Genomic DNA, 115,343 nt, shown 5'->3' with positions numbered 1-115,343 from the left:
TCAGAGCCCCCACGTACCCCGGCGCCGTAGGGGCCACCGGGCCCGTGACCACGACATGGGGGAGGCGACAGACCGACGCGGACGCCGACGGAACGGCGTTGCTGCCGACCGCGCGGGATGCCGATCCCACGGCGGTGCTGCCCGCGGCGGGGGCCGACCCGGCGACGGTGCCGCCCGCGCCCGGGGACGCCGACGCCACGACGATGCTGCCCTCAGTGGCGGACGCCGACCGGACGACGCTGCTCCCCTCCGTGGCGCCAGGGGCCGATGACGACGCCGAGCGGACCCGGCTGCTCGGGGCGGTCGACCCGACGCGGGCGCTGCCGCGCGACGACGCCACACGCGTGCTCCGCGCCACGGGCCCCGGCGGCGGCACGGCTCCGGCGGCCCCCCTCGAACCGCCGCTCCCGTCCGAGGAGTTCACCGAGGGTGCCACGCACCGCGCGCAGATCCGCAGTTGGAAGCGGCCGTTGATCGGCGCGGCGGTCGTCTTCGGCATCGCCATGGCCGGGATCACCACGTACGAGGTGTTCGCGGGGGAGGACCTGAGCGGCGGCCAGGGCACCACGATCGGCAACGGCGTCTCGGGGCAGAACTCCTCTCCCAGGAAGTCGCCCCCGCCTCCCGAGGAACCGTCCGGACAGCCCTCGGACAACGGCACTCCGGGGACCGGCGACGGCTCCAAGAAGGACGGCGACAACGCCTCGCAGGACCCGAACGGGACCGGCGAGAACCAGGGCGACGGCACCGGCAAGGGCAACGGCACCGGCCAGGGGTCGAAGGACGACCCGGACAACAACGGCACAGGCACCGACCCCGACAAGGACAACGGCTCCGACTCCGGAGACGACGGCTCCGGGACGGACCCGACGCCCACGCCCACTCCGCCCACCCCGACGCCCACGCCGTCGCACGGCACGGGCTCCGACACCGACCCGCAGCAGGGCGGAACGCCCACTCCGTAGCGGGCGGTCAGGCGCCGAGGACCCGTCGCAGGTAGTCGTTGCCGAACAGGCGGTCCGGGTCGAGGCGGTCGCGCAGGGCGGTGAACTCGCCGAAGCGGGGGTACACCTTGGAGAAGTACTCCGCGTCGCGTGTGTGCACCTTGCCCCAGTGCGGCCGCCCCTCGTGCGCGCCGAAGATCCGCTCGGCGGCCGTGAAGTACGCCTGGTACGGCGTGCCCCGGTACATGTGGACGGCGATGTACGCGCTCTCCCGGCCCGACGCCGTGGAGAGCGTGATGTCGTCGGCCGGGGCCGTGCGGACCTCCACGGGGAAGCTGATCCGCAGCGGCGAGCGGTCCACCATCGCCTTCAGTTCGCGCAAGGTCTCCACGAGGGCCTCGCGCGGGACCGCGTACTCCATCTCCATGAACCGCACGCGGCGCGGGCTGGTGAAGACCTTGTAGGGGATGTCCGTGTACGTCCGCGCGGAGAGCGCCTTGCTGGAGATCCTGGCGATGCCCGGGATGGCCGCGGGTACGGCGCGGCCGAGGGAGTTGACCACCTGGAAGAGGCCGTTGGAGAGCAACTCGTCCTCTACGAAGGCGCTGATCCGGCCGGGCGGAGCCGCGGGGCCCGGACTGCGGTTGTTGCGCTTGGTGGTGCAGTTGCCGGTGTGCGGGAACCAGTAGAACTCGAAGTGCTCGTTCTCCGTGACGAGTGCGTCGAAGTCTTCGGTGACCCTGTCGAAGGTCATGGGCTCCTCGCGGGCGGCGAGGTAGAAGACCGGCTCCACGGCGAAGGTGATCGCGGTGATGACGCCGAGGGCGCCGAGCCCGATGCGGGCCGCGGCGAACACCTCGGGGTTCTCGTCGGCGGAACAGGTCAGGACCGTGCCGTCCGCGGTGACCAGCTCAAGGGCCGTGACCTGGGCGGCGATCGAGGCCGACTCGCGGCCCGTGCCGTGCGTGCCGGTGCTGACGGCTCCGGAGACGGTCTGCTCCATGATGTCGCCCATGTTCGTGAGCGAAAGACTCTCACGGGCCAGCGCCGTGTTCAGGCGCTTCAGCGGAGTACCGGCCTCCACGGTGACGGTGCCGGCCGCGCGGTCGATCGCGCGGATGCCGGTGAGCAGGCCGGGGCGTATCAGGAGGCCGTCGGTCGCGGCGGCCGCCGTGAAGGAGTGGCCCGTGCCGACGGGCTTCACCTTCAGACCGTCCTCCTTGGCCCGGCGCACCGCCGCGACCAGCTCGTCGACCGAGGCGGGGGTGGCCTCACGGACCGGCCGCGCGGTCACGTTGCCCGCCCAGTTACGCCACGTCGCTGTGCTCTTCCCGCTGCTCGTGCCCGTACTCATGGGTCCCTCCCCGTCGCGGAACCGGCCGCTTCAGCCGGCGATACCCCAGGAACCCGACCGCGACCGCGACGGCTCCGGAGATTCCCGGCACCGCGTACCCGGCGTCCGAACCCGCGGCGTCGATGACCCACCCGGCCGCGGAGGAGCCGAGCGCGACCCCGACCGCGAGTCCGGTGCTCACCCACGTCATGCCCTCGGTCAGTTTCGCGCGTGGTACGTGCTGCTCGACGAGGGCCATCGTCGTGATCATTGTCGGTGCGATGGAGAGGCCCGCGACGAACAACGCCACGGCCAGAAACGGAAGGTTCCCGACCAGTTGAAGCGGGATCATACTCACGGCCATCGCACAGACACCCAGCAGCCACCGGGGGGCCGGCGCCCCCTTGAAATGCAGCAGACCGAAGGCCGCACCGGCCACGCAGGAGCCGAGCGCGTAGACGGCGAGCACCAGGCTGGCCGCGGACTTGTGGCCCTGGTCCTCCGCGTACGCCACGGTGACCACGTCGATCGAACCGAAGATCGCGCCGGTCGCGACGAAGGTGGCGACCAGCACCTGAAGGCCCCCGGAGCGCAGCGCCGACTCCTTGGTGTGGTGTTCCCGTGGATGCGGCACCGGTTCGGTGGCCCGCTGGGCCGTCAGCCAGAAGACGCCCACGGCGAGGAAGGCCCCGGCGAGCAGCGGACCGGCCTCCGGGAACCACACCGTGGAGAGCCCGATCGAGATGATCGGCCCGAAGATGAAGCAGACCTCGTCCACCACCGACTCGAAGGAGTACGCGGTGTGCAGCTGCGGGGTGTCGCGGTACAGGACGGCCCAGCGCGACCGGATCATCGAGCCCACGCTCGGCACGCAGCCGACCAGGGCGGCGAAGAGGAACAGCGTCCAGTCGGGCGCCTCGAACTTCGCGCAGAGCAGCAGCCCGGCGACGGCGGCGAGGGAGACCAGCGTCGCGGGCCTGAGCACCCGGCGCTGGCCGTGCCGGTCCACGAGCCGGGAGATCTGCGGACCGATCGCGGCGGCCGACAGCGCGACCATCGCCGACAGGGCGCCCGCGAGGCCATAGCGCCCGGTGAGCTGCGACACCATGGTCACGATGCCGATGCCCATCATCGACAGCGGCATGCGGCCGAGGAACCCGGCGCTGGAGAAGGCCTTCGTGCCGGGGGCGGCGAAGATGGCGCGGTAGGGGCTGGGCACGTGGACTCCGCTGGGGCTCCGGAGCGGCTCCGTGGGGGCGGAGGCTGCCGGGTAAGGCGTAAAGGTGGCCTATACAGATTACGGCTCCGGAGGGGGCGGGCGCACCGGGTTTTTCCGTTCGGCGGAGGCCGTTTTCCGGCTGTCAGTGGCGAGTGGCAGGATCGGATGCATGTCCGATGCGCTGGATTCGACTCCCTATGACGCCCTGCTGTTGCTCTCGTTCGGCGGCCCAGAAGGCCCGGACGACGTCGTCCCGTTCCTGGAGAACGTGACGCGCGGGCGCGGCATCCCCACGGAGCGGCTCAAGGAGGTGGGGCAGCACTACTTCCTGTTCGGCGGGGTCAGCCCGATCAACGATCAGAACCGCGCCCTTCTTGACGCCCTGCGCAAGGACTTCGTGGAGCACGGCCTCGACCTGCCGGTCTACTGGGGCAACCGCAACTGGGCGCCCTATCTGACCGACACCCTGCGCGAGATGGTCACCGACGGCCACCGCCGCATCCTGACCCTTGCCACCAGCGCGTACGCCTCGTACTCGGGCTGCCGTCAGTACCGCGAGAACCTCGCGGACTCCCTGGCCGTCCTGGAGTCCGAAGGCCTCGAAGTGCCGAAGGTCGACAAGCTCCGGCACTACTTCAACCACCCCGGCTTCGTCCGCCCCATGATCGACGGCGTCCTGAAGTCCCTCTCCGAACTCCCCGGGGACGTGCGGGACGGAGCGCACCTGGCCTTCACCACGCACTCCATCCCGACCGCCGCCGCGGACACCTCGGGGCCCGTCGAGGAGCACGGCGACGGCGGTGCGTACGTCAAGGAGCACCTGGACGTGGCCCGCCTCATCGCCGACACCGTCCACGAGGAGACCGGCGCCGCGCACCCCTGGGAGCTCGTCTACCAGTCGCGCAGCGGCGCCCCGCACATCCCGTGGCTGGAGCCGGACATCTGCGACCACCTGGAGGAGCGGCACGCGGCCGGTGCCTCCGCCGTGGTCATGGTCCCCATCGGCTTCGTCTCGGACCACATGGAGGTCCTGTACGACCTCGACACCGAGGCCGAGGCCAAGGCCGCGGAGCTGGGTCTCGCGGTGCGCCGTTCGGCGACCGTCGGCGCCGACCCGCGGTTCGCCGCGGCGATCAGGGAACTGGTCCTCGAGCGGGCCGCCGCGGAGAGCGGCGCGGCCGTCACCCCCTGCGCCCTTGGCTCCCTCGGCGCGAGCCACGACCTGTGCCCGGTGGGCTGCTGCCCCGCCCGCGCCCCGAAGCCCGCCGCCGCGGGCGCCGACAGCCCGTACGCGTAAAGAATCCCGAGGTAACGCTGTGACCGACGTGACCGACGTGACCGACCTCAAGGCAGAACTCCTCGCCGTCGCCCTGGAGGCCGCGCACCGCGCCGGAGCCTTCCTGCGCGACGGGCGCCCCGACGACCTCGGCGTGGCCGCCACCAAGTCCAGCGCCGTCGACGTGGTCACCGAAATGGACATCGCCTCCGAGAAGCTGATCACCGACTTCTTCGCCGAGCGCAGGCCGGCCGACGGCGTGCTCGGCGAGGAGGGCGCGAGCTTCGAGGGCACCAGCGGCATCCAGTGGGTCATCGACCCCATCGACGGCACCGTCAACTACCTCTACGGCCGCCCCGACTGGTCCGTGTCCATCGCCGCCCGCAAGGACGGCGAGACGCTGGTCGGGGTCGTGCACGCGCCGATGCGCGGGGAGACCTACCGCGCGGTCCTCGGGGAGGGCGCCCACATCAACGACGTGCCCGCTCGCGTGCGCCCCGCCCCCTCCCTGGACCAGGCCCTGATCGGCACCGGCTTCGGTTACATCGCCGGGCGCCGCGCGCGGCAGGCCGAGGTGGCGCGCCACCTGATCCCGCGGGTGCGGGACATCCGGCGCGGCGGCTCGGCCGCGATCGACCTGTGCGACGTCGCGGCGGGCCGGCTCGACGCGTACTACGAGCGCGGTCTGAATCCGTGGGACTTCGCGGCCGGCGACCTCATCGCGCGGGAAGCGGGCGCCCTGACCGGTGGCCGCCCCGGAGAGGCACTCTCGGGCGAGCTGGCCATCGCGGGGCCGCCCGCCCTCTTCGAGACGCTCCAGGGCCTCCTGGAGGACCTCGGCGCCTGGCACGACTGACCCGCGCACGCGGAAGGGCCCCGACACCTGTTGGACGAGGTGTCGGGGCCCTTCGGCGTTCGTTCTCGGGAGTCGGTCAGGCGTGCAGGGCGCCCACCTCGACGCCGTGCTCAGCGGCCAGGCGGTGGAGATCTTCCAGCTCCGCCAGCTCGACCTCGGCAAGGAAATCGTCGCCCGTCTCACGGGCCTTCGTGAGGTCGGACTCCGTGGCCTCTATGCGCTGCAGAAGTCCTGCGGTGAATGCGTCCATGGTTGCGCCCCCTCGGCTGGGTCGTGGGTCGATGGCACGGGGGTGTGCCCTCAAAGAAGGGGCGATCACGTCTCAAGCCGCTCTGCGGCAAGCAGTTTGTGGCGTGCTACATACAAAGCGTGATCGCGGGTGTAAACCCGTCCTCCCCGTGCTCCGTTCCGCAGAAACCTCAACCCGCGCAGAAAATCCGGCATTCCCGCCGCCCGGCCCGGGCCCGGCCACGGGCCGCCCCCGATGACAGGCCGTCTTACAGCCGGTTTATGGCCGAAAGGGGCAGGATGGAGCTCTACCCCACGACAGATCTGCCCTCCGGGGCACAGAGGAAGGACAGCGACGTGCGCGTACTCGTCGTCGAGGACGAGCAGCTGCTCGCCGATGCGGTGGCCACCGGACTGCGCCGGGAGGCCATGGCCGTCGACGTCGTGTACGACGGAGCGGCCGCTCTGGAGCGCATCGGCGTCAACGACTACGACGTCGTGGTGCTCGACCGGGATCTCCCGCTCGTCCACGGCGACGACGTCTGCCGCAAGATCGTCGAGCTCGGCATGCCGACCCGCGTCCTGATGCTCACCGCGTCGGGCGACGTCAGCGACCGCGTCGAGGGCCTGGAGATCGGCGCCGACGACTACCTCCCCAAGCCGTTCGCGTTCAGCGAGCTCACGGCACGCGTGCGTGCCCTCGGGCGGCGCACCAGCGTGCCGCTGCCGCCCGTCCTGGAGCGTGCCGGGATCAAGCTCGACCCCAACCGCCGCGAGGTCTTCCGCGACGGCAAGGAGGTCCAGCTGGCCCCCAAGGAGTTCGCCGTCCTCGAAGTGCTGCTGCGCAGTGAGGGCGCGGTGGTCTCCGCGGAACAGCTGCTGGAGAAGGCCTGGGACGAGAACACGGACCCGTTCACGAACGTCGTCCGGGTGACCGTCATGACCCTGCGCCGCAAGCTCGGCGAGCCCGCCGTCATCGTGACGGTGCCGGGCTCCGGCTACCGGATCTGATCCCCGGTGGCCGCGACCCCGGCGCCACCAGCCGCGCCTCCGAAGCCCACGTGGGACCCGCGCAAGGTCGAACCGCCCTTCCCGTGGCTGCGCCCCACGATCCGTATACGCCTCACGCTGCTCTACGGCGGCATGTTCCTGATCGCGGGCATCCTGCTGCTCTCGATCATCTACCTGCTCGCCGCGCAGGCCCTGAACGTGGGCAGTGAGCTGCCCTTCCGGGTCACCGGCAACAGCAGGGTGAGCAGCCAGACCTGCGCCAGCTTCCAGGGGCTTCCCGAGCACACCACCGAGGGGCAGCTCAACGACGCGTTGAACGAGTGCGTCAACCAGGTGCGTCAACACGCCCTCGACAATCTCCTCAGCCGCTCGCTGCTCGCCCTCCTGGGCCTCGCGGTGATCGCCTTCGCCTTCGGTTACGCGATGGCGGGCCGGGTCCTCTCACCGCTCGGCCGCATCACGCGCACCGCGCGCAGGGTGGCCGGAACGGACCTCTCCCGGCGCATCGAACTGGACGGCCCCGACGACGAGCTGAAGGAACTTTCGGACACCTTCGACGAGATGCTGGACCGTCTGGAACGCGCCTTCACCGCTCAGCAGCGGTTCGTCGGCAACGCCTCGCACGAGCTGCGCACGCCGTTGGCGATCAACCGCACGCTCCTGGAGGTGTCGCTCTCCGACCCCGGGGCGCCGCCCGAGCTCCACCAGCTCGGCAAGACCCTGCTCGCCACCAACGAGCGCAGCGAGCAGCTCGTGGAGGGCCTGCTGCTCCTCGCCCGCAGTGACAACCAGATCGTGGAGCGCAAACCGGTCGACCTCGCCGAGGTCGCGGGCCGTGCCGTGGACCAGGTGCGCACCGAGGCCGACGCGAAGGGCGTGGAGATCCGCGGAGAGCGCGCTCCGGCCGTCGTGCAGGGCAACGGCGTCCTCCTGGAGCGGATCGCCCTGAACCTCGTCCAGAACGCCGTCAGGTACAACGTGCCGGACGAGGGCTGGGTCGAGGTCACCACGGAGGCCCAGCACGGCCAGGCGGTCCTGGTGGTGTCGAACACGGGCCCCGTGGTGCCCGCGTACGAGATCGACAACCTCTTCGAGCCGTTCCGGCGGCTGCGGACCGAGCGGACGGGCAGCGACAAGGGCGTGGGTCTCGGCCTGTCGATCGCCCGGTCGGTGGCGCGGGCCCACGGGGGCCGTATCATCGCGGAGCCGCGTGAGGGGGGTGGGCTCGTCATGCGAGTCACCCTTCCTCTCTGAGATGCTGCCGCGGACGCGCCGCGATGTTCGCTCAACGCGGAATTTTCGGGCCCGTTCCTGGAGATTTCGTGTGTGATCGATCACAGGGGCGAATTTTCGGTCATCTACTCTCCGTGATCGTGAAAGTCGCCGGAAAGCCGGGAAAATCCGGGTTTTTAGGGGTCTTGATCACGGGAAGTACACGGGGTGGCGCCTGTGGAGTGCGACATTCGGACCGTGTACGGTCCCGATCGCCATCCAAACCGATCACCCCTCCAGGGGTCCGGTTGGGTGTCGATTGAATAACAGACCTTGATGTGAGGCAAAATCTCCGCTTCAGGTCGGGCACAAGTCCGGCCTCTCATGCGTTACGAGCGCTTGAGACACCGCAGACACCCAGAGGGGGAGAGCGACATGGCAACGGACTACGACACCCCACGTAAGACCGACGATGACGTCAACGAGGACAGCATCGAGGAACTCAAGGCACGGCGGAACGACAAGTCGACCTCAGCGGTCGACGTCGACGAGTTCGAGGCCGCCGAGGGCCTTGAGCTGCCCGGCGCCGACCTTTCCAACGAGGAGCTCGCGGTCCGCGTGCTCCCGAAGCAGCAGGACGAGTTCACCTGTATGAGCTGCTTCCTGGTGCACCACCGCAGTCAGCTGGCCCGCGAGAAGAACGGCCAGCCGATCTGCCGCGACTGCGACTGAGGCGGGGTCGGCCGTGACTGGCTCGACCCCGTCCTGGAAGCGCCGCTTCCGCAAGGGCGGAGCGGACGAGGCCGGCGTTCCGGACGCCGGTGTGTTTGATGACGGGCGAGGCTCTTCCGCCACTGGGGCAGCCTCGCTCGAACCGGTGGCCGCCGCTGAGGCGGTGCCGGACGAGGCGGCGGTCGACAAGGCGCCCAGGACCACTCGGAAAGCCGGTGAGGCCGGGTCCAGGGGCGGCCGCGTTGCCGCCGTCACGGGCGGAGTGATGCAGGGCGTGCGCAAGGGCGGGCGTGGCGCGAGGGCCGGTATCGGCTATCTCGCCGACCGGCTCATCGAGAACGCCCCGCGGATCCCGGTCCGCGATCTGGCGACCCTCCGCGCACAGTTCCCGGGCCTCGGCCCCGAACAGCTCGCGGACAAACTCGTCGCAGGCGCCGCCAACGCCACGTCCACCGTGGGCGCGGGAGTGGGGGCCGCCGCGATGCTGCCGGTGCCGCCGGCGATGCCCGCCGAGCTCGCGGCGGAGATCACCGGCGTCGCCGCCATAGAGCTGAAGCTGATCGCCGAGCTGCACGAGGTCTACGGCCGACGGCCCGAGGGCAACGTCAAGCAGCGCAGCATGGCGTATCTGAACTCCTGGTCCGAGGAGCGCGGGATCGACGTCGCCAAACCGGCGACCTTCAACACCGCGCTGGGCGGCCAGATGAAGCGTGAGCTGCGCCAGCAGATCATGAAGCGGATGGTCCGGAACCTGCCGAACCTCATGCCCTTCATGGTGGGCGCCGCGGTCGGGGCGGTCATGAACCGCCGGGACACCAAGAAACTGGCCGGACGGATCCGGCAGGACCTGCGCAAGACGCAGGTGCCGTGGGACGCGCTGCCGGAGCTGCCGCCCCTGGAGAAGCCGAGCGATCCTCTGCGGATGGGGGAGATTCCCCGGGAGCTGGGGCGCTGAGCTCGTCGCGCGGTTCCCCGCGCCCTGATTGCCTGCGCCCCTCACCAGCGCCCCTCAGGGGGCGCTTTGACGTACCGCAGTCAGCGCCGCCGCCAGCTCCTCCGGGTGCCGTGTGGAGACGTACACGTACGGGGTGGGGTCCTCGGGGTCCGTGATGTTCACCCGCAGCGCCGTGGGGATGTAGGCGCGCAGCAGCATGTAGGCGCGCGGGTCGGCCTTGTAGGTGCGCCAGGCGCGGGTCTCCTCGCCCGTCAGGACCTCCGCGTCGCCCAGGGCGGACACCGGGATCTTCGCGTCGCCCGCGACCAGCGAGCCCGCCACCACACGGACCCGCACAGCGCCGTACGCGCTGGTGACGACCGCTGCCACAGCCGTGCCGCCGACCAGGCCGCCGAGGAGCGGCAGCGTGCCGAACGGCAGCAGGATCAGGGCCATCGCGACGCCCACCAGGACCGAGGCGAACCACCACGAACGGGGCGCGGTCAGGCGTTCTTCATAAGGCTGCATGGAACCAAGCTTGGCACGGTGCGGTTGCCGCGCTGACGCGGAGGTAAGGTCTGCGCCTGTGAGTGGTACATCTGCAGCTCTGACGCCCCCGGCCGACGCGATAGCGCCCGTCCGCCACCCCGACGCGCCCGCTCCCGGTGAGCTCATCGGTGCCCACTACGAGCACTGTTTCGGCTGCGGCGAGGGGCAGGCGCACGGACTGCACCTCGCGGCGCGAGCCGGGGAGGGCGTGGCCATCACCGCCGAGTTCACCGTGCGCGAGGCGCACCAGGGCGCCCCCGGCCTCGCCCACGGCGGCGTTCTCGCCACCGCGCTCGACGAGACGCTCGGCTCGCTGAACTGGCTGCTGCGCGTGATCGCCGTGACCGGGCGCCTGGAGACGGACTTCGTGCGGCCCGTGCCGCTCGGCACCGTGCTGTTCCTGGAGGCCGAGGTCACCGCCGTCGCCGGACGGAAGATCTATTCGACCGCCACCGGACGCATCGGCGGCCCCGACGGGCCCGTCGCCGTCCGCGCCGACGCCCTCTTCGTCGAGGTGAAGGTCGACCACTTCATCGACAACGGCCGCCAGGAAGAGATCCAGGAGGCCATGAACAACCCGGACCAGGTCCGGCGTGCCCGCGCTTTCGAGGTGAATCCGTGACGTCCCCCAACGAGCTGAACGTGCTGATCAGGCGCGTCGACCCCGACGTACCGCTGCCCGCGTACGCGCAGCCCGGCGACGCCGGCGCCGATCTGCGGACGACGGAGTCCCGCGAACTGGCTCCCGGTGAGCGTGCGGTCCTGCCGACCGGGGTGTCCATCGCGCTCCCCGAGGGGTACGCGGCCTTCGTGCACCCCCGTTCCGGGCTCGCCGCCCGCTGCGGTGTCGCTCTGGTGAATGCCCCGGGGACGGTGGATGCCGGGTACCGTGGGGAGATCAAGGTGATCGTGGTGAATCTCGATCCGCGCGAGGCCGTGCGGTTCGAGCGCTTCGACCGGATTGCCCAACTGGTCGTCCAGCAGGTCGAGAAGGTCCGCTTCCAGGAGGTGGCGGAGCTTCCCGTATCGGCGCGGGCCGAGGGGGGCTTCGGGTCCACCGGCGGCCATGCCGCCGTGGGCGTCGGCCCAGGTGTGAGCCCGGGTGATCAAACGGGTGGGAATCGATACGCATCGGTCGTATCCGACCGGGAAGGACAGTGACGTGTTCGGACGTCGCAAGAAGGACAGTGCCGCCGAGGACGCGGCGGGCGCGGACGAGCAGGTCGTCGACGGCATGGACAGCGATGACTCCGCTGACGCCGGCGTCGCGCGCTCGCGCGTGAGGCTCGAACCGGAGCCCCGTCCCGACGGCCCCTGGGACCTCTCCGAGGTCCGTGAGCCCGGTGAGGGCCGCGTGGACCTCGGTGGGATCTTCGTGCCGGGCGTCGAGGGCATGGAGCTGCGGGTGGAGGTCGCGGGCGACGCGATCGTCGCGGCCACCGTCGTGCTCCAGGACAGCGCCATCCAGCTGCAGGGCTTCGCCGCCCCCAAGAAGGAGGGCATCTGGGGCGAGGTCCGCGAGGAGATCGCCTCGGGCATCACCCAGCAGGGCGGTGTCATCGACGAGGTCGAGGGCCCGCTCGGCTGGGAGCTGCGCGCCCAGGTTCCGGTGCAGCTGCCGGACGGTACGGGCGGTGTGCAGGTCGTGCGCTTCATCGGCGTCGACGGCCCGCGCTGGTTCCTGCGCGGTGTGATCTCCGGGCAGGGCGCGGTGCAGCCGCAGGCAGCCGGTCTCCTGGAGCAGATCTTCCGGGACACGGTCGTCGTGCGCGGCGAGGGCCCGATGGCGCCGCGTGATCCGATCGTCCTGAAGCTGCCGGACGACGCCCAGATGGTCGCCGAGGGCGTCCAGCAGGAGCAGCAGGAGGGTTCGCGCTTCTCGGGCGGCATGGGGCAGCTCCAGCGCGGTCCCGAGATCACCGAGGTGCGCTGACCGCTCCTCCAACTGCGTGGTGACCCGTGGTGGTACCGGCTCGTCCGGTCCGCCACGGGTCACATTTGTGTATGGGCGTACGGTCCCGGGATTCTCCGGCTCCAGGCCTTGCCGGGTGACTGGTCCGTACCTATGGTCACGGGCCAACACGCGTGTTCAGAAAGGCGCTTGACGTTCACATACGAGAACCCGAGACCTCTCAGAACGGATGGTCCCCCCCATGCCGTACGCCCCCATGTCGCATGCCCCCACCCCCGCACGCCCCCGGCACCGCCGCAGATCACGACTCTCCCCAGGGGCGGCCGCCGTCGCCGCCGTGACCGCCCTGGTGGCCGGATTCGTGGCCTGGCCCGGCGCCGAACCCGTCGAGGCCGCCCCCTCGTCCTTCGTCCACCCCGGAGTCACCGTCTCCCGCGGCCAGTTGGACTTCACCCGCGAGAAGGTCACCGCGGGGGCGCAGCCCTGGAAGTCCGCCTACGACCAGATGATGGGCAGCAAGTACGCCTCCCTCTCCCGTACCCCCAAGCCCCGCGCGGTCGTGGAGTGCGGCTCGTACTCCGACCCCAACTACGGCTGCACCGACGAGCGCGAGGACGCCATAGCCGCGTACACCACCGCCCTCGCCTGGTACGTCACGCGTGACGAGCGCTACGCGAAGAAGTCCATCGAGCTCATGGACGCCTGGTCGGCCACCATCAGGGACCACACCAACAGCAACGCCCCGTTGCAGACCGGCTGGGCCGGTTCGAGCTGGCCGCGCGCCGCCGAGATCATCAAGTACACGTACACGGGGAACTGGGCGAACTCCGGACGCTTCGCCACGATGCTGCGCGACGTCTACCTGCCCGAGATCATCAACGGCTCCAACTCCAACGGCAATTGGGAGCTGTCGATGATGGAGGCCGCCGTCGGCATCTCCGTCTTCCTGGAGGACAAGGCGTCGTACGACAAGGCGATGGCGAAGTTCCGGACGCGCACGGCCGCGTACGTCTATCTCGACTCCGACGGTGCGCTGCCGAAGACCGTGCCCAGCCAGCACCTCGACACCCGCGAGAAGATCGTCAAGTACTGGCAGGGCCAGGGGACGTTCACCGCCGGACTCACCCAGGAGACCTGCCGGGACTTCACCCACACCGGATACGGCCTCTCCGCGATCTCCCACGTCGCCGAGACCAGCCGCATCCAGGGCCAGGACCTCTACGGCACGGACGTCGGCGAGCGGCTGCGCCAGGGCCTCGGCTTCCAGGCCAGGTACGAGCTGGGTGAGGCGCCGCCCGCCTCGCTCTGCGAGGGCACCGTCCACCGCGGCCTCGGACCCGTCACCGAGGTCGGCTACAACGCCCTCGCGGGCCGCATCGGCCACCCCATGACCAACACCCAGAAGCTCACCGAACGCAACCGCCCGGCCGGCTCCAACAACCTCTTCGTCGCCTGGGAGACCCTGACGCACGCGGGCAACCCGCGCTGATCCGGATCTTGTCGGGCCGGGCATCCGGTGACAATACTGGCGCCCGGCCCCTGCGGACCCAGGGGCGTGCAAAAGCACAAAAGGGGAGCGATCGGTGGCAGTGAGCGCGGAAGACATGGTCGTCGTCGAGGACCTCCACCGGACGTACGGCAGCGGCGAGGCGGCCGTCCACGCCCTGCGCGGCGTCTCCTTCGCCCTTCCGCGCGGTGAGCTCGTCGCGCTGAAGGGCCGCTCCGGGTCCGGCAAGACGACCCTGCTCAACCTCGTCGGCGGCCTCGACTCCCCGGACCACGGGAAGATCGCCGTGGACGGGGTGGAGCTCGCGGGCCTCGGCGAGAGCGGCCTCCTCGAGCTGCGCCGCGACCGGCTCGGCTTCATCTTCCAGTCCTTCGGACTCATCCCCATCCTCACCGCCGCCGAGAACGTCGGCGTCCCCCTGCGGCTGCGCAGGACCGATCCCCGCGAGCGCGAGGAGCGGGTCGCCCTCCTCCTCGCCCTCGTGGGCCTCGCGGACCACGCGGGACAGCGGCCCGGCGAGCTCTCCGGCGGCCAGCAGCAGCGCGTGGCCATCGCCCGCGCCCTCGCCAACAAACCCGCCCTGCTGATAGCCGACGAACCCACCGGACAGCTCGACGCGGAGACCGGGCTCGCCGTGATGGAACTGCTGCGCGCGGTCGTCCGCAGCGAGGGCGTCACCGCACTGGTCGCCACCCACGACGCGACGCTGCTCGGCCTGGCCGACCGGGTCCTGGAACTGCGCGACGGCGAGATCGTCACGCACTGACCTGCGCTCCCTGATGCGCGCGGCATGCGTGCGGCCGCACGCATCAGGCACGCATCAGGGTTGTGTCAAGGACGGCACCCCCGCACCCCCGCGTCCGTAATGCCGGAATTGTTGGCCGTAAGGTCGACGCTGCGTACACAGCGTTTTCGGGAAGACAATGGGGCCATGGCACGCGGCAAGCTTCGGATCTACCTCGGTGCGGCACCGGGCGTCGGCAAGACGTACGCGATGCTCTCCGAGGCCCACCGCCGTACCGAGCGCGGCACCGACTGCGTGGTCGCCTTCGTGGAGCACCACGACCGGCCGCGCACCGAGGTGATGCTGAGCGGTCTGGAACAGGTCCCCCGCAGGGACCTGGAGTACCGCGGCACGGCCTTCACCGAGATGGACGTCGACGCGGTCCTCGAGCGCTCTCCCGCCATCGCCCTGGTGGACGAGCTCGCCCACACCAACGTCCCCGGCTCACGCAACGCCAAGCGCTGGCAGGACGTCGAGGAGCTCCTCTCGGCCGGCATCGACGTCGTCTCCACGGTGAACATCCAGCACCTGGAGTCCCTCGGCGACGTCGTCGAGTCGATCACCGGCGTACGCCAGCGCGAGACCGTGCCGGACGAGGTGGTCCGCCGCGCCGACCAGATCGAGCTGGTCGACATGTCGCCCCAGGCGCTGCGCCGCCGCATGGCGCACGGCAACATCTACAAGCCCGACCGCATCGACGCCTCCCTCTCCAACTACTTCCGCCCCGGCAACCTCACGGCGCTGCGCGAGCTCGCCCTGCTCTGGGTCGCCGACCGCGTCGACGAGTACCTCCAGCAGTACCGGGGCGAGCACAACATCCGCACCACCTGGCAGGCCCGCGAGCGCATCGTCGTCGGCCTGACCGGCGGCCCCGAGGGCCGCACCCTGATCAGGCGCGCGTCCCGCATGGCCGCCAAGGGCTCCGGCAGCGAGATCCTCGCCGTTTACATCTCCCGCAGCGACGGCCTGACCGGCGCTTCCCCCAAGGAACTCGCCGTCCAGCGCACCCTGGTCGAGGACCTTGGCGGCACCTTCCACCACGTCATAGGCGACGACATACCGGCCGCGCTCCTCGACTTCGCGCGCGGCGTCAATGCCACCCAGATCGTCCTCGGCTCCTCGCGCCGCAAGACCTGGCAGTACGTCTTCGGGCCCGGCGTCGGCGCGACCGTCGCCCGCGACTCGGGGCCCGACCTGGACGTGCACATCGTCACGCACGGCGAGGTCGCCAAGGGGCGCGGCCTGCCCGTCGCCCGCGGGGCCCGCCTCGGCCGGTCCCGGGTCATCTGGGGCTGGCTGGTCGGCGTCGGGGGACCCGCGCTCCTGACGGTCCTGCTCACCCATGTCGACTCCGACCTCGGCCTCGCCAACGACATGCTGCTGTTCCTGGCGCTCACGGTCGCCGCCGCGCTGGTGGGCGGGCTCCTCCCGGCGCTTGCTTCGGCGGCGTTCGGCTCGCTGCTCCTCAACTACTACTTCACGCCGCCACAGCACCTGTGGACGGTCTCCGACAACAAGAACATCCTCGCGATCGCCGTCTTCGTGGGCGTCGCGGTGTCGGTCGCCTCCGTCGTGGACCTCGCGGCCCGGCGCACCGCGCAGGCGGCCCGGCTGCGGGCCGAGGCGGAGATACTCTCCTTCCTCGCCGGCAGCGTGCTGCGCGGCGAGACCAGCCTGGAAGCCCTCCTCGAACGCGTCCGCGAGACCTTCGCCATGGAGTCCGTGGCCCTTCTGGAGCGCGAGAGCGAAACCGAACCCTGGACCTGCGCGGGCAGCGCCGGCGACGGCCGCCCGCTGGAGCGGCCCGAGCTCGCCGACGTCGACGTGCCCGTCGGCGACCATATGGCGCTCGCCCTGTCGGGCCGGGTCCTGCCCGCCGCGGACCGCCGCGTGCTCGCCGCGTTCGCCGCGCAGGCCGCCGTCGTCCTCGACCGCCAGCGCCTGCAGTCCGAGGCCGACCAGGCCCGCACCCTCGCCGAGGGCAACCGCATCCGCACCGCCCTGCTCGCCGCCGTCAGCCACGACCTCCGTACGCCCCTCGCGGGCATCAAGGCGGCCGTGTCCTCGCTGCGCTCCGACGACGTGGAGTGGTCCGAGGAGGACGAGGCGGAACTCCTCGAAGGCATCGAGGCGGGCGCCGACCGCCTGGAGCACCTCGTCGGCAACCTCCTCGACATGTCCCGGCTGCAGACCGGCACCGTCACCCCGCTGATCCGCGAGATCGACCTCGACGAGGTCGTCCCCATGGCCCTGGGCGGGGTGCCCGACGGCAGCGCGGAGCTGGACATCCCGGAAACGCTGCCGATGGTCGCCGTCGACAAGGGCCTCCTGGAGCGGGCGGTCGCCAACGTCGTCGAGAACGCCGTGAAATACGCCCCCGACGGGGAGCCCGTCAAGGTCTCCGCGAGCGCTCTCGGCGAGCGGGTCGAGATCCGCGTCGTGGACCGCGGCCCCGGTGTCCCCGACAGCGCGAAGGACCGCATCTTCGCGCCCTTCCAGCGCTACGGTGACGCTCCACGCGGCGCCGGGGTCGGCCTCGGCCTCGCTGTCGCCCGCGGTTTCGCCGAGTCCATGGGCGGCACCCTCGCCGCCGAGGACACCCCCGGCGGAGGCCTCACCATGGTCCTCACCCTGCGGGCGGCGGCCGGGCGGCCGCTGACCCGCTCCGAGCTCTCGGCGCAGGTCACCTCGTGACCTCGGACCGGATGCCGGAAAGAACCAGCTGTCAGAAAGGCAGGCAATCATGACCCGGGTGCTCGTGGTCGACGACGAGCCGCAGATCGTACGCGCCCTCGTGATCAACCTGAAGGCGCGCAAGTACGAGGTGGACTCGGCCCCCGACGGCGCCACCGCGCTGCAGGTCGCCGCCGCCCGCCACCCCGACGTGATCGTGCTCGACCTCGGTCTGCCCGACATGGACGGCGTGGAAGTCATCAGGGGCCTGCGCGGCTGGACGCGCGTCCCGATCCTGGTCCTCTCCGCCCGGCACAGCTCGGACGAGAAGGTCGAGGCACTGGACGCGGGCGCCGACGACTACGTGACCAAGCCCTTCGGCATGGACGAACTCCTCGCACGGCTGCGCGCCGCCGTCCGCAGGGCCGAGCCCACCGGGCCGGGCGAGGACGACGTGATGGTCGACACCGGGGACTTCTCCGTCGACCTGGCCGCCAAGAAGGTCAACCGCGACGGCCGCGACGTCCGCCTGACCCCCACCGAGTGGCACCTCCTGGAAGTCCTGGTGCGCAACACCGGCCGCCTGGTCAGCCAGAAGCAGCTGCTCCAGGAGGTCTGGGGGCCCTCGTACGGTACGGAGACGAACTACCTCCGCGTCTACATGGCGCAGCTGCGCCGCAAGCTGGAGACGGACCCGGCGCATCCGCGGCACTTCATCACGGAGCCGGGCATGGGGTACCGGTTCGAGAAGTGACCGGATTATTCGCTTCAGGGGGCGCCGCTGCGGGTACTGAGCGGACATAAGCACAGCTGAGCGCACCGCTCTCCGCTCTGTCTGCGTACCCCGGTACGCTTCTTGCATGAGTGCTGTTCCTGGTTCCGAAAAGCCGGCGGGCCGCTTCCGGCGCATGCTCGACCGGCTCTCCACCTCCCAGGAGGACCTGGAGTCGGAGGAGCTGCGGGAGGACGCCGAGACAGCGGGCTGCGTCCGCATCGGCGACTGCCAAGACCGCCAGATAGTCACCGTTACTGGTACCTTGCGCACGGTCACTCTGCGGCCACGTGCCGGGGTTCCCGCCCTGGAGGCCGAACTGTTCGACGGATCGGCGGCGCTGGACGTGGTGTGGCTCGGCAGGCGCTCCATCGTGGGGATCGAACCGGGGCGCAAGCTGATCGCGTCGGGCCGGATCTCGATGAGCCGGGGCCGCCGGGTGCTCTTCAACCCCAAGTACGAACTCAGACCCCTCGGACGGGAGTAGCCGGTGACGTCCCTCGACAAGCCGACGGACCACGGGAACACGGATCGGGACGCCGATTCCCGGGCCGTGACGGAGGCAGCGCTCTTCGAAGCCTTCGGCGGCGTGCGGGGCATGGTGGAGACGGTTGTCCCCGGCCTGCTCTTCGTGACCATCTTCACGATCAACAAGGACCTGCACATGTCGGCCATCGCGGCCCTCGCGGTGTCCCTGGTGCTCGTCGTGGTCCGCCTGGTCATGAAGGACACCGTCAAGCACGCCTTCAGCGGCGTCTTCGGTGTCGTCTTCGGTGTGGTCTTCGCGATGATGACCGGCAACGCCAAGGACTTCTACCTGCCGGGCATGCTCTACACCCTCGGCCTCTCCCTGGCCTACATGATCACGACCCTCGCGGGCGTGCCCTTGATCGGTCTCATCCTGGGCCCGGTCTTCAAGGAGAACCTCTCCTGGCGCACCCGCAACCCGGGCCGCAAGAAGGCCTACGCGAAGGCCAGCTGGGCCTGGGGCCTGATCCTGCTCGCCAAGTGCGCGATCCTCTTCCCGCTGTACTGGTGGGCGGACACGACCCAGTTCGGCTGGGTCCTGGTAGCCCTGAAGATCCCCCCGTTCCTCCTGGCCGTCTACTTCACCTGGGTCTTCCTGGCGAAGGCCCCGCCCCCCATCGACGTCTTCGCCGAGATGGAAGCGGCAGAGAAGGCGGAGGCGGAGCGCAAGGCGGAACGAGAGCAGGAGCGGGAACGAGAGCGGGAACACCGCGACGCCTGAGGCGCGACTGGCTCTTGAGGCCCGCGGCCGCCTCTTAAGGAGCGCCGGGAGCTACGCAGGCTTTTAAGGGGCGCGGGGAACTGCGCAACCAGCCACGAAGCACCCGCAGGCAGCACGCGGCCGGAAGCAGACGAAAACCGATGGGGGCGCCCGGGGAGTTCCCCGGGCGCCCCCATCGGCACACCGCTCGCCGGGACGGCCTCAGTCCCGCCGGACGGACAGCAAATCCTCCAACTGCTCCTCCCGAGCCTGCGCCGCCACGAAAAGCAGCTCGTCCCCCGCCTCCAGCGAGTCGTCCGCGGTCGGCGCGAGCACGCGCGTACCGCGGATGATCGTGACCAGCGAGGTGTCCTCGGGCCACTGGACGTCGCCGACCTGCGTGCCCGCGAGGGCAGACTCCGGCGGCAGCGTCAGCTCGACGAGGTTCGCGTCGCCGTGGCTGAACCGGAGCAGCCGTACGAGATCGCCGACGCTCACCGCTTCCTCGACGAGCGCGGACATCAGGCGCGGCGTGGAGACCGCGACGTCGACACCCCAGGACTCGTTGAAGAGCCACTCGTTCTTGGGGTTGTTGACGCGGGCGACGACGCGGGGGACGCCGTACTCCGTCTTGGCGAGCAGCGAGACGACGAGGTTGACCTTGTCGTCGCCGGTCGCGGCGATCACGACGTTGCAGCGCTGCAACGCCGCCTCGTCGAGGGAGGTGATCTCGCAGGCGTCGGCGAGCAGCCACTCTGCCTGCGGGACGCGTTCGACGGAGATGGCCGTCGGCGCCTTGTCGATGAGAAGGACCTCGTGGCCGTTCTCCAGGAGCTCACCGGCGATGGAACGTCCCACCGCGCCGGCTCCGGCAATGGCGACCCTCATCACTGACCGCCCTCCTCGGGGCCTTCGGCGAACGCCGCTTCGACCTTGTCGACCTGGTCGGTGCGCATCATCACGTGCACCAGGTCACCCTCCTGCAGGACCGTCTGCGAGGTCGGCAGCACCGCCTCGCCCAGCCGGGTGAGGAAGGCCACGCGTACGCCGGTCTCCTCCTGGAGCTGGCTGATCTTGTGCCCGATCCACGCCGACGACGCGTGCACCTCGGCGAGCTGCACGCCGCCGGTGGGGTCGCGCCAGAGCGGCTCGGCACCGGACGGGAGCAGGCGGCGCAGCATCTGGTCGGCGGTCCAGCGGACCGTGGCGACCGTCGGGATGCCCAGGCGCTGGTAGACCTCGGCGCGGCGCGGGTCGTAGATGCGGGCCGCGACGTTCTCGATGCCGAACATCTCGCGGGCCACGCGGGCGGCGATGATGTTGGAGTTGTCGCCGCTGGAGACGGCCGCGAAGGCGCCCGCCTCCTCGATGCCGGCCTCGCGGAGGGTGTCCTGGTCGAAGCCGACGCCGGTCACCCGGCGGCCGCCGAACCCGGCGCCGAGGCGGCGGAAGGCCGTCGGGTCCTGGTCGACCACGGCGACCGTGTGCCCCTGCTGTTCGAGGTTCTGGGCGAGAGCGGACCCGACTCTCCCGCAGCCCATGATGACGATGTGCACCTGTCCTTTACCCCGCACTCCTGGTCATCCCGCTGACCTGCGAAAACATCGTGCTCACTCTTCTCTCTCACTCTGCTGGAAACAACGGGGCAACAGCGTGCGGCGTTGCCAAGAGATGAGCTTAAGCCGCACCCGGGGTCACGCACTCACCCGCGTGGACGCCAAAGCGACGCGGCGGGGCGGGGGAGGCCGGGTACCCCAGGTCAGTCGACGCTGCGGAGCAGTCCCTCGACGTTCTGCAGCCGGTGGCCGAGTTCGGCGAGCTGCAGGCGGTTCGCCTCCTGCTCGGACCTGGCGCGCTCGACGGCCTCGCGGTAACCGTGCATGGCCTCGGCGTACTGGCGGTCGCGTTCCTTGTTCCGCTGCGTCTGGAAGTACGCGACGGCGACGACCGCGCCGGCGAGTATCAGGAAAAAGGCGACCGGGATGATCACGTCTTCCACTAGGACGTCCCCCTTGATGAGTGCTGTTCGTCATCGCCCGTCCGGTCCTGCCGGAGGGCGGCGACGATCGTATCCACGTTCAACCGGACGTCGAACGGCGCCAGTTCGAAGTACTTGAGCGCCTTGCCGTCCTCGGAGAGCTCCAGGCGGCCGACGACGAGACCGGCCTTCTCCATGCGTTCGAGATGCATGTAGAGCAGCGGGCGGGACACCCCGAGCCGCCGGGCCAGTTCGCTGACGTACAGCTGGCCCGCGGAGAGCTCGTTGATGATCCGGATGCGCTGCGTGTGGCCGACCGCCGCGAGAAAAGCCAGTAGCTCCTCGCTGTCCATGGTCCGCCTTCGCGCTGGTCCCGAAACCTGTCAGCCAAGGCTTACGCATGGCGGGTTCGACTGTCAATCCGGGTACTCCCATCGCTCTCCCATCGCTCTCCCATCGCTCGCCGGGTGCTCGCCCGGCGCTCACCCAGAGCCCTCTCGGTCTCGAATGACAGTTGACGGTTGGTTCCGACACCTGTCAGTCTCCACTGACACATGAAGCAAGAGGCGCCAAGAGACGTCGATGGGGGAACGGGAAATGAGAAAACGATCAGTCACGGTGCGCGTGGCCCGATGGAGCGCGCTGCACCCGGGCCGGGCGATCACCGGCTGGCTGCTCTTCGTGGCGCTGTGCCTCGGCGGCGGGATCGCCGCCGGGATGAACGGTGCGACCTCGGAGGACTTCCGCGTGGGTGAGGCGGGCCGGGCCGAGGCCCTGGCCACCGAGGGCGGCGTCCCACTGCGGTCCACGGAACACGTACTGATCCGGCCCCGGTCGGGCCCGCCGGACAAGGCGGCGGCCGACGCCGCGGTCAAGGACGTCACCGCCCGGATGAAGGCCCTGCCCGAGGTCGCCTCGGTGGCGCCCCCGGTCCGCTCCGCCGACGGCCGCGTCCTGCGGGTTCAGGTGGAGCTGCACGGCTCCGAGCGGGACGACCAGAAGCACGTCCCCCCGCTCCAGGCCGCGACCGAGAAGGCGGCGAAGGCCCACCCGGACCTGGTCATCGAGGAGACCGGCGACGCCTCCGTGAGCAAGGGCGTCGACGACCAGCGCGGCAAGGACCTGCAGTTCTCCGAGGCGATCACGCTGCCCATCACGCTGATCACGCTCGCCGTGGTCTTCGGCTCGGTCATCATGGTCGGCGTGCCGATCCTGCTCGCCGTCACCTCGATCATGGCGACGATGGGCCTGGCGATGCTGGCCTCGCACCTGCTGCCCGACACCGGCGTCGGCATGAGCATGATCCTGCTGATCGGCATGGCCGTCGGTGTCGACTACACGCTCTTCTATCTCAAGCGTGAACGCGAGGAGCGGGCACGCGCGGGTGGCCGTCTCACCTCCGAGGCGCTGGTCGAGGCCGCCGCCGCGACGGCGGGCCGCGCCATCGTGGTCTCCGGGCTCGCCGTCATCGTCTCCACCACCGCGCTCTACCTGGCCCGTGACGTCATCTTCGACTCGCTGGCCACCGGCACCATCCTGGTCGTCGCCGTCGCCATGGTCAGCTCGGTGACGGTGCTGCCCGCCCTGCTGGTCAAGCTCGGCCGCCGGACCGAGCGGCGCACGGCCCGACGCCTGGCGAAGGGCAAGACCCCCCGTACGCACGGAGAGAAGACGTACGGAGAGAAGACGTACGGAGAGAAGACGTACGGGCAAAAGGCATCCGGAGAGGGCGAGAACACGTCCGCCGAGAAGGAGTCCGGCCGCCTCTGGAACGCGCTGCTCGCCCCCGCCCGCAAGCGCCCCGCGCTCACCTTGTGCCTCTCCGTCCTCGTCCTGCTCGGCCTCGCCCTTCCGGCCCTGAACATGAACCTCAAGAACCCGGCGCGGGACAGCTTCTCGCGCGAGATACCCGCCATGAAGGGGTACGACCGGCTGCTCGACGCCTTCCCGGAGCTGCGCGTCCGGCACCTCGTCGTGGTGCGGGCCGACGCCTCGCGCGCCGACGACGTGCGCGAGGCCCTGACGGAGCTGGACCGCACCGCCCAGCGCGACCCGCTCTTCGCGCACTCCTCCGCTGCTCCGGTCCTCCGCTCCTCAGCGGACCGGAGGACCACCACCCTGAAATTGAACTCCCCGCACCCGACGTACTCGAAGGACGCTGAAGTCTCGCTGGAGCACCTCCGCGCCGACTATCTGCCCGCGACCGTCGGCAAGCTGCCCGGCGTCGAGACGGCCGTCACCGGCGAGGTCCCGCGCGGCGTCGACTACGTCGAGCACCAGAACGAGAAGCTGCCGCTCGTTCTCGGCTTCCTGCTCCTGATGACCTTCGCCATGACGGTGTTCGCCTTCCGCTCCGTCGTACTCGGACTGCTCGGCGCCCTCCTCAACCTGCTCTCCGTGGGCTCCGCGCTCGGACTGCTCGTCCTCGTCTTCCAGGGCGACTGGGCGGAGGGGCTGCTCGCCTTCGAATCGCTCGACGGCATCTCCTCGCGCGTCCCGCTCTTCCTCTTCGTCATCCTCTTCGGACTCTCGATGGACTACCAGGTCTTCGTGGTCAGCCGGATCCGCGAGGCCGCACTGAACGGCGTGCCCACGCGCCAGGCGGTCCTCGACGGCATCGCGTCCTCCGCCAAGGTCGTCACCAGCGCGGCGATCGTCATGGTCACCGTCTTCGCGAGCTTCGTGATGCTGCACATCCTGGAGATGAAGCAGATGGGCTTCGTCCTCGCGGCGGCCGTCCTGCTCGACGCCTTCGTGATCCGTGTCATGATCCTGCCCGCGGCGCTGCTCCTCCTCGGCCGCGCCACCTGGTGGCCGTCCGGCGCGATCCGCCGCGCCGAGGCCCGGCTCGCGGAGCGGTACGAGGCTCCGGCCCACGCCCCGGAACACGCTCCGGCTCACGCCTCGGAACATGCTCCCGCCCACGTCCCGGGCCGCTCTTCGGAGCATTCAGCCTGGCAGTAGCTGGCAATAGGAGGAGCGCAGGATCGCACAAGGCCGATAACCGGTGAAGTTGGGGGTGGTGGGTGGGCGCGCCCCCGTTCGAACGCTTACGATCCTCTGCGTGTCCAAACTGACCGACGTGCCCAAACGGATCCTCATCGGGCGCGCACTGCGCAGTGATCGGCTCGGAGAAACGCTCCTGCCGAAGCGCATCGCACTCCCCGTCTTCGCGTCCGACCCACTCTCCTCCGTGGCGTACGCGCCGGGAGAGGTCCTCCTGGTCCTCTCCATCGCGGGTGTGTCGGCCTACCACTTCAGCCCGTGGATCGCCGTCGCGGTCGTCGTACTCATGTTCACGGTCGTCGCTTCGTACCGACAGAACGTGCGCGAGTACCCGAGCGGCGGCGGCGACTACGAGGTCGCCAACACCAACCTCGGCCCCAAGGCCGGACTCACCGTCGCGAGCGCCCTGCTCGTCGACTACGTCCTGACCGTGGCCGTGTCGATCTCCTCGGGCATCGAGAACCTCGGCTCCGCCGTCCCCTTCGTGGTCGAGCACAAGGTGCTCTGCGCGGTGGCCGTCATCGTCCTCCTCACGCTGATGAACCTGCGCGGCGTGAAGGAGTCCGGGAAGCTCTTCGCCATCCCGACGTACGTCTTCGTGGCGGGCGTCTTCATCATGATCGCGTGGGGCGCCTTCCGCGGCATCGTCCTGGACGACACCATGCGGGCGCCCACCGCGGACTACGAGATCAAGCCCGAGCACCAGGGCCTGGCGGGCTTCGCGCTCGTCTTCCTCCTCCTGAGGGCCTTCTCCTCGGGCTGTGCGGCGCTCACGGGCGTCGAGGCGATCAGCAACGGCGTACCGGCCTTCCGCAAGCCGAAGTCCAAGAACGCCGCCACGACGCTCGCGCTCATGGGCGGCCTGGCCGTCACGATGTTCTGCGGCATCATCGCGCTCGCCATGATGACCAAGGTGCGGATGGCGGAGTTCCCGGGCAAGGACCTCTTCCACAACGGCGTCCCCGTCGGCTCGGACTATGTACAGAACCCGGTGATCTCGCAGGTCGCCGAGGCGGTCTTCGGCCACGGCAGCTTCCTCTTCCTGATCCTCGCCGCGGCGACCGCGCTGGTGCTCTTCCTCGCGGCCAACACCGCGTACAACGGCTTCCCGCTGCTCGGCTCGATCCTCGCGCAGGACCGCTACCTGCCGCGCCAGCTGCACACCCGCGGTGACCGCCTCGCGTTCTCCAACGGCATCGTGCTGCTCGCGGGCGCGGCGGCCCTGCTCGTCGTGATCTACGGCGCGGACTCCACGAGGCTGATCCAGCTCTACATCGTCGGCGTCTTCGTCTCCTTCACGCTCAGCCAGATCGGCATGGTCCGGCACTGGAACCGCCACCTGGCCAAGGAGAAGGACCCGAACAAGCGCCGCCGCATGGTCCGCTCCCGCGCGATCAACACCTTCGGCGCCTTCTTCACGGGCCTCGTGCTTGTCGTCGTCCTCGTCACCAAGTTCACCCACGGTGCCTGGGTCGCGCTGCTCGGCATGTGCATCTTCTACGCGACGATGACGGCGATCCGCCGCCACTACGACCGCGTGGCCGAGGAGATCGCCGCCCCCGACACCCCGGGCGACGAGAGTGTGCGCCCCTCCCGCGTCCACTCCATCGTCCTGGTCTCCAAGATCCACCGCCCGACGCTGCGCGCCCTCTCGTACGCGAAGCTGATGCGCTCGCACGACCTGGAGGCGCTCAGCATCAACGTCGACCCGACGGAGACCAAGGCCCTCAAGGAGGAGTGGGAGCGACGCGGCATCACCGTGCCGCTGAAGGTCCTCGACTCGCCCTACCGCGAGATCACCCGGCCGATCATCGAGTACGTGAAGAACCTGCGCAGGGAGAGCCCGCGCGACGTCGTCAGCGTGATCATCCCCGAGTACGTGGTGGGCCACTGGTACGAGCACCTGCTCCACAACCAGAGCGCCCTGCGCCTGAAGGGCAGGTTGCTGTTCACGCCCGGCGTGATGGTGACGTCGGTCCCCTACCAGCTCGACTCCTCCGAGGCCGCGAAGAAGCGGGCCCGCAGGCGTTCGGAATGGCACGCGCCGGGTGCGGTGCGACGGGGCCCGGTGGGTTCGGTGGAGAAGCCGCGGCGTCCCAAGGAACAGAACAACAAGAAGGACCAGAGCAAGAGGGAGCCGAGCAAGAAGGCCTGACGCGCCGCTGCGGCTTTTACCGCCTTGCCGCCTCTGCGGCTCGTGGTGAGCGGCCGGACGACACCCACGTAGACTGGTGGGCTGTTGTCCGGCCGTTCCCCTTTTACGTTGTGGAGTCACCCCGCCATGCAGGCAGAACCGAAGAATCCGCAGGCGGGGAACTCGCTGGTCGGCCAGGAGTACGAGGTCGAGATCGGCCCCGTAGCGCACGGCGGCCACTGCATCGCCCGAACGGCCGAGGGCCAGGTGCTCTTCGTACGGCACGCGCTGCCCGGCGAGAAGGTCGTCGCACGCGTGACCGAGGGCGAGGAGGGCGCGCGCTTCCTCCGGGCCGACGCGGTCACGGTCCTCGACCCCTCCAAGGACCGCGTCGAGGCCCCCTGCCCCTACGCGGGCCCCGGCCGCTGCGGCGGCTGCGACTGGCAGCACGCGAAGCCGGGCGCCCAGCGCCGCCTCAAGGGCGAGGTCATCGCCGAGCAGCTGCAGCGCCTCGCGGGCCTGACCCCCGAGGAGGCGGGCTGGGACGGCACGGTCATGCCCGCGGAGGGCGACAAGCTCCCGGCGGGCGAGGTCCCGTCGTGGCGCACGCGCGTGCAGTACGCGGTGGACGCGGACGGCAACGCGGGCCTGCGCCGCCACCGCTCGCACGAGGTCGAGCCGATCGAACACTGCATGATCGCCGCGGAGGGCGTCTCCGAACTCGGCATCGAGGAGCGCGACTGGTCCGGCATGGCGTCGATCGAGGCGATCGCGGCGTCCGGCTCCCAGGACCGCCAGGTGATCCTGTCCCCGAAGCCGGGCGCACGCCTCCCCATCGTCGAACTGGACAAGCCGGTATCCGTGATGCGGGTCGGCGAGAAGGACGGCGGGACGCACCGCGTCCACGGCCGCCCCTTCGTCCGCGAACGGGCCGACGGCCGCACGTACCGCGTCGGCAGCGGCGGCTTCTGGCAGGTCCACCCGAAGGCCGCCGAAACCCTGATGCTCGCCGTCATGCAGGGCCTCACGCCCCGCAAGGGCGACTCGGCGCTCGACCTCTACTGCGGCGTCGGCCTCTTCGCCGGCGCGCTGGCCGACCGCGTCGGCGAGAAGGGCGCGGTGCTCGGCATCGAGTCCAGCAAGCGCGCGGTGGAGGACGCCCGCCACAACCTCGACGCGTTCGACCGCGTCCGCATCGAACAGGGCAAGGTCGAATCGGTCCTCCCGCGCACGGGCATCACCGAGGTCGACCTCATCGTCCTGGACCCCCCGCGCGCGGGCGCGGGCAAGCAGACGGTGAAGCACCTGGCGGGCCTGGGGGCACGGCGCATCGCGTACGTGGCATGCGACCCGGCCGCGCTGGCACGGGACCTGGGGTACTTCCGGGAGGGCGGGTATCGGGTGCGGTCGCTTCGGGCGTTCGATCTGTTCCCGATGACGCATCATGTGGAGTGCGTCGCGATCCTCGAACCCGTCGCGAAGGGGGCCTGACCTGCAGGTTTGGCTGTGCGCGTTATGCGCGGTGTGGGCGTTACGGGCGATATCTTGACGCCGAAATGACGCTCGTGACGCTCATTTGACGCTCGTTCTGATGTGCCGTCAGGCGGCTTATGTTGCTGGTCGGACGGCTTCCTGGCAGCAAGGTCGGCGAATCGGCGGGAGTTTTGTGCCGCCCAGTTCGTGGGGCCGTGGCTCCCAGACCCCAAGCCTGCGCAGCGGCCGAGGGTGTCGTACCGATCCGGTTTGGCCCTCTTGTCGCGATGGAGTGGGGCTTTCACACTGCGGATCACAGGCGGCGGTCAGCGGGAGTGGGGTAGGGGAATGGCGACACGGCGACGGCGTCGGCGGTTGAGGAAGCGTACGCGCCGGCACTTATTGGGCTGGGGCGGCGTCGCAGCGGTGGCCGCCGTGGTGTGGCTGGCGGCGAACTGGGCTGCGGTATGGCCGGTCCTTGCAGTCGTCCTCGGCGTGATCGCGATGGCCGGGATCGGCTGGAGGCTGTGGCGTGCGCACTCGGATGCGGTGGGCCAGGACCGGAAGTGGCGAGCGCAGGAGGAAGCCAAGGCGCGCGAGCTGTCGATGACAGAGGTCGACGCGCTGTCCTGGCAGGACTTCGAGGCTTACGTCGCCGACCTGTGCCGCAGGGACGGCTGTACGAAGGTTGTCGTCAGCGGCAAGAGCGGTGACCTGGGCGCCGACGTCATCGGCTACTTCCCCGACGGCCGCAAACTGGTTATTCAGTGTAAGAAGTATGCGCCCGAGCGCAGCGTGTCCTCCCAGGACATGCAGAAGTTCGTGGGCACCGCCCGGCTTGAGCACGGAGCGGACGTCGCTGTCTTCGTCACCACTTGCCGCACGTTCACCAAAGCCGCGCAGGGGCTGGCCCTGCGCCAGAACATCGTGGCCCTGCACCGGGACTTGCTGGGTTCCTGGGTCAAGGGAGCCCATCTGGAGACATTGATACCGCTCGGCGGGCGGGGCGACGGCAGAGCGAATCGGGACTCACCGGCCTGAAGTTCATGTGGCGTTGGAGGTGGCCTATTTCGCGCCAATGACCAGCAGGGTTTTGGAAACGTGCAGCATCGGCCCAGGTAGCTCTCGGTAGCTTTGAAGCTTCGTGTGTGCACCGCACACGGAGACTTGAGGGGGAGCAAGTGGGCACCAGCCACACCGGAGCGAGCGGATATCGCGTCTCCATTCTTGATGAGGATCCGCTGCGCGCCCGGCGTGAAGCACGTGAGCTGCTCGCCGCCCTCGCCGAAGCGGATCCGCAGGCGGCCCTCGATGTCTCCGGCCAGGCGCCAGTGAGCGGCACTGACAAGGGCGGGCCCGTCACGGACTTGATCGGGCTGGTCTTCAGCGGCGGCTCCATGGCCGCTGCGGGCATCCAGGTCTGGTTGTCTCGAGTGCCGCAGCGGACGGTTGTCGTCACCCGGCCAGACGGGGCGACGTTGCGCATCACCGGCAAGGAAGCACGTAACGAAGAGGAGCGGATCGAGCGGTTCCTCAATGGCACTCCGGCGGACAGCGACGAGGACGGACCGGGCGCGGAGTGAGTCAGAACGACCGATACGCCATGCTCATCGGCGTATCCACATACGACAGCGACCACTATCACGATCTCCCGCCTGTCCGGGCGGACCTGCACTACATGCAGGCGGTGCTGCAAAGCACTGAGATCGGCATGTACAACGAGTGCGCGATGGTTCCCGAGCCGACTCGGGCCGAGATGCTGCATGCCATCGAGGAATTCCTGGAGGCACGGCAGTCCAGCGAGACGGCCCTGCTGTACTTCAGCGGGCATGGAGAATTCTGCGAAGCCGACGGGCAGTTGTATTTTCTCACCCGGGATGCCGATCCGGATGATCTGCCGGGCACCGCCGTGCCCGCCGAGTTTCTGGAGCGGATGCTTCAGTCATGCCGGGCCTCGTCGAAGGTAGTCCTCCTCGACTGCTGCTCCAGTGGCTCAGTCGTACAGGGGTGGACTGCCAAAGGCGCGGTGGACACCAGCGATCGACCAGCGCCGAGCACGCTGTTGCGACCGACCGGCGTGTACTTCATCACTGCTTCGGACGCGCTCCAGGCGGCATCGGCGATGGCGCCGGCAGGGTCGTCTCTCGGCACCTCCCGCTTCACTGGCGAGATCGTGGAAGGGTTGCGCAGCGGGCGGATCAAGGGCGGTGGCTGGATCACCCCGGACGACCTCTTCGAGTACCTGACTTCGCAGATGGTCCGCAGTGGCGTGCCGCAGGAGCAGCGGCCGACCAAGTCCACGATCCGGGCAACGCATTCGCTTCCGCTCGCGCGCTCCGTGGCCCGCTCGGTGCAGCTGCCGGCTCCGCCTCGCGAAGACGCGCGCACCGTCCTGCCCACGGCCTTGCTGAAGGCTCAGCAATTGGCCGGCGAAGCTGCCCGCGACGGTGTCGACCGGCAGCGGCTCCTGCGCTACTACGCTCGCTGCCTGGGCGCGCAGGCAGTGAGCGGGATGCTGCCCGACAGGGACAGCGGCCGCGGCTCCTCGTACTTCTTGCTGGGGCAGGGATCTGAGACCGTGCAGTGCGGCCTCGGATCCGGCCTTCCTGCTCCACAGCAACTACCCAGGCCGAAGAGTACGGGTGCGCAGACAGATGGCGTCGGCCTGCAGGAGTACTGGTACGGGTATCCGGCCGTCACCCTGCCCGAGCGTGGTGGGGACGGACGTCGGCGGGCAGCGGTGCGGATTGCACCGCTGCTGATCCAGCCGATGGAGCTTGCTCCTGATGAGGACGGTCGCGACCGCCTGCGCTCCAGTGGTGTTCCGTCCCTCCATACGAGTGTGATCACGGAGCTGCTCGAGGATGACGACGCTGCTGAGCTCCTGGCTCGCTGGCAGCCGGCCTGGCAGGAGGGCAACGGTGTCCAAATGATGGCGGCCGTACGGGAATTGCTGACTAAGCTCGGACTGCCGGAGCTGGAACCGCTCGACCTGTCCGCACTCAGCGAGCGGTCCGTCATGGATTCGCTGCGGCCCGGTGCTCACAACGCGGCCGTCCTGCTCGCGCCCTCGGACGTGGAACGCATCGCGACCGAGGCCCTCGTGGACAACCTCCTTCAGATGTCCACGCGCATCGGGGAGATGTCCGGCACCGCGCTCGACGCCCTCCTGACTGGTGATGATGCCGGAGGCGCCCCTGTGCGAAGCGCCCCGGTCGTGGTGGCTCCAGGGCCGTGCAACGAGAGCCAGGAACGGGTGATCACCTCGGCGATGACGCGTACGCTCACCGTCGCGACGGGACCACCTGGCACTGGGAAGAGCGAGGTCGTGACCGCGGTGGTCACCACAGCGGTTGCCGCGGGGGAGTCCGTGCTCGTTGCGTCCACGAACAACGAGGCCGTGGACGTGGTGGCCCAGCGGTGCGACGCGATCTCACCAGGGCTACTCATGCGGACGGGTAACGCCGCCGCCCTGGAGCGTGAGGCCGCGAAGCTGGAACGGCTGCTCGCCCAGCCCGTCGAGGCGCCTGGACGCAACTCGACGACTGTGGCCGGTGAGCTGCGCAACCGGCACGCAAGGGCCGGGTCGCAGCGGGCGGAGGCGGCCCGACTCGTCGGTGAGGAGAAGCGGCTGCTGGAGCTGCTGCGGGACCGGGCACAGCGGGTGGGCGAGCTCGGACTGCCGGTGGAAGTGCTCGCAGCGGCATGGGCCGGCAGTGAGGTCGCGATGCTCGCGCGCTGGGAGGAGCGGGCACGAAAGGCGGCCGGTGCCGGGTGGTTCACGTTCGGTCGGTGGCGCAGAGGGCGGGTGCTGTCCGCCCTCGTCGGATCCGTCGAGGACAGCGTGCCGAACTCATGGCCGGGCTGGGCGACGCAGCGGCCTGTCCCCCCTGAACTCCTTGTCACCCTGGCGGAGGCGGTGGCCGTGGAGCGGGCGCTTCGGGATCTCGTACCGGAGCATCTCGCTCGGGACGAGCAACGTCTGAAGGAAGCGCGGCTGGAGAGCGCCGCCGGCTTGTCGGAAGTGTCCGGCGAACTGGCCAGTGCAGTCGCCACCGAGGCGATGGCTCGTGGCCTTTCGCTGATGGGGCAGCGTCTCCAGGCGTTGCGCCAGCGCTCCGGCTTTCAGCGGAGCCAGCGCAATCTGATGGCGCACCTGAAGGGATGGGCGATCAGTACGCACTCGATACGGCAGCTCGAACTGACTCCGAAACTGTTCGACTTGGTCGTGATCGACGAAGCGAGTCAGTGCTCGATTCCGTCGGTACTGCCTCTGCTGTTCCGGGCGAAGCGGGCGTTGATCATCGGCGACCCCATGCAGCTCGGGCACATCCCCGGGATCACCGCACAGCAGGAGCGCCAGGCAAGGACCCGTTCGGGCCTGAGGGCGGCCCAGCTGGAGGATCGCAGCCTCACCTATCACGTGTATTCGTCCTACCACGCGTCCGCGCAGCACGGTGACGCGGCGCTGCTGCTGGACGAGCACTATCGGTGTCATCCGACAATCGCGGATGTGGTCAACGGCTATTGCTATGCCGGTCAGTTGCTGGTCCTGACCGATGTTCGGAACCAGGTCTCGGCTGTCGACCCGGCGGGGGCGATCGACCCAGCCCCGGTGCTGGGGTGGGTGGATGTGCCGCACGGCGAGTCCGCGCGCGGCAGCCGCGGCCAGTCCTGGCGCAATGCGGCGGAGGCCGAGCAGGTCTGGGAGACGGTGGACGAACTGCTTGCGCGGTTGCCCGACCATGCGACGGTCGGGGTGGTCACGCCGTTCCGTGCCCAGAAGGAAGCTCTGGCACGCGTCTGGGCAGATGACGACCGAGTGCGGGTCGGTACCGTTCACGCTTTCCAAGGCGGGCAGCGTGACGTGATGGTGCTGAGTCTGGTGGCGACCAGCAACACCCCACCTCGTACGACGCACTGGGTGGCGAGCCAGGTCAACCTGTGGAACGTGGCGGTCACGCGGGCCAAGTCGCAGCTGATCACGGTGGGAAGCCGCGCCTTCTGGCAGAGCCAGGCCGGGCTGCCGGCGCTACTCGCGGAGCGAGCAGCGGTCCTGCGACCGGGGGCCGGAACGCAACAGGACACGGCCTTCGGGATGCGGGCGCCGTCAGGATCGCGTGTAGAGCTCGGCGATCGGCTCCAGGAGTACCTCGGTCTGCGCGGTGTCACGGAGCTGGAGCGCGCTGCGGTCGTCGGCGGACACGCTGTCGACCTGTTGTTCACGGTGGACGGGGCGAGCACGGCGGTACTCATTGACCCCGGGCCCGAGAACGGTCAGGATCCGGCCCGTCATCTGCGGCTGATGCACGCGCGCGGCAACTTGCTCACCGGGCTGCCCTCCGGAGGTACCGGCGCGAAGGCCGAGCCCGTGGACCGGACTGTCCGGGTCCCGGCCTGGCGGATTCTTGCTGGGGCGGCCGCGTTGGACCCGCTGTTTGGCAAACCGCAGAACTCGGTGGATCGGGTCGGGACGGCGATGTGATGAGAACCAGGCCGGCCACCGTCATCGCTTGCGCCAGGGCCATGACGGCACTGCGTCCCAGTGACGTCGTCAGCACTGGCACGCTGGGCGGCACCCGTGACGTTCTGCTCGAACCGGGCCAGCACCTGCAGGTCGCCATCAAGGACATAGAGGAGATCAACAACCATCTGGCATTGGTACTGGAGGCCCCAGCTACCGAAAGCCGTTGGTAGCACTTGCCGTTCGCTCGACCTCGCATTGCATTACGGTGAACCTTCAAGGGATGCCCTGACCGTGTTCGAGGGGGAACAGTCTGCTGCGCGGGGCATCCGGGGCAAGGGGAGCCGCCGTGCAGGTGCTGTATGCAGTCAACTTCGATGTTCAGGACGTCCAGCCGGGCCACGTTTATGAGCGTCTCCGCTGCCATCTCGCCGAGTGGCTCGGTGACCGGGGACGAGTTGAGGCTCCGTCCGTCACCGATCTGGATCGTGACGGACAAGCGATGCTCGCCGGGAAGATCCCAGGCCACGGTGAGCGGAGGGTGGGCTGGGTAGTGGCGGGTGATGAGCGTACCCGTGCACTGCGGATGACTATTCACCAGCCGCTATCTGACGGCCCAGCCGAGTTCGTCACCCGAGTCACGGTGTCCCAGTCAGAGATGGCCGGCAGGCTCAGGGTGGTCATGGGCCGGGAGATTCCCGACGGTTGGATCGCACCGGTGCAGGACCCGACCCTTAAGCGCCCCAACCTGCTGCGGGCAGTGCTTGGGGACCCGGAGCTCGAAGTACGGGTACTCGGTCAGCTCGCTACCGGGCGGTACGAAAGGATTCGGGAGGAAGGGCACGCCACCGTGCTCCTTGAGTCGCTTGCACTGAGCACGCGACTGCCCATCCTCCTGGTGCATCCCAGGGACCAGGCGGGATGGAACATGGCAGCTGACGCCTCAGGGCAGCTCGCAGGACTGGCTCAGGTCGTAACTCTCAACTATGTAACCGCACAGGCCGTCCGCCGAGTTCATCAGCAGGTGGCCGTCCCCAATGGCGGAGCCCGGTTGGTCTGGCCCAACCTTGGCTTGGAGCATCCCGCCTACTCGCGTGAGGAGGTGTCCCAGCCGTCCTTCGTTGGAAGTCGGCTGATGCGGTCACTCGCCCATCTCTCCGTCATCGCCCGGGGCAGTGACACGGCGTGGGATCGGGCGCGTCGGGCCTCGTACCGGGCCGGGGCACGCAAGGCGGAGGAGCAGCTGTCGAGTGCGCAGGCCGCCGGAGACACGGCCTCTCAACTCAAAGCACTCAAGGAGCGTACGCGGCAGCTTGAAGAGGACGCCAAGTCGTGGGAGGACATGGCTCAGAGCTGTATGGAGGAACGCGACAGGGCGCAGTCCGAAGCCGCCGTTGCTGAGGCTCTGCGTCAGGACCGGGACTACTGGAAGAGGCTGTACCTCGACCTGCCGAAGAGCGGGAATGGGCCGTCGGCCGAGTTGGATCCCTGGAGCGCGATCCCGGTCCTTGGAACGGATGCGGTGCCCACTTTCGAAGCTCTCGCTAAGACATCGGAGGAGCGCATCGTGTTTACGGCGAAGGCGCCGCGTGCATGGAAATCCTCTCAGTTCCCGTATCCCCAGGAAATGACCGACCAGTTGATCGCTCTCGCTCAGGCTGCGATGGACCTGTACACAAAGCCCGGCAAGATGCCCAGACTGGACCAGTGGTTCTACGACAACCACGGCCTGAAGTTTGCGAACAGCGATGAGAAGCTCAGCAAGAACAAGGAAAAGCGCTATTTCGAGTTCGACGGCATGCGCAGAGACGGACTGCCGCACATCAAGGTCCGAGACGCTGTGTCGCCTAATGAGGTCGGGCGGATCTACTTCGCCCTCGACCCCGAAAGGAAGCGGCTGATCGTGAACCATGTGGGTCTGCACCTGTAGGTGTCTATGGCGGCCCATAAGTCGCACGTCCTGGAGGAGCCGTCGCCGTGAGGTGCTGCGCTCAGTCTCTGCCCTCGCCCACAGATGGCCTGGATCCAGGCATGACTCCAGCCGGTCGGCCGACCTGGCGCTTCACTCGACTGTCTGGGATCGGCATACTCCAGACCTCACACGTCCGCTGTCGTCCAGCACCGACCGCGCATCTTCGGCGATGTCTCCGCAGACGAGGCCAGGAACAAGATCGAAGCGACCGCGGTACAGAGCGTGTCCGAGCGCGTGTGGCCCATCGTCTTGTCAGAGAAACAGGGGGTCCTGTTGCCCCTCGCCGAGTGGCGGGCAATCCTGGCGCATGAGCTGACTCTCAAGGCGGTGGTGAACGCTGTCGCATCGTCGATCGCGGAGGCACTCGAGGTGAAGGACGCGTACCGCTCGTTCGCCGAAATCAAAGGCTTCTTGCCGGGCATAGAGTCACCCGCCGATTGACGCGGGGCGGATCCACACAGTCTGCATACCGATGCGCACCCATCCCTTGCCCAAGATCCGCCGATCGCCGGGAGTTGCCCCTTCGTGGCCTGATCGCTGGCAGGATTCGGCAAGTAAGCAGCGCGCGTAGGCGCGTTGGAACTGTCGATGCGTGGGGGCGGCATGGCCAGAGGGCCGGAGGTTAGTGACAGCGTCCGTAGGGAGCTCTGGAGACTGGCGAACGGCATGTGCCAGATGTGCCGCAGAGAGTTGGACCCTGGGACCGCCGGACGTATGCCAACGGCCCAGACCGCCCACAATGTGGCGCTCGGCGATCACGGCCCTAGAGCGGATCCGGCTCTGCCGATCCAGGCCAAGAACGGCGTAGCGAACCTCTTGTTGCTCTGCTCGACCTGCCACGACATCGTGGACAAGAACAACGGGAAGTCGTACACCACGGAGGAGTTGTCCAAACTCAAAGCAGAGCACGAGACTTGGACCGCTGCGCTGAGGCAAGCCGGACAGGCGTGGAGGATGAGCTACAGCAGCATCGACTACCTCAATGTGCCGAGGGTCGCCATGCTTCCCGGTGGGACAGTCGTGCAGCAGGCAGCTCAGCGTGTCGGCCTTGACCCAACGCGGCCGTTCTCTGGGCAGGGCTTTGCACCAGGGATGTTCGTTGGGACGGTGCGGCCCGTCTTCGAGTCGTGGCGAGAGCAGGCTGTTCCTCTTGACGAGTTGCGTCTCGGCGCGATCCGGCAGGGGATGTACGTGGCGTTCAACGCCCCGATGCGCAGCCGCAATACGTCCGGTCGGTTTCCCCGCGCGCTCACCGGAGCATGGCAAAAGGACCCCTACCTGTCCTTTCGGTTGGGCGATCGTACGGTCATGATCCGGTATGACCCGCAATGGCTTACCACTGCCACCGCTGGTTCGGATTTGGTCAGCGCAGCAGGAGAGTCAGTCGACTACGCAGGTATCGGGCTTGTCGTAGGCGCATCGGATGATGCGATTCGGATATCTGCACTGTTCTTCGGGAAGCCGCAGACCTCGGAAGGGGCCTTCATGAAGTACGTCCTTCAAAACGACGGCAAGTTCGCAAGAAGCCTCGAGGTCAATGACTTTGAGACTCAGTCGCCGCCGCGAGCGGCGGGATCACGTCAGTCAAGCGCTCCTCGCGAGCTGGGCAACGATGGCGTCGCCGTGGCGCTTCACTTCAACGAACTTGAGGTCGACCCGGGGCAGATTCAACGAGAGACATTCCGGCAACTAATTCGGGTGGTACCGGAGTTCCGACGTGATCTCACCGTCGCCGTAGGAACGATCTTCACCCACTTCGGACTTGCCGCCGGCCTGCCGAAGCTCGTCGATACTGCTGCCGCGCTCCTAGGAGGTGCACCCAAGGTGTGGTCGACCCATTCCATTGACGGCCTGGGCACTCTGCTGGCAGATGTGGAAGTGGCGTTTTCCCTTGTGCGGGGCGTACGCAGAGGTCAGCTTGATGACCTCCATCAAGCGCTCCTGGACGAGTCGGAGAGCTACCTTGGGGCAGTCGAAGTCAACTTTCGGCGTCCCATGCATCAGCGCGTCTATGAGGTGAACCCCCGCTATCGACTCGTTGAGTCGGACCTCCGCCTGCTGTACAGCGCCAGGGAGTATTACGGAGAACTGGGCGACTGGGACCACAGACCGCACGATCTCCTGAACGAGTGGGAAGAGGAAGAGATCTTCAAGGGCGTGAGTTGGGAGGAGGACAAGGAACAGAGCGCCATAGACCTAGGCCAGGCTGAGGACGAAGTGTCCGAGTGGATGGCCATGATGGACCCAGGTGAGTCGCAAGCGGATTGAAGGGTTTCCGCGCACGGAGTATTCAATGAAGCGCGGCGTCCGGATCGACGACGCATCATGAGTGCGTTCATGAGCTGCGTGTCTCAATCTGGCCGGCTGATAGACCGTTCCTGCGTGAGCTTGCATCCTGGACGGTTTTCCCTTTCTCGGCTGACCATACGAGCCACTCTGGCTGAGTCCCGCCCTACCTGAGCCTCCGTTGATCTGCTGCCATGACTGAAAGGTGGCGGGGTCGGCACCGGCGGATGGGGGCGTCATGGGGACATCTACGCGGTGGAAGGGGCCGAACGGCGACCGGTGGAGTTCCGCTGCGAGACGACTGGCGCGGTGGGATGACGAATCGCGCAATGCGGACCAGCAGTTGGAGGAGATCGCCTCAGACCACTTGCGTGCGCTCCGTGAGACGCTCCGTGCCGATCGGTCGGCATTTGGTCTGTACAACACCGCTTGCGCGGCTGGCGAACGGCTCGCCGGAGCGCTGGGCTCGCTGGCCGCGGAGGGCGCGCAGTCGGAGGACGAACTCGTTGCTCGTCTCGTCTCGGAGGTTGGTGGAGACGGAGGCACGCTGGCTGATGCCGCAGTCCGAAGGGGTTTGGCCCAGGCCGTACACGATGTCCGGGACAGGCATCCGGATCTGAATGACGCCATGGCCGCGGCACCCGCAGGCGGTGGCTTCGCCTGGGACATCCTGTGCGATCTCTACCAGGTGTTCTTCGCTGACATGGTGGGGGAGTTCCTCCGGTCTGTTGTCGCCGAGCACGTCAAGCTGGCCGTGCCTGTGCTCGTCGCGACCGATCCGGAGGGCAGGATCGCCGACTGGGTCGCGGAGAAGTTGGTGGACCTGGTGCCGAACCCATGTGAGGAGTGCGCTGAGGCGACGGAACTCGCGGAGGCCGTGGACACCGCGCGGTCGGCAGTGGGCGCTGCGGAGGGCCCTTCCGCCTTACTGCCCAAGATCGCCGAGGCGCTGGTACCGAGGGCGGTCGGCAAGGTGCTCGGGCTGATCACTGAGGAGATCGTCGGCGAAGGGGGAGCTGCAGCATGACGCGTTCTGAGCATTTCCTGTGGTGGCGCGGCCACCGCGCGGACCGGCCTCGCGACGACCGCTGGATGGAGATCGGAGAGGAAGCCTTCCAGGAGGACGAGCGCCACATTACGGGCAGGCATCGCCTACCCGGTCCGGTTCCCGACTGGGCCGAGGACCTGTTCCGTGTCGCCAGGGCCGCGTTCATCGCTGACAAATACGTACGCCGGACCGGTGCGAGAGACCGATGGACGCGTCACATCAGCCTCGCCGTACCCGTCACGGAATACGAGCGATGGCAGAGCGAGGCAATCCGTTCCGAGCTCACCCGGCTCCTCCAGATCCTGACAGGGGATCTCTGGGACATAGACTTCCGGCCCCTTACAGGTCATCAAGTCGAGGAGGCAATAGTTTTCCCCGATGATCCGCGTGCCTCCGAAGTCGCCTTGTTCTCCGGTGGATTGGACTCTGTCAGCTGGGCTGCCACCCGCTCGCGCGCCGTCGACTCCCGACCGCTGCTTCTCGTGATGTTCCGCGAGATCGGCCTGCTGCGTCTGCAGAAGCAGGTGTACAAGGCCGTCGCGGGGCTGGGCGGATCAAGGCCGGCGATGCTGCTACAGATGAGTCAGACCCCGCAGGGCGACGGCTCCGGGCTCCGGCTTGAAACCTCCTCCCGTACACGCGGTCTGCTCTATGCGGCGGGAGCGATCCGTGCCGCTACTGCGCACGGAGTGGCCACCGTCCACATCCCCGAGAACGGCCAGCTCGCCCTCAACCCACCTTTGACCCCCGCACGTTCGGCCGCCTGCTCCACCCGTTCCGTGCACCCGCGGACGCTTGCTCATCTGAACACCCTGGTCAGTGCCATTGCTGAGAGCAGCAGTGCGGTACGGGTGGTCAATCCCTGGGCTCGGCTGACGAAGGGTGAGGTGTGTGCGGCCGGAAGTGATGCCGGCCTCACGCCGTCCGATCTGGCATCCACACTGAGCTGCGGCAAGCCGCCTGCCCGGCGAAGCAGCGGACCGCCCATTGCCAATTGTGGTGTCTGCTTCCCATGTTTGGTACGCCGTTCCGGACTGCTTCACGCCAACGGCACTGACGGCACCCAGTACGAGACGTCGCCGTGGGCGAACGGCCTCCCCTTCGACCGGGGTACAGATTGGCGCGCCCTGCAGCGATGGCTACTCGGCCGGTACACCCTTATGGATGTGGTGACCGACACCCCGTTGCCGCCTGACATGGACCTAACGGCGGCGTTCGACTTGATCAAGCGTGGGCGGGAGGAACTGGCCCAGCTGCTTCGGGTCGCGGACACGGTGGAGGTCGCTGACGTGGCGTAGGCAAGGTAGGGCTCGCGCTACCGACCTTAAGGGTGTCCAGGATGGAGCCTCTGGAATCGGATACTTCAAGACTGACTCAGGCTATGGCCCGCAATGTGGTGGTTGCGGTCCGGCCAGATGGAGGTCCGACAGGATTTGTTGAGCCAGTTCGAAGGGCTGGTTCTGGGGGCCGTGGGGTACGGAGGTGGCGGATTCGAAGCTGCGCTGTGCGGCGAGAGCTCTCGGGCCGACCAGGCCGGTGAGCCGATAGTGCCGCCAGAGAGGGGTGGGCTTGCGGGCGTCGATCACGATGAGGTCGGGACGGCGCCAGATGACCAGCGCCCAGGGGCCGTTGTCGGATCCCGAGCTGGCCCAAGTGCCTACCAGGGGTGCGTCTTCGGTGGCGCCGACCGCTTCGAGGGCCACCAGCGCGGGGTTGTTGAAGCGGCCGGTGATGTGCAGCATCAGCTGTTCATGGCGGTGAACGTCACGATTCTTCTCAGTGAGAGTCCACACGGCGTCGGCGAGGGGGTCGTCCTGGACGACGTCCGACGCCACGTCGAGCACTGCGGCTTGGTCGACGGACGGCCCGAAGGCTGCGTCGAGCAGCGCGGCGTACTCCATGATGTACGCGGGATCTGCAGCGGGTAGCAGATGATCGACAGCCTGGGCGGCTTCATTGAAGGCCAGTGTCTCCGGGGTGATCTCGTAGCGCGGTGCGTGGCTTCTTAGCACGGCGAGGGCGACCGCCGCGAGGCTTCCGACCTGGGGCTCGATCCGCTCGGGGAGATCGCGGCGATCCAAGGCCCGCACGGCGCGGGAAAGCAGCGGCAGCCAGCCGGTGTCCCCCAGAGGCCAGGCGCCCGCCGCCACGGTCCACAAGGTCAGCCGTACGACGAGCATGCGTTCCGGAGGTCCCAGGTCCGCGGCGAGGTCAACGAGGCGTTCCACCCAGCGCCTGTATCTGCGGCGAAATTCTTGGTTGGTGCTGTGTAGGTCGGGCAGCGAACCAGTGACCTCTGCGGCAGCGGCCGCCGTGGGATCAAGTTCCGCTGCCACCGCCTCGGTGCTTTCGCCGTCGAGGGCAGCCTCGATGTCGTCGGTGAATCGCTCGTCCCAGGAGACCGGCAACAGGTCCTGAAAGGGTGTGCCGGTGCTGGCCGGCAGGGGGATCCCTAGCGCGAAGCGCGCGAGCGGGTGTCCGACGCGACCGGCACATTCGTCCAGGTAGCGCTCCCAGCCGTCCTCGTAGCCGTCCCTCGTGACCATCACGGATGTGCCGCTGCTGTTGCTCGCGGATGCGCCCGCAGGGGCGGGTACCAGTCCCGTACGGAGGGTGGCCAGGTCCCCCAGAAAGCGTTCGGCGAGCCGGAGGTCCGCAAACAGGTCTGGCGGCTGTGTCGTGGGGGCCTGCGACTGGGCCGGGGTCATCCGACGCAGCGCACGGTCGGGATCGACGACGAACACGATGTTGCCGAACGTCGGTATGCCGTCGCTGTCGACGACCACCAGACGTGCGCGGCTGCCTGCATCCGCCGGAGCCGTGACCATCAGCGTGGTCTGCCTGGGCGGGACGTCGGCGACGCGCTCCCATGCCTCCGGAGGGGCCGCTGCCGGAGACAACTCCAGGTGAGCGGCGTCGGACAGAGGCCGGGCCATGCTGATCTCCAGGCCGCCTGCCACGCGTAGGGCGCCGAGCAACAAAGGTCCACTGCTCGCAACGGGGCGGGGGAGTGGCGCGGCCGTGCGCAGCTGGGCGGCGGGCTCGTCGACGCCGTGCGGAAGGAGGGTGACGGCGATGGGGGCGATGATGCCGAGTTCGCAGTTGCCACCTTCACCTTGGGGGCGCAGCAGGGCTGCGGCGGAGAGGTTCGGACTGCCCGTCAGGGCCCATCGCTGCCCTCCGGACGTCCACTCGATGAGCTTCCCGTGGCGGTACCGCTGATCGCCGTCTCTGACGACGCGACCGTCGTACTCCTGAACCAGAGCGGCGACCGAAGGACCGTCGAGGTCGCTAAGCCCTGGCTGGTAGACGAGAGTGAATCGGCCTGGACGGAAGCGTTCGAGCAACTTCCGCAGAGCCAGGGAACGGTGATCGTGGAAGGGTGCGAACACGGCCAGTTCGTCGACCGGCCCGTGCGGCAGCTGCTCGATGATGGGCGAGCGCAGGCTATTGACGATCCGGACGTCCGGGGCGATGGCAGTGCTGTCGAGGTGGAGACGGTCAAGGTGGACCGCGACTCGGCCCAGGGCCTGCGGCACACGGGCAGAGAATCGGACCTTCTCCGGCAGGTCGCGCAGCCATTTCGACAGGTCCGGCACGGCGGCGGGACTCTGACTGCTGTTTACCCGCAGTACCGTCCACAGCTCGGCGTTGGCCTGCCAGCCGGCCAGGGTGGTGTTACCGGAACCGAGGGCAATGGTGGCGTGATCAGGTCCGGCCAGCACCATCAGCTTGGGATGGAACGCCGCGCCACCTGCGTAGGCCAGACCAGCCAGATAGCTGCGACCGGCCCGCCGCACGGACCGCGGATCGTTCCGGGCCATGGAGACGTCCCCCGCCACCGTGACGCGAGCCCCGGTGGCCTGGGCGACGCCGAGGGCGACTTCCTCGAAGAAGCCGAGATCGGCGGTGAAGCTGAGGAAGAGCGCTTCCTCCAAGTCCTGGCCACCGATGCGCTCCTCGTCGAGGAGGAGAGACAGCGGTGAGGCGAACATGGCAGGCGGTTCAACTCCCGGTTCTGGTGCGATCTCACTCAATGAGAGCCCTCCCCCTATCGGTCACCGACCAGTGCTGGTCCTGGTAGTGCAGTACGCCGCAGGTGGCCAGAACCGTCCCAAGCTGGTCCAGGCGCAGGCCGACGTCACCGCGCCCCTCCTGACTCGTCCGGTACAAGAGTCCGCCGCGCTCGTGTAGCCGAGTCGGCAGCCACATAGTGCCGTCTGCACGACGGCGGGCCTTGGCCAGCGCGATGCGCTGCGACCGCGCCACCAGGTCGTGGGTGAGACGGCGGGCGACATCGCGGAGTTTCATGGGCCGTGCTTCGTCAAGCCGCCGATGAACCCATTCCGGGCCGAGCTCGATGCCGCGCTGGCCGAGGAATGAGTCCCGGAATCGGCCGGTGAGTTCGTCCACTCGGCGCGCGTTAGTGGCGAGTACCCGCAGCTCGGCGAGGGGCAGGGCTTCACCCGCCCACCGCAGGTCGTGCTCAGCGGGCAAAGGCGCACCATCTCTGCTCTGCGTCGCAGGAAGAGAGGACAGGAACGCAGTCACCGTTACGTCGGGCAGCTGCTCGGCGAAGCGGTCGGCCAGCTCCTCGACCGATATGAGTCCGTCGACCTGCTCCACCAGCCAGGACCACAGACGACGCCATGCTCCTACGGAGTAGTTCCGCAGAACCACTCCGCGCCAGGCAGTCACGGCGTCGATATCGCTGGTCACGACATCCGTGGTCAGGAAGTCACCGAAGGCGAGGACATGACCGACGTCCCGCGTGAAGTGGACGACGGGATGTGTGGCAACTACACGACACAGCAGCTGAATCGTCTGCCGTCGCGTCACCGAACGGGAGCCTGCCTCTGCTGATGAGATGGGCTTGCACATCAGGTTGGCCAGCCATGTCCCGTCAGGATGGTCATCACCAGCGCACACGCACAACTGGCCCCCGAGCGAGGCTAGGTCATCCACGTGAAGCGTGTCCTCGGCGGCGAGCTCGAGCAGTTCGCCGAGTCCGTCACGCACGGCCGCCCTGTCGAGCCGCGGTCCGGGTGCCGGCATGGCCCCGGGGCTGAGGATGCCGAGCGCGACCTCGGATCCGGCGTACGGGCCCCAGAACCCCCAGGAGTTGCGTACGTACCCGTCTTTGCCGGGGACCTCGGCCTCGGCCATCGTGACGTTGCCCGTGTGTAACCGTCTGGCCAGGGCATCGACACCGTGAGCGCGCGGGAGCCGCTCCAAAGCTTGTGGATGATGCGCGAACGACACGGCTGCCAGCGCCACTTCCGCACGGCGCAACAGCACCTGGGTAATCGGAGCCGTCAGACCGTTCTCTTCGGCGTGCGTCGCAACCAGTCCGTGCAGGGCGTAGTAGCGCGCATGCGGCGTAACAGCAGTCACTCCCGGCACAAGACGATCGACCATGCGCATCACGTGCCGCTCCACCGAGAGCGGGTAGCGGCCCGCGGCGACATCCAGCCCCGGGCGACTCCACCCTGGTCCCTCCACTAACCCTGCCGCTGTCCCAGCCTCGTCAAGGGCGGGCACCTGCTCAGCCATTAGGCACTCCATTCGACGCGTACGGGCTCCTGGGCTGCGGCGAGGGCGCCGTCGAAGTCGGCGAGGCGTTCGGCGAGGGTGGCGGTGGCGATGCGGGGAGGCACGGCCACCGAGAACTTCAGGCCGCGCACGGCGCGAGGGTCGACGGTGGGAAGTGTGAGGGAGTCGGGGAGTTCGGCGCGGGCGGCTTTCCAGTCTGAGAGTGACAGGTCCTGGCGGAGCCGGATGTGGGTGTCGGTGGGGCGCTGCACCGGGTCGGCGAGGTTGCCGAGGGAAGAGGCGAGGGTGGCGTTTGCGCGGTAGCCGGCCCAGGTCCACCAACGGGCGGCGTCTGCGTCTCGGACCAACAGGGTGCTCGCCGGATGTACTTCGTGGGGTGCGCGGTCCATGCGAAGTTCGGCGAGGGTTGCTGTGGCGCGGCGGGTGAGCTTGACGGCGGGGTCGGTGCCGAGCAGAACATCGCGCATGGCTCGGGTCAGTGCGTACGAGAGACCGCGGGCCTCGCTGCCCTGCCATTTGGCGACGCCACCGTCCTCGACCGGTTCGACGAAGGCGCGGCGCCGTGCCCAGTCGATGAAGGTGACCTGCCAGCTGCGGCCGGCCAGGAGCAGCCGCCGTGGTCCCTGGCGCTCCTCAGTGAGGACGGACGGGTCCGTGGTGCCGATTTCGGTGCGCCCGGCGAGCACGGTGAACTCGGGGGGAGCGGTGAAGGAGGCGGTCAGCTCCATGAAGTGGCGTCGGCCGAAGTGCTTTTCGGCCTCGGGGCCGATGAACAGCATGCCGCCGTCGCTGTCGAGGAAGCCCTCGGATACCAAGTGCGCCAGGAGGGGAGCGGCGGAGCGGTCGAAGGGCGCCAGGCCGTTCCAGTGCTCGGGCCACAGACGGTCGCCCATGCGATGTTCCTGCAGGGTGACAGCGAGGAGTTGTTGGGCGACGAGGTGGCGGGGTGAAGGTGGCGGGGTGACGGGTTCCACCCAGTCGCGGGCCCAGAGGGAGAGCAGGCCGGCTGCTTGGAGCAGCATGTCGGGGCGGGTAGCGAGGAACAGGCAGTTGCGGGATGTGCCGGCGCGGCGCCCGGTGCGGCCGATGCGCTGCAGGAAGGAGGCCACGCTGCCGGGGGAGTCGATCTGGATGACGCGGTCGAGGTCGCCGACGTCGATGCCGAGCTCCAGGGTGGATGTGGAGACGATGACGCAGTCGCGGGCTTCCGCGAACGCCTGCTCGGAGCGGGCGCGTTCGTCGGTGGAGAGTGAGGCGTGAGAGAGGAATACGGTGACGTCGCGGGCGCGGAGTGCGGCGCCGAGTTCCTCCACCTGTTTGCGGGAGTCGCAGAAGACGAGCCGCTTCTCGCCCTGGTGCAGAGCAGAGATCACCTTGGCTGCGTTGGTGAGAGAGCCGACGTAGTCGAGCTCCACTTCCCCTGCGGGGCGCGGGAGTTTGGTGGCACTCGCGGCGTCGGTGGTTGCGGGCAGGGTGACGCCGGGCGCGACGACCCGGCCGGGCCGGTCGGCGGGGCGTGCGCCCTGAAGCCAGGTGAGGAGCGTGTCGGGATTGCCGACTGTGGCGGAGAGGCCGACGCGCTGGATGCGATGGCCGGCCAGTCGCTCCAAGCGTTCCAGTACGGCGAGCAGGTGCCAGCCGCGGTCGTCCCCGGCGAAGGCGTGCACCTCGTCGACGACGACAGCCCGTACCCCTCCCAACATGTGGGCGTGGTCGGTCTTGACGCTGATCAGCATCGCTTCGAGTGACTCGGGCGTGGTGAGCAGGAAGTCGGGGGAGTCGGTGCGGATGCGGCGGCGTACGGACTCGGGGGTGTCGCCATGCCAGAGGGCGGCTCGGCGGCCGAGCCACTGGGCGTAGGAGTCGACGCGGTGAATGAGGTTGTTCAGGAGGGCTTTGAGGGGACACACATAGAGCACGCTCGTGCCCTGCCAGTGGTGACGGTTCATGCGTGTCAGCAAGGGGAAGGCGGCCGCTTCTGTCTTGCCACCCGCGGTCGGGGCCAGAAGGAGCGCATCCTCGCCGCTCAGGAGCGGGGCGACCGCCTCCTCCTGCAACGGCCGGAGCGAGCGCCAGCCGAGGGAGTTGACGATGTGGTGCCCCAGTACGGGATCCAGGTGGTCGAAGGCGTCCGCCGACGCTGTCATGGCAGGTCCAGGTCCAGGTCCAGGTCCAGTTCCACGTCGCCCGCGCCCGTGGCGGCGTTGCGCTCGTTCTCGCGAAGCTCGCCGATGTGCAGCGTGAGCGCGTAATGCCTGCGGGGGTCGAAATCGTCGAACTCGTCCACCCGATCCAGTACATCGGAGACAAGTTTGCGCAGGTAGAGGCGGGGTGCGAGACCGACTTTCCCGCCGAGGGAACCAGTCAGCGCACCTGCCAGTTCATCCAGGTAGGCGTCGTCGACACGCGCCCTCAACGCCTCCGGGTTTCGGGCGCTGACAGCGTAGAGATCGCGCACCTTGCGGCCGAGTTCTCCCAGCGAGGTCAGGTCGAAGCCGGGCAGACGCAGTTGTACGGCACGGGGCGAGTCGAAACGGGGGTCCGTGGTGAAGTCCGTCGCCAGACGCTGGGCGAGCGGGGTGAGGCGCTGCACCCCCTGCTGTCCGTCGTAGAAGGCGGGGGTGCCGGTGATGACGAGGAAGAGACCGGGGAAACGGCCGGCGTCGATCTCGTCGAGGACCTGACGCAGCGCGTTGAGTGACTTCTCCCGTACGTCGCCGCGGACCCGCTGCAGGGTTTCAACCTCGTCTAGGACCAGGAGTAGTCCGGGATGCCCGCAGTCCCGGAGGACCGTGAGCAGTCCCTGGAGGAAACCGAGGGCGGCAAAGTGGTCCAGGTCGCCGCGGATACCGGCGGTTCGTTTCGCGGCGGCCGCTACTGAGCGCTGTCCCGCCAGCCAGGCGATCAGTGCCTCGGCGTGGGCCCCGTTGCCGTCCGCTACCGCTTGGCGGTAGCCGCGCAGGGCGGCGGAGAATGAGGGGGTGGTGCGTGCGACGTCGGCCAGTCTGCGTTCCAGCAGTTCATCGACGGCTTTGGCGAGACCCTTCTCGTCGTCGTCGGCGAGCTCCCCGGTGCCGAGGACCTCCTCCTCCAACGCGTAGAACCATGAGTCGACGATTGCGCGGAGCGCGGACGGCGGGTGGGTGGAGGTGGTGAGCCGCTCGACGAGCCGCCGGTACACCGTCTCCAAGCGGTGCAGCGGCGTCTCCGTCTCGGAGATCTGGACCTCGCTGACGGCCAGTCCGCGCCGCTTGGCACGTTCGGCGAGCCATCGGGCGAAGAACGTTTTGCCGGAGCCGTATTCACCGCGTAGAGCGTGGAAAGCGGAGCCGCCGCGCACGACGGTGTCCAGATCGATGTCGAGACTGGACTCGAAGCGCTGCAGGCCGACTGCGAACAGGCCGAGACCGGACTGCGGCACAGTGCCGCGCCGCAGTGCGTCGATGACGTCTTTGCGGCGGGCGGCGCTGACATCAGGGCTGTTCACGGTGTGTCTCCCAGGAACTGCTGCTCGAGCAGCGCCTTGTCGAGCTGGACGGTGCGGCCAGACTCCACGAGACGGAGCACGGCGTAGCCGTCCACATTGAGCAGGCGTTCCAGAACGGTGGCGAAGCGTTCAGGGTTGCGTTGCGACCGACCGGTGGCGGATTGGGCCGCGGCGGTCACGGCCGCCGGCGACAGCTTGCCGCCGGCCTGTGCCAGCGCGTCGATGACGGCGGCGACGGCCTTCTCGGGAGGCGCGAGACGTACGAACTCGCGCTGCGCCGCGTAGGCATCGCTCTGCACGGTCCGTTCACCTAGCGTGCCCTGTCCGGGGACGGGGAACATACCGGGATCCTGAGCAGTACTCCGGCCTGCCGGGGGGAGGTCCTCCGCGACGGACCGCGTCCTGCTCCCCAGCCACCAGGAAGGGTGGGTGCGCTCGGTCGGCAGCAGTGTCCAGCCTGACGGCACCGGGCCTTCCGCGGGTACCAGGGCGATGACCGGGACGACGGTCTCGGCGAGCGATGCGCCGCCGTGGTATCCAGCCTTCCGGGAGGCGTAGCGCAGCTCTTCGCGCCATGGCAGAGTGACCCGGCCGCCCGGGGTGAGGACACGCGGACCGGTCAACTCCACCTCGCCGTCGCCCGCGGTTCCGGTGCGCCAGCGGTCCCCGCCCGAGCCGCCCGCATTGTCCACCACGGGCCGCGGACAGTTGCGCGGTGTGCGGTCCAGGACGTGACCGTGGTCAGAGACGAGCAAGACGGGGCGACCGTGGTCCCGGGCGGCGTTAAGCAGGTCGGGCAGTTTGGCGATGTCGCCGATCCGCCATCTGCCGCGCGCCGACTCCCGGCCGTCGTCCAGAGCGTCGTCGATGGTGTTCAAGATCACGCCGACCACGTCGTCGGAGGCGAGCGCCTGAACTAGTTCCGGGCTGAGCCGATGCCCGGGCAGTCCTTCGAAGGTGCCCTTGTGGAACAGCTGGGCTTCGCGCCGCCGCTTCTTCCAAAAGCTCTCGAAGCCAGAGCGCTCCACGCTCTGGCCGCCTTCGGTGGCTTTTCCGCATAGCAGGGAGGTCCGGCTGATCCGGGTGACCGACGGGAACATCGACACGGCTGCCTGCCGACTCGCCTCACGTCTTGCGCCGGGCTTCGATACCACCTCGGTCCACACCCGGCGGTCCAGTCCGTCGGCCAGGTCGACAGCTACGTCGGCGCTCATGCCGTCCAGTATGAGGATTAGCGGCCTCCCACCGTCACGGGCGAGCGCGGCGGCGGCCTCACCGAGGACATCCTCGATGAGCAGTGCGCCGCCAGGCGCCTGCTGGCAGGCGCCCTCCGTCCATAGGGCAAGGGCCCGGGCGAACTCCTCGTCCATCAGATCCCGGCGCTTACGAACCTTTCCGATCAGGCGGTGGTAGGAGTCGGAGAGCGCAGCATCACGTGAGGTGTCCCCCTCGGCCAGCACACCGACCGCTAGGTCGGCCCACGCAGTCGAGGCAATGTGGTCCTGGACGGCCTGTGGCACCGAGTCCACCTGAGTCTTCGGCGTGTTCAGCCATCGCACCAGCCGTACTGCGATGTGGGCGCGGTCCGTGGAGTCGGCGGTCAGGGTGGCGAGATGGTGATCCTCCAGCACACGCAGTGCGGCCTCGGCGTGCGCGGCGCGCCCGTGTAGAGCGTCGGAGAGCGCCTGCAGGCGAGCGCGGTACCCGGACGGCAGCAGCCGGTCGGCGCCGATAAGTTCGGCCAGTCGGGAGTCCGCGGCGAGCTGGTCCGCGCGTTCGAGGACGGTGAGGACACGGTTTCGGGCGTCGCCGTGGTGGGGTCCTCCGCTCTCGGCCTGCGCGATCCACCGAGTGACGACGCCGGTCGCCGCCTCCGAGAACGGTCCGAGCGCGGCGAACGAGGACAGCGCGTTGCCGAACAGTGTGCCGAGGGCGAATCCGGCGGCCTCGGCCGACTGCGAGGACAGCGCGGCTGAGGCGAGTACGCCCAGGGGAAGCGCGTCGCGGCCTCGTCCGTCCGCGGCCAAGGCGAGCAGGGTGGGGGCGGCCGGGCCGACGGTCTTGCCGAGCCAGTCACCGAGGCCGTTCCGTTCGGTGGCGGGCAGAGCCGCGAACAGTGCGGGACCGGCCGTGCTGCGGCTCCATGCGAAGAGGGCGTCGGCGTCCAGGTCGAGGCTGTCGGCCCGGATGTCGCCGAGACCGAGTCGGGCCGCGATCAGCGCCTGGACAGCCCGGTCCCGGGTCAGCACCGTGCCGCCGCGCGGCCAGCCGTCCACCGGTTCGGCTTCGAGGAGCGCGTCGAGCAACCAGGCTTCGCCGACCATACGGGCGTCGAGGTCGGTGGCGCCGAACAGCTGCTTGACGATATCAATCCGGTTGATGCCGAGCGGGCGCTGCCGTACTGCGTGCGCCCGCACGTCCCAACCGAGTTGGCCGGCGGGGACACCTCCGGTGACGACCAGCACGCTGTTGTCGTCGCGGTGCTCCGCACGATGGTGCTGCCAGGCGTCGGAGACACCGAGAGGAGAGCTCTGGCTGCTGATCACGACGTGTCGGGAACCGGTGTCGGTCTTCACCGTGAACTCCCGGTCCTGGTCGCCTCCTTCGAACTCTGCGTCCACGAGGAGCAGACGCTTCTCACTGCCCGCGGAGAGTTCGGTTTCCAGGAGTACTTCGACAGCACGACGGCCGACGGTGGGGCGGGCGGCCATCAGGCGGTCTCTCCGGGGAGCTGCTCTTCGCTGTGCACCGGACGCCAGACGATTTCCAACGGCACGTCGGGGTGCGCAGAACGGAAGATCTCGATCTCTTGCTGGACGGTGGCCAGTTTGTCGGCGAGTACGCGTTCCAGGGCAGTGGCCCCGGGGGCGAGCACGTGTCGGGCCGCCCTTGCCATGCCGGGTGCAGACGGGCCGGGCTTCTCCTCCGGAGTCGGGCCGGCGTGGATGGAGGGCACCACAGGGTTGCCTTGAGTCGACAGCGAGACCTGCTCGGCGGTGGGGGGCACGACGGGCGGAGCGGGTGTGCGTTCCACCTTCAGCGCTGTGTCGAGGATCGCCATCGCGTCCTCCCGGACGGTACCGAGGACCGACCCGAGAGACCGCTCGAGCTCCGGGGCACGGGCTGCCTCGCCGATCTCCGTGAGCAGGCGGCGGGCGCGGTCGCCGACCGAGTCGTCCCGCCCGGACAGATCACGGACGCTGGTGAGGAGCCGCCAGTCGGTGTCGTCGAGGGCGGTGAGGAGTTCGCCAGCGCTGTTCATGGTGACCGAGAGGCCACGGTCGTCGCCGTCGCAGGTGGCGGAGGCGAGCTCCCGGACGAGGCCGGTGGCGTCCTTGGTGTGCCGGGTGAGACGGGCGAGAATGGTGTTGGCTTCGCGCAGCAGCTCGGTGCGTGGGTGGTCCTGAGTGTCGTCCAGCCCGAGCAGGGCAGCGTGGCGTTCCAATGAGGCACGGACTCCGGCGACGGACTTCTCCCAGCCTCCGGCACCACTCTCTCCCTCTGCCTTCTTCAGAACCTCTTCGGCCAGCTTGTTCACGTTCCGGGCGAACAGTGCGGGCTTGGCGTGGACGCCGAAGAGACGGGCGGCCCGGTCCCGTGCCTGGGCGTACTCCTCCTCGCTCGGCAGCGGCTGCGCGCGCAATGCCCAGCTGGCACCGATCTCCGCGAGCGGCGGCGCACCTTGCGATGGGCCGGAGTGGAAGGCCCAGGCCCGGTCGTCGAGCAAGGCGTAGGTGGCGATCACCAGGTTGGTGAACTGCTTCTCGAGACCGCTGTAACCGAGATCCTTGACGATCCACCGGCGGATGGACTCCACAGGCAGCAGGGTGGTGTCCTTGGTCTCCTCGTCACGGGCCGCGGCCTGGTTGATCCGGGTACGCCAGTCGGCACGGAGCACCAATGGCCCGTCGTGTACGGTGCCCAGTTCCAATGGCTCCACGATGCGCTTGACCGTGCGCAGGTGAAGCGTGTCGACGTCGATCCGACCCCCGTTGTCCATGGCCCGGGTGATCCACTCGAGAGCGGTCTTGATCTCGCCGGGAGCGACGGCCTTGGGTAGCCCTGTTTTCGGATCGTTGCCGAAGTCCGGGTGCTGAGGGTGTAGTGCGGTGAACAGTCCGTCGGCGAGATGCCCCACGTTGTCGGCGAATGGCTTGGCGCCCTCGGGCCTGGGTCGCTGGAACTTCGGCTCCAGGGACAGTACGTGTTCTCCCTCGGGGACCTCCGCACCCACGGTCCCGTCTTTGACCGAGGCGATGCCGTAGACCTCGGCGAGGGCACTGGTCAGCGTACGGGCGAGGGTCTCGCGGCCCAGCTCCAGCTGACGGCGGGCCTTGGCCCGGTCGTCCGGCGGGTAGTTGCGGGTGTACTCGGCGAGTCGGTCGCGTTCGAGAAGGAACAGGATCCGCATCAGGCGGCCGAGCTGCGCCTTGCGCTGCTCGGAGAAGAAGTCCGGCAGCCATACCAGGGTGGGCGCCTGGTATCCGTCCTTCACCAGGTCCTTGACCCGCTGGTAGTCGAAGCTGGGGAAGTAGGTTTCCTCATCGAAGGGGTAGTCGACGATGAACCGGACGTTGCCCTCGGTTGCCGGAGTGAACTGCTCGTCCGGTACGTCGCGCGGATCGCGGACATTGCCGAAGACGAACTCGGCGGTCCGCCGGGTGCCCCGCCAGATGATCTCCTTCTCGGCAAGCAGCTTGCCGTCCTTGACGCCGAGCTCCTCCCACAGCCGGTCGCGCAGCCACACCCGGCGCACACCTGCCTTGTCCTCACCGGCGACGAGATCGAGCAGCGGTTCGACGTCCAGGTCCGACAGATGGAGGGAGAAGACCGGGTCGCCCTCACCCTCGGAGCGCAGCTCGGTGGGGAACTCGGCCTGAAGTGCACGCATCCGCTCGATGACCTTGTCCTTGACAGGCACCGTCCGGGAGCGCACCGAGCCGTGGTTGAGTGCGGCGAGCCGGCCACCGGTCAGTCGGCGCAGCGCCGGCACGTCGGGTGCAAGGGCCGCGAGGAGCAGTGTCTTTACGAACCGGTCGTCGGCCAGGAAGTCCTCGTGGTCGGGGGAGCCGTACTTCTCGAGCAGGTGCTGACGGGCCTTGGTGTGGAAGGTCCGGGCGGACTCCGCCTCATGCTTGAGCTTGTCGGTGAAGGCCGCACCGGTACCGTCCACGAGGACGTCCCACAGGTCACCAAGCGGCACCAGCTGGCCGAGGGCGGATCCGGCGTTCTTCTCCAGGAGCTGCTGGACCAGCTTCAGACCGGTGCGTTCACGCTGCAGTGCACCGGAGAGTGCAACCAGGACGTTGAGCAGAGCCGGCGACAGCGGGTACACGGCCCGGAAATCTTCCCAGCTCGCGTGAGTGGCGCCGCCGTCGTCGAGCAGGACGTCCTTGACCAGCTGGCTGGACCGGTCGATCCCGGAGAATGCCCGGTCCAGCGTGGCCTCCTGGCCCTCGCGCGGTTTGAGGACCCGCTCCTTGATGATGTCGGGGAGGTTGCGGTCCTCCAGGTTGACGACGCTGACCCGCTCCTTGAGGTACTCAAGGGCCTGCTCCATGTTCTTCACGTCTGAGCCGAGGATGTCGGAGCCGACGAGCTGGGAGAGGTCCCGCTGGCGGGAGATGAAGGAGATGATCGGCACCGGCCGGTCAGCGTTGGACGATTCGATCAGTTTGACCAGCTTCTGGATCTCGTCGTTGACGAAGGTCCGCTCCCGCATCCGGGCCTGGAGCCAGAGGATCAGCTCGTCGAGGAAGAGCACCACCCCGTCGTAGCCGTGGTCACGGGCATGACGGCTGATGGCGCTGAGTCCGTCGTCCAGCGAGATGAAGGAGGCGGCGTCGCCCTGCGCACTGCTGGTGTACGACTTCATCGGGCCATTGATCAGGGCTGCGACCAGGCCGGTCCGTTGCGCGTCGCCGGGGGGCGCCGCGAAGGCGGCGTCGAGCAGCTCCTTGTTCCATCCGGAGACGGGGGTGGAACCGATCGGCGCGAGGCCGTCACCGTCCGGGGCGACCGGTTGCGCGGTGGAGCTCGAAGTGACGGCGGGCAGAAGGCGTACGAAGGCTTCGTCGCCGAGCGTCTCGCGCATGGACCTGGCGTCGGCCAGCAGGAAGTCGTCCTTGTAGACGGCAGGCAGGGACTCGCCCGGGCGCAGCGCGCGGAACGCGTCCACGTAGCCGCCGAGCAGGGCGGAGTCCAGGTTGGCGGCGCCGACCAGGTGGTACGGCACCATCAAGAACTTCTTGCCCGGCAGCCAGTCGTCGTGCTCGGCGACCACCTCGCGCAGCCGGGGCTTGTTCCTTACCGCGGGTTCGCCGTTGAGGACGGCGTGCAGGACGGTGAGGAAGTGGCTCTTACCGGCGCCGAACGATCCGTGCAGATAAGCCGCGTGGGACTTGTTCTTCTTTACGGCGCTGCGGACCAGCCGCAGCGCCGTATCGAACTCCTTCCGCAGCTGTTCGGTGACCACGTACTCCTCGACCGAACCGGCTGCGGAGCCGCTGAACCCCTTCGACAGTTCGACCTTGAAATCGCCGGCGAGGACGTCCTCCTTGATGTCGAGGACGTCTCTCAGCGTGATCTCACTGCCCATGGCCATTCGTCGCTCCCGCTTTCTCGGCCTGTGTCGGGGACCGGCCGCCAGGGCCGGTCACAACCCTTCCATCCTGCCAGCTCAGAAAGGTGGTCGTGGGCGGGTGGCGAGATCAGTCCGCAGTGGACACGGTGCGGCCCCGGCGCGGCTTCTCCGGACGCCAGCCGGCCAGGTCCGACTCCGAGAGATGACGGTGGGTGCGGCCGGTGGCGAGCGCGGTCCGGAACTCCTCGGCAGGATTTCCGTCCCATTCCGGGTCATGGCCGTTGTACCACTGTTCCACCCAGGGCATGGCCTCGCGCAGGCCGGCGAGGAGCGGTACGAACCGGGGGTCGTCGAGCGTCCAGCCGTCCACCTCGTTCCGGTCGTGGATCAGGTTGACCAGGGCTTCCGCCTGCTCACGGTGGTTCCAGCCGGCCCAGCCGAGGAGCAGGGACGGGTCGCTGTCGGTGGAGGCGCCGGGGTAGGAAACGAACCGTTCCTTGGGTACGTCGAGTTTGCCGCGGTTGGACCAGTACGAGTGCTTGAGGAAGTCGGCGCCGCTGTACTTCGGGGGCACCTTGATGTCCAGACGTTCGCCCTCTCGGTCCTCCTTCCGCTGCAGCTCCCAGACCTGCTCCCACTGGGCACGCTTGCGCAGGCCGGAGTCCTTGTAGCGGAGCGCGGCCAGGTAGGGCACGTGCTCTGCCTCGACGACGGCCTTCAGTACGGTCGCGAGGGAGGCGTCCCGGTCGCCGAGGTGGTCGGCGGCGTACAGCGTGGCGACGGCCTGCACAGTGTCGTCGTGGCGGAGGGCGTCCGCGAGCTGGTTGACGGTGAGCGTCCGCGGGGCGTCGTAGCCGTCGCGGTCCTCGAACCACAGCTCCCTGCGCTCGGCGGCGTCAAGCAGCCAGGAGCGGACGGCGGCGGCCTCCCGCTTCTCCCACGGCTCCAGGGACCAGCGCCGCTTGTACTCGGGGCGCTCAAGCAGGCGGATGTCCTTGTTCGCCTCGATCAGGTCGAGACGCGCCTGGATGACCTTCCTGTACGCGTCCGGCCAGGCGTCCGGGATCTCGTGCACGGGCGTGGAACCGTGCCGCTCGAACCAGGCGGTCTCGGCGCCCTCGTCACGGACGCGGCGGGCGAGCGCGATCTCGAAGGCGCGCTGGCCGAGGGCGAGGTCGGCGGGGACGTCGGTGGGGGTGGTGTCCGGGTCGGCGAGCGCGGCGATGGTGGTCGCCGGGTCGCCGGGGAGGGTGGTGCGGGCGACCTCGGAGGGGGAGAGGAGGCCGTAGGTGCCGTAGACGAACCAGTCCAGCTCCTCCTGGATGAGGATCATGCGGGAGCGGAGGGCGGACTGGGCGGCGCGGGCGGTGTCGAGGGTGGCGCGGTTTGCGGGCGTGGTGGTATCGGTGGTGAGGGCTGAGGGCTCCTCGGTGGCGAGGAGTTGGGCGAGCGTGTCGAGGGCGCGGGCGTGGGGGAGCGGGAGCGATGCAGGGAGAGGGAATTCCTGGAGCTTGGTTCCGGTGAATTCGTAGCGCTCCTCCCATTCCTCGTCCTGGACTCCCCGCCCAAGTCCACTTCCGCCCTTGCCTTGGCTCACCTGCTTCAGCCAGAAGCAAGCCGCCGAAGAGTTCAGCACTCCCATCAGCTCCAGATGCCGCTCCTCGCTCGTCCCCTCCGGCAGCTTGATCACCGGAGCGGAACGGTTGAACACCTTCCCGCCCCGGTCCAGTACGAAGTGATTGTGCGTTGCGACGAACGCGAATGCGATAGTGAGGGGTGTCTTAAGTTTGCTGGAGGTCAAGCGCCCGTATTCGGACCACTTCAATCCGCCCTCGATCTTCGTTTTCCGGCCAAATAGAATATTGTTCGACACGGTGGTCCGGCACGGCCACATCTTGCGGTGCAGCGGATCGATATCCTCAACGTCGATCGGTGTGAAATCGAAGTTGTACGGGAAAAGGGAAAGGTAATATTCTCCGCCGTTCCAGTCCCGCAACAGATCGCCCGTCACCATTGGGCGGGTGTAATTATCGGGAATCTGCGCTGTTCGTGATGCTCTGGCGGGGAGGAGGAAAAGGTCATCTTCTAGTGTGAAGCAAGTAATTCCCAGGGACTCGGTGCCGTTGCCAAGCGTGCTTGCTGCCGGACCCTCGATTTTCTCAAGCAGTCCTCCGGCCCCACCCCCACTCAGCGACCAAGGAAACGTAGCGAACCGCGCCCGCTCCGCATCCTCCACACTCACCCACTCCGACTCGCTCCCCGGCTTCCCCACCAGCTCCGTGATGGAGACCCACACCGGCCCGAGCGTGCCCTCCTTCGGAATGCTCGCCTCGCCCCGTACCCCGAGCACCGCCCGGATCGGCCGTGCCTGCCGCGTCACCTGGTTACGGCCGGTCAGGATCACGGTAGGCGTTCCATGGCCTGGGATGTGCGCCCCCGACGCGTCGATGATGTGTGTGAGGTCGACGCCGCCGAAGTCCCGCTTACGCGTGCGTCCTGTCGCCGGGTCCTTGTACTTATACGGCCCGCCCTGGAAGAACGATTCGATGAGCACCTTGCCGAACTCCCGCTTCATGAAGGAATTCGTCGTGATCTGCCCGGTGAACCCGCCGTTCTGCTGGCTGCCGCCCGCCCGGATCGCCAGCTCGAAGATGCGTTGCGCGAAAGGAACCGACAGCGCGTACTTCCCCGAGCACGCCCAGTACACGTCCCGGTAGTTTTGATTCTCCTGCTTGTCCTTGACCGTGATGTAAGGCGGGTTCGCCACGACCACGTGGTACGAGCCTCGGCCGAGTAGGTCGACCTTGTCCTGGTACTCCTTGATGTCCTCTGTGCGGTACGTGAAGACCTCGCGGTGCTCTGCCTCGTCCAGCGTCCGCTCGTTGCTCTCTTGGCCGGCCTCCCGTCCGTGCAGCAGTGAGTCACCCACGGCCACCCGGATCGGCAGTTCCGGTGCCGCCCGCAGTCCCTTCACCCCGCATTCCTTCACTGCCGCGACGAGCAGACGGAAGCGCGCGATCGACGCCGCGAAGGGATTCTTGTCCACACCGTGGACGGACTCCAGGGAGCGGCGGATCCGCAGGTAGTCGTCCATCTCCGGCTCCTCGTCCCGCCACTCGGCGAGGATCCGCTCGAAGAGACCGAGCAGAAAGTGCCCGGAGCCGCAGGCCGGGTCGATGCAGCGCAGTCCGCGCACCTCGGCGTCCGCGCCCTCCCCGTACAGTTCGCCGTTCCAGCGCTCGGGCCGGTGCTTCCACACCGGGGCGAGGCCGAACTCCTCGATGGCAGGCTTCAACGTCAGATCGAGGATGAACTTCTCGACGAAGTCAGGCGTCTGCAGCAGCGCGTACGTCTTCCGTGCGTGCTCCGACAGGTCCTGGTACAGGTCGCCGAGGAACCGGGTGCTGAGGTCGTCCCGCTGGAAGCTGTACCGGATCGTTCCGTCGGCCGCCCGCTCGCGCCAGAAGGCGAGCAGGCGAGAGGCAGCCCCATAGGACGGGGTGATCTCCCACAGCGGGTTGTGCCCCCGGTCGAAGAGCCCGGCCGCGGTGGGGTGTGCGTCCGCGAGCGTGGCGAAGGCGTGCAGCAGCCAGTCGCGGTCGTTTTTCTCGGGGTGCTCCCTGAAGTACGCGTCGTGGTGGTCCTGGGCCTCGGCGAGCCGGTCGCCGGGGCCGGAGAGCAGGGGCTCTGGGATCAGCCGGTTGTCCTCGCTGAAGCGGACGAAGACGCAGGACAGGACCCAGGCCGCTGCGACCTGTACCACCCGCTCCTCGAGCCACGACTCGTACATCTCGCCCGTCGTCCGCTCCTCGGCGACCGCATGGTCGTACTCGGTCCGCAGCTCCGTGTCGAACTCCGGCACTGACACCGCGCGCTCTCGCAGGTCCTCCTGCAGCAGGAGGACCTGCTTCTGCAGGTCCTTCAGCAGCGCATCGTGATCCAGCGACGCATCCGACGTACGGACATCCTCAGACGACACCTGCGGAACCTCGCTCCTTCGTTACGGGTCTCCCACCGTGCCGCCCATGCGGCACCAGCTGTTCTCCATCCTGCCAGCAGGGCCACCGGGAGTGGCCGTGGCAGGGAGTCAGGCCGGGCCGGGAAACGAACCTCAGGACGCTTTGCGCACCCCGCCCAGTCGGCCGATCCGCAGATGCACGCGGTAGATGTCGGGAAGATCGAGCCGGTCGTCTGTGCGCTTCTTCATCACGCCGAGAGCGACCAGATCGTCGATGAGCGCGTCCAGGTCGTCAGGGTCACGAGGGCCGGTACGCAACTGTTCGGGGATGCCTGCCTCGGCCTCCACCGTGAATCGTTCTGCCTCCGCGCGCAGCAGGTCTGGCAAACCCGCTTCCTCCCAGCACTCTCGGATTTCCGAACGCTCTATGGGCACCTTCCGCCCAGCGAGCAGCGCCACCGACGTCCCAACCCAGGGAATATCCTCGGTCATCTCCCGCACCCGGATCTCGGATGCCTTCTGTACCCCTCGCCGGATCGATTCGTGGTACAGCGCGTGCTCGTGCGTGCCGTACTCGTCCCGGGTCACAGCGGCGGCGGTGGCCAGTGCCTTGAGGAAGCTGCGGGGGCTGATCTGCTCGTTCCCGTCCATGAGGTGGTTGGGCAGCCAGCTGTAGGTGCTGCCCTTCCGGAAGTTGCTGCCCATGTATGGACCGGCGAGCTGGGTGAAGAAGTTGGCCTGCTCTCTGCGGTCACCGCTGAGACCGGGCGGCGGGACATATCGGTCACCGCCGTCCGCGGGATCCCAGCCGCCGGAGGATGCTCGGAAGCGTTGCGCCGCTTCGTCCTCCTGATTGCCGAGAGTGTGGAACAGCAGCCCGTACAGGCCGACCGGCTCCCAGAGCAGCTCCGTGGAGGTGCTCGCCAGTTTCGAAGCATCGGGAAAGTGCATCTCCGCACTGCGGAACATGTCGGGCCTGAGGAACACCTTGAAGCGGATGGTGCGGGTACTGAGACGCATCTCCAGAGCGAGCTGCAACAGCGCTCCTACCACCCGGTCCCGCTGGGCCGGCTGTCGGTGCAGATGCTCCAGGGCGTCGAAGAGCAGCAGCCTGACGACGTTGTCCGCATGCCCTGCCCGGTCCTCGTGCTCAACCGCGAGCTGAGCCGGACCGGGATGGCTGTGCACCCAGGCGGCCCGGTCGCGCCATTCGGCCAGGGCGCACACGTCCGGCTGCCCCAGTGCGGTCAGCAGCACCGCATACCAGAGTGTGTACGGGTCGGTTCCGTCGTCGATCAGCCGGGTCAGGAGCATGCCGCTGGGGTAGTGGGCCGAGTCCATGTCCTTGCCGTGGCCCGGCGCGACGGTCAGACGGTTGAGACGGTTGATGCGGTACTCGGCGGCGGCGTAGGCCCGCAGGCGGTCGTCGAGCAGGGACCGGTACCAGAAGGTCTTGCCGACGCCTCGGCCGCCCAGCACCACGGTGTTGTCGACGTACAGCGCCGTTCTGTGTGAGTCCGGCATGAACAGGCTGTGCGGGTCCGGCAGTCGGGTGTCGGCGTCCACGGCCTCGTCGAGGGCCTGGCAGAGCAGCTCGCGATACTCGGCGGGCTGGAGCGGGTGGCTCATGATGCGACCTCCCCGTCCTCGGCCTCGGCGGATCCGATGCGCCCGTTGGTCACCAGCGGAGTAACCGTCCGCAGGAATTCGCGATACGCGGCCTGCACGAAGGCGCGCCGTTGCCACTCGGGAGACTTCAGCGCGTTCATGCTCACCAGACCGGGCTCGAAGAGGATGGGGACGGCATGGTGCGGGGCCGTCGTGTCGCTCTCCGAGGGGGCGAATCCGTCGGGGGCCACACTGCTCTCGGCAGAGAGCTCGTCGTACAGCGTCTCGCTGAAGGTCTTGAACGCTTCGTCGCGGAAGGCTCGCAGATAGTCGTCCATGGAGTGATGGGTGGAGTCAGGCACCATCGAAGCGACCATCTTCAGCCGCTCGCGGATCCGGCTCGCCTGACCGGAGGACTGCCAGGCGGCGAAGAGATCGCGGTAACCCGCCCATGTCTGGGCGTTGTTGGCGCCGAAGAGCAGGGCCAGGTCGCACAGCCGGGAGATGGTGACGGCGGCGACGTCGTGGATACCGGCTCGGCTGTCAAGCAGGACGACGTCGGGGCTGTGACCGCTGTCACTACGGGATACCGCCCGCTCGCAGGCTTCCAACGACCGCTGCAGACGGTCGGCGAAGGATGCGCCGGGGAGGTCCGCGTACACCCGGTTCAGCTTGTCGACATAGGCGTACGCGATGCCGGTCTTCCCCCGGCCCCGGGACGGCGCCACCCACAGCTCGCCGAACCTGTCACGGGGCTCGTACGGGGAGCGGGCCACCAGGTCGAGGTCGAAGTCCAAGTCTGCGGGATCGATGACGGCCGACTCGACGAGGTGGTCGACGAGCCCGTACCGGGGAAGCCGTTCCTCATCGAGGAGCAGTGGACCGAGGCCGGGAGACTCCAGGTCGAGGTCGACGACTAGGACGACGAGACCCTTGTCGGCGAGGTGGCGGGCGAGCATGGCCGTCGCCGTGGTGCGGCCGACGCCACCCTTAAAACCGTACATCGCAGTACGGTAAGGGCGCTGACAGTCTCTAGCGGGTGGGTCGGACGCGACGGACACCTTCGCCCAGTCCTCGCCGACGACTGTGTTGTCGAGCAGACGAATGCGGCCCGGGCCGCCGGAGGGGCGGCCGGTATCGGGCACGGCACGCGGCGAGGAAAGCAGCGTGTCGGCGGCGAACATGGTGGAGGCCGGGGTGAGCGGTTGTGCGGTGATGTAGGGGCCGAGCTGCTCAGACAGCGCGGTGTGCCAGCGCTCCCGCTGTTCGTCGTCGACGCTGGCACCGCGGTCGTCGATGATCAATGTGAACCGGCCGAGGACGTCTCGTACCAGGAGGACCTCGAACCCCTCGTCCGCCACGGCGCGGGCGAGTGCGAGTGCACGGGGACGTGCTTCGTCGAATCGGACCGTGGTCTCAGCGGTGGTCATGAGGTGCTTCCAGCTTTCCGGTGAGCAGAGCGGCCTCGAGCAGAGCGAGGATCTTGTGCGCGGCGTCGTGCAGTGCGGTTACGGAGTCTCGCGTGATGTGGTCGCAGGATCGGTAGCGGTCTTGTTCGGTCCAGTTCGCGAAGGCGGGCAGCAAGCCGCCGACGACGGTGAGCACGTGCTGTCCCAGCGGTCCGGTGGCCAGGACCGCCAATTCCGTTGGGGACCAGGGCAGGTGGCCGAACTCCTGGGCTCCACCGGTCGTCTTCCGTATCCAGGGCTTCTGCGCCGTCTTGCCGTTCGGCTTCGGATCCATGCTGGCTTCGGTGAAGAGCAGCAACAGGGTTTTCAGTGCACATTCCGCCGCGAACCCGAAGTGGTGGTCGGCGTTGGGCCAGCGTTCCCGCTTGCCCAGGTAGCGGGCGTCCTCGAAGTGGCGCCTTGCGGCGACGGCGTACTGGTCCTCGGTTGTCATCTCGGGCACACGACGGATCATAGGACGCTGCCGACGTGCGAAGCCGGGGAGTTGATGGACCGGCAGACCTGCGGGCAGCGCCCCTGCTCAGGCATCAGTCCGTGGCCTTCAGCTCCTTCAGGAAGAGCCCTTCCAGAACCACCCACTCGCTCGCCCGGTCCACCACATCCACCGTCCGTCCGTCCAGAGCGGGAGTGGCCCGCGGATCCTCCATGGGGACCAGGAGCCATAGCCCGTGCGGGACATCAGCCGGCCGTCTGGCGGCGCCCTGCAGCGCGATCAGGAGATCACGACCACCGGCCTCCCAGTAGCGGGCGAGCAGCCCGGCTTCGTGGGCGATGACCACCGTGCGCGGCCCGGCCTGCTCGGCAAGCGAGGTGATCCGGGAGGCAACCCGCTCGGCGGCGAGCCGGGTGTAGGAGGCGAGCCCCTGACCAAGCAATCCCGAGGTGGTGAACTTCGCGTCCGCCGTCAGCAGGGCCCGCCACGACACTCCCTGCTCCGCGGCCAGTTCACGCAGGACGTCCAGGAAGAGGTCGCCGAGCGAGACGTCGGTCAGCCCGAAGCGGCCCGCCAGGTTCGCCGCGACGCCGGGCAGCTCGGACGCCTTGACGGTGAGCGCGACGAATCCGCCGCGACGTCCGGCCGCTGTCAGCCGTCCGGCCATCAACTCGCGCGGGTCGTTACCCTCGGCCAGTTCGCGCTGTGCGGCGGCGATCAAACTTCCGGTACTGGTCAGAGCAGAGGCACTTAGCGCGAGTCCGGTACTGCGCGGCTCGGGGAGCAGCGGCAGGAAACGCTTTCGGTCCTGGTTGTACTCGAGCGGGAAGCGAGCATCCGCCAGTGCCTCGCCGACCTCGATGTACGTGATGTCGTCGAGCCCGGAGAGGCCGGGGAAGCGGGCCCGCACCCGGGCCAGGAGGTCGGCCGTGCTTATGCCCACGCCCTCGCGCACACCTGCGGGAGCCTGTGAGATCAGGAGGGCGCGCGGCAGGTCCAGATCGAGCGGGAATAGTTCCAGGCGTGGCGAGCATCCGACCCGTTCCGCCATGGATGCGGCCAGCTCCACCAGTCGGGTGTCGGCGAGTGGAGCCATGCCCTCGGGGGCCTGCACGGCCCGCAGCTCACGGAGGACGGTGGCACGGCCAGGCAGCGGGTCCCGCTCTGCAACATCGGTCGCCACCTCGCCGAGACGCGCGGCATAGTCGGCCAGCTCGGCTGGGGTCGGATCGTCCGCCCCGGGCTGGTCTTCCAGCGCGACCACGATATGACCACCGCGGCGCAGGATGGCGAGCCGGGCGGGAGGCTCCGTGTCGCCGTCTTCGTCAGCGGTTCCCTCGGTCCGCTTCCGGGCCTCGGTGTCGGCCGCCGCGCGTACCACCGCGAGGGCCTTGCCCAGTGTCTCGGCGGGATCTGTGCCGGCACCTGCGCCGTGCCGCACCCGCAACTCTGCCGCCAGCTCGGCAGCGGTCGCCATCCGCCCCTGCTCCTGCAGCAGGACAACCAGCTCGTCGCGGATCCTGTTCAGCCACGGCTGGGCGGCCCACTGTTCGAGGGCGACCACCAAATGCTGAGAGACCGTGGGCTGGCTGATGCCCAGCGCCTTGGCGACAGCGGACTGGGCGGGCCAGGGGTCCAGCGGCACGGCCCCGGGGAGTCGGAGTGTGGCCGCCACGATGTCCGGCCGGGGCTTGGTGCCCCGGCGCCCGGCTGCCGGAGGGGTGAGCCGAGCCGCCAGAGTGTCCACGGACTCCAGGGACTCCTCCGGGGAGTCTGGATCCACCGGCTGAACAGGCCCCGCGGCCGGGCGCTTGCGCAAATCGTGGGTCCACTGGCGGTGACGCCGGTTGAGCTCCTTGCGGATGACGTTGCCGGCGCCGCGGGCGCGGGAGATGGTGTGCGGGGCGACGTCGAGGAGTGCCCCCACAGTGGCAGCGCCAAGTGAGGCCGCGACAGACACCGCTCGTGGAGAGAGTCCCGCCGCCTCCAGGGGCGTTGTGAGGGTGGCCGCCGCCGCTGCCTGCTCGCGCAGGTCCTCCACGTCCTCGCCGCGGGCGCCCAGGGTGGCCGGAGTGGTGGCAGGGGGAGACGAGTCCGCGTGGCGGAAGACCTGCCGCCAGCCCTCCTGCAGATGACGCAGGCTGTCGAAGCGCTGCTCGACGTCGCGGTGGAGGGCTCGCTCGAAGAACCGCGTGAGTCCTTCGCTAAGTGCTGGCTCGAACAGCTCCCGGGCGACGTACAACTCGGCCTTCGGCACGGCGAGAGGCGAGCTCTGCCCGTCCCCCCAGGTGGGACGCACACCGGAGGCCATCTCGTGAAGCGTCACCGCTGCGGCGTACCACTCGGCGTGGTCGTCGTAACGGGCCCTGCTCCCACCGCCGAGGAACGGATCGAGGTAGCCCCGCGTGCCGGCGTGAGTGTCCTGGTCGGGAGCGTCGGCGAGCGAGAAGTCGAACAGCATCAATTGCCACGAGCCGTCACTGCGCTTGAACAGGCCAAGGTTGTCCGGCTTGATGTCGCGATGGCGCACACCACGCGCGGCGAGACTGTCGAGGGCGTCGAAGAGGTCGTTGCCGAAGCGTTCGAGTTGCTCGTAACTGAGTCGCCCTTCCCCGCGTAGCCGCGAGCCCAGGCTCACCGCTTCTCGGTCGTTTGCGCTGCGGAAGCCACCCGCGAACTCGATCTCCAGAATCGTCCGCCCGCCGAGCTCCCGCGGCGGTGCGAGGAGCTTAACGATGCGCCCGCCGCCGACCTCCTGGAGTGCTTTCGCCTCCGCGTGCAGCCTGGCGTCCTTCTGCTGGTCCAGAGCAATCTTGAAAACCCGGGGCGAGTCCAGTGCGCCCGGTCCGGGCTCGTCGGATACCGTGCGGCGGACCAGGACGGCGCGGGCCGTCGCACCGGTGCCGAGTACCCGGGCCACGGTCCACGTGTCATCCAGGGACTGGCCCGGCTGCACTGTCAGCGGATCGGCGACCGTGACACTCGGGCGCTCCGCCGGTGCGGCCTCTGCCTCAGCCGCATCGAGCAGGCCGAGGAAGTCCTCCAGCGATGCCAGCCGGTGCTGCACATCGGCCGCGGTCGCCCGGAAAATCATGTCGTCGAGGGCAGCCGAGACACCATCGGCGACCGCGTAGGGATGTAGACCGCCGTCGGCGACCAGCCGGTCGACCAGTGCGCTGCGCCGGTCCGCTGGAGGACGGCCGGTCAGCAGAAGATACGCCAGGCTGCCCACCCCGAAGACGTCGAGATCGACCGGATCGACGAACTCCTGATCGGTCTCGGGGGCGAGATACACCTGGGCGACGTCAGCGATCAGCCCCGAATCCAGTGGGGTGTCGCCGAGCGTTCGATGCGCGGTGGTCTCGAAGTCGCGGGCCGCGGTCTGCCAGTCCGCGATGTGCAGGACCGGGGTGGAACCGTCCTCATGTGCAGACACGTACACCGAGCGGGCTGAGAGTGCCCGGTGGTAGAGGGAGCGGTTGTGCGCGTACCGTACGGCCTCCGCGAGCTGGCGTACGAGATCGAGTCGGACGGTGGGGCTGAGGCGCCCCCCATATGCGTCCAGATAGGCGTCGAGCCGCAGATCCGTCTCCCGGTGCCGGAAGAGGATGGCGGGACCGCCCTGGTGCTCACGAATCTGTGTGGCCTGGACGATGCCACGATGGTTGATGCCCTGCAGCACCTGGTACTCGCGGCGGGCAGCCCGGTCCACCTTCTCCCGCTGCTGTTCTGAGGCGGCCTGCCCGGCCAGGTAGATACGGACCCGGCCGCCTTCCTGGACCAGGCCATCGTCGCGGACCGCGAGCCGGTCCTCCCAGCCGGGGCCGGCGTCAAGGACCCGGGGTTCGAGCTTCCAGCCGTCCCCGAACCGCAGGTGTGCCGTCGAGTGGCTGACGCCGATGTGCTTCATCAGCTCTTCGAGTAGTTGCGCCGTGTGCGGTGTGACCCGCCAGCTCTCCCGCTCCGGCGGCAGCCCGAGGAGTTCGTCCCAGATCTTCGGGAGTCCACTGGAGCCGTCGTTGAGTCCGAACACGCCGGTGCGCTGTACCTCGTCCAGCTCGCTCGTCAGGCTGGGATCGTGCAGGAACACCGCCGGCCTGACGAAGGGAATCCGGCGAGGGTCGATGTTCCGGGCCCTGGCGGCACGCTCCAGCTGCCCCTTGAGTTCCTTGGCCTTCATGTCGGTGAGGTGCAGGGGATTCTTCAGGGTCCGAACCCGGTCCGCGTGGAACTGCCAGGTGTCCCCGTGGTTGACCACCCGGCCCGGGTGCCCTTTCAGCTCCACCAGATACACCCCGCCGGGCACCACGATCAGCAGGTCGCACTCGTTGACCCGCCCGGAGGCCGCGGTGAACTGGAACGTGGCCCAAGCCCGATAGGGCTCGGCGGACGGCATCAGCCGACGCACATGATCGAGGCCGTCCTGTTCCCATGCATAGCCCGACCTGCGCGGTTGGAACCAGCGCTCACGCCGGGGCGGAGGACCGGGCTTGGGCGCGGACGGCCGCGGGGCTGAGGTCACCGGGGGGCTCCGGATTCTGGTCGGGTATCGGCGGTGGAGGCAGGACCGGCGTCCGGCCGAGGGCCGGCGCACGTGATCCATGCAGCTCAGCCGCCCATCGTAGCTGGGGCAGCCGATCTGCGGAGGAAGTCTGACGGGCGATGATCCTGCCCGTAGTCAGGGGGCACGAAGGTGGAAAGCGTGCATGCGTACGGTGAGTAGGAAACTCCTGAACCACAGGGGCGGTGGCAGAGCCGGAAACGGGTTCGGACGGAGGGTTGGCCTTGCCAGGCCAGGTCATGTCCCCTGTGATGGTGTAGCGGTGGGGAGTTCGTCTCGGGTGGCGTAGATCTTGTCTATGCTGTCGATGGAGAGGTAGCGGCGGCCGAAGACGATCCATTCGTCGTGCATTTCGCTGAGGACCGCGGTGGTCAGCCGCAGGAGCGCGTCGGGGTTCGGGAAGACCTGGACTACGTCGGTGCGCCGTTTGATCTCCCGGTTGATCCGCTCCAGCGGGTTCGTGGACTGGATCTTCTTCCAGTGTTGGACGGGGAAGACCGCGAAGGCGGTCAGGTCCTCCTTCGCTTCCAGGAGCATCTCGCTGACCTTGGGGAACTGCCGGGCGAGCATGTCGGCGACGGTGTCGAGCTGTTGGCCGACCAGCTCCGCGTTCGGCTGGGCGAAGATGGTGCGGATCGTCGCGGCGACCATTTCCCCGGAGCCTTTGGGGATCACGCCGAAGACGTTGCGCAGGAAGTGAACGCGGCATCGCTGGTAGGCGGCGCCGAGCATGACTTTGCGGATCGCGGCGACCAGTCCCGCGTGGTGGTCGGCCAGGACGAGGCGGACTCCGTCCAGGCCACGGGCCCGCAGCGAGCGTAGGAATGCGGCCCAGAAGGTCTCGGTCTCGTTGTCGCCGACCATGACGCCGAGGACCTCACGGTTGCCGTCCTCGGTGATGCCGGTGGCGATGACGACGGCCTGGGAAACGATCTGGTGGTTGACCCGGACCTTGCAGTACGTCGCGTCCAGGTAGACGTAGGGGAAACGGGTGTGGTCCAGGGGCCGTTCCCGGAAGATGGTGAGCTGGTCGTCCAAGTCGGCGCAGATCCGGGAGACTTCGCTCTTGGAGATCCCGCTGTCTCCGCCGAGGGCTTTGACCAGGTCATCGACCGAGCGGGTGGAGACGCCCTGCACATACGCTTCCATGATCACGGCGTAGAGGGCCTGGTCGATGCGACGTCGGCGTTCCAGCAGGCTGGGGGAGAAGGCGCCCGTGCGGACCTTGGGGATGGACAGGTCCAAGTCGCCGGCCTGGGTCGTGAGCAGCTTCTCTCGGTGGCCGTTGCGCCAGGTCGTGCGGACCTCGGTGTGCTCGCCCGGCTCGGCACCTACGTGCGCGGTAGCTTCCGCCTCGATGAGTTCCTGCAGGACCCGTTGAGGGAGGACCCTGATCAACTCAATTCCCTCTGCCGTACGCAGTGACTCCATGAGGCGGAGCAGGTCATGCTGGGACAAGGCCATCGCGTCACCTCTCGCTTCAACGAGCTTCTCTACTCGGAGAGTTGCGCGATGGCCGCCCCATGACCAGGGGCTATGCCGTGATCGCTGCTACACCACGTCGCGGGACGCCATCCCAGGCCAGGTCGGACCGGGGAGTGCACGCATGGCCGACGGTCTGCACGTTCGCGGTGTTTGGAAGGATTTGCAACCTCGGCACCCGCACCGCCCGGGGCACCGAAGCCGCATCCGCCGCATGGCCACCTGAGGAACGGCTGACCACCGGTTCCGCACGAGGCGGCGGCCCGGAGTTGATCAGGGCCGTGATGTTCTCGCTTGCTTCGGTGAACTACAGGGGTTGTCGCTGGCGGTATATCCCCGATCGACAGGGTCCGTTCCAGCGATGTGCTCCGGCGGGCTCTCTCAAACGCATGCGTCACGATGCCGTACTACAAGGCACTACGCACGCAGCACTGAAATCGGTCTGCGAGGTCCGCTGTAGGGCGGGCTCGGAAGGTAATCGCGGAGTTTCTGGCTTTCTCTATTGATAGACCGCAGGTCCATTCATTCGGCTGACCGGCATGGCGAGGCCAAATCGGCGCACACCTGGACCGGTGTGCATCCTGCGAAGAGTCGTCCGAAATAGGAAGCTGAAGGGTCTTGAGTTCCCTCGCGGGGTGATCGGCCTTGCGGGCAACTCTGCGCGATAGACCAGGCGCTTAGAAGGCACCTGTCCTGCTGTGCTGTTCCAGGTTTCAAGATGCCCTGGTTTAGGGGCACTTGTGCAGCAGTCTCGGCTCGTATAGGCGGTTCGCCCACGGCAGACATCTTGAGGCGGCAAAGGACTGGAATAGTTCGGCAGCTTCAAGTGAACCTAGATGCAGGCGAATTGACTGCCTGGGTGTGTGAATGCCGCAGCAAGAAGTGCGACTCCCTCGCGCGGTCCCCTGTCCTTTGTAACACGCGATCCCCGGTTACCGAAACCGGGGATCACGTGGACCATTTGATGTTGTCGAGTGGGTCTCCGCGCGACAGATTGCTGTTTTCCCAAAAGGAGTTGAACGCCGTGTTCGTCGACGTCTTGGATGAGGAATGGATACTTTCCGAGGGGCAAGTTCGCTCGCTGCTGGATTGGATACGCGGGCGGGTGGGCGGAAGTCGCTCGGTGTACCCCTTCCTCGGCGCCTTGGCCGAGGGGGCACTTCGTTCGAGTGAAGCCCGCTCCCTGCGCGTTCGCGATGTTGTCCTTCGTTCGGGTTGTTCTGGCGAGCTGGCAGTTCACCATCGAGGACAGGGCCGAGTGGTTCCGCTGCGGCCACAGTTCGCCGTGTTCCTGCGCGGGTGGATCGACGAGGCCGGCCTCCAGAAGGACGATCTGCTCTTCCCTGGCCCGCACGGTGGGCACCTTTCGGTCGCCGCGTACATGCGGCTGTGGGAGCAGGCGCAAGAAGCCGTGCTGCCGCACGACGAGCTGCTGGACTGGCGGTTGGGGGAGCCCGTCGACATCCTCCGAGAATCCTCCCTGGTGCGGTGGCTGAGGCGGGGCGTCGACGTCGCCACGGTGGCCGAGCTCGCCGGCGTGGCGCCGGCCTGGTTGGCGCTCCGCTACCCGTACTGCTTCCGTGTCGATGCGACCGAGATCGACTGGGAGCGCCTCGCCCAGGCGACTCGCCTTCCGGAGCCGACCGTGCGGTGACCCAGGTCGGCGCTCCGGCAGATCAGCGGAGCGCCGCCGACCGCGGCCTTCCCGCACGCTCTCCGGCCTGCTTTCGACAACCCCCTACCTGGCTCCTGTTTGCCGGGCCCCGCCGCTCCCTGACGTGCCGCGCCCCGTCCCCGACGGAGGGCATGACGGCCTTCACCTCCAAACCGGCCTCGCGGCTGCCTACTCGCCGCGCCCCCTCTTCCACATCTCTGCCGAGGACTGACCCATGCCCGCACGCCTGTTGTCCATTCCCGCCGTCGCCGCCGCCTTGGACGTCGACCGCCGCACCGTCTACCGCTTCATCGCCGCAGGCGACCTTCCAGTCGTCGATCTGCGCACCGGCACAAGCCGTTCGCGTATCCGCGTCCCCGCCGCCGGCCTCGACGATTTCATCTCCAGCCGCGCGGTCGCAGCACCGAGACCGCGCCGCTGACCCCCGCCCGTCGAAGGGCCTTCCGTACTGACATGAGGAGTTGGGCTGTACCTACGCAAGCTGAAGACCGGCAACTGGCAGGCGACGGTACGCAACCGGCTCGGTGATCGTTTTAGCGAATCGTTTCCCCTCAAGACGCAGGCGCGCGCCTGGGGGCTTGAGATGGAGACCCAGTTCGCCCGCGGGGGCCTCCGGGACCCGCGCGTGGGCGAAACCTCCTTCCATGACTGGCACGACCGGTGGTGGGACGCCCGCGTCGTCGAGCCCCACACCTTGCAGGGTGACGGGTCGAGCATCAAGAACCACGTCATGCCCCACTGGGCCGACTGGGAGATGCGGGCCATCACCCGCATGGATGTGCAGAGTTGGATCCGCTCCCTGATCGACAAGGGCGCCGGGGCCGCGGCCATCAAGCGGGCCTACAACCTGACGTCCTCCATCATGCGCGCGGCCGTCGACGACGACGTCATCGCGGTGAGCCCCTGCCGCAGCATCGACCTGCCCCGGATCGCCGTCAAACCGCCGCAGTGGTTCACGTTCGACCAGGCGCAGAGCATCCTGGACGAACTCCCCACCGTGTGGCGGACGATGTGCCTGCTCGGCTTCTACACCGGGCTGCGCTGGGGCGAGCTCTCCGGCCTGCACCGCCACCGTATCGACCAGCGCCGCTCCCGCCTGTTTGTCGTCGAGGTCAACACCAAGAGCGGCATCAAGGAGTATCCGAAGAGCTCCAAGAGCCGCCGCGAGGTGCCGCTCCCGCCCCACGTCCTGGAGGCGCTGGAGCGCCACATCCACCGGCTCGACCGGGACGCCGTGGTGTTCACCACGCTCACCAAGGGCCGGGCCGGCCGCCTCCTCAACGACGGCAACTGGCGACGGCAGACCTGGTGGCCGACCGTCGACAGTTCCTACTACTTCGACGATGACGGCGAGCAGCAGCTCGTCCCGCACTACCCGCCGCACTCCATGCGCCACACCTGCGCCTCGTGGCTCGTGCAGAAGGGTGTATCGCTCTACGAGGTCCAGCACCTCCTTGGCCACGAGAGCTTCCAGACCACCCAGCGCTACGCACACCTCCAGCCCGACGCGCACAAGGCCGTGCTCGGCGCCTGGGAGCGCATGGAGGCACCGCTCACCATCGCTGCATAAACGTTCCTTCGCCCCGTCCGCTGCGGACGGGGCGAAGTCGTATGCGGGTGCACTGGTGATCGGCCCGGATGGAACCGCCGCAGGAGACTCCCCGGGAGTTCCGTTGTCGACGAGATTGCTCGACGCCTGATGTCAAGTGGCTGGCGTTCGACCGCTGCAATGCGGGATCGTTGCTTCCTGATGATCGACGACGACTCTGTGGTCGCTGACGGCGGTGAGCCGACGGAGCTTGCGCAGCCTCGGTCGCCCTATAGCGAGCGACCCGTCGCGCGTGCCAGGCGGGCGAAGGCGCAGGAACTGATCGAGCGGCTCGTCGCCGAGAGGCGCGTGCGGATCGCTGAGCCGGATGACGACGAGGTCGCGGAGTGGCGGCGCGTCGTCAATTACGCGAAGCGTCACGGCATGGAGCCGGCGGGCCGACGCATCGAGAAGGTCCCCTACGGTGGGCCGGGGCTGGAGCTGTTCCTTGCGGACGGCCCGCATCCCAACGCGCGGAGTCAGCAGCCGAAGGCAGCCGGAGAACCAGCACCAGTCCCCGCACGCCTGGGACACCTGCATCCGGTGGTGGCGACGCTCAAAGACGATGAGAGTCGGCTGGTGATGCCGCCTGCGTTGCGCCGCAGGGCGCTTCTTCTGCTTCAGGGGCTCGCGGCTGAGGCGGTACGGCGAGGGTACGAGGTGCGGAAGGCGGGGTCCGCCTTCCACCCGCGCGAGGGCGGAGTGGACGTCGCTGTCGACGGCCTCGCGTACACCGTCTCCGCTAGGCAGGAGTTCCCGGAGTCCACGAATCCGGAGCGCGCTGCCCGTCTCGTCTTGGAGCTTGCCCACGGTCTGGGCGACAGGCCCGGTCGCTGGCGGGATCGGAAGAGCCGGACACTTGAAGAAGCCCTCGGTGTGATCCTCGGGGAGATTGAAGCGCGAGCAGCCGAGGACACTCAGCGCCGGCAGGATGAACAGCAGGCCAAGGCGGAACGTGAAGTTCGTTGGCGGGCGGCCTTGGATGTGGCGAAGCAACAAGCTGTTCGCGAACAACTTGCCCATGTGCTGCGTGAAGAGTCCAGAGGGTGGCAGGAAGCGGCTGCCCTCAGCGCCTACTGCATGGCGCTGGAACGTCGTATCCAAGAACTGGATGGCACCGCGGACGAGTCGGCACTGGACTCAGCCCGACGCTGGCTGGAGTGGGCAAGGGCATATGCAGAGGCGGTGGACCCTCTGACTGGACTTCCCGGCATGCCCCGCACACGTGAACCCACGCTGGAGGAGCTGGAACCACACCTCAGGGGATGGAGCCCCTACGGACCGGAACGGCGTGGCCGAGGGTGATGTGAGCCCGTTCGCCTGCGCCTACGGGCGGTGCGACGGCCACCGAGACAGGAAGGATTTCCGTAGGGCGTGGAACGGCCGACGCCCTGTCGGCAGACCTGGTCGAAGCGACTACGTGAAGAAGCTTCTCCGGCCTGTCGTGACGCTCATTTGACGCTCCAAGCACCCGAAGGTTCCCCTGGCAGGTCGAAAAATGGCACCTGACCTGCAGTTATGCCATGTCCCTCGTGATGTGACGTGTTTTCGATGACGCATCACGTGGAATGCGTGGCGATTTTGGAGCCTGCGGCTAAGGGCGCCTGACCTGCGGGTGGCTGGGGTGAGAGGGGCGCCGCACGCGAGACAGTGGAGGCATGGCGTTCCCCGAGTGGTGGTTCGACCTGAGGCGGGGGAGTCTTGGTCTGAACTGGCTGTCGCGTGACACGGTTCATGAGCACCCCGACCAGCACGGAGGGCCTGTGGCAAGCGTCCATCCCCCGCACGCACGGCCGAGAACGCTGACCGCCCGCCCGCGGACCAGCTCCTCGCCGATCTGATGGGCGACCTCGCCTTGGACACTGTCTACGGCCGTTGTCCGGACGCAGCCCCGGCGCAGGCTTTGGCGACCGTCAACTAGCAGATCGTTCGCCGCGAGCCGATGGGCGGCCCCGTGCGGTAGCCAACCCGCGTACACCCCCTCTGTTGGAGAGCGCATGCCGAGCCAGAAGCCCGCCAGGAAGCTGTCTAAGAAGGCTGCCCCGTCAAAGACGGCTGCGACAAAGAAGACCGCCACAAAGAAGACCGCCACGAAGAAGACCGCCACAAAGAAGACCGCCACGAAGAAGACCGCCACAAAGAAGACCACGGGTGGACGTACCAGTAACCCCCTGAAGGCCGTGGCCGCGAAAGCCGTTGCCGCTCTCGCTCCGGGCGTCGGCCCCGCCGACGGTGTTCCCGGCAAGCCCGGCGCGGAGTCGCCCTCGGTCGCCGAGCCCACCGCCCCGCGCCCCCCGCTGCCGCCCAAGCCCGACCAGAGCGGCCCCGCCGCGGTCGGCCCGACCGGAAGGGGCACTGCGGGGTCCCCCGATGAGCTGGCCCAGGGCGATATGTACCTGACCACCGCTCAGGGCGCGCGGCTGTACGAGACCGACCGCTCCCTCAAGGCGGGCCCGCGCGGCCCGGTGCTGCTCCAGGACCACCACCTGCGGGAGAAGATCACCCACTTCGACCACGAACGCATCCCCGAGCGCGTCGTGCACGCCCGCGGCGCCGCGGCCCACGGCGTGTTCCAGGGCTACGGGACCGCCGCCGCTGTCACCAAGGCGGCCTTCCTCGGCGAGGGCGTCGAGACTCCGGTCTTCGTGCGGTTCTCCACTGTGCTCGGCTCGCGCGGCTCCGCCGACACGGTGCGCGACACCCGCGGGTTCGCGACGAAGTTCTACACCGGCGAGGGGACCTTCGACCTCGTCGGCAACAACATCCCGGTGTTCTTCATCCAGGACGGCATCAAGTTCCCCGACATCATCCACGCCGGCAAACCGCACCCCGACCGCGAGATCCCCCAGGCCCAGAGCGCCCACGACACTTTCTGGGACTTCGTCACCCTGCACACCGAGGCCACCCACCACACGCTGTGGAACATGTCCGACCGGGGCATCCCGCGCTCCTACCGGATGATGGAGGGCTTCGGCGTCCACACCTTCCGGCTGGTCGCCGCCGACGGGGCGACCGCCCTGGTGAAGTTCCACTGGAAGCCGAAGCTGGGCGTGCACTCCCTGGTCTGGGAGGAGGCTCAGATCACGGGCGGCGTGGACCCGGACTTCCACCGGCGCGACCTCGCCGACGCCATCGAGGCCGGCGCGCACCCGCAGTGGGAACTGGGCATCCAGGTGTTCCCCGACACCGCCGGGCAGACCTTCGAGGGCATCGACCTGCTCGACCCGACGAAGATCGTTCCCGAGGAGCTGGCCCCGGTGCAGGCGGTGGGCCTGCTCACCCTCAACGCCAACCCGACCAACTACTTCGCCGAGACCGAGCAGGTCGCCTTCCACGTCGGACACTTGGTACCCGGCATCGACGTCACTGACGACCCGCTGCTCGCCGGCCGCCTGTTCTCGTACCTGGACACCCAGCTCACCCGGCTCGGCGGGCCCAACTTCGGCCAGCTGCCCATCAATCGCCCGCACGCCCCCGTCAACGACATGCTGCGCGACGGCATGCACCAGACGGCAGTGCACAGCGGCGCGGCCCCGTACAGGCCGAACTCCCTCGACGGCGGCTGTCCCTTCCTGGCCGGGGAGGACGTGGGGGCCTACGTCGAGCGGCCGGTGGCGGTCCCGAAGGGCCGCAAGGTCCGCGAGGCTCCCGCCTCTTTCGACGACCACTTCAGCCAGCCCCGGCTGTTCTGGCTGAGCATGACGCCGGTGGAGCGCGAGCACATCATCGCCGCGTACACGTTCGAGCTGAACAAGTGCTACGAAAAGTCGATCAAGGAACGCGCGCTCCAGGTCCTCGCCAACGTCGATCCCGTCCTGTGTGAGCAGGTGGCGACCGGTCTCGGACTGCCCGCCCCGTCCGCGACAGTGAAGCTGGTGGACTCCGCACCAAGTCCCGCGCTGTCCCAGGTCGGAAGCGGCTGGCCGCTGGACGGCCGGATCATCGGCGTCGTCGCCGATGCGGGCTGCGACCTCGACGGGGTCCGCGCGGTGCGCCAGGAGATCCTGGACGCCGGGATGGTCCCGCTCGTCATCGCCCCGGCCGGTGGCGAACTGGATGCCTCGGGCGACCCGGTCACCGTGCAGCGCACCTACGCCACCGCCCGGTCCATCGAGTACGACGCCCTGCTCCTGGCCGGGGCACCCGGCTCGGGCGCGGACGCCTTCGGTGCCAGGGACGCGAAGGCTGGCAAGGGCCGCAAGAGCGCTCGCAGGACGACCGGGACCACTACCGACCCGCGGGTCCTCCTGCTGCTGTCCGAGGCGTTCCGGCACGGCAAAGCGATCGGCGGCTGGAACGGTGCGGAGACCACACTGGCCGCAGCGGGCATCCCCGGGGACGCGCCGGGTGTGGTCAGCGGCGACACCGGTACCGGCGCGCTGGAGGGTCTGACCGGCCTGATGGGCGCGCACCGGGTCTGGGAGCGCTTCCCGACGCAGGTCTGAATCATCTTGTTCCGGCCGCGCCTGTGCATGGTTCCGGGCACCCCGCGGACCCCGCCCCCCCACCCCCGCCCTCCAGCCCCGCACCAGGTCAGGCATCCGGAGCAACCGTCGGCTTACACATGCCGAAGCGGGTATACGGTGCTGCGTGAAAGCTCCTTGCCCGGCCGCCGAAACCCAGGACGCGCCGACACAGCTCAAGAAGGTCCTGACCACCCCACTGCTGTACTTCTTCATTCTCGGCGACGTTCTTGGCGCCGGTGTGTACGTCCTGGTGGGGCAGGTCGCCGCCGACACGGGTGGCGCCGTGTGGGCGCCGCTGCTAGTGGCACTGTGCCTGGCCTTGTTGACCGCTGCCTCGTACGCCGAACTCGTCACCAAGTACCCCAGGGCGGGCGGCGCGTCCCACTACGCCACCCTCGCGTTCGGGCCCTTCGCGGGCTTCCTGGCGGGGTTTTGCATGCTGGCCGCGGGCATCGTGTCGGTCGCCGCCCTGGCGCGAGGTTTCGGTGGCGATTACCTGACCGAGTTCATCACGCTGCCCGTGGTGCTCGTCGCGATCGTGTTCCTCGCCGCGCTGGCCCTGCTGAACGCACGGGGCATCAGCGAGTCGACGCGGGCCAACGTCATCGCCACGGTGATCGAGGTCGGCGGGCTGCTGCTGGTGATCGGGCTCGGCGCGTGGATCGTGCTGCGCGGCGAGGGAGATCCGGGGCGGCTGACGGATCTGGGGACGGCGGAGAAGGGGCCCGCGACGGCGGTTCTGAGCGGGGCTGTCCTTGCCTACTACTCCTTCGTCGGTTTCGAGACCTCCGTCAACGTTGCCGAAGAGACCCGCAACCCCCGCCGTGCCTACCCGCGGGCCCTGTTCGGCGCGCTGATCACGGCAGGCGCGGTCTACGCGTTGGTCGGCACGGCAGCCTCGGCAGCGGTGCCGACCGACACGTTGGTGGAATCCAGCGGGCCGTTGCTCGAGGTGGTCCGCGCGGCCGGTGGCGTGCCGACGGAACTGTTCAGTGCCATCGCCCTGGTCGCCGTAGCCAATGGGGCTCTCCTCACCGGCATCATGTCCTCGCGGTTGGCCTACGGCATGGCCCGGGACGGTCTGCTGCCGCAGTTTCTGACGAAGGTGCTGCCCGGTCGGCGTACACCGTGGGCCGCGATCATCGCCACCACCGTGCTCTCGCTGCTGCTCGCGCTGACCGGTGACGTGGCCACCCTCGCTTCCACGCTGGTCCTGCTCCTGGTGGTGGTCTTCTTCATCGTCAACACCTCGGTCCTCGTCCTGCGCCGAGACGCCACCGGCGAGCGGGAGCACTTCCGGGCGCCGGTCGCCATTCCGGTGCTGGGGGCGGCCTCCTGCGTCCTGCTCGCCACCCAGATCGAGCGCGAGGTATGGCTGCGGGGGCTCATCGTGCTCGCGGTCGGCGCGGTGCTGGGGGCGGTCGCGGCCCTGCGCAAGCGGCGAGTTCGCAAGGCGCCGACAGACTGAACCCCGAGAAGTGCGCCGGCGGAGCCGCAACTGTCCCGGACGAGCGACCGGACGAGCGACCGGACGAGCGACCGGATGTGCGACCGGACGAGCGACTGGATGAGCAACCGGATGAGCGACCGGATGTGCGACCGGACGAGCGAGCGGCTTCGCTCGGCTACGAGAACCGGCGGTCCCGGCTCGTCGCCAGGCATCGGGCGTCCCGTTCGGGACGCAGAAGCCGCAGGGCCAGCAGCCCGGTGAGGCCGAGCAGGGCCGACGTGAGCAGGAACGCGGCGCGGTAGCCGGTGGCGACCGAGTCCGCGGTGTCGGCGATACGGCCGACCGCCCAGGGGGACAGGGCCCCGGCCAGGGCGTAGACGAAGGCCAGTGCGCCGAGCACCACTCCGCGCTGCGACGCCGGAGCGATCCGGGCGCACGCGGTCTGGGCCACCGTCATGATGACGTTGGCCAGCGCCATCGGGCCGAGCATCAACAGCACCTTGAGCCATACGGCGTCGGTCAGGGCGAACAGGGCCACGGCGACCGCGGCCAGGCACATCAGGGCGCCCGTGCCGGGTCCGCTCGGTGGCTTCGGCCGGCGCTGGGTCAACAGCCCGTGTCCCACGAGCACCACGCCGTTGGCGAGCGCGGCGCCGGTCACCAGGAGGCCGGCCTGGTGCAGGCTCAGGCCGGTGACCGATTCCAGGTAGTCCGGCATCCAGGTCAGATTGGCGCTGAGCATCCAGTAGGCGGCGAACGCGCCGAGCGCGGCGCTGATCCAGGTGCCCGAGAGCAGGATGCGGCGGTAGGGGACGGTCTCCGGGGCGGCCCCGCCCTCTTCGGCCCGGCGTGCGTACGGGCCCTCGGCCCCGCGCAGCGCCCAGTAGGCCGCCCAGACCAGCTCCGCCAGGCCGACCGAGCCGAAAGCCCACCGCCAGCCGAAGTGGTCGATCACGAGGGTGAGGGTGGGGGCGGCGACGGCGACTCCGGCCGCGGCGCCGGTCAGGAGCACCGCGGTCGGCAGGGTGCGCTCCCGCTGTTCGAACCAGCCGTGCAGATGGTGGGTGGCGACCGGCATGGCGGGCCCCTCGGCGGCACCGAGCAGCACCCGCGTGGCCAGCAGTGTGCCGAAGCCGGCAGCCGTCCACAGCATCGGCAGCTGTGCGCCCGCCCACAGCAGGGCCATCGCCAGCAGCAGGACCGTCGTACGGACGGTGCGGGTCAGATACGACACGGCCAGGGCGGAGACGCTGAACAAGGCGAAGGACGCCGCGGAGGCGGTGCCGAACTGCTCCCGGGTGAGGCCGAGGTCATCCATGATCGGTTTCGCGGCCAGTCCGAGCACGGTCTTGTCGGCGAAGTTGACCAGCATGAAGGCCAGCAGCACCCACGTGGTCCGCCAGCCGGAGCCGCGCAAGGTCCCGTCGGGGCTGTGTCGTGTCATAGAGGACATGGAGCTCCTTCGGAGGGTCGCGTCACCGGCATGACGCCGATCTTGCAGCCAGGAAGGGCCGGGCGGACACCCGTCAGAGTCACAGTCGTGTGCGCCGGGTACTGTGACGGCTCACAGTCGGCGGCGAGGTGGACCATGACGCAAGAGGAACCGCGGGACCGCGGGCGATCGGCTGGTCTCTCACCGGCCGCGGTGGCGTTGGCCGCTCGCTGCGAGCCGCGAGTGAACGAACTGGCCCGGCGCATGGCCCGAGAGGTGTTCGAGCAGCTGCGCGGGTACTCCGGCCTGCCCGCCGACGTCAAGGATGTGGAGATCGCGGCGACGGCCCGGCACGCGATGCGGTTGTTTCTGCGCGGGGCCGCCGGAGGAGTGGCCCCGGACGCGCTGGAGCACTTCCAGGAACGTGCGGCCCAGCGCGCCGAGGAAGGCATGCCGCTGCACCTCCTGCTGCGTACGTACGGTTTGGGCGTACGGGAGTTGTGGCGGGTGCTGCGCGAGACCGCCGCCCCCGGGGAGCAGGACGCCCTCGCCGAGTTGGCCGAGGCGCTGTTCACCGCGGAGGACCGGGTCGTGGGCGCGGTGACCGAGAGCTACCTCGACGAGCAGGCCGCCCTCGTCGCGGAACGGCAGGAACAGCGCCGTTCCCGGGCCCGCGCCTTGCTGGAGGGGGGCGCGGATCCGGCGGGCCCCACAGCGGACGGGCCCACGCTGGTGCTGTACGCGGGATTCATCGAAACGGTGCCGTCCGGCGAGCGCTCCCCGGTGGCGGTGCGGCGCCTGCTCCGCCGGGCACAGACCGCCCTTGACCGTGCCTTCGGCGCCGAGACCCTCGCCCTGCTGGACGGCGGTGGCGGCCATGTCGTCGTCCCCGGACGCGGCGAGGCACCCGCACGGCTTCTTGACGCACTGCGCGAGGCGGTGGGCCCGGAGGTGCGGATGGCCTGTGCCCGGGCGCAGTCGGCACAGGACATTCCGGCGGCCGGCCGACAGGTCGCGGAGGTGGTCCGCGTGGCTCGTGCCTGCGGCAGGCCGGCCGGTCTGCACCGGCTCGACGACGTCCTGCTGGAGTACCACCTGTCCCGCCCGAGCGACGCGAGCGACCGGATCGCCGCCCTCCTCGCCCCGCTGGACGGCCGCCCCGAACTCCTCCAGACCCTCCGCATCCACCTGGGGCAGCGCCAGGACCGCCGGGCCACCGCCCGCGTCCTGAGCCTGCACCCCAACTCCGTGGACAACCGGCTCACCCGGATCCAGGAACTGACCGGCCTCGACCTCGGCTCACCCAGGGACACGGCGCTGGCACTCGCGGCCCTGTCCGTGCGAGCCGCCGGTGCCGCGGGAGGCGGCGCTGCGGGAGGCGGCGTCACGGGGTCCGACGCTACGGGGTGACGATCGCGAAGTCGGGATCGGGCGCGTCCAGCAGCCCTCCGAAGGTCAGCAGCGCCTGGGCGTCACCGTCGAGCGTCACCCCGCCCCCCGCGATCTCGTCGACGAACGTCGCACGGCCGCCCAGGACCGCATCGAGGGTGGTGCGCGCCAACCGGAGGGTGGCGACGGGCCGTTCGCCGCGCGGGGCGTCGCCGCGCATCGGCGTCAGCGCCCCGTTGGAGAGCAGCAGCGTCCAGTCCTCGCCGGTGTCGGTGAACTCCCAGCGCAGCACCAGCCGCCCGGCCTCAGCGGCGCGCGGACCGTTGAGCCGTACCGCCATCGACTGGAAGATCTGCTCGGCGGTGAGCGCGGCCAGGATGTCCGGCGCCGAGCGGGTCGGGGTGCCGATGATGCCGGCGCGCAGCTCGGCCGCGCCCATGAGGTAGAAGTTGCGCCACGGGCCGCACTCGGAGCCCTGGCCGATCCGCTCGAACGTCCCGGCCTGCAGAGCGCGCGCCTCGGCGTGCTCGGGCTCGGCGAACAGGACGTGGCCGAGCACCTCCGCGACCCACCGCAGGTCCCCGGCCTCGTACGACGTGCGGGCCTTGGCGACCACCGCGTCGGCGCCGCCCATGAACTCCACGTACCGGCGGGCGGACTCCGTCGGCGGATGCTGCCACAGGTGGGCCGGGTTGCTGTCGAACCAGCCCATGTACCGCTGGTAGACCGCCTTGGCGTTGTGGCTGAGCGAGCCGTAGTAGCCGCGGGCGTGCCAGGCACGCTCCAGGCCGGGCGGGAAGCGCAGCCCTTCGGCGATCTCCGCACCGGTCTGCCCGGCGTTGATCAACCGTACGGACTGGTCGTGCAGGTAGGCGTAGGCGTCGCGCTGTTCCTCCAGGAACCGGACGGCGCGGTCCTGGCCCCAGGTCGGCCAGTGGTGGGAGCCGAAGACGACGTCGGTGTCCTCGGCGTACAGCCGGATCGTCTCGGTCAGGTAGCGGGCCCACGCGCTCGGGTCGCGGACCAGGGCCCCGCGCAGGGTGAGGACGTTGTGCAGGGTGTGGCAGGCGTTCTCGGCGGCGCACAGGACCCGCAGATCCGGGAAGTGGAAGTTCATCTCCGCCGGAGCCTCGGTGCCCGGTGTGAGCTGGAAGACGATCCGCACCCCGTCGACGGTCTCCTCCTGGCCCGTGCGGGAGACGTCCAGAGTCGGCGCGATCAAGCCCACGCTGCCGGTCGACGTGGTCTGCCCGAGCCCGCAGCCGATCTGCCCGGCCGGCCCCTTGGGCAGCGAGGCCCCGTACATGTAGCTCGCGCGGCGCGCCATCGCCGTCCCCGTGAAGACGTTCTCGCTCGCCGCGTGTTCGAGGAACCCGACGGGCGCGATGACCGGCACCCGACCGGCCGCCACCTCGGCCGCGTCGACGACGCCGCGCACGCCGCCGAAGTGGTCCACGTGCGAGTGCGTGTAGATCACCGCTGTCACCGGCCGCTCGCCGCGATGCTCGCGGTACAGCGCCAACGCGGCGGCCGCCACCTCCGAGCTGATCAGCGGGTCGACGACGATGACGCCGCGCTCGCCCTCCACGAAGGAGATGTTCGACAGGTCGAGGCCGCGCACCTGATAGATGCCGGGCACCACCTCGTACAGCCCCTGCCGCGCCACCAGTCGGCTCTGCCGCCACAGTGACGGGTGCGCGGTGGGCGGACAGTCCTCTTCCAGGAAGCCGTAGGCGTCCGCGTCCCACACCACGTTGCCGTCCGTGTCCCTCACCGTGCCGGGCACGAGCCGGCCGAGAAGGCCCCGGTCCGCGTCGGCGAAGTCCTGATCGTCGTCCCAGGCCGGACCGTCGCCCCTGGGCTCTTGCTCGCTGCTGCCGTTCATGTCCACCGATGTTCACAGCCTCGAGTGAAAAGCGCCTGAGGACACATCACAGAGGAACCGCTGACACGTCACACCGGAGGCCGGTATCGCGGCGGCCCACACCGACAACGGCGTGGGCATCGCGGGTGGTGCGCCGGGCGCGAGGATCATGCCGGTTCGGGGCCTTGGCGCGGAGGGCAGGGGCGGCGCGAGCATCACGAGGGGCATCGTCCGGGCCGCACAGCACGGCGCGGACGCCATCAATCTGTCCCTCGGCGTGTCCGCCGTGGCCGCCCTCCTGCGCCAGCAAGGGGGGATGGGGGATCGTGGACGCGAAGGCGGCGGTGAGCACCGCGGAACGGAGAGTTCTGGCCCATGACGTGGCGCGCAACAGGGCCCAGGGGCACCAGGGCGACGCGGGAAGCGTCGGCGGGCAGTTCCGCGGCTTGCTGCGAGGCGCTCGGATGCGGTCCCACCGCTTCCAGGAGCCTCACACCGGAGTGCGCGTCGAACCCCTCGACCTGCGCGCACCGCATCAGCACAGCCAGAACGCGCCGCGGCAACCCGGCTGACACGCAAGCGGCCGCTCAGGCCGATGACGGCGATCGCCTCACCTGATACGTCGGGCATGCCAAGTCGCCTCTGTAGCAGGGGAACTGGAAAACACGGCAAGCGGGGGCAGCTGCCACTCCGCGTAGGGAAAGGGCAGGAGGTATCCCCCTCCAGTGAGCCAGCCGAAAGGCGTGACGGGGCCATGCTGCGGACCCGGATGTGTTGCGAGTGTGGGCGCGGTCCAGGTTTTGCAGCACCTGGGCGGAGCCGACGTGTTGGGCTTGCGCGGACGGCCGCAGCACGCAACGGCGGCGGCCGCGGCCCGGGACTTCGTGTCCGACACTGCTTCCGGTCGATGTAGGCGATTCCGGCCGACAGCCCACGACCGGCGGACGCGCACCCCCCCCCAGGCGGGGGGGGGTGAACCCCCCGATCCGGGGAGGGGACAGGGGCGTCGACATGACCTCGTAGCCGCCTCTTTGCGGTCTCTTTCTTGAGGCGTCGGACTGGCGCGACCAAGATCAAGTTTCAGTCCCGGCAACCGCTCGGACCGGATCTTCGATGAGGAGACAACGTGCAGTTCAAGGCGTCCAGACGTATGCGGATCGCCGGTGTCGGTGCGGTCACCGCTGCCGCTGTGCTGACCACGCTCGCCCCCGTCGCGCTCGCGGCGGAGCCCGCTCACCGCGACGGCGGGGAGGGCGGCGCCGCCGAAGGGGCGGCGTACAACGACCAGGAGGTCGTCGGGCTCCTCACGCTGGGCAGTGGCCGTGCCGCACAGGAGCACCCGGACGTCCTCGACAAGTTCGGCATTCCGCACCAGAACGTGGGTGAGGCGAAGACCGCCGCCTTCACGAGGGCGCTGAGCGAGGTCGATCCGCGCTTCCACGAGACCGTCACCGAGAACGTGCAGAGCGGCGACCCGTACAAGGTCGACGCCGCGCTCACCCGCCTCGCGGCCGACGTGAACAAGGTGACCGACAAGAAGTCGCTTCCCGACGGCGTCGCGCGTGGTTCCTTCTGGGTCAAGACGGACAACGTCGTTCTCCAGACCGGCACGGTGGCCACCACGGTGGCGGCCGTCGCTGAGGTCGGCGTGGTCGTGGTGGTCGCCTACCGGACCGCCGACGACACCTCACAGTTCACCCGTGAGGCGCTGAACGTCGCGGTGGCCAAGGCCCTGTAAGCGCCGAGGTCCTGTGCACACCGTGTGTGGAGTGTCGCCCCCTTCCGGGCGGGCGGCGCCCCGCACGTCCGAGGAAACGTACATGAGCGACATGTCCCAGGCCGTACGGCAAGAGCGCCGGGCCTTCGGCACGGCTGCCGCCGCGCTGTTCGCCGTCCTGGCCGCCTCCATCTACTTCGCCATGCCGCGCAATGTGACCACGCAGCCCTGGATGCCCCCGGTGAAGACCGCGTTCTCCGCGTTCGTACCGCAGGGTTGGGCCTTCTTCACCAAGGACCCGCAGAGCGAGCAGTTCGGCGCCTATCGGCCGCGCGGCGCAGGAGCGCGGCCCGAGGACCTCTCGCTGACCCCGCAGGGCAAGCCCGAGAACCTCTTCGGTCTGTCGCGGCGGCAGCGTGCCCAAGGCCCCGAGGAGGCGCTGCTCGCCTCCAAAGTGCGTCACTGGGAGAACTGTCAGGGCTCCCGGGACGACTGTCTGCGTGCCGCCGCGGCTCGGCCCGCCGCCGCGGTGACCAACTCCTCGCCCCTTCCCTCGCTCTGTGGAGACGTCGTCGTGACCAACCAGCGGCCCGTGCCCTGGGCCTATCGGGATCTGCTGCCCGAGACCTCGCGCGTGATCCGCGCGGCGCACCTGAGGATCCGGTGCGATGGCTGAGACGACGAAGCCCGGGCCGAAGGCGGGAGAGCCGTCGATCGCCGACAGCGACAGCTCGGCGGCCGACCGGAACGAAATGGCCGACCGGAACGAAATGGCCGACCGGAACGAAATGGCCGACAGGCGCGAGAGGGCAGGCGGCGGGGGAGCGGCGGCTGCTTCGGTCGAGAGCCTGCCCGGCGCCGTGTACCGGGCGCTCGGACGCTTCGACCCTCGGTCGGTGTGGTTCGGCTGGGGCCGCACGATCATCGCCCTGGCGCATCTGATCACGCTGGCGCTCACGCCGTCCGCCGCGCTGCTCCACCCCCTCCTCGGTGAGCAGCCCTACCCGCACTGCGCGGGCGTGCAGGCCATCTCCTCGTACTGCGTGGGCGGCGACGCGGTCTCCCAGGAGTGGCGCCGCTGGATCATGGTCGCGCTGCTCGCCCTGGTCGCCAGTGGGTTCCGGCCCCGCTGGACGGCGTGGATCCACGCCTGGATCGCGTACTCGATCGGCGTCAGCACCGCGCTGCCCGACGGCGGCGAAGCCATCGCGCGGATCGTGTGCCTGCTCCTGATCCTCATGGCCCTGGCCGACGACCGGCGTTGGCACTGGCAGCGGCCGACCACCGCCCTCGGCCCACGGCGCCGAGGGGTGGCGTTCGCCGCCTTCTGGGCGCTGCGCATACAGCTGGTGATCCTCTATTTGCAGTCCGGCATCAGCAAGTTCGGCGTCGCGGACTGGTTGAACGGCTCTGCCGAGTACTACGTGTTGCGCGACCCGGTCTTCGGTGTCGCCGAGCCCTTCGCATCACCGCTGCTGACCATGTCCGGAAATGGATGGCTGGTCAGTGCGATGACCTGGGGCGCGATCATCATTGAGTTGGTGATCGCCGCGTTGCTGATCGGGCCGGAGCACTGGCGGAAGCTGGCTTTCCGGATGGATGTGCTGCTGCACGGCGCCATCATCGCGACCATCGGCCTGTGGAGTTTCAGTCTGATCATGATCGGCTCCGCCGCGGTCGCCGCGACGCCGGACCGCGTGGAGCCCGCGGACCCCGTACCGCCGTACCGATCTCCACCCCCCACCTCAGCTAAGGAGAGACACATGGCCAAGGACACCATCATCGCGTGCGGCAAGGGGCACGTCTTCTGGGGAAGCTGGGTTCACGGAGCCTCAGTGACCACCATCCGGCTCGGCCCGCGCCGTCTGGGCATGTGCAAGGCGGGGCGACATCTGTCACTGCTCCGTCGCGTCGACGAGAGCGAGCTGACGCCCGAGCAGCGCGGCACCCTCTTCGACGCACCGTGACGGGAGTACGCATCGAGGGGGTCGTTGCCGGGTACCGCGGACGCCCGGTCATCGGCCCCATCGACACCGAACTCGCCGCCGGGGTCCATGTCCTGCTCGGACGCAACGGCGCCGGGAAGACCACGCTCATGCGGGTTCTGGCCGGTATCCTGCCGCCACTCGCGGGGCGGGTGCTCCTCGGCGGCACCGACCTGGCCGCCCATCGCGAGGCGAAGCGCGCGGTCGGGGTGCTCACCCACCGTGCCGCACTCAGCCCGCAGTTGAGCGTGCGGGACAACCTGGAGTTCTGGGCCCGGGTGCAGGGCCTGGACAGGGAGCGGCGCACCGCTCGGATAAGGGACGCGGCCGGGCGGTTCGACATCGAAGGACTGCTCGACCGGCGTACCGCGCGGCTCAGCAGGGGCCAGCGGCAGCGGGCCGATCTTGCCAGGCTGACCCTGACCGACCCGGACGTACTGCTGCTCGACGAGCCCATGACGGGGCTCGACCCGGTCAGCGCCGAGCACACCCGCGCACTCATACGTTCCTGGGGTGCGCACAAGACCGTCCTCTACTCCACGCACAGCGTGCCCGAGGCGATGACGCTCGCCTCACAACTGCTGATCCTCAAAGGCGGGGCGCTCACCGGCCTGCCCGTGCCCGTGGCGCAGGCACCGGAGCGGGCCGCGTCGCCTTCCGCGTACGACCTGCGCACCTCGTGCGGCGGCGGAGTCTGGGAGCGGGCCGAGCTGGGGCAGGACACCACGATCGGCGCGCACATCGCGGGGCTCGTCGCCAAGGGCGTCGAGGTCACGGACGTACGCCCCGTCGCCGTAACCGCGACCGGCGCCACCCGGGCCGTCACTGAAACCGCCATCCATCAACTTCTGGACGAATCCTCATGACCACCGGCGGACTTCTCGGCGCCCTGCTCGTCCGCACATGGCGTCACCAGGGCCGACAGGCTCTGCTCGTCCCGGCGGCCGCGGGCACGGGCCTCGTCGCCCTGCTGCTCGTACTGCCGCACGTCTTCCCCGACGCGGTCCACGGAGAGCTCGTCGCCGCCGACAACGACCTGGTCACCGTGGCCGGTCTGCACTCCGACACCGCTCGCGCGCTGAGCACCGCGCTGCTCGCCGCGCCCACCCTGCTCGGGGTGGCCGCCGCGCTGATCACAGGGGCCGTCAGCCGCGCCGTGGTCTCCGGGGACGTGGGAGGCGGCTCCATGGAAGCGCTGCTCGCCACCCCGATCCGCCTGCGCTCCGTCTACCTCGCCTACACCGCGTGCGCGCTGATCACGGGGGCGCTGTCCTGGCTCCTCCTCGTACTCGGTTTCACCGGACCCGCCTGGGCGGCCCTCGCGCTCGGCGGCAGCAGTGTGCACCTCAGCGCCGGATACCTGCTGTTGGGCTTGCTCGTCCCGGCCGCCTCCGTGCTGTGGGCCGCGTCCGCCACCGTGTTCATCGGTTTCCGCTGGCCCGCCGGGCTGCGGCCGACCTCCGGGCTCGGCGGAGGGCTCGCACGGGCGGTCGCCCTGCTCCCCGCGCTGGGGGCGACGACGGCCGGCAGCCTGGCGCCGAACGCTTATACGACGGTGACGGGTTGGTACGTGAGCGGCACCGCGGTGCTGACGGCTGTGCTGCTTGTGCTGATGCCGCTGGTCTTCAGGGCGGAGCAGGTCCTGGAATAGCGGGTTCGCCCGGCTTGCGCACATCAGGAGGGGAATCCCATGATGGGCACTTGATCAACAGGGGGAGCGACGGGGGCGACGGGGCAGTGGCGGACAAACGGGCAGGTCGGCCCGACGGCGTCAGTGACGTCAGCGATGTCATCGACGTCGTGATCGTCGATGACGAGGAACTGTTCCGTACGGGACTGCGGATGGTTCTGGAGACGGCCGGGGACATACGTGTGGTCGAGGTGTGCGAGGCGGATGGCGTGCTCAAGGCCGTCGCGGCGCACTCGCCCGACGTGGTGCTGCTCGACATCCGGATGCCCCAACGCGATGGCCTCGCCGTGCTCGAGGACCTCAAGGGACGCATTCCGACGCCGGCCGTGGTCATGCTGACGTCCTTCAGCGCCGACGCGTATGTGGTGCGCGCGCTGCGTGCCGGGGCCGACGGTTTCCTGCTCAAGGACAGTGATCCGGCCGACTTGATCCGCGCCGTGCGTGCGGCAGCGGTTGGCGGTGGACTGCTCTCCCCCTCCGTCGGCGCAGCGGTCGTGGAGGGGTACGCAGCCTCGCTGGAGGCCCGGACACCTCCTGGCCCTGACCCTGACCCGGAGTCGGCGGATGAGCGGCATGGTCGGCGGGAGGCCGCCCTGCCGTCGCCCGACGCCTCAGGACGCAACGGCACGGCTGGTGCGGGTGGTGCGGGTGGTGTGGCCGGTGCGGACCAGCAGAGCGCGTCGCACGAGCTGCGGCGGCGTATGGCCCGGCTCACCGCCCGCGAGCACGAGGTGCTCGCGCTGCTCGGCACCGGCCTGTCCAACCCGGAGATCGCCGAACAGCTCGGCATCACTCCTGGTACGGCCAAGGAGCACGTCAGCGCCACGCTCGCCAAGCTCGGCACGGACAACCGCGTACGAGCCGCGGTCATCGCCTATCAGGCCGGCCTCGTCGGCGGGCCTCGGCCGACTCCGGTTCGCGACGGCGGAACGCCGCCGGGACCGGCCCGATGACCCCCGCGACGCCCCGACTCCCGCCCTTCCCGCGGCCCCCGCGGCCCCTGCGGCGCTGTGCGACAGAGGCCGCCGTAGTGCTCCTCGCGGGCATTGACCTGTTGGTGGAATTCCTCGAAGGCGAGAAGGAGCAGCCCGGCCCGTACGGCCTCGCGCTGACGGTGCTCGCTCTGGCGGCCCTGCCGTGGCGGCGGCGCCGACCAGTGCTCGTACTCGTCCTGACGCTGCCCGCGCTACCGGCGGGCATGCAACTGGCCCCCCTGGTGGCCCTGGTCGCGGCGGCACGCGTACTGCCCCTCGCGGCGGCGTCGCTGTGCGCGGTCGTGGTGTCCTTCACCGAACTCCTCGACCATCTGCCGTGGCGCGGCGGATCGCCGCAGGCGCCTGGTGACCTGCTCGAAGCACTGGTCTACTGCGCGGTGTTCGGGGCGGCGCCGGCGGCGCTCGGGCAGTTGCTGCGCTCCAGGGCCCGCGTGGCCGAACAGGTCCTGGCCCTGCGGCAGAGCCAGGAGCGTGCCCTGCGGAGTGAGCGAGCCGCCGTCGAGGAGGCCGCGCGAACCGCGCTCGCCCGCGAGATGCACGACGTGGTGGGGCACGAGATGAGCCTGATCTCGGTCAGAGCGGCGGCGCTGGCCGGGCGGGCCCCGGACGCGGACACCCGCAGGGAAGCCGAATTGATCCGCGCGGTGAGCCTGCGCGCCCTGGGCGAGGTGCGGCATCTGGTCAGGGCGCTGCGGGAACAGCACCCGGGGGAGACGAGCGCGCCTCTCGGCTCCCGCCTGGCCGACATCCCCGCCCTCGTCGAGCGCAGCGGACTCACGGTGAAGCCCCTGATCATCGCCCCCGGAGAGGGGGCGTACTGGCCCGCCACAGTGGAGCTCGCCGCTTATCGCACGGTGCAGGAGGCGCTGACCAACGTACTGAGGCACGGCGACATCGACGCTCCGGTCGCTCTGCGCGTGGAGTCCGTCGACGGCGACACCTGCCTGGTCGTCGAGGTCCGCAGTGCGCCTGCCCGGGGAACGACCGGGGAAGCCGCCTTCGGAGAGGGAGGCGGCCACGGCCTGACCGGTCTGCGGGAACGCGCCCGCGTGCTGGACGGCGCGCTCACCGCGGGCCCGGCGCCGGACGGCTCCTTCCTCCTCCGGGCCGCGTTCCCGGCTCCGGGGCACGGGCTCATGGGGCCGGAGAGGCGGCTGACGGCGCCGCGACCCCCGTCGTCGGAATGCGCCCGGCCCCGAGGCGCGGGACAGTGAGCAACGTCGTCCATCGGGGGCCGAGACCGAGGGAGCGTGTGGATCGTGGCCAAGGGCAAGAAGCTCAGCAAGGGTGACCAGGTGTCCTGGAGCAGTCATGGGCAGACCGTTCCGGGGGAAGTGAAGAAGAAGATCACGGGACGGGCGGACGTGGCGGGGCGGACCGTCGACGCGTCCGCGGACGAGCCGCAGTACGAGGTCGAGAGCGACAAGACCGGCCGCCGGGCCGTCCACAAGCCCGAGTCCTTGCGTAAAAAGGGCGGGAAGGGCGGGGGTTCGTAGGGGCCGGGCGCCGAAGGGAACCGCACGTGGATCAGCCGACAGCGGGATCCGCCTCTGGCTCCGGAGAGCCTGAGCAGCAGGCCCTCTTCGGGTGGGCGGACACCGCACCGCCGCCGACCGCCGGGTACGGGGCGTATGGGGCGTATGGGGCGTACGGCGCGTTCCGGGACAGTCCCGAGGCGCGGCGGATGCTCGACGTACGGGAGGTCTACGCGGAGCCCGCGGCCCTCGACTCGCCGCGCGGGCGGCAGATCATGGCCCGGCTGCCGGACGTGCGGGTGACGGAGGTCGGGAGTCACTGGCGCATTCCCTCCCTCCACGGCAACGACGGCAACATCGCGCGATGGGTCCGCATCAAGACCGAGACGCTGGTCCTCGGGGTCAAGCACACGCTCGCCACCCGCCCCAACGGCCGGTCGGCCGACTGGATCGCGCCCGGCCCCTCCAACGGCTGCGCGATGGCCTGCGCCTACTGCTACGTCCCGCGCCGCAAGGGCTACGCGAACCCCATCACGCTGTTCACCAACATCGAGGCGATCGTCGCCCATGTCCGGCGCCATGTACGGGCACAGGGGCCCAAGACGGAACCCAAGCAATGTGATCCCCAGGCCTGGGTCTACGACATCGGCGAGAACGGCGACTGCTCCGTCGACGCTCTGGTCTGCGACAACACCGCCGATCTCGTGGCCGCTTTCCGTGGGCTGCCGACGGCCAAGGCCTCCTTCGCGACCAAGTTCGTCAACCCCGACCTGCTCGCGCTCCACCCGCGGGGGCGCACCCGGGTGCGCTTCTCCCTCATGCCTGCCGACGACGCCCGCCTCCTGGACATCCGCACCAGTCCGGTGGAGGAGCGCATCGCCGCAGCAGCCGACTTCCTCGATGCCGGGTACGAGGTCCACTTCAATCTCTCACCCGTCGTACTGCGCCCGGGATGGCAGCGGGCCTGGGCCGAGCTGCTCGACCACCTCGACGACGTGCTGCCCGCCCGGGTGAAGGAGCAGGCGGCGGCCGAGGTCATCATGCTGACGCACAACCAGGCGCTCCATGAGGTCAATCTCGGGTGGCATCCGCGGGCCGAGGAGATGCTGTGGCAGCCGGACATCCAGGAGACGAAGCGCTCGCAGAACGGCGCCCTGAACGTGCGCTACGCCCTGGAGGTCAAGCAGCGGTCCCTGACGCGGATGCGACGCCTGCTCGCGGAGCACGCGCCATGGCTGCGGGTCAGATACGCCTTCTGAAGCCGTGCCCCGGGGCCGGGTCTCCCTAGCGGCTCCCTAGCGCGAACGCTCGTCCACCGGTACGGCAGCGCGCGGCAGCCGGGGCTCCACCAGCGGACGGAACACCTTCCGCACCGGCGGGGTCGACAGCAGGAACACCGCGGTGATCACGCCGACGGTGAGGAGGAGCTGGCCCGCATGGCCCAGATCCTTCAGGACCGGGTACAGGCCCGCCGCCTCGCACGCGCGGATGATGAGGCCGTGCAGGAGGTAGGGGTACATCGTGGCGGCGCCGAGCGCCGTGAAGACCGTACGGCGGCGGGGCACGCAGGCGAAGAACGCGGCGACAAGGACCGCGCTGAGCGCGAAGATGCCGATGCGCACGGCCAGGTACTGCGGCCAGCTCACGTCGAGCTCCGCACGGCCCGCGTCCATGGAGAGCCAGTGCTCGTCCGGAGCGGGGACCAGCCGGTACGCCGCGATCCCGGCGCAGACGAGCGCCGCCACACCCCAGCGGCGGGCTGTCCTCGTGCGCAGCAGGGCGAAGTGCTCCGGGCGCAGGTTCAGGCCGAGGACGAACCAGGGCAGGAACATCAGTACGCGCGGCAGCGCCAGGTCGTAGTGCATCGTCGTGAGGCCGGCCGAGAGGGAGATCACCACGGTGACGGGCACGGGGTGGCGGATCGCCCGCCACAGGGGTGTGCTCAGGCGCCAGACGAACAGGGCGATGAGGAACCAGCAGAGGTAGGTGGGTTCCGTGGGGGTGAGGTCGAAGGGCTCGCCCCGTACCGCGCTGTACGTGGCGGAGTAGGCCGTCTCGAACAGGAGGTAGGGGATCAGCACCCCTTCGATCAGGCGGCGTACCTGGTCGGGGCGGCCGGTGAAGCGCTGTGAGAAGTAGCCGCACAGCAGGATGAACGCCGGCATGTGGAACGTGTACACCAGGGTGTGGACCGACTGGAGCGCGTGCGTGCCGTAGGAGATCTGCTCCCAGGAGTGGCCGAGGGCGACCAGCACGATCAGGAGGAACTTCGCGTTGTCGAAGAACGGGTCGCGCGCGTCCGCTGTGTTCGACGCGCCCTTCGTTCTCGTCGTGTCCTGCGTCGTGCGCAGCTCGAGCGGCTCGCTGGTGGACATCCGCATCACGCCTTAGACCTCTTCACTCCTTGCACCCCGTCACGCCTTGCAGCTCATCACGCCTTGGACCTCGCCGCCGTCCGGGTTTCCACCGCTCGCCAGGGGGCGAGGCGGCCTCCTCCGCGCGTGGCGTGGGTCCAGTACAGGCGGCTGTCGAGGCCGAGCATGGTGAGGACGACGCCGCCCGACGCCAGCGGAGCGCTCGACGGGGCGCCCGCGGGCAGTACGCCGGTGTGGTTCCACTCCGGCGTGTTCCTGGCGGTGCCCGACGTGCCCCAGGCCGTGGCGACGTCGCCCGTGGCGGTCCGGGCCGCGAGCAGGACGCCGCCCCAGTCGTCCGCGGTGACGCTCACCGGTCCGTAGCCGCCCTCCCCGCCCAGATCGGCGAGGGCCGCCGAGGTGTGGCTGGTGGACGCACGGCGTGCCCCGCGCGGCTCCGCCGAGGGGGTGAGACCGTCCGCGCGCAGGCGGGTGGAGCGCACGTTTCCGGAGCCGGGAGTGCGGTGGAAGACCCGGACGCCGTCGTCGTCCCGCCGGACGGTCAACGGCAAGGTGGTGGCCGCGATGCCGGTGGCCAGCGGGCCGCGCACGTCCGCACCCGGCCTGTCCTGGATCCAGGCGAGGACGCTGCGCGGGGTGGCGGCAAGGACGTAGGCGCGCCCGGCGCGGTCCGTGGCGGCGACCGGATCGCCGTGCACGGCCTCGCCGCCGTGGTCGCGCCAGGGCGTCCACGTGCCGTCCTGCTGCTGGACGCGCGCGCTCAGCCGGTGGGTGCTGTCGCGCACGAACACCGACATCGTGCCGTCCTCGTGCACCACGACCGCGGGCGAACCGATGTCGTTCGTGCCGACCTCGTCGGACAGCTCCGGGCTGTCGAGGGACTGCCAGGAGCCGAAGGCGCGGCCCGGGGCGTCCTGAACGATGAATCCCACTTCCCTGCGGTAGTCGGCCGGATGATCGCCGAACAGCGTGCGGGTACCGAAGGCGGCGATGCGCCCGTCGGGCAGGGCCACCGGCCGCACGCCCGTATCGATCCCGGTCTCCTCCTGGAGCACGGGCCCCGTCCACTTGCCCGCGGTCCACCGCGCGCCTTTGCCGCCCGGCCGGTGCCAGTGCGCGATCCGGCCGTCCAGCACGGCGAAGGCCCACAGGCTGTCGTCCTTGCCCGCGAGGAGCCAGTCGGCGCCGCTCTCACCGGCGTGGTGGATGCTGTGCGACCAGCGGGGCTTGGGGTCCGCGGCGACCTTGCGGTCACCACAGCCCGCCGGGTCCCCGCAGACGTTCCGTGAGGTGTAGCTCCAGGAGTACGTCTCGAGCGTGCGGGCCTTGGACGCGCCGGACTCGGGGTCGAGCGCCGGCGGCAGACCGCCGTTGAAGTACCCCAGGTAGGTCTGCACGGTGAAGTGGGGGCCCACTCCGGAGGCGGCGTACCGGGCCAGGGCCTGCTGGACGAACCGGGCGCCGAAGCGATGATCCTGGTGGTCGGAACACTTGAGGTTGCGGTCGAGGCGGCCCGGCGTCGGGTTCTGCATCCGGACCTGCGTCGGCCGGAACCGCTCCAGATAGCCGGTCAGCGTCTGGACGAGCTGTTCCTTGGTGTACGAGAAATCACGGGTGACCGCACCACCGTGCGCCAACTGCGAGCCGAGCACGCCGACCCGGCCGTCCCACAGCCCGTGCAGGCTGTGCGGGCGGTCACCGAGGATGCTGCCCGCCTCGTGCAGCAGCGTCCACACCAGGTTGATGTGCGGATATCCCTGCAACGTGTCGAGCTCCGCCTGCCCGCCGCCCGCAGTCGGGATGACCGAGCGCTGCCAGGGGTGTTCCTGCCGTCCGGTGACCATTTCGGCGTAGGCGGCGCGGATACCGTTCTGGCGCGCCTTGGCGTACTTGCGCTGGTCGCGTGCGGGGCGGGGCATGCCCCGGAACGTGCCCTTACGCGGGCCGTTGACACCGTTGGATTCGCCGGACGTCAGATAGACCGTGGTCAGGGGCCGCCCGCTGCGCAGCGACTGCCCGACCTCCGGGTTGATGAAGAACAGGTCGTCATCGGGGTGCGCGACGATCTGCACGACCGATTCCTCGGTCCGGGGCTGCGGCCCGGAGGCGGCCCACGTACCGGTGGGGGCGGCCGTCCGCATGTCCGGCGACCGGTGCGGCGTGGGGGCCGCATCGCCACCGTCACTGCTCGAGCGGACGGCCATGCCTATGCCGATGCCTATGGGCGCGGTGGCGCCCAGCACGGTGGCCGCGAGGACACTGCGACGGGTTGCGCGCAGGGAACCGCGCGTTCTGGGGGGCAGGGGCATGAAGGGTGTTGCCTCATCTGACGTACCGGGCCACTCGGCCAACAGCTGCGGCTGCGGCCTCCTTGATCACGAAGGAAGATGACGTGCGCCTGCGGCGGGTTGTCCTCAGTGACCTTCATCACGGCGTCAGAGGGTTTTCAGACAAGTGGCCCCGGGCGGCGGTCGCCGGCCGGGGCCACGTTCGTCGGGGTGGAGCGCTTTGGTGGTGGAGCGCTTGGTCGTGGAGCGCTTGGTAGTGGAGCGCTTGTTCAGTGGTCGGAGTAGCTGAAGTCGCCCATCGTCCAGGCGCTGACGTCCGTGATGGCGACGCGGTACATTCCGCCCGTTTCCGGGATGCCCACCGTGCCCTGGAGGATGCGGGCCACGTGGAAGTGCAGGTGTGTGGGCGGGCCGTCCCTCTTCGCGGGGGTGTCGAAGACGCTGGAGAACTCGCTCAAGCGGTCCGAATCCGTCAGTACGTCCGACACCCGCTGCCTCCACACCGCCTCGGGAGCCAGTCGGCCGGTGATGACAGTGCCACCCGCGACCACGGTCAGGGACATTTGGTTGCTCCGCCCGGACTCCACCAGGGCGGCGACGTCAACGAGCAACTCGTCAGTCTTCGACATGGGGCCAACTATATTTCCCGGCGGATCGGCCGCCCAAGCGGGAGGCCCGGTTCTCCGTCGTCCATGGGCCCGCCGCCATGGACTACCTCGTCCTCCCGCGCCTGAAAATCTATGTCGGCTGGAGTAGACATTGAGGTGCGGCGTGGCTATGGTTTCGGTTCACGAGCAGTAGAGCGGTAGCAGTACGCAGTTCCATCGGGGCCCTGGTGCCAGTACGGCGCCAGGGCCCCTCGACGCGTGTCCCACAGAGAGGTGCAAATGACAGCAGATGACTCGAACGGTCGTCTCGACGACGACGATTTCCCCGCCTACACCATGGGTCGGGCCGCCGAGATGCTCGGCACCACGCAGGGTTTCCTCCGTGCCGTCGGTGAGGCCCGGCTCATTACTCCCCTGCGTTCCGCGGGCGGCCACCGGCGCTATTCCCGCTACCAGTTGCGCATCGCCGCCCGCGCCCGCGAACTCGTCGACCAGGGCACCCCCATCGAGGCCGCCTGCCGCATCGTCGTCCTCGAGGACCAGCTCGTAGAGGCTCAGCGCATCAATGCCGCATACCGTCGTGCCGAGCAGCCGACGTAGCCGCGCGGCCTGATGCGAACGAAGGGCCCTAGAGGTGGAGGAGGCGCTGCGTGATCTCCCTGTACTGCCGCAGCGCCAGGCGGAGTTCGGTCGACTGTGTTTCGGCGTCCTGCTCCTGCCAGGTCTCGCGCAGGGCTCGCCGCCGTTCTGCCAAGGCCTTCACCAGCTGGGCCGAGGTCTCGTCCAGTGCGGCGTCGGCCTCTTCCAGGGCCTCGTGCGGAGTGTCGGCGAAGGTGTTGATGGCGTGGCCGAGGCGCAGTGCGATCTTGTCCCGTTCGTCCGACGGGAGCAGCGGCTCCGGGCCGGAGGCGGCTCGTTCGCTCCGGCCCCGGGGCTCGCCCGCGGGCTGCTGGGCGCGTGTCTGGTCGTACATCATCAGGTGCCGTTTCCGTTCCGAACACGTAGGCGTTCTCGGTGTTCTCGACGGACGGCTTCCGGCCCGCCGAGCGTTGGTACGTCCTGCTGGGGCGCCACCGGGGCGGAGTGCTTCGCGGGGTGTTCCGGAGGGGCGTGACCCCGTGCCGTGTTGTCAGTCAACGTGCGGGGGCGGCCCCTGTCAACGAGGTGGCCGGGCAGAGGACCGCGTCGAGAACCGCAGAGGACCGCGCGGAGAACCGCGGAGGACCGCGCGGAGAACCTCAGGGCGTCAGTCCCACCGGTAGCCGTCCCCGAAGTTGAGGGTGTGCTCGAGCACGTCCTCCAAGGGGTCGTCGATCTGGCCCGTGTTGATCAGGGCGACCACGGGCGCGTTGTGCGAGTTCTCGTGGGTCTCGTCGGCGTGCGCGGTGCCGGAGCACAGGACGGCCGGTGCGGCCGTCACCGCCGCCACCAGTGCCCAACGGGACATTCTCCGCACCCAATTGCCGTTCAATGTGGCCTCCTTGAAGCGTGTGCGTACGGGCCGTCGAGCACGGACCGCTTGCCGTGTGTAACCCCGGCGCACGAAAGGAAGTCACCGACGATCATACGAACGTGTTCTGTCCGCTCAGGCGCGGAGTTCGGGTGGGAAGCCCGTCCAGCGCAGCTCCTTCGGCAGGTGCCGCATGTCGTTGTAGAAGACCACCGAGGCGGGGCGGTCGGGGGCGTAGCGGATGACGGTCAGGGCGGCGTTGCAGTGGTTCAGGCCCAGCCAGCGCCACGGCGGGGCGTCGAGCGCGGCCCGGACCAGCCAGCCGACCAGGAAGTTGTGCGTGACCAGCAGTTCGTGGCGCGGCTCCGGGCCGGGGACGGGGCCGGTGAATTGGGCGAGCGCCTCCTGGGCAAGTGCGGGACCGCCTTCGCGTTCCGCCGCGGGGAACTCGGCCAGGCGCAGCAGCGTGGCCTCGGCCGACTCCGGGGGCAGTTCGTCCTTGCGGGGGACGTACGGGAGGTAGTCGCCAGCCGGCGCCGAGCGGTGCAGGGGGACGCCGGGCAGTTGCTCGCCGATGAGGCGGGCGGTCTGTTCGGCCCGGGGAAGCGGGCCGTGGTGGATCGCCGTGAGGGGCGTCTCGCGCAGCCGCTCGCCGAGCAGCACCGCCTGGCGCAGGCCCGCCCCCGTCAGCCCGCTCTCGTCGGGGGTGGCCTCGCCGTGCCGGGTGATGTAGAGGTGGCGTGTCGAGGTCCCGGGTGTGGTCATGGTGGAGCAGCCCCTCACGGTCTTCGTCGAATGATCAGCTGGAAGGACGTGCCCGTGACCTGGCCGGTTGCGACAGCCGCCTGTCGGGACGCAGGAGAACACCGTACGTATGGTGGCGAGAGCACCGAAGACGAGGAGCGTGACATGACCGCCGAAGCGACGCCCTCCGCCCTGCGCGGACTCGACGCCATCAAGGACGACCTGGCCGGGCTCTACCGCGATCTGCACGCCCACCCGGAGCTGTCCTTCGAGGAGCACCGCACCGCCGCCGAGCTCGCCCGCCGCGCCGCCTCGTACGGATACGAGGTGACGACCGGCGTCGGCCGTACCGGCGTGGTCGCCGTCCTCGACAACGGGGCGGGGCCCACCGTGCTGCTGCGCGCCGACATGGACGCGCTTCCGGTGACCGAGCGCACCGGCCTGCCGTACGCGTCCGGCACCGACGGCGTGATGCACGCCTGCGGCCACGACATGCATGTCACGTGCCTGCTCGGCGCGTTGCGGCTGCTCGCGGACGCCCGCGCCGACTGGTCGGGCCGGATCGTCGCGGTGTTCCAGCCCGCCGAGGAGGCCGGGCAGGGTGCGCGGGAGATGGTCGACGACCGTTTCTACGAGCGGTTCGGCACGCCCGACGTCGTGCTCGGCCAGCATGTCGCGCCGCTGCCCGCGGGCGTGATCGGCGCCCACGCGGGGCCCGCGTTCGCGGCCACCGACGCCTGGCGGGTGCGGCTGTTCGGCAAGGGCGGGCACGCCTCGCGGCCGGAGACCTCGACCGACCCCGTGGTAATGGCGGCGGCCACCGTGATGCGGCTCCAGACGGTCGTGTCCCGTGAGATCGCGGGCGGGGAGACCGCCGTGGTCACCGTCGGCTCGATGCGGGCGGGCACGAAGCACAACATCATTCCCGACGAGGCCGAACTGCAGCTCAACATCCGTACGTACACGCCCGAGGTCCGCGCGCGGGTCCTCGCGGCCGTCGAGCGGATCGTCAAGGGCGAGGCGGTCGCGGCCGGAGCGGAGAAGGAGCCGGAGATCACGGCGATCGACACGTTCCCCGTCGTCACGAACGACGCGGACGCCGTCGGCCGGACGATGGCGGCCATCGGCGCCGTCATCGGTCAGGAGCGGGTCATCGACCCGGGCCAGGTGACCGGCAGTGAGGACGTCGGCGTCTTCGCCACCGCGGCCGAGCGTGAAGTTCCGCTCTGCTACTGGCTGTTCGGTGGCGCCGACCCGGCCGAGGTGGCCGCCGCGCAGCGGGCGGGGACCTTCGAGCGGGACATTCCCTCGAACCACTCGCCGTTCTTCGCGCCGCTGGTGGAGCCGACGATCAGCACGGGGGTGACGGCTCTGACGGCGGGGGCGCTGGCCTGGCTGGACGGCGGCCGGACGTCGGAGTGACGACCGGCCACCGCGGGGGGCGAGGAGGTCAGCCCTCGCTCTTCGGACCGCCCTCGTCCTCCAGGTCGCCCTCGGTCTCCAGGTAGGCCTGGCGCAGCGCTTCGAGCACCGCCTGGTCCGGCTTGGCCCACATGCCGCGCGACTCCGCCTCCAGGAGGCGTTCCGCGATGCCGTGCAGGGCCCAGGGGTTGGCCTCCTGGAGGAACTGACGGTTCGTCGGGTCCAGGACGTACGTCTCCGTGAGCTTGTCGTACATCCAGTCGGCGACGACGCCCGTCGTGGCGTCGTACCCGAACAAGTAGTCCACGGTGGCGGCGAGTTCGAAGGCGCCCTTGTAGCCGTGGCGGCGCATCGCCTCGATCCACTTGGGGTTGACCACGCGGGCGCGGAACACCCGCGAGGTCTCCTCCACCAGCGTGCGCGTGCGGACCGTCTCGGGGCGGGTCGAGTCGCCGATGTAGGCCTCGGGCGCCGTGCCCCGCAGGGCGCGGACCGTCGCCACCATGCCGCCGTGGTACTGGAAGTAGTCGTCCGAGTCCGCGATGTCGTGCTCGCGGGTGTCCGTGTTCTTCGCGGCGACCGCGATGCGCTTGTACGCGGTCTCCATCTCGGCGCGGGCCGGGCGGCCTTCGAGGCCGCGGCCGTACGCGTACCCGCCCCACACCGTGTAGACCTCGGCGAGGTCCGCGTCCGTGCGCCAGTCGCGGGAGTCGATGAGCTGGAGCAGGCCAGCGCCGTACGTGCCGGGGCGCGAGCCGAAGATGCGGGTGGTGGCCCGGCGCTCGTCGCCGTGCTCGGCGAGGTCGGCCTGGGCGTGGGCGCGCACGTAGTTGCGGTCGGCGGGCTCGTCGAGGGAGGCGGCGAGCCGTACCGCGTCGTCGAGCAGGCCGATGGTGTGCGGGAACGCGTCGCGGAAGAAGCCCGAGATGCGCAGCGTCACGTCGATGCGCGGGCGGCCCAACTCCTCGTAAGGGATGGCCTCCAGGCCCGTCACGCGGCGCGAGGCGTCGTCCCAGACCGGGCGGACGCCGAGCAGCGCCATCGCTTCCGCGACGTCGTCGCCCGCGGTGCGCATCGCGCTGGTGCCCCAGAGGGACAGGCCCACGGAGGTGGGGTACTCGCCGTTGTCCGTCCGGTACCGCTCGACGAGCGAGTCGGCCAGGGCCTGGCCCGTCTCCCACGCGAGGCGCGACGGGACGGCCTTCGGGTCGACCGAGTAGAAGTTGCGGCCGGTCGGCAGGACGTTGACCAGGCCGCGCAGCGGGGACCCTGACGGGCCCGCGGGGACGAAGCCGCCGTTCAGGGCGTGCACCGCGTGGTCGAGCTCGGCAGTGGTGCCCGCGAGGCGCGGGACGACCTCGCGCGCCGCGAACTCCAGGACGGCGGCGACCTCTTCACCCTGGTCGCGCGGGATCGCCGCGAGGTCCCAGTCCGCGTCGTCCATCGCTTGGACCAGCGCGCGGGCCTTGTCCTCGGCCTCGTCGGCGCTGACGCGCGTCGCCGCCGACTCGTCGAGACCGAGGGCCTCGCGCAGGCCCGGCAGCGCGGTCGTGCCGCCCCAGATCTGGCGGGCCCGCAGGATCGCCAGGACGAGGTTGACGCGGTCGCCCGCCGCCGGGGCGCTGCCCAGCACGTGCAGACCGTCGCGGATCTGCATGTCCTTGATCTCGCAGAGCCAGCCGTCGACGTGCAGCAGGAAGTCGTCGAAGCCGTCGTCGTCCGGGCGGTGCTGCAGGCCCAGGTCGTGGTCGAGCTTCGCGGCCTGGATGAGCGTCCAGATCTGCGCGCGGATCGCGGGCAGCTTCGCCGGGTCCATGGAGCTGATCTGGGCGTACTCGTCGAGGAGCTGTTCCAGGCGCGCGATGTCGCCGTAGGAGTCGGCGCGCGCCATCGGCGGCACCAGGTGGTCGATGAGCGTGGCGTGCACGCGGCGCTTGGCCTGGGTGCCCTCGCCCGGGTCGTTGACCAGGAAGGGGTAGATCAGCGGCAGGTCGCCGAGCGCGGCGTCCGGGCCGCAGGCCGCGGAGAGGCCCGCGTTCTTGCCGGGCAGCCACTCCAGGTTGCCGTGCTTGCCGAGGTGGATCATCGCGTCGGCGCCGAAGCCGCCGTCCGCCGCGGGCGCCGCGATCCAGCGGTACGCCGCCAGGTAGTGGTGCGACGGCGGCAGGTCGGGGTCGTGGTAGATCGCGATGGGGTTCTCGCCGAAGCCGCGCGGCGGCTGGATGAGGATGAGGAGGTTCTCGCGGCGCAGGGCGGCGAGGACGATGTCGCCCTCCGGGTCGCCGCCGTTGCCCACGCGGGACTTGTCCAGGAACATCTCGCCGGGCGGCGGGCCCCAGTGCCCCTCGACCGACGCGCGCAGCTCCGCGGGGAGCGTCGCGTACCAGCGCTTGTAGTCGGCGGCCGGGATGCGCACCGGGTTGGCGGCGAGCTGCTCCTCGGTCAGCCACTCCTGGTCGTGGCCGCCCGCGTCGATGAGCGCGCGGATCAGCTCGTCGCCGTCACCGGAGACCAGACCGGGGAGGTCGGCCTCGGGGCCGAACTCGTACCCCTCGGCGCGCAGCCGCCGCAGGAGCGCGACGGCGGAGGCGGGGGTGTCGAGGCCGACCGCGTTGCCGATGCGGGAGTGCTTCGTCGGGTAGGCGGAGAGGACCAGGGCGAGGCGCTTGTCGGCGGCCGGGATGTGCCTGAGCCGCGCGTGGCGTACGGCGATCCCGGCGACGCGGGCCGCGCGCTCGGCGTCGGCCACGTAGGCGGGCAGACCGTCCTCGTCGATCTCCTTGAAGGAGAAGGGGACCGTGATGAGGCGCCCGTCGAACTCCGGCACCGCGATCTGGCTCGCGGCGTCGAGCGGCGAGACGCCCTCGTCGTTCTCCTCCCAGGCCGAGCGCGATCCGGTCAGGCACAGGGCCTGCAGGATCGGCACGTCGAGGGAGGTCAGCGCGCCCGCGTCCCACGACTCGTCGTCGCCGCCCGCGGAGGCCTCGGCGGGCTTGGTGCCACCGGCCGCGAGCACGGTCGTCACGATGGTGTCGGCGGCGCGGAGCGCGTCGATCAGCTCCGGCTCGGGTGCGCGCAGCGAGGCCACGTACAGCGGCAGGGGCCGGGCGCCGGCGTCCTCGATCGCGCCGCACAGCGCGTCCACGAAGGCGGTGTTGCCGCTCATGTGGTGGGCCCGGTAGTAGAGCACCGCCACGGTCGGGCCGTCGATGTCGCGCGCGGTGCGCTCAAGCGGGCCCCAGGACGGGGCGGGCGCGGGCGGCTCGAAGCCGTGGCCGGTGAGCAGCACGGTGTCGGAGAGGAAGCGGGCCAGCTGCTCCAGGTTGGCGGGGCCGCCGTGCGCGAGATAGGCGTGTGCCTCGGCGGCGATGCCGATCGGCACGGTCGAGGAGGCCATCAGCTGGGCGTCGGGCGCCTGTTCGCCGGTGAGTACGACGACCGGGAGGCCGGTGGCGGTGAGCTGGTCGAGGCCGTCCTGCCAGGCACGGACACCGCCGAGGAGGCGTACGACGACGAGGTCGACGCCGTCGAGCAGGGCGGGCAGCCCGTCGAGGTCGAGGCGGGAGGGGTTGGCGAACCGGTAGTCGACGGGGCCCCCCGCCGCGCGGGCGCTGAGCAGGTCGGTGTCGGAGGTCGACAACAGCAGAAGCATGCGGGCGCAGGCCTTCCTCGGGGTGTCCGCGCCCCGGGTGGTCGTATGGACGGCAGGAGTTCCTGGCTCACCCGGAGGCCGGGTTCACAGTGGCGGGACCGCGCCGGATTCGCACCGGGCTTCCTCCCTCGGGTCCTGGTGGACCCACGCCGTCGCTGGCGTCGACGGACTCGGTGGGAATCCGCCGCCTGCATAGTAAGTCCTGCCCGCCGCGTATGGGGCGGCCACCTGCCAGGACGGCCCGTCTCGGGAGGCGACCGGCCGGATGCGCGTGGGTATGCTCGCCGCCATGCCGCCCACCCGAGCCGCTTCCCCAGACCAGGGCGAATCCCTCATACGTGACCGGGGCGACGCCTGCCCCGGCGCCCTTCGCCTGCACCTCGCCGACGACGGCAGGCTCGCCCGACTCCGGCTGCCCGGCGGGCTGCTGACGTCCCGTCAGGCCGACGTGCTCGGCACCGCGGCGGAGCGTCTTGCCGACGGGAACCTCAGCATCACCTCGCGCGGCAACATCGAGCTGCGCGGCCTCGGCGACGCGTGCGGCGGCGAACTCTCCCGGCTGCTCGCCGACGCGGGCCTGCTGCCCTCCGAACGGCACGAGCGCGTGCGGAACGTCCTCGCGTCCCCGCTCGCGGGAACCGACGGACTCGGCCACGCCGACGTGCAGTTGTGGGTCCGCGAGCTGGACGGACTCCTCTGCGCGCAGGAGTGGACGACGGCGCTATCCGGCCGCTTCCTCTTCGCCCTGGACGACGGGCGCGGAGACCTGGCCGGGATCGGCGCGGATGTGACCTTGATCGCAGAATCGGGCGGGACGGCGGTCGTACGGGTCGGGGGCCCGGCCTTCCGGGTCGCCGCCGCCGACGCCCCGCGCGCCGCCCTCGCCGCCGCGGGCGCCTTCCTCGACGCCGTGCGCGCGGCGGGCAACGGAGCCTGGCGGGTCGCGGAGCTGCCTGCGGGGCAGTCGGTGGACCTGGCCGGAGCGCTGGAGCGGGCGGACGTCGCGGCAGAGCGGGCTGGGCTTGCAGAGCGGGCTGAGGTTACAGGACGGGCTGGGCTTGCAGAGCGGGCTGGGCTTGCAGGACGGGCTGGGCTTGCAGGACGGGCTGAGGTTGCAGAGCGGGCTGAGGTTGCAGGACGGGCTGAGCTCGCAGGACGGGTCGAGGTTGCAGGACGGGCTGAGCGGGCCGAGACCTGGGGGGCGGCCCGCAGCGCCCCGCCCGTCCCCGGCGCCGACGGGCACGCGGTCGCGGTGAACGCCCGCCTCGGCCGGGTGAGCGCCGCCCAGTGGCGAGCCCTGCTCCCGCTGCCCGCCGACGAACTGCGGGTGACCCCGTGGCGCGGCTTCGTGCTCCCCGGCTTCCCCGACGCCGCCGCGGCCCGGGAACGCCTTGCCGTGCTGGCCGACGCCGGATACGTCACCACCCCCGACTCTCCCTGGCTGGGCGTCGGCGCCTGCACCGGCCGCCCCGGCTGTGCCAAGTCCCTCGCCGACGTGCGCGCGGACGTGGTGCCGGGCCCCGGCGGGCTGCCCGTCCACTGGTCCGGCTGCGAACGGCGGTGCGGGCACCCGCGCGGCGACTGGGTCGACGTCCTCGCCACCGGCGACGGGCGGTACGAGGTGACGGTGCGCACCCCCGGCGACGAGCGGGCGCCCGTGACCGGCGGCACCCTGACCGAGCAGGTCACCAGGGCACGTACGACCAAGACGACAACCACGGCCACGAGATGAGCGAGAGCACAGTGTTCGACTACGAGAAGGACGGCGCGGCCATCTACCGCGAGTCCTTTGCCACCATCCGCGCGGAGGCGGACCTCCACGGCCTGCCCGCCGACGTCAGCCAGGTCGCGGTCCGGATGATCCACGCCTGCGGCATGGTCGACCTCGTGAAGGATCTCGCCTTCAGCCCGCGGGTGATCGCCGACGCCCGCAAGGCGCTGCGCGACGGCGCGCCGATCCTCTGCGACGCGAACATGGTCGCGAGCGGCGTCACGCGCAAGCGGCTGCCCGCCGACAACGACGTGATCTGCACGCTCGCCGACCCGTCCGTACCGGACCTCGCGGCTCAGCTCGGCACCACCCGCAGCGCCGCCGCCCTCGAACTGTGGCGCGACCGCCTCGAAGGCTCCGTCGTCGCCATCGGCAACGCGCCCACCGCGCTCTTCCGCCTCCTGGAGATGATCGAGGAGGGCGCGCCGCGCCCGGCCGCCGTCCTCGGCATCCCGGTCGGCTTCGTGGGCGCCGCCGAGTCCAAGGACGCGCTGGCCGCACACCACTCCGGTCTGGAGTACCTGGTCGTACGGGGGCGTCGCGGCGGCAGCGCGATGGCCGCGGCGGCGATCAACGCGATTGCGAGCGAGGCGGAGTGAACACCGAGACCACCCAGGGGACAGTGAAACCCGAGACCACCCACGGGAAGCTGTACGGGGTCGGCCTCGGCCCCGGCGACCCGTCGCTGATGACCCTGCGCGCCGTCGAGGTGATCGCGGCGGCCGACGTCGTCGCCTATCACTCGGCGCGGCACGGCCGGTCCATCGCCCGCTCGATCGCCGCCGCGCACCTGCGCGCCGACCACATCGAGGAGGCGCTGGTCTACCCCGTCACCACGGAGAACACCGACCACCCCGGCGGCTACCGGGGTGCCCTCGACGACTTCTACGAGGAGGCCGCGGCCCGCCTCGCCGTCCACCTCGACGCGGGCCGCACGGTCGCCGTCCTCGCCGAGGGCGACCCGCTCTTCTACGGCTCCTACCAGCACATGCACAAGCGCCTCGCGCACCGCTACCCGACCGAGGTGATTCCCGGCGTCACCTCGGTGAGCGCCGCCGCGGCCCGCCTCGGGGAGCCGCTGGTGGAGGCCGAGGAGGTCCTCACGGTGCTGCCCGGCACGCTCCCGGAGGAGGAGCTCGCCGCGCGCCTCGCGGCGACGGACTCGGCGGTCGTCATGAAGCTGGGCCGCACGTTCTCCAAGGTGCGCGGCGCCCTGGAGAGCGCGGGCCGCCTCGACGAGGCCCGGTATGTCGAGCGGGCCACCATGGCAGGGGAGCGCACCGGCAGGCTGGCCGACGTGGATCCGGAGTCGGTGCCGTACTTCTCCGTGGCGGTGCTGCCGAGCCGGGTGGCGCCGCTGACCGGCGGCCCCGCGCCCGAGCCGGTGGCACAGACCGCGGAGCGCGGCGAGGTCGTCGTGGTCGGCACCGGTCCCGCGGGCCCGCTGTGGCTCACCCCCGAGTCGCGCGGCGCGCTCGCCGCCGCCGACGACCTGGTCGGCTACACCACGTACGTCGACCGGGTGCCGCACCGCCCCGGACAGCGGCGGCACGGCTCCGACAACCGGGTGGAGTCCGAACGCGCCGAGTTCGCGCTTGAGCTGGCGCGGCGCGGGCGTCGGGTGGCCGTCGTGTCGGGCGGCGACCCGGGCGTCTTCGCGATGGCCACGGCGGTCCTGGAGGCGGCCTCGCAGGACGCGTACGCGGACGTTCCGGTCCGGGTGCTGCCCGGTGTGACGGCCGCGAACGCGGCGGCGGCCCTGGCGGGGGCCCCGCTCGGCCACGACTACGCGACGATCTCCCTCTCCGACCGGCTCAAGCCCTGGGAGGTCATCGCGGAGCGGCTCGCGGCGGCCGCCGCCGCGGATCTCGTCCTCGCGCTCTACAACCCGGGCTCGCGCAGCCGCACCTGGCAGGTGGGCAAGGCGCGGGAGCTGCTCCTCGAGCATCGGACCCCCGACACCCCGGTCGTGCTCGGCCGGGACGTCGGAGGTCCCGAGGAGAGCGTGCGGATCGTACGCCTCGGTGACCTCGACCCGGCCGACGTCGACATGCGCACGCTCCTGATCGTCGGCTCCTCCCAGACCCAGTGGGTCAGGCGCCGCGGGGGCAAGGAACAGATCGTATGGACACCGCGGCGGTATCCCGAGGGGTGACACCCGCTCGGGTGTCGCCCGCGGGTGCGTGGTGGCTGGTCGCGCGGTTCCCCGCGCCCCTTACGGGGCGCGGACCCGTGCTTTCAGGGGCGCGGGGAACCGCGCGATCAACCACGACGCGCCCGTACCCGACCACGCACCCAGGCAACCGCTTCCTCCGGCGTGGCGACGCCGGTGACCCCCTCCGGCCGGGCGGGCCGCCGAACGACCACGACGGGAACCCCCGCCTCGCGCGCGGCGACAAGCTTCGGTGCTGTCGCCGCGCCGCCGCTGTCCTTCGTCACCACGACGTCGATGCGGTGCGTACGGAGCAGCTCACGTTCCCCGTCGAGGGTGAACGGCCCCCGGTCGAGGAGGACCTCCATGCGGGCCGGGTACGGCGGCTCGGGGGCGTCGACGGAACGTACGAGGAACCACAGGGCGGCCAGGTCGGCCCGGTCGGGGCCCGCGAACGCGGCGAGCCCGAGGCGGCCCGTGGTGAGGAAGACCCGCTCGCCGAGCGCGGGCAGCGCCCGGGCCGCCTCGGCCAGGGAGCCGACCGGGTGCCAGTCGTCCCCCGCACCCGCGACCCAGCCGGGGCGGCGCAGGGCGAGCAGGGGAACATGGGCGGTGGCGGCGGCCTTCGCCGCGTTGAACGAGATCGTCCCGGCGAAAGGATGGGTGGCGTCGATGAGCGCGTCCACGTGGTGCTCGGCCAGCCACGCCGCGAGCCCCTCGGCCCCGCCGAAGCCGCCGACGCGGACCTCGCCGGGCGGCAGCCGGGGCGCGGCGACCCGGCCCGCCAGGGAACTGGTCACCCGCAGTGACTCGTCGCCCGCGAGGAGCCCCGCCAGACGGCGGCCCTCGGTCGTTCCTCCCAGAATCAGTACGTGCACGGAGTTCGGTTTCCTTCATGAGTGAGGCAAAGGGCGGACGCGGCGCCCAACTCAAGCACACCGGTCTGCGGCCCGGCTGGACGACCGGAGCCTGTGCGACCGCGGCCACCACGGCCGCGTACACGGCCCTGCTCACCGGCGACTTCCCCGACCCGGTGACCATCACGCTGCCCAAGGGCCAGACGCCCGCCTTCGCGCTTGCCGCCGAGGAGCTCGGCGCCACCCACGCCATGGCGGGCATCGTCAAGGACGCGGGCGACGACCCGGACGTCACGCACGGCGCGCTGGTGCGGTCCACGGTGCGGCGGCTGCCCGCCGGTGCGGGCGTCGTCTTCCGGGCGGGCCCCGGCGTGGGCACCGTCACCCGTCCCGGGCTGCCCCTCGACGTCGGAGAGCCCGCCGTCAACCCGGTGCCGCGGCAGCTGATGCGGGACCACGTGGCGCTGGTGGCCGAGCGCGCCGGGGTCACGGCGGACGTCGAGATCACGATCTCCGTCGACCACGGCGAGGAGATCGCCCGGTCCACCTGGAACCCGCGCCTCGGCATCCTCGGCGGGCTCTCCATCCTCGGGACGACCGGCATCGTCGTCCCCTACTCCTGCTCGGCGTGGATCGACTCGATCCGGCGCGGCGTGGACGTGGCGCGGGCGGTGGGGCGCACGCATGTCGCCGGGTGCACGGGGTCGACGTCGGAGAAGACCGTCGTCGCCGAGTACGGGCTGCCGGAGGACGCTCTCCTCGACATGGGGGACTTCGCGGGCGCCGTCCTGAAGTACGTACGTCGTCACCCCGTCGACCGTCTCACCGTCTGCGGCGGCTTCGCCAAGCTGTCGAAGCTCGCGGCGGGCCACCTGGACCTGCACTCGGCCCGCTCCCAGGTCGACAAGGGCTTCCTCGCGGAGCTCGCCCGCCGCGGCGGCGCCTCGGCCGAGCTGGCCGGACAGGTCGCCGCCGCCAACACGGGCCTGGCCGCGCTGCAGTTGTGCGCCGCGGCCGACGTGCCGCTCGGCGACCTGGTGGCCGTGACGGCACGCGACGAGGCGCTCGCGGTGCTCCGGGGCGCTCCGGTCGCGGTGGACGTCATCTGCATCGACCGGGCGGGGACGGTGGTGGGCCGCAGCGGGGTCCGCGCCCCGTAGGGCCCCGCAAGGGATCGTCAGGGGCGCGGGGAACCGCGCGGCCAGCCACGGACGGGTCGCAGCCCGCGAACAGCCCTTGCGAGCGGAGTGGTCGTGCTCTGTCAGGGGACGGGGAGCTGGGTCAGGGGCGCGGGGAACTGCGCGGCCAGCCACGGACGACGGTCCCTGCAAGCGCCGCGTTCAGCAGGCGTGACGGTCCCGGTCCGCCGAGTACAGGTGGCTGTCGCGGAACTGTGAGGCGCCCAGCGTCCGCCCCACCATGATGACGGCGGTCCGTACGATCCCCGCCTCCTTGACCTGGCCCGCGATGGACTCCAGCGTGCCGCGCAGGATCACCTCGTCGGGGCGGCTCGCGAGGGCGACCACGGCCGTGGGGCAGTCGGCGCCGTAGTGGGGCAGGAGCTCGTCGACCACGCGGTCGACGTAGCCCGTGGCCAGGTGCAGGACGAGCAGGGCGCCGCTGCGGCCGAGCGTGGCCAGGTCCTCGCCCTCGGGCATGGCCGTCGCCCGCTGGGCGACGCGCGTGAGGATGACGGTCTGGCCGACGGTCGGCACGGTCAGCTCCCGCTTCAGCGCGGCCGCCGCGGCGGCGAACGCCGGGACGCCCGGCACCACTTCGTAGGGCACCCCGGCCGCGTCGAGCCGCCGCATCTGCTCGGCGACCGCACTGAACACGGACGGGTCGCCCGAGTGCAGACGCGCCACGTCGAGGCCCTGCTCGTGCGCGTGCACCAGCTTCTCGACGATCTGGTCCAGGTTGAGCTGGGCGGTGTCCACGAGCTGCGCCCCGTCCGGGCATTCGGCGAGCAGTTCGCGCGGCACCAGGCTGCCCGCGTACAGGCAGACCTGGCAGGCGGCGATCCGCCGCGCGCCGCGGACCGTGATCAGGTCGGCGGCGCCGGGACCCGCGCCGATGAAGTACACGGTCATCTCTGGTCAACTCCTGCTGTTCTGTGAGCTGTTCTGTGAGCTGTTCTGTTAGCTGTGCTGTGGCTTGGTGACGGACCATTGGGTGACCGGCATGGCCTGCCGCCAGCCGGTGAAGCCGCCGACGGGGACGGCCTGCGCGACCGCGAGCCGCACCAACTCGCCGCCGTGGCGCCGGTACCACTCGGTGAGCAGCGCCTCGGACTCCAGCGTGACGGTGTTGGCGACGAGGCGTCCGCCGGGCGGCAGCGCGGCCCACCCCGCGTCGAGGAGGCCGGGCGCGGTGAGGCCGCCGCCGATGAACACGGCGTCCGGCGTGGGGAGTCCGGTCAGCGCGGCGGGCGCGGCGCCGGTGACGACGCGCAGCGCGGGCACGCCGAGCCGCTCGGCGTTGCGGGTGATGCGTTCCGCGCGCACGGCGTTCTTCTCGACGGTGACGGCACGGCACGAGGGGTGCGCGCGCAGCCACTCCACGGCGATCGAGCCGGAGCCGCCGCCCACGTCCCAGAGGAGTTCGCCGGGGGCGGGCGCGAGCGCGGCGAGCGTGGCGGCGCGGACGTAGCGCTTGGTGAGCTGCCCGTCGTTCTCGTACGCGGCGTCGGGCAGCCCCGGCACGGCGCCGAGGCGCAGTGCGTCGGGCGCGCGCAGGCACTCGACGGCGACGACGTTCAGGGCGTCGCCGGGCGCGTGCGACCAGGTGTCGGCGGTGCCCTCGTACGACGACTCGGCCTCGCCGCCGAGCTGTTCGAGGACGCGCAGCCGGCTCGGGCCGAAGCCGCGCTCGCGCAGCAGGGCGGCGACCTCACCGGGCGAGGCCGCGTTCGCGCTGAGCACGAGGACGCGGCGCCCGTCGTGCAGCGCGGCGGCGAGCCGCGCGGCCGGGCGGCCGACGAGCGTGACGACCTCGATGTCCTCGACCGGCCAGCCGAGGCGCGCGCAGGCGAGGGAGACGGCGGACGGGTGCGGCAGCACGCGCAGCGCGGCGGCGCCCAGTTCCTCGGTCAGGGCCCGCCCGATCCCGTAGAACATCGGGTCGCCGCTGGCGAGTACGGCGATGCGGCGCCCCGCGTGGGCGGCGAGCAGGCCGGGCACGGCGGGCCGCAGCGGCGAGGGCCAGGCCACGCGCTCGCCCGTGCAGATGCCCGCGGGCAGCAGGTCGAGCTGGCGTGGGCCGCCGATCAGGACGTCGGCGTCGGAGAGGGCCGCGCGCGACGGCGCGGGGAGCCCGTCCCAGCCGTCGGCCCCGATGCCGACGACGGTGACGGCCGGTATGCCTGTGGCGGGTGCGGGGGTCACTGCTGGTACCTGACCTCGGGGTTCGGGAAGGGCTGCGCAGCCGCACTCTACTGGTGACCGGGCGGCGTACCCTTATTGCGAACCACTTGCAATAAGCCGTGCGGCCGTTCCGCGCGGCCCTCTGGGCAGAAAGGCCAAACCGCTATGGGCTCTCCGGTGGTGCTCGGCATCGAGTCGTCCTGCGACGAGACGGGCGCGGGCCTCGTCCGCGAGGGGCGGCTGCTCGGCCACGCGGTGGCGTCGAGCATGGACGAGCACGCCCGCTACGGCGGCGTCGTCCCGGAGATCGCCGCCCGCGCCCACGTCCACGCGTTCACCCCGGTGGTCCGCCGGGCGCTGGACGAGGCGGGCCTGCGGATGTCCGACATCGGCGCGGTCGCCGTGACCACGGGCCCCGGCCTCTCCGGCGCCCTCCAGGTCGGGCTCGCGGGCGCGAAGAGCCTCGCGTACGCCCTGGACGTCCCGCTGTACGGCGTGCACCACCTCGCCGGGCACGTCGCCGCCGACACCCTGGAGCACGGCCCGCTGCCCGACCCCTGCATGGTCCTGATCGTCTCGGGCGGCCACACCTCGCTCCTCCTCGTACGCGACCTGGCGCGCGACCCGATCGTCCACCTCGGGGACACCCTCGACGACGCCGCGGGAGAGTGCTTCGACAAGGTGGCGCGGGTCTTCGGGCTGCCCTACCCGGGCGGTCCGGCCATCGACCGGGCGGCGCGGCAGGGCGACCCGGCCGCCGTGTCCTTCCCGCGCCCGCTGACCGGGCCGCGCGACCTCCCGTACGCCTTCTCCTTCTCCGGCCTGAAGACGGCCGCCGCACGCTGGGCCGAGAGCCACGCCGGGCGGCCCCTGCCGGTCGCCGACGGCGCGGCCTCGCTCCAGGAGGCCGTGGCCGACGTGCTCACCCGCAAGGCGGTCGCGGCCTGCCGCGAGCACGGCGTCGGCACGCTGGTCGTGGTCGGCGGCGTCGCGGCGAACTCACGCGTGCGCGCCCTCGCCGAGGAGCGCTGCCGGGCGGCGGGCGTCACGCTGCGGGTCCCGCCGCTGCGCCTGTGCACCGACAACGGAGCGATGATCGCGGCGGTCGGCGACCTCCTGGTGCGCGCGGGCGCGCGGCCCGCGCCCCTGAACGTCTCCATCGACCCTTCGGCCCCGCTGGAGTTCGCCTCGCTCAACCCGGTCGGGCTGATGGGGCGGGCACGGGCGGCAGCCGCGTGACGACGAGGACGGCAGCCGCGTGACGCCGCGGGCGGCAGCCGCGTGACGACGAGGGCGCGCGACCGAGAGGGCGCCGCTCGCGCCGGTCAGAGGCGTCCCGACCGCCGCTCCCGCAGCAGCAGCCACGCCAGGTGGATCCCGCCCACGACCCCGGTGACCACGCCCACCGGCAGGATCGCCGAGCCCGAGATCCGCTGGGTGGCCCAGTCCGCGGTGGCCACCAGGGCCGCGCCGAGCCACGCGGCGGGCAGCACGTTCGGGCCGGGGAAGCGGGTGATGCGGCGGGCCAGTTGCGGCGCGGCCAGGGCCACGAACGGGATCGGCCCGGACGCGGCGACCGCCATCGCGGTCAGGCCCGTGCCCGCGGCAAGCAGCGTGAGGCGGGTGCGCTCGGGGTGGATGCCGAGCGCGGACGCGCTGTCGTCGCCCATCTCCAGGAGCGTGAGTCTGCGTACGTGCGCGAGGACCACCGGCACCAGGAGCACGAGGCCCACGGCCGCGATCCGTACGTCGCTCCAGCCGCGGCCGTTCAGCGAGCCGATCATCCACGTGGCGGCCTGCGCCGCCTTGCCGATCTCCGCGCGTACGTAGAGGTAGCTGGTCACCGAGCCGATCACCGCCGACACGCCGATCCCGACGAGCACGAGCCGGTAGCCGTGCACGCCCCGCTTCCAGGCGAGCAGGTAGACCGCCGCCGCGGTCGCGAAGCCGCCGCAGACCGCGTCGAGGGCCGTCTGCGGGGCGCCCGCGTCGAGCACGATGATCGCGACGAGCGCGCCCGCCGACGCGCCGCTGCCGAACCCGATGATGTCCGGGCTGCCCAGCGGGTTGCGCGAAAGGGACTGGAAGACCGCGCCCGCCATGCCCATCGCGAAGCCGACGAGCAGACCGTCGAGGGCACGCGGCAGCCGCAGGTCGACGACGACGAACTCCGCGCCCGGCGGCCCGTTCCCGGCCAGCAACCGGGGCCTGCCCGCCCCGACTCCGCCAGGCCGGAACCCGGGTCCACCCACCCCTCCGGCGACTTCCTGCCCGAACCCGCCCTCAGCCCCATCCTCCAGACCCTGGCCTCCCGCGTCTCCACCGCCACCGAGGACGAACTCCCCGTACTCCTTGAGGAGTTCTGGAGCGACGTCGAGTCGCGGGGCGGCACCCCGCTCGTCGAACCGCTCGACGGCGACCCCGGGCACCGTGCCGTCACGTTCCTGTGGCGCGGCCACCGGGCGACACGGCAGGTCCTGCTCCTCGCCAACCGCCTCGTCGACCGCGGCACGCTCGCCGACGCCCTGCTGACCGCGCTGCCCCGCACGGACGTCTGGTACCTCACCCTCCGGCTGCGCGCCGACCACCGCGGCACGTACCGCATGGCCGCCGACCTCTCGCCCGGTGACGTACCGACCGCCCCCGATGCCCAGCAGGTCCGGCTGCACGCCCTGTCGGGATACGCGGCCCACGACCCGCTCAACCCCCACCGGATCGGCGACCGTTGGAGCCGCCCGGACGGATCGGTCTTCGCGCTGCCCGACGCGCCCCCGCAACCGTGGACCGGACGGGGCGGCACCGTCCCGCGCGGTCGCGTCGAGCGGCACCGGCTGCCCGCGGGCGCGCTCGGCGCCGAGCGCGACGTCTGGGTCCACCTCCCGCCGGGCGGCCCGCGGCCCGACAGCCCCGTCCTCGTCCTGTGCGACGGAGACATGTGGTTCGGCCGACTCGCCCTCCAGGACACCCTGGACGCCCTCGTCGCCGACCGCGCCGTATCCCCGCCCGTCGTCCTCGCGCCCGACGCGGTCGACCTGCGCACCCGCTGGCAGGACCTCACCGCCCGCGACGTGTACGTGGCGTTCCTCGCCGACGAGGTGCTGCCCTGGGCGGCCGGACGCTGGCCGCTGACCACCGAGCAGGACCGCACCGTCGTCGCGGGCCAGAGCCTCGGCGGCCTCACCTCCTTGTACGCGGCCCTGCGCCGCCCCGACCGGTTCGGCGCGGTCATCGCCCAGTCCGCGTCCCTGTGGTGGCGGCCCGGACTGCCGCACGGCGTGCCGAAGTCGATGGCCGCGGAGGACACGCCGTGGCTCGTCGAACGCTTCGCCGACGAGACGCGCCACCCGCACCGGCGGGTCCACCCGCACCGGCGGGTCCACCCGCACTTGCGGGCCCACTCGCACCTGCGGGTCCACCTCGACGTCGGGCTCCACGAGGGCGCGATGGTCGACCACAGCCGCCTCCTGCACGCGACCCTGGCCGCGCGCGACCACACCGTGACCCGCACCGAGTACAACGGCGGTCACGACTACGCCTGTTGGCGCGGCGGACTCGCGGACGGCCTGGTGTCCCTGCTGACCCCCTGAGCCCCATCTCCCCGAGGAGTCGTACGCGCATGCCCCGCACCCTCACCAGCCGCACCCTCACCAGCCGCGCCGCCACCAGCCGCGCCGCCCACCGCATCACCGCCCCCACCGCTCCCACCGCCGCCGTCCTCTCCGGCGTTCTCCTCCTGGCAGGCTGCGGCGCCGGGGACGACAAGAACGACGCCGAGGGCGGCGCCAAGGGAAAGTCCGCGGACACCAGAACCGTCACCGACGCCGACGGCAAGTCCGTGCGAGTGCCCACGGACCCGAAGAAGGTCGTCACCCTCAGCGAACCCACCCTCGACGCCGCCCTCGCGCTCGGCGTCCAGCCGATCGGCGCCACCGCGGGCCGCGGCCAGCAGGGAATATCCACCTACCTCGCCGACAAGGCGGGCAAGGCCGAGGTCGTGGCGAGCGTCGCCGAACCCGACCTGGAGAAGCTCGCGGCCCTCCAGCCCGACCTGATCCTGCTCGACGAGACGGTCGGCGCCAAGCGCGTCGTCGACAAACTGAAGTTCATCGCGCCGACCGTCGTCACCGCGAAGCTCAACGAGGACTGGAAGAAGTCCTTCACCGCGACCGCGGACGCCCTCGGCAAGAAGACCCGGGCGGCGAGCGTGCTGAACGGCTTCGACGACGAAGTGGCGTCCGCCAGGAAGAAGTTGGGGGCCGATCAGCACGCCGTGACCAGCGTCGTCCGCTGGCAGAACGGTGCCGCGTCGGTCGTCGGCAAGGGCAGGGGGCACGTCGGTTCCACCCTGGCGGCGCTCGGCCTGCGACGTCCGGCGGACCAGCGGGGCGAGAGCGCGGGGCACAGCGAGCCCGTCAGTCTGGAGAAGCTCTCGACCATCGACGGCGATTGGCTGTTCTTCGGCGCGCTCGGCGACAGGGCGGCGGGCGAGAAGGCGTACGGGGAGGCCGAGAAGGTGGCGAACTTCACGAAGTTGAAGGCCGAGAAAAGGGGGCACGTGGTCGTCATCGAGGGCTCGGCGTGGAACAGTGCGGGCGGGCCCCTGGCGGCGCGCAGGGTCCTCGACGACGTGTCCGGAGCGCTCTCGAAGTGACCTGAGGACGCGACCTGGCAACGGTCCCGAAACCCTCCTCGCCGGCCGGTGTCGAGGGTGGCGTCCGTGTCGCTGTTGGGCTGAACGGGTGATTTGGCGTAAGAATTGCCCGGTGCAGAGAACAAGTACGAGCCAGGACGGGGTGGGCAAGTGAGTAGCAGTCAGCGCCACGACGTCACCGATGAACAGTGGGAAGGGCTCGCCCAGGTCGTACCGCTGCGCAGCCGCAACGAATGGCCTTCGTGGCCCGGGCACCGCGCGCTGCCCGACGCGGAGACCGAGACGCGACGCCGCTTCGTGGTGATGCGGGTCAACGTCTTCTCGGACGCCCGCGAGGTCGCCGAGACCGTGATGGCGCAGATCCCGGTCCTGCTCGACCTGACCGGTGCGGAGACCGAAGTGGCCAAGCGCGTCCTGGACTTCAGCAGCGGTGTGGTCCTCGGCCTCGGCTGCGGCATGCACCGGGTCGACAAGAACGTGTTCCTTCTCGCCCCGCCCGGCACGGAGGTGCAGGGTCTGGTGGACGCGGTCGCGCGGGGGTGGGGGGTGGCGGTGCTCGTGTGGGGGCGGGCGTAGGCAGGGGGGGTGGGGGGGGGGGCGGGGGGGGACCCCGGCCCGAC

Annotated in this window: 87 protein-coding genes, 2 pseudogenes and 1 riboswitch (1 of these 90 running past the window's edge); of the genes and pseudogenes, 56 read left to right on the top strand and 33 right to left on the bottom strand. The window is 69.9% G+C overall.

Going from position 1 to position 115,343, the window contains the following annotated elements; translation table 11 throughout:
* Positions 1-965: the 3' portion of a hypothetical protein gene (locus ABZ953_RS33135; protein WP_361731894.1), read on the top strand. The gene continues 319 nt to the left of window position 1, outside the view; the window shows 965 of its 1,284 coding nt (coding positions 320-1,284); its start codon lies off the left edge, out of view; its stop codon occupies positions 963-965.
* Positions 966-972: 7 nt separating this feature from the next.
* On the opposite strand, the gene ABZ953_RS33130 is transcribed toward ABZ953_RS33135, so the two are convergent.
* Together ABZ953_RS33130 and ABZ953_RS33125 are read right to left on the bottom strand one after the other, a co-directional pair.
* Positions 973-2,298, bottom strand: coding sequence for a D-arabinono-1,4-lactone oxidase (locus ABZ953_RS33130; protein WP_361731891.1), 1,326 nt, complete (start codon positions 2,296-2,298; stop codon positions 973-975).
* A complete protein-coding gene (locus ABZ953_RS33125) occupies positions 2,252-3,496 on the bottom strand; it encodes an MFS transporter (RefSeq protein WP_361731888.1) in 1,245 nt (414 codons plus the stop codon). The genes ABZ953_RS33130 and ABZ953_RS33125 overlap by 47 nt, the downstream gene beginning before the upstream one ends.
* A gap of 169 nt (positions 3,497-3,665) precedes the next feature.
* Between ABZ953_RS33125 and ABZ953_RS33120 the strand changes: the two genes are divergently transcribed.
* Both ABZ953_RS33120 and ABZ953_RS33115 read left to right on the top strand, forming a co-directional pair.
* Complete coding sequence (locus tag ABZ953_RS33120; protein WP_361731885.1) at positions 3,666-4,793, top strand: ferrochelatase; 1,128 nt, start codon at positions 3,666-3,668, stop codon at positions 4,791-4,793.
* A gap of 19 nt (positions 4,794-4,812) precedes the next feature.
* On the top strand, positions 4,813-5,628 hold the full coding sequence (locus ABZ953_RS33115; RefSeq protein ID WP_361731882.1) for an inositol monophosphatase family protein: 816 nt from the start codon (positions 4,813-4,815) through the stop codon (positions 5,626-5,628).
* A gap of 76 nt (positions 5,629-5,704) precedes the next feature.
* On the opposite strand, the gene ABZ953_RS33110 is transcribed toward ABZ953_RS33115, so the two are convergent.
* Entirely contained in the window at positions 5,705-5,878 is a 174-nt protein-coding gene (locus ABZ953_RS33110; protein WP_361731879.1) for a hypothetical protein, read from the bottom strand.
* Positions 5,879-6,213: 335 nt separating this feature from the next.
* Here ABZ953_RS33110 and ABZ953_RS33105 point away from each other — a divergent pair, with 335 nt between their 5' ends.
* The 4 genes from ABZ953_RS33105 (at position 6,214) to ABZ953_RS33090 (ending at position 9,766) form a co-directional block, all read left to right on the top strand.
* Positions 6,214-6,867 carry a response regulator transcription factor gene (locus ABZ953_RS33105; protein ID WP_103549594.1) on the top strand — a complete coding sequence of 218 codons (654 nt, stop codon included), beginning with the start codon at positions 6,214-6,216 and terminating at the stop codon, positions 6,865-6,867.
* A 6-nt stretch (positions 6,868-6,873) separates the two neighbouring features.
* Positions 6,874-8,121, top strand: a complete 1,248-nt coding sequence (locus ABZ953_RS33100) for a HAMP domain-containing sensor histidine kinase (RefSeq protein ID WP_361731877.1) — start codon at positions 6,874-6,876, stop codon at positions 8,119-8,121.
* 393 nt (positions 8,122-8,514) lie between these two features.
* Positions 8,515-8,811 (top strand): DUF4193 domain-containing protein, encoded by a 297-nt coding sequence (locus tag ABZ953_RS33095; protein WP_055544889.1) that lies wholly within the window; start codon positions 8,515-8,517, stop codon positions 8,809-8,811.
* Between the two features lie 13 nt (positions 8,812-8,824).
* The gene (locus ABZ953_RS33090) at positions 8,825-9,766 is read left to right on the top strand and encodes a hypothetical protein (RefSeq protein WP_361731874.1); all 942 of its coding nucleotides are present in this window, start codon (positions 8,825-8,827) and stop codon (positions 9,764-9,766) included.
* Between the two features lie 54 nt (positions 9,767-9,820).
* On the opposite strand, the gene ABZ953_RS33085 is transcribed toward ABZ953_RS33090, so the two are convergent.
* On the bottom strand, positions 9,821-10,273 hold the full coding sequence (locus ABZ953_RS33085; RefSeq protein WP_361731871.1) for a DUF3093 domain-containing protein: 453 nt from the start codon (positions 10,271-10,273) through the stop codon (positions 9,821-9,823).
* Between the two features lie 58 nt (positions 10,274-10,331).
* Between ABZ953_RS33085 and ABZ953_RS33080 the strand changes: the two genes are divergently transcribed.
* The 9 genes from ABZ953_RS33080 to ABZ953_RS33040 all read left to right on the top strand — a co-directional run bounded on the left by ABZ953_RS33080 (position 10,332) and on the right by ABZ953_RS33040 (position 19,191).
* Positions 10,332-10,916 (top strand): PaaI family thioesterase, encoded by a 585-nt coding sequence (locus ABZ953_RS33080; protein ID WP_361731868.1) that lies wholly within the window; start codon positions 10,332-10,334, stop codon positions 10,914-10,916.
* A complete protein-coding gene (gene dut, locus ABZ953_RS33075) occupies positions 10,913-11,455 on the top strand; it encodes a dUTP diphosphatase (protein ID WP_361731865.1) in 543 nt (180 codons plus the stop codon). The genes ABZ953_RS33080 and dut overlap by 4 nt, the downstream gene beginning before the upstream one ends.
* 1 nt (position 11,456) lies before the next feature.
* Complete coding sequence (locus ABZ953_RS33070; RefSeq protein ID WP_361731862.1) at positions 11,457-12,227, top strand: DUF3710 domain-containing protein; 771 nt, start codon at positions 11,457-11,459, stop codon at positions 12,225-12,227.
* A gap of 235 nt (positions 12,228-12,462) precedes the next feature.
* A complete protein-coding gene (locus ABZ953_RS33065) occupies positions 12,463-13,695 on the top strand; it encodes an alginate lyase family protein (RefSeq protein WP_361731912.1) in 1,233 nt (410 codons plus the stop codon).
* A gap of 115 nt (positions 13,696-13,810) precedes the next feature.
* Positions 13,811-14,479 carry an ABC transporter ATP-binding protein gene (locus tag ABZ953_RS33060; protein WP_361731909.1) on the top strand — a complete coding sequence of 223 codons (669 nt, stop codon included), beginning with the start codon at positions 13,811-13,813 and terminating at the stop codon, positions 14,477-14,479.
* A gap of 165 nt (positions 14,480-14,644) precedes the next feature.
* Positions 14,645-17,191 (top strand): sensor histidine kinase KdpD, encoded by a 2,547-nt coding sequence (locus ABZ953_RS33055; RefSeq protein WP_361731859.1) that lies wholly within the window; start codon positions 14,645-14,647, stop codon positions 17,189-17,191.
* A 49-nt stretch (positions 17,192-17,240) separates the two neighbouring features.
* On the top strand, positions 17,241-17,924 hold the full coding sequence (locus ABZ953_RS33050; protein ID WP_361731856.1) for a response regulator: 684 nt from the start codon (positions 17,241-17,243) through the stop codon (positions 17,922-17,924).
* Positions 17,925-18,030: 106 nt separating this feature from the next.
* Positions 18,031-18,429: an OB-fold nucleic acid binding domain-containing protein gene (locus ABZ953_RS33045; protein WP_361731853.1), complete on the top strand. Its 399-nt coding sequence runs from the start codon at positions 18,031-18,033 to the stop codon at positions 18,427-18,429.
* A 3-nt stretch (positions 18,430-18,432) separates the two neighbouring features.
* Positions 18,433-19,191 carry a DUF3159 domain-containing protein gene (locus tag ABZ953_RS33040; RefSeq protein ID WP_361731850.1) on the top strand — a complete coding sequence of 253 codons (759 nt, stop codon included), beginning with the start codon at positions 18,433-18,435 and terminating at the stop codon, positions 19,189-19,191.
* Positions 19,192-19,392: 201 nt separating this feature from the next.
* Here the strand turns inward: ABZ953_RS33040 and ABZ953_RS33035 are convergent, their stop codons facing one another.
* The 4 genes from ABZ953_RS33035 to ABZ953_RS33020 form a co-directional block, all read right to left on the bottom strand.
* Positions 19,393-20,058, bottom strand: coding sequence for a TrkA family potassium uptake protein (locus ABZ953_RS33035; protein ID WP_361731847.1), 666 nt, complete (start codon positions 20,056-20,058; stop codon positions 19,393-19,395).
* On the bottom strand, positions 20,058-20,726 hold the full coding sequence (locus ABZ953_RS33030) for a TrkA family potassium uptake protein (RefSeq protein ID WP_361731844.1): 669 nt from the start codon (positions 20,724-20,726) through the stop codon (positions 20,058-20,060). Before ABZ953_RS33030 ends, ABZ953_RS33035 begins: the two co-directional genes overlap by 1 nt.
* A 203-nt stretch (positions 20,727-20,929) precedes the next feature.
* Positions 20,930-21,169: a hypothetical protein gene (locus ABZ953_RS33025; RefSeq protein ID WP_361731841.1), complete on the bottom strand. Its 240-nt coding sequence runs from the start codon at positions 21,167-21,169 to the stop codon at positions 20,930-20,932.
* Positions 21,169-21,501, bottom strand: a complete 333-nt coding sequence (locus tag ABZ953_RS33020; RefSeq protein ID WP_361731838.1) for a winged helix-turn-helix domain-containing protein — start codon at positions 21,499-21,501, stop codon at positions 21,169-21,171. The genes ABZ953_RS33025 and ABZ953_RS33020 overlap by 1 nt, the downstream gene beginning before the upstream one ends.
* Positions 21,502-21,745: 244 nt before the next feature.
* On the opposite strand from ABZ953_RS33020, the gene ABZ953_RS33015 reads away from it, so the two are divergent.
* The 12 genes from ABZ953_RS33015 to ABZ953_RS32960 all read left to right on the top strand — a co-directional run bounded on the left by ABZ953_RS33015 (position 21,746) and on the right by ABZ953_RS32960 (position 39,829).
* The gene (locus tag ABZ953_RS33015; protein WP_361731835.1) at positions 21,746-24,112 is read left to right on the top strand and encodes an MMPL family transporter; all 2,367 of its coding nucleotides are present in this window, start codon (positions 21,746-21,748) and stop codon (positions 24,110-24,112) included.
* A 100-nt stretch (positions 24,113-24,212) separates the two neighbouring features.
* Positions 24,213-26,309: an APC family permease gene (locus tag ABZ953_RS33010; RefSeq protein WP_361731832.1), complete on the top strand. Its 2,097-nt coding sequence runs from the start codon at positions 24,213-24,215 to the stop codon at positions 26,307-26,309.
* Between the two features lie 126 nt (positions 26,310-26,435).
* Positions 26,436-27,779: a class I SAM-dependent RNA methyltransferase gene (locus tag ABZ953_RS33005; protein ID WP_361731830.1), complete on the top strand. Its 1,344-nt coding sequence runs from the start codon at positions 26,436-26,438 to the stop codon at positions 27,777-27,779.
* Positions 27,780-28,109: 330 nt separating this feature from the next.
* Positions 28,110-28,802, top strand: coding sequence for a restriction endonuclease (locus tag ABZ953_RS33000; RefSeq protein WP_361731827.1), 693 nt, complete (start codon positions 28,110-28,112; stop codon positions 28,800-28,802).
* Between the two features lie 140 nt (positions 28,803-28,942).
* A complete protein-coding gene (locus ABZ953_RS32995) occupies positions 28,943-29,344 on the top strand; it encodes a hypothetical protein (RefSeq protein ID WP_361731824.1) in 402 nt (133 codons plus the stop codon).
* Entirely contained in the window at positions 29,341-33,246 is a 3,906-nt protein-coding gene (locus tag ABZ953_RS32990) for an AAA domain-containing protein (protein WP_361731821.1), read from the top strand. The genes ABZ953_RS32995 and ABZ953_RS32990 overlap by 4 nt, the downstream gene beginning before the upstream one ends.
* 41 nt (positions 33,247-33,287) lie before the next feature.
* Entirely contained in the window at positions 33,288-33,458 is a 171-nt protein-coding gene (locus ABZ953_RS32985; protein ID WP_361731818.1) for a hypothetical protein, read from the top strand.
* A gap of 116 nt (positions 33,459-33,574) precedes the next feature.
* A complete protein-coding gene (locus tag ABZ953_RS32980; protein WP_361731815.1) occupies positions 33,575-35,155 on the top strand; it encodes a hypothetical protein in 1,581 nt (526 codons plus the stop codon).
* 264 nt (positions 35,156-35,419) lie between these two features.
* Positions 35,420-35,638: a hypothetical protein gene (locus tag ABZ953_RS32975; RefSeq protein WP_361731812.1), complete on the top strand. Its 219-nt coding sequence runs from the start codon at positions 35,420-35,422 to the stop codon at positions 35,636-35,638.
* Between the two features lie 273 nt (positions 35,639-35,911).
* Positions 35,912-37,465, top strand: a complete 1,554-nt coding sequence (locus tag ABZ953_RS32970; RefSeq protein WP_361731809.1) for a hypothetical protein — start codon at positions 35,912-35,914, stop codon at positions 37,463-37,465.
* Positions 37,466-37,826: 361 nt separating this feature from the next.
* On the top strand, positions 37,827-38,510 hold the full coding sequence (locus ABZ953_RS32965; protein WP_361731806.1) for a hypothetical protein: 684 nt from the start codon (positions 37,827-37,829) through the stop codon (positions 38,508-38,510).
* Entirely contained in the window at positions 38,507-39,829 is a 1,323-nt protein-coding gene (locus tag ABZ953_RS32960) for a hypothetical protein (protein WP_361731803.1), read from the top strand. Before ABZ953_RS32965 ends, ABZ953_RS32960 begins: the two co-directional genes overlap by 4 nt.
* Before the next feature lie 81 nt (positions 39,830-39,910).
* On the opposite strand, the gene ABZ953_RS32955 is transcribed toward ABZ953_RS32960, so the two are convergent.
* The 12 genes from ABZ953_RS32955 to ABZ953_RS32900 all read right to left on the bottom strand — a co-directional run bounded on the left by ABZ953_RS32955 (position 39,911) and on the right by ABZ953_RS32900 (position 67,647).
* Positions 39,911-42,568, bottom strand: coding sequence for a hypothetical protein (locus tag ABZ953_RS32955; RefSeq protein WP_361731801.1), 2,658 nt, complete (start codon positions 42,566-42,568; stop codon positions 39,911-39,913).
* Positions 42,561-44,084: a hypothetical protein gene (locus tag ABZ953_RS32950; RefSeq protein WP_361731798.1), complete on the bottom strand. Its 1,524-nt coding sequence runs from the start codon at positions 44,082-44,084 to the stop codon at positions 42,561-42,563. Before ABZ953_RS32950 ends, ABZ953_RS32955 begins: the two co-directional genes overlap by 8 nt.
* Complete coding sequence (locus tag ABZ953_RS32945) at positions 44,084-46,231, bottom strand: DEAD/DEAH box helicase (RefSeq protein WP_361731795.1); 2,148 nt, start codon at positions 46,229-46,231, stop codon at positions 44,084-44,086. The genes ABZ953_RS32950 and ABZ953_RS32945 overlap by 1 nt, the downstream gene beginning before the upstream one ends.
* On the bottom strand, positions 46,228-47,571 hold the full coding sequence (gene brxD / locus ABZ953_RS32940) for a BREX system ATP-binding protein BrxD (protein WP_361731793.1): 1,344 nt from the start codon (positions 47,569-47,571) through the stop codon (positions 46,228-46,230). Before brxD ends, ABZ953_RS32945 begins: the two co-directional genes overlap by 4 nt.
* The gene (pglZ, locus tag ABZ953_RS32935) at positions 47,568-50,282 is read right to left on the bottom strand and encodes a BREX-2 system phosphatase PglZ (protein WP_361731790.1); all 2,715 of its coding nucleotides are present in this window, start codon (positions 50,280-50,282) and stop codon (positions 47,568-47,570) included. The genes brxD and pglZ overlap by 4 nt, the downstream gene beginning before the upstream one ends.
* The gene (locus tag ABZ953_RS32930) at positions 50,282-54,175 is read right to left on the bottom strand and encodes a hypothetical protein (protein WP_361731787.1); all 3,894 of its coding nucleotides are present in this window, start codon (positions 54,173-54,175) and stop codon (positions 50,282-50,284) included. Before ABZ953_RS32930 ends, pglZ begins: the two co-directional genes overlap by 1 nt.
* Positions 54,176-54,281: 106 nt before the next feature.
* On the bottom strand, positions 54,282-58,133 hold the full coding sequence (gene pglX / locus ABZ953_RS32925; RefSeq protein WP_361731784.1) for a BREX-2 system adenine-specific DNA-methyltransferase PglX: 3,852 nt from the start codon (positions 58,131-58,133) through the stop codon (positions 54,282-54,284).
* A gap of 132 nt (positions 58,134-58,265) precedes the next feature.
* Positions 58,266-59,741, bottom strand: a complete 1,476-nt coding sequence (locus ABZ953_RS32920; RefSeq protein WP_361731781.1) for a hypothetical protein — start codon at positions 59,739-59,741, stop codon at positions 58,266-58,268.
* Positions 59,738-61,150, bottom strand: a complete 1,413-nt coding sequence (locus ABZ953_RS32915; protein ID WP_361731778.1) for an AAA family ATPase — start codon at positions 61,148-61,150, stop codon at positions 59,738-59,740. The genes ABZ953_RS32920 and ABZ953_RS32915 overlap by 4 nt, the downstream gene beginning before the upstream one ends.
* Positions 61,137-61,631 (bottom strand): hypothetical protein, encoded by a 495-nt coding sequence (locus tag ABZ953_RS32910; protein ID WP_361731775.1) that lies wholly within the window; start codon positions 61,629-61,631, stop codon positions 61,137-61,139. The genes ABZ953_RS32915 and ABZ953_RS32910 overlap by 14 nt, the downstream gene beginning before the upstream one ends.
* An 85-nt stretch (positions 61,632-61,716) precedes the next feature.
* Positions 61,717-66,225, bottom strand: a complete 4,509-nt coding sequence (gene pglW, locus ABZ953_RS32905; RefSeq protein WP_361731772.1) for a BREX system serine/threonine kinase PglW — start codon at positions 66,223-66,225, stop codon at positions 61,717-61,719.
* A gap of 195 nt (positions 66,226-66,420) precedes the next feature.
* Positions 66,421-67,647 carry an IS256 family transposase gene (locus ABZ953_RS32900; RefSeq protein WP_361731769.1) on the bottom strand — a complete coding sequence of 409 codons (1,227 nt, stop codon included), beginning with the start codon at positions 67,645-67,647 and terminating at the stop codon, positions 66,421-66,423.
* Positions 67,648-68,923: 1,276 nt separating this feature from the next.
* Here ABZ953_RS32900 and ABZ953_RS32895 point away from each other — a divergent pair.
* From ABZ953_RS32895 to ABZ953_RS32870, 6 genes are all read left to right on the top strand, one after another.
* Positions 68,924-69,319, top strand: coding sequence for a hypothetical protein (locus ABZ953_RS32895; RefSeq protein WP_361731766.1), 396 nt, complete (start codon positions 68,924-68,926; stop codon positions 69,317-69,319).
* Positions 69,320-69,554: 235 nt separating this feature from the next.
* Positions 69,555-69,761, top strand: coding sequence for a helix-turn-helix domain-containing protein (locus ABZ953_RS32890; protein WP_361731763.1), 207 nt, complete (start codon positions 69,555-69,557; stop codon positions 69,759-69,761).
* A gap of 204 nt (positions 69,762-69,965) precedes the next feature.
* Positions 69,966-70,910, top strand: coding sequence for a tyrosine-type recombinase/integrase (locus ABZ953_RS32885; RefSeq protein ID WP_361731760.1), 945 nt, complete (start codon positions 69,966-69,968; stop codon positions 70,908-70,910).
* Between the two features lie 180 nt (positions 70,911-71,090).
* Entirely contained in the window at positions 71,091-72,233 is a 1,143-nt protein-coding gene (locus ABZ953_RS32880) for a hypothetical protein (RefSeq protein ID WP_361731757.1), read from the top strand.
* Between the two features lie 692 nt (positions 72,234-72,925).
* Complete coding sequence (locus ABZ953_RS32875) at positions 72,926-75,373, top strand: catalase (RefSeq protein ID WP_361731755.1); 2,448 nt, start codon at positions 72,926-72,928, stop codon at positions 75,371-75,373.
* Positions 75,374-75,590: 217 nt separating this feature from the next.
* Complete coding sequence (locus tag ABZ953_RS32870; RefSeq protein WP_361731906.1) at positions 75,591-76,862, top strand: APC family permease; 1,272 nt, start codon at positions 75,591-75,593, stop codon at positions 76,860-76,862.
* Between the two features lie 157 nt (positions 76,863-77,019).
* Here the strand turns inward: ABZ953_RS32870 and ABZ953_RS32865 are convergent, their stop codons facing one another.
* Complete coding sequence (locus ABZ953_RS32865; protein WP_361731753.1) at positions 77,020-78,288, bottom strand: MFS transporter; 1,269 nt, start codon at positions 78,286-78,288, stop codon at positions 77,020-77,022.
* A 144-nt stretch (positions 78,289-78,432) separates the two neighbouring features.
* Between ABZ953_RS32865 and ABZ953_RS32860 the strand changes: the two genes are divergently transcribed.
* Positions 78,433-79,686 carry a helix-turn-helix domain-containing protein gene (locus tag ABZ953_RS32860; RefSeq protein ID WP_361731750.1) on the top strand — a complete coding sequence of 418 codons (1,254 nt, stop codon included), beginning with the start codon at positions 78,433-78,435 and terminating at the stop codon, positions 79,684-79,686.
* Here the strand turns inward: ABZ953_RS32860 and ABZ953_RS32855 are convergent.
* A complete protein-coding gene (locus ABZ953_RS32855; protein WP_361731747.1) occupies positions 79,676-81,550 on the bottom strand; it encodes an alkyl sulfatase dimerization domain-containing protein in 1,875 nt (624 codons plus the stop codon). The genes ABZ953_RS32860 and ABZ953_RS32855 overlap by 11 nt on opposite strands.
* Positions 81,551-81,626: 76 nt before the next feature.
* On the opposite strand from ABZ953_RS32855, the pseudogene ABZ953_RS32850 reads away from it, so the two are divergent.
* From ABZ953_RS32850 to ABZ953_RS32800, 11 genes and pseudogenes are all read left to right on the top strand, one after another.
* A pseudogene (locus ABZ953_RS32850) lies at positions 81,627-81,908 on the top strand (S8 family serine peptidase); the annotation flags it as partial.
* Positions 81,856-82,101 (top strand): hypothetical protein, encoded by a 246-nt coding sequence (locus ABZ953_RS32845; protein ID WP_361731746.1) that lies wholly within the window; start codon positions 81,856-81,858, stop codon positions 82,099-82,101. The pseudogene ABZ953_RS32850 and the gene ABZ953_RS32845, both read left to right, overlap by 53 nt.
* A 554-nt stretch (positions 82,102-82,655) precedes the next feature.
* Positions 82,656-83,267, top strand: coding sequence for a hypothetical protein (locus ABZ953_RS32840; protein ID WP_361731744.1), 612 nt, complete (start codon positions 82,656-82,658; stop codon positions 83,265-83,267).
* A gap of 82 nt (positions 83,268-83,349) precedes the next feature.
* Positions 83,350-83,922 (top strand): SdpA family antimicrobial peptide system protein, encoded by a 573-nt coding sequence (locus ABZ953_RS32835; RefSeq protein WP_361731741.1) that lies wholly within the window; start codon positions 83,350-83,352, stop codon positions 83,920-83,922.
* Positions 83,915-85,213 carry a sporulation-delaying protein SdpB family protein gene (locus tag ABZ953_RS32830; RefSeq protein ID WP_361731739.1) on the top strand — a complete coding sequence of 433 codons (1,299 nt, stop codon included), beginning with the start codon at positions 83,915-83,917 and terminating at the stop codon, positions 85,211-85,213. The genes ABZ953_RS32835 and ABZ953_RS32830 overlap by 8 nt, the downstream gene beginning before the upstream one ends.
* Positions 85,210-86,097, top strand: a complete 888-nt coding sequence (locus ABZ953_RS32825; RefSeq protein ID WP_361731736.1) for an ABC transporter ATP-binding protein — start codon at positions 85,210-85,212, stop codon at positions 86,095-86,097. Before ABZ953_RS32830 ends, ABZ953_RS32825 begins: the two co-directional genes overlap by 4 nt.
* Positions 86,094-86,882: a hypothetical protein gene (locus ABZ953_RS32820; RefSeq protein WP_361731733.1), complete on the top strand. Its 789-nt coding sequence runs from the start codon at positions 86,094-86,096 to the stop codon at positions 86,880-86,882. Before ABZ953_RS32825 ends, ABZ953_RS32820 begins: the two co-directional genes overlap by 4 nt.
* Positions 86,883-86,932: 50 nt before the next feature.
* Complete coding sequence (locus ABZ953_RS32815) at positions 86,933-87,874, top strand: response regulator transcription factor (RefSeq protein ID WP_361731730.1); 942 nt, start codon at positions 86,933-86,935, stop codon at positions 87,872-87,874.
* Positions 87,871-89,130, top strand: a complete 1,260-nt coding sequence (locus tag ABZ953_RS32810) for a histidine kinase (RefSeq protein ID WP_361731727.1) — start codon at positions 87,871-87,873, stop codon at positions 89,128-89,130. Before ABZ953_RS32815 ends, ABZ953_RS32810 begins: the two co-directional genes overlap by 4 nt.
* A 45-nt stretch (positions 89,131-89,175) precedes the next feature.
* Positions 89,176-89,412: a DUF2945 domain-containing protein gene (locus ABZ953_RS32805; protein WP_361731724.1), complete on the top strand. Its 237-nt coding sequence runs from the start codon at positions 89,176-89,178 to the stop codon at positions 89,410-89,412.
* A gap of 26 nt (positions 89,413-89,438) precedes the next feature.
* Positions 89,439-90,650, top strand: a complete 1,212-nt coding sequence (locus ABZ953_RS32800; protein ID WP_361731721.1) for a spore photoproduct lyase family protein — start codon at positions 89,439-89,441, stop codon at positions 90,648-90,650.
* A gap of 36 nt (positions 90,651-90,686) precedes the next feature.
* On the opposite strand, the gene ABZ953_RS32795 is transcribed toward ABZ953_RS32800, so the two are convergent.
* The 3 genes from ABZ953_RS32795 to ABZ953_RS32785 form a co-directional block, all read right to left on the bottom strand.
* A complete protein-coding gene (locus ABZ953_RS32795; RefSeq protein ID WP_361731718.1) occupies positions 90,687-91,766 on the bottom strand; it encodes an acyltransferase family protein in 1,080 nt (359 codons plus the stop codon).
* A 56-nt stretch (positions 91,767-91,822) separates the two neighbouring features.
* Positions 91,823-94,075 (bottom strand): PIG-L family deacetylase, encoded by a 2,253-nt coding sequence (locus tag ABZ953_RS32790; protein ID WP_361731715.1) that lies wholly within the window; start codon positions 94,073-94,075, stop codon positions 91,823-91,825.
* A gap of 248 nt (positions 94,076-94,323) precedes the next feature.
* Positions 94,324-94,683, bottom strand: a complete 360-nt coding sequence (locus ABZ953_RS32785) for a hypothetical protein (RefSeq protein WP_361731712.1) — start codon at positions 94,681-94,683, stop codon at positions 94,324-94,326.
* Between the two features lie 258 nt (positions 94,684-94,941).
* On the opposite strand from ABZ953_RS32785, the gene ABZ953_RS32780 reads away from it, so the two are divergent.
* Positions 94,942-95,262: a MerR family transcriptional regulator gene (locus ABZ953_RS32780; protein WP_361731709.1), complete on the top strand. Its 321-nt coding sequence runs from the start codon at positions 94,942-94,944 to the stop codon at positions 95,260-95,262.
* Between the two features lie 28 nt (positions 95,263-95,290).
* Here ABZ953_RS32780 and ABZ953_RS32775 read toward each other — a convergent pair whose 3' ends face one another.
* From ABZ953_RS32775 to ABZ953_RS32765, 3 genes are all read right to left on the bottom strand, one after another.
* Entirely contained in the window at positions 95,291-95,638 is a 348-nt protein-coding gene (locus ABZ953_RS32775; protein ID WP_361731707.1) for a hypothetical protein, read from the bottom strand.
* Positions 95,639-95,908: 270 nt separating this feature from the next.
* A complete protein-coding gene (locus ABZ953_RS32770; RefSeq protein ID WP_361731704.1) occupies positions 95,909-96,109 on the bottom strand; it encodes a hypothetical protein in 201 nt (66 codons plus the stop codon).
* Between the two features lie 138 nt (positions 96,110-96,247).
* Complete coding sequence (locus ABZ953_RS32765; protein WP_361731701.1) at positions 96,248-96,877, bottom strand: histidine phosphatase family protein; 630 nt, start codon at positions 96,875-96,877, stop codon at positions 96,248-96,250.
* A gap of 144 nt (positions 96,878-97,021) precedes the next feature.
* Between ABZ953_RS32765 and ABZ953_RS32760 the strand changes: the two genes are divergently transcribed.
* Positions 97,022-98,278 carry an amidohydrolase gene (locus ABZ953_RS32760; RefSeq protein WP_361731698.1) on the top strand — a complete coding sequence of 419 codons (1,257 nt, stop codon included), beginning with the start codon at positions 97,022-97,024 and terminating at the stop codon, positions 98,276-98,278.
* Between the two features lie 28 nt (positions 98,279-98,306).
* Here ABZ953_RS32760 and cobN read toward each other — a convergent pair whose 3' ends face one another.
* On the bottom strand, positions 98,307-101,930 hold the full coding sequence (gene cobN / locus ABZ953_RS32755) for a cobaltochelatase subunit CobN (RefSeq protein WP_361731695.1): 3,624 nt from the start codon (positions 101,928-101,930) through the stop codon (positions 98,307-98,309).
* A gap of 33 nt (positions 101,931-101,963) precedes the next feature.
* Positions 101,964-102,099, bottom strand: a riboswitch (cobalamin riboswitch).
* A gap of 120 nt (positions 102,100-102,219) precedes the next feature.
* Between cobN and ABZ953_RS32750 the strand changes: the two genes are divergently transcribed.
* Genes ABZ953_RS32750 through ABZ953_RS32740 form a run of 3 tightly spaced genes read left to right on the top strand, consistent with a single transcriptional unit; the run spans position 102,220 to position 105,856 of the window.
* A complete protein-coding gene (locus ABZ953_RS32750) occupies positions 102,220-103,662 on the top strand; it encodes a cobalamin biosynthesis protein CobG (RefSeq protein ID WP_361731692.1) in 1,443 nt (480 codons plus the stop codon).
* A gap of 11 nt (positions 103,663-103,673) precedes the next feature.
* Positions 103,674-104,300 carry a precorrin-8X methylmutase gene (locus ABZ953_RS32745; RefSeq protein ID WP_361731903.1) on the top strand — a complete coding sequence of 209 codons (627 nt, stop codon included), beginning with the start codon at positions 103,674-103,676 and terminating at the stop codon, positions 104,298-104,300.
* Between the two features lie 23 nt (positions 104,301-104,323).
* Positions 104,324-105,856, top strand: coding sequence for a precorrin-2 C(20)-methyltransferase (locus ABZ953_RS32740; RefSeq protein ID WP_361731689.1), 1,533 nt, complete (start codon positions 104,324-104,326; stop codon positions 105,854-105,856).
* 107 nt (positions 105,857-105,963) lie between these two features.
* Here the strand turns inward: ABZ953_RS32740 and ABZ953_RS32735 are convergent, their stop codons facing one another.
* Positions 105,964-106,731: a cobalt-precorrin-6A reductase gene (locus tag ABZ953_RS32735; RefSeq protein WP_361731686.1), complete on the bottom strand. Its 768-nt coding sequence runs from the start codon at positions 106,729-106,731 to the stop codon at positions 105,964-105,966.
* A 17-nt stretch (positions 106,732-106,748) separates the two neighbouring features.
* Here ABZ953_RS32735 and ABZ953_RS32730 point away from each other — a divergent pair, with 17 nt between their 5' ends.
* A complete protein-coding gene (locus tag ABZ953_RS32730) occupies positions 106,749-107,870 on the top strand; it encodes a cobalt-precorrin-5B (C(1))-methyltransferase (RefSeq protein WP_361731684.1) in 1,122 nt (373 codons plus the stop codon).
* 180 nt (positions 107,871-108,050) lie between these two features.
* Here ABZ953_RS32730 and cobM read toward each other — a convergent pair whose 3' ends face one another.
* Entirely contained in the window at positions 108,051-108,800 is a 750-nt protein-coding gene (gene cobM, locus ABZ953_RS32725; RefSeq protein WP_361731681.1) for a precorrin-4 C(11)-methyltransferase, read from the bottom strand.
* Between the two features lie 48 nt (positions 108,801-108,848).
* Complete coding sequence (gene cbiE / locus ABZ953_RS32720; protein ID WP_361731678.1) at positions 108,849-110,093, bottom strand: precorrin-6y C5,15-methyltransferase (decarboxylating) subunit CbiE; 1,245 nt, start codon at positions 110,091-110,093, stop codon at positions 108,849-108,851.
* 144 nt (positions 110,094-110,237) lie between these two features.
* Here cbiE and tsaD point away from each other — a divergent pair, with 144 nt between their 5' ends.
* The gene (gene tsaD, locus ABZ953_RS32715; protein ID WP_361731675.1) at positions 110,238-111,311 is read left to right on the top strand and encodes a tRNA (adenosine(37)-N6)-threonylcarbamoyltransferase complex transferase subunit TsaD; all 1,074 of its coding nucleotides are present in this window, start codon (positions 110,238-110,240) and stop codon (positions 111,309-111,311) included.
* An 86-nt stretch (positions 111,312-111,397) separates the two neighbouring features.
* On the opposite strand, the gene ABZ953_RS32710 is transcribed toward tsaD, so the two are convergent.
* A complete protein-coding gene (locus ABZ953_RS32710; protein ID WP_361731900.1) occupies positions 111,398-112,501 on the bottom strand; it encodes an iron chelate uptake ABC transporter family permease subunit in 1,104 nt (367 codons plus the stop codon).
* Between ABZ953_RS32710 and fes the strand changes: the two are divergent.
* The 3 genes and pseudogenes from fes to ABZ953_RS32695 all read left to right on the top strand — a co-directional run.
* A pseudogene (gene fes / locus ABZ953_RS32705) lies at positions 112,469-113,659 on the top strand (enterochelin esterase); the annotation flags it as partial. The gene ABZ953_RS32710 and the pseudogene fes overlap by 33 nt on opposite strands.
* Positions 113,660-113,688: 29 nt before the next feature.
* The gene (locus ABZ953_RS32700; RefSeq protein ID WP_361731672.1) at positions 113,689-114,723 is read left to right on the top strand and encodes an ABC transporter substrate-binding protein; all 1,035 of its coding nucleotides are present in this window, start codon (positions 113,689-113,691) and stop codon (positions 114,721-114,723) included.
* Positions 114,724-114,873: 150 nt separating this feature from the next.
* The gene (locus tag ABZ953_RS32695; RefSeq protein ID WP_361731669.1) at positions 114,874-115,299 is read left to right on the top strand and encodes a cell division protein SepF; all 426 of its coding nucleotides are present in this window, start codon (positions 114,874-114,876) and stop codon (positions 115,297-115,299) included.
* The last annotated feature ends 44 nt before the right edge of the window (positions 115,300-115,343 follow it).

Source organism: Streptomyces sp. NPDC046465 (assembly GCF_040646035.1).
GTDB lineage: Bacteria > Actinomycetota > Actinomycetes > Streptomycetales > Streptomycetaceae > Streptomyces.
Note: the sequence above shows the minus strand (reverse complement) of the source record. Positions and strands in the feature narration are given on the sequence as shown.

Bases quoted from the DNA above. Each gene is read 5' to 3' on its own strand.
- ABZ953_RS33130 (WP_361731891.1), bottom strand. From the start codon at position 2,298: ATGAGTACGGGCACGAGCAGCGGGAAGAGCACAGCGACGTGGCGTAAC.
- ABZ953_RS33120 (WP_361731885.1), top strand. From the start codon at position 3,666: ATGTCCGATGCGCTGGATTCGACTCCCTATGACGCCCTGCTGTTGCTC.
- ABZ953_RS33110 (WP_361731879.1), bottom strand. From the start codon at position 5,878: ATGGACGCATTCACCGCAGGACTTCTGCAGCGCATAGAGGCCACGGAG.
- ABZ953_RS33095 (WP_055544889.1), top strand. From the start codon at position 8,515: ATGGCAACGGACTACGACACCCCACGTAAGACCGACGATGACGTCAAC.
- ABZ953_RS33085 (WP_361731871.1), bottom strand. From the start codon at position 10,273: ATGCAGCCTTATGAAGAACGCCTGACCGCGCCCCGTTCGTGGTGGTTC.
- ABZ953_RS33065 (WP_361731912.1), top strand. From the start codon at position 12,463: ATGTCGCATGCCCCCACCCCCGCACGCCCCCGGCACCGCCGCAGATCA.
- ABZ953_RS33060 (WP_361731909.1), top strand. From the start codon at position 13,811: ATGGTCGTCGTCGAGGACCTCCACCGGACGTACGGCAGCGGCGAGGCG.
- ABZ953_RS33055 (WP_361731859.1), top strand. From the start codon at position 14,645: ATGGCACGCGGCAAGCTTCGGATCTACCTCGGTGCGGCACCGGGCGTC.
- ABZ953_RS33050 (WP_361731856.1), top strand. From the start codon at position 17,241: ATGACCCGGGTGCTCGTGGTCGACGACGAGCCGCAGATCGTACGCGCC.
- ABZ953_RS33045 (WP_361731853.1), top strand. From the start codon at position 18,031: ATGAGTGCTGTTCCTGGTTCCGAAAAGCCGGCGGGCCGCTTCCGGCGC.
- ABZ953_RS33035 (WP_361731847.1), bottom strand. From the start codon at position 20,058: ATGAGGGTCGCCATTGCCGGAGCCGGCGCGGTGGGACGTTCCATCGCC.
- ABZ953_RS33020 (WP_361731838.1), bottom strand. From the start codon at position 21,501: ATGGACAGCGAGGAGCTACTGGCTTTTCTCGCGGCGGTCGGCCACACG.
- ABZ953_RS33015 (WP_361731835.1), top strand. From the start codon at position 21,746: ATGAGAAAACGATCAGTCACGGTGCGCGTGGCCCGATGGAGCGCGCTG.
- ABZ953_RS33005 (WP_361731830.1), top strand. From the start codon at position 26,436: ATGCAGGCAGAACCGAAGAATCCGCAGGCGGGGAACTCGCTGGTCGGC.
- ABZ953_RS33000 (WP_361731827.1), top strand. From the start codon at position 28,110: ATGGCGACACGGCGACGGCGTCGGCGGTTGAGGAAGCGTACGCGCCGG.
- ABZ953_RS32985 (WP_361731818.1), top strand. From the start codon at position 33,288: ATGACGGCACTGCGTCCCAGTGACGTCGTCAGCACTGGCACGCTGGGC.
- ABZ953_RS32970 (WP_361731809.1), top strand. From the start codon at position 35,912: ATGCCAACGGCCCAGACCGCCCACAATGTGGCGCTCGGCGATCACGGC.
- ABZ953_RS32960 (WP_361731803.1), top strand. From the start codon at position 38,507: ATGACGCGTTCTGAGCATTTCCTGTGGTGGCGCGGCCACCGCGCGGAC.
- ABZ953_RS32950 (WP_361731798.1), bottom strand. From the start codon at position 44,084: ATGGCTGAGCAGGTGCCCGCCCTTGACGAGGCTGGGACAGCGGCAGGG.
- ABZ953_RS32945 (WP_361731795.1), bottom strand. From the start codon at position 46,231: ATGACAGCGTCGGCGGACGCCTTCGACCACCTGGATCCCGTACTGGGG.
- pglZ (WP_361731790.1), bottom strand. From the start codon at position 50,282: ATGGCCGCCCGCCCCACCGTCGGCCGTCGTGCTGTCGAAGTACTCCTG.
- ABZ953_RS32930 (WP_361731787.1), bottom strand. From the start codon at position 54,175: ATGGCCATGGGCAGTGAGATCACGCTGAGAGACGTCCTCGACATCAAG.
- ABZ953_RS32920 (WP_361731781.1), bottom strand. From the start codon at position 59,741: ATGAGCCACCCGCTCCAGCCCGCCGAGTATCGCGAGCTGCTCTGCCAG.
- ABZ953_RS32915 (WP_361731778.1), bottom strand. From the start codon at position 61,150: ATGACCACCGCTGAGACCACGGTCCGATTCGACGAAGCACGTCCCCGT.
- pglW (WP_361731772.1), bottom strand. From the start codon at position 66,225: ATGGATCACGTGCGCCGGCCCTCGGCCGGACGCCGGTCCTGCCTCCAC.
- ABZ953_RS32900 (WP_361731769.1), bottom strand. From the start codon at position 67,647: ATGGCCTTGTCCCAGCATGACCTGCTCCGCCTCATGGAGTCACTGCGT.
- ABZ953_RS32890 (WP_361731763.1), top strand. From the start codon at position 69,555: ATGCCCGCACGCCTGTTGTCCATTCCCGCCGTCGCCGCCGCCTTGGAC.
- ABZ953_RS32880 (WP_361731757.1), top strand. From the start codon at position 71,091: ATGATCGACGACGACTCTGTGGTCGCTGACGGCGGTGAGCCGACGGAG.
- ABZ953_RS32875 (WP_361731755.1), top strand. From the start codon at position 72,926: ATGCCGAGCCAGAAGCCCGCCAGGAAGCTGTCTAAGAAGGCTGCCCCG.
- ABZ953_RS32865 (WP_361731753.1), bottom strand. From the start codon at position 78,288: ATGACACGACACAGCCCCGACGGGACCTTGCGCGGCTCCGGCTGGCGG.
- ABZ953_RS32860 (WP_361731750.1), top strand. From the start codon at position 78,433: ATGACGCAAGAGGAACCGCGGGACCGCGGGCGATCGGCTGGTCTCTCA.
- ABZ953_RS32855 (WP_361731747.1), bottom strand. From the start codon at position 81,550: ATGAACGGCAGCAGCGAGCAAGAGCCCAGGGGCGACGGTCCGGCCTGG.
- ABZ953_RS32835 (WP_361731741.1), top strand. From the start codon at position 83,350: ATGAGCGACATGTCCCAGGCCGTACGGCAAGAGCGCCGGGCCTTCGGC.
- ABZ953_RS32830 (WP_361731739.1), top strand. From the start codon at position 83,915: ATGGCTGAGACGACGAAGCCCGGGCCGAAGGCGGGAGAGCCGTCGATC.
- ABZ953_RS32820 (WP_361731733.1), top strand. From the start codon at position 86,094: ATGACCACCGGCGGACTTCTCGGCGCCCTGCTCGTCCGCACATGGCGT.
- ABZ953_RS32810 (WP_361731727.1), top strand. From the start codon at position 87,871: ATGACCCCCGCGACGCCCCGACTCCCGCCCTTCCCGCGGCCCCCGCGG.
- ABZ953_RS32795 (WP_361731718.1), bottom strand. From the start codon at position 91,766: ATGTCCACCAGCGAGCCGCTCGAGCTGCGCACGACGCAGGACACGACG.
- ABZ953_RS32790 (WP_361731715.1), bottom strand. From the start codon at position 94,075: ATGCCCCTGCCCCCCAGAACGCGCGGTTCCCTGCGCGCAACCCGTCGC.
- ABZ953_RS32785 (WP_361731712.1), bottom strand. From the start codon at position 94,683: ATGTCGAAGACTGACGAGTTGCTCGTTGACGTCGCCGCCCTGGTGGAG.
- ABZ953_RS32780 (WP_361731709.1), top strand. From the start codon at position 94,942: ATGACAGCAGATGACTCGAACGGTCGTCTCGACGACGACGATTTCCCC.
- ABZ953_RS32775 (WP_361731707.1), bottom strand. From the start codon at position 95,638: ATGATGTACGACCAGACACGCGCCCAGCAGCCCGCGGGCGAGCCCCGG.
- ABZ953_RS32770 (WP_361731704.1), bottom strand. From the start codon at position 96,109: ATGTCCCGTTGGGCACTGGTGGCGGCGGTGACGGCCGCACCGGCCGTC.
- ABZ953_RS32765 (WP_361731701.1), bottom strand. From the start codon at position 96,877: ATGACCACACCCGGGACCTCGACACGCCACCTCTACATCACCCGGCAC.
- ABZ953_RS32760 (WP_361731698.1), top strand. From the start codon at position 97,022: ATGACCGCCGAAGCGACGCCCTCCGCCCTGCGCGGACTCGACGCCATC.
- cobN (WP_361731695.1), bottom strand. From the start codon at position 101,930: ATGCTTCTGCTGTTGTCGACCTCCGACACCGACCTGCTCAGCGCCCGC.
- ABZ953_RS32750 (WP_361731692.1), top strand. From the start codon at position 102,220: ATGCCGCCCACCCGAGCCGCTTCCCCAGACCAGGGCGAATCCCTCATA.
- ABZ953_RS32730 (WP_361731684.1), top strand. From the start codon at position 106,749: ATGAGTGAGGCAAAGGGCGGACGCGGCGCCCAACTCAAGCACACCGGT.
- cobM (WP_361731681.1), bottom strand. From the start codon at position 108,800: ATGACCGTGTACTTCATCGGCGCGGGTCCCGGCGCCGCCGACCTGATC.
- tsaD (WP_361731675.1), top strand. From the start codon at position 110,238: ATGGGCTCTCCGGTGGTGCTCGGCATCGAGTCGTCCTGCGACGAGACG.
- ABZ953_RS32700 (WP_361731672.1), top strand. From the start codon at position 113,689: ATGCCCCGCACCCTCACCAGCCGCACCCTCACCAGCCGCGCCGCCACC.